The following is a 115,343-nucleotide window of genomic DNA, read 5'->3' on the forward strand; positions in this document are numbered from 1 at the left end:
GATCGTCATGAACAAAGGCATGACATTTCAACAAAAGGACCGCTTCTTCAATTCTCAATGAGCTTTCCCCATTTCTGTTTGCATGTTATACAGCCCGCCACTCTACCATCGTAAAGGCTGCTCTCCACGCCACACAACAAAACGCTCTACTTCACGAAGTGATCCCGTTCCAATACTATAGTCATCCATCTGCTCAGCATGCAGATCAAGAATATGCACCATGCCTCCAAACGTACCTACTGCTAGTCTGGATTGGTCAGGCGAAAGCGCCAGTGAATAGATGGTGCTGCCTACAAAATGCCTCCAAACTTCCTGACCCTTCTTATCTATACATTTGAGATAGCCATAAGCATCACCAAGAACCATGCCTTCAGGTATTTCTACCGAGGCATAGACACGAGCAATTTCATCCATTATCGGCCAATCTTCTCTGGATTCATTGCCTTCCACCTCACTCAATTCCACCTGCATTGTAACTCCATTATAAAAATGACATGCATTAAACCATACCTTCCGGCTATCTCCGGAAAATAACGCATGATGCGGATAGCTCGATTCCGGATAGAGCGAATACGAATGATGACGTTCACGATCCAGAAGCATATGGTCACTGACCTGACTGCCAAACGCAATCCATCGACCATCCAGTGATACCGCAGCGTGACCCATGGAAATTTGTGTATCCTCTAATTCATGCTCCTCCACCTCTGCAGGATCAGGATGAATTGGAGATACCTTGCCATGTTCCACCAGATAAATGCCGTAAGTGGACAAAATGATGAGTGCCTGACCTTCATTAAATGGAATAAGACCTTCAAGTGTACGCTCCGGGTATTCACAGTCTGCGAGAGATTCAATTCGAGGCAGCACCTGATGAATGGCCGATTGAATATCTTCCCAACGGAACGTTGCCACTTCTTTTCCTTCCAGATGACGATCCGGATGTGTTATCACCCGAATACCTTCACTACCTGCCAGAGCATACTGTGCAGCATCCGGGGACTGGCCCGCAAATTGATATTGCGGAAAAGAAAGTACTTGCTCGGAATTCGCAGTATACACACAGCCTTGATCCGTATGAAAACCACTATTGATTACAACGGTACTGTTGTTCAGATATCCGGCTATACGCACGGCCTGCATGGATGACTGGAAGGTTTCACTGAAGGGCCATGTCGCTGCAGGCAACTCCGTGCGCAGCCTTTGCAGATCGTTCTGCTCATTGGCCTTCTTCACCATGTCCCATACTTGCGCACTGATTTCGGCTCTTCCGTCGTCTGTCAGTTCGGATTCATCCGGCTCTTCTCCCGCCATACCTCTGCGCACAAAATCATTTACACTCTGGGCATAGCGTCTCCCTTCCTTCCTCCACCGCTCCGCGATCTGTTCGTTTAACCAACTCATCCATGATTCCTCCACTCCGTGTCAATTCATGATTGTACAGTGATGTGCGAGCAAAAATTGTTCGATGTCGTAATCCGTAGTACCTCGGTTCCCGTCCGTTTCCTCATAGAAAAGCGCAATTTCACTGCCGTATGCATAATTAAAACGCAGGTATCCACCGATGGAAGCCATAAACAGCTTACAGGTATATTCATTTTCTATTACAGCATCCCAATTGAACTGCAATTGGCATAACTTGGACAAATGGTGAAGGGAGACCCCTTCCACATTATCTAGCAAGTGGTAAAAGGTATGATTCCTCAGCTCATTCCACGGTTCATAATACCATAGTGTGATCGGGGCATTTTGACGGTAGTATCCACAATAGATCTTATCCAGCATATCTCCAAATTCCGATTCGGTATGTTCCCATAACATAATCTGTTCATCGTGGCGAGGGAGCCACAATAGCCCGTCAATGTCAGGATGAATGGCCAGAAAATCACCATCCACAGAACTCCCTATGCTAATGCACTCCTTCAATTGATCTAGACTGACAGGTGTATCCTCGGTATGCATCCAAAAATCATACTCTGCAAAAGGCTTCAATACCTCCTGATCTGGACGCTGAATATTCATCCACCCCGAATAAGTCCCCTCCCCATACTGTTCGAGCCACTCTCGATAGGATGCAGGCAATGATACGGAATACTGCTGCTCAAAATGTCCAAGCTCCTCCGCTGATACCGGTTTAAGCGTATGACTTACCACATACATGAACGACATCTCCTATCTTCAAACTCAAATCCCTGTCTTATAACCCATATGATGAATCAGGCAAGCTCCTCCTGAACAATTTCCGTTATTACGCCTTTACGATTCACGATACGAATCGAGAATGCATCATATCCATCCCGTTTAACCTGATCAAAATGCATAGTCTCGCCCGTAATCAACTCGTAGGTTCCGTCTTCATCCACATCTTCTCCGAATTCCTCATCCCAAGGAACGTTATAAAAGGCGGACAAGAGAACTTCAAACGTATCTTCTCCTTCTACGTCCAGATAAGGCCGCAGCGACCTTTTGTTCAGCTCTTCCTCCGGATATGTTTCACACAGCATCGCATCATAGCCATGTTTAGCTGCATCAATAAGCAGGTAACGCTCTCCGGTCAACGTGTGCTCGGCATATACGATTAACGGTGTCGAATCCTGCCAGGTTATCAGATCATCTTCCATCAAGTCACCATAATAAAAGATATGGAACTTGTTATGGCCATCACTCGTTTGCAGCTTGCCTTTCCACTCCACTTCCTGGTTCTCCCCATCCGTTACTTTCTTAACGATCCCTTCCAGATATGCAGGTCCATTATGTACGCCAAACAAATTCATGATCTCGCCTCCGCTTTATTCATTCGTATCCATACGATTTTCTGTTCTTCATCCACTGTCAGGTTGACATCCACATTCAGCTTATTATGAAATAGTGCCGTAATGTTCAGGTACGGGTCACGTGCCGGTTCACTTCCTCCGTTACGAGAGCGAGTCATCCCTTGGTGAATAATGGATTGTACCATATTCCCATCGCCTTTGCCCGTAGATTCATAGGTATAAATCTCCTGTCCTTCTTTATTGTAAAAATGAAGGAAGGTAGTGTTGTCCTTGGCATTGGAATATTCCATTTCCGATTTCACATACGTGGTTTCAAGGCTATGGAAGTCCACCTTCCCTGCCAAATAGGGATTCTCGTTGTCGGGTGAAATGTCATACTCCTGATAAGCCAATTGAAAAAGGTAGTTAATATCACTCATATCCACCCGGTAATACAGCTGGCGATGATCTCCGCGCTTATCCATGGCAGCGAAACTGTTGATCAGCGGCCATGCATCATAAGGTTTTCCATTTACATCGATCGCGAGCGCATAGTCTGATAAAACTTTTTCTTTTTGGAACACACCGAACATCTGTAAAATAAAAAAGGCCGGGATCATCAGGATCCCTAAAATAATAGCCAACGTAAGCAGCTTGCCGCGCAATTTCATTCCTTTCCTCCTTCAAACATGTACAGCATCAACCTTAGCCCGTCTTGTGCTGAAGCTTGGTGAGTGTACGCACCATTTGATCCCTGTTTTTTGCTTCTTTCATATATACAGGTAGATAGTGTGATGCTGTTTTTAACGGCACATTTCCACGTCGTACGCGCAGATCGGCGGAAACATACGAAATCAGATAATTTAAATGCGCCCGATTAACAGCCCATACCAATTTGCCTCGAACGTAGTCCAGGAAATACAACTCCATCCCAAAAACGGGGTCTCTCCCGTCACGGGTGTCCATAATATATCTTCTGCAAACCGGCTTGCTATGCAGCTCGGCTTGATTGTCTGCGCCGCAGTGTGGACAATGAATGTGCGTTGATTTATGTGATACTTTTTTCTCATCTGTCACTTCAACATTGAACCAGCGTTCACAGAGAGTACAACTGCCCTTGGCATGATATTGATATACTTGTTTCTCCACCCCATGTGCATAACATGCTGAGCACTTCCACGTGATTTCATCCTGACATTCTTCAATATACGCATGACCACCGCATGATTGACATGTGACATCCACACGCTCACCTCGGCGGAGTACCCAGTAAAAATTATATTTATAGGCCCCTTCGTCCTCAAATCGCTTCATTATTAAATCGACTCCTTTCTTGACTGAAATTAATTCGGCTTTCATCAGCATGGCAGTAAACATAAATTTCAACCATCAATATTTTCCATCCAAGGCTACCTAAAATTATAAGTAACTCCATCGCGTAGTACAAGAAACGTGTCTATGTCTGCGGAAATTTTGAATATCGAGCCTCTGGGGATTGTGTTTCACGTCACACCTGTCTCCACTGAACTGTCGTACACTAGACATGGCTGCAGCAAGCTATTGATTAGTTTGTGAATGATATCACTTAAATAAGGTTGTGTTCCCATGTTCTCCTGGATGAGTTTCATCAAATTGTCTTTCGCATTGGCATTAAGTACGGCCGTCCTCTCCCATTGCAATGCTGCAGAAATAGATAACCCGGATCATCACGACACTGCTCCTGTGGAGTCAATCCGTCATCAACCTGTTGACCCCATTATCCGTAGAGAAGGCACAAACGTATACATCGAGATGACAGCCCAAGTGACCGATATCGAGATCTCCGCAGGTGTTGTCTATAATGCCTGGACTTTTAACGGCACTGTACCTGGACCCGTTCTGCGCGTCATCGAAGGTAACACATTGATTTTCACTTTAAAAAATAAGGATTCTGCCTTGCCCCATTCCATGGATTTCCATGCCGTACACGCTTCACCAAGCAGCAAATTCGTTGACGTTATGCCAGGTGAGGAGGGTACATTCACTTATAGCACATCGTCGCCCGGAGTCTTCATGTATCATTGCGGAACCAGTCCGGTACTTGCCCATATTGCAAACGGTATGTATGGCATGATTATTGTTGAACCGAAGGCCGGCTACCCTTCTGACGGACAGATTGATCGTGAATATACACTCGTACAAAGTGAATGGTACAAAGAGCATAGCTACGATGCTTTTATGAATGATGAGCCGGATTATGTTGTCTTTAATGGCAACGACTATGGTCTGGTCAACTCCCCTTTGCTCGCTAAAACGGGTGATACGGTTCGAATATATGTCAGCAATGCAGGGCCGAACGAAGTTTCGTCCTTCCATGTGGTAGGGACTATTATGGACCGGGTTTACATGGATGGAAATCCTCGTAATATCCAATATGGATTACAGACCGTTATGCTTCCTGCGAGCGGAGGTGCAGTCGTTGAGTTTACCGTAACGGAAGAGGGCGATTATCCCATTGTAACCCATCAATTCAAACATGTTTCCAAGGGTGCTTCTGCAGTTTTGCGAGTTACCTCTGATGGCAAGGATCACGGTGGTAAAGCGATGCAGCATTAAGTCCGTCTCCGTGCTCAAGCAAATAAATAATTGAACCCTGCGAGGTGAATTTTGATCATGATATGCAGTTCTCAGGGCAAGACTCCCTGCCATGTCAAAGTCCCCCTTTTTCAGCACCTTGGACCTGAAGCATCTTCCCTGCTCGTTTCCCTGCTGCAATCGCAGGTCTTTCACAAAGGGGAAATGGTCGTGAAGGAAGGAGAAGGCTCAGCCAAGTTATACATGGTTCATCAGGGATGTGTGAAATTATCCAAATACACCGAGAACGGGAAGGAGCATATTGTCCGTTTCCTGTTTCCTGGTGATTTCTTCGGGCATGACGCACTGTTACACCAAAAACCGTATGGAGTTCATGCAGAAGTATTGGAAACATCCACTTTATGCACCCTTCATAGGCAGGATTTTGACCAATTGATAGAACATGACCCAAAGCTTGCTTATCATTTTCTTCTAGCTGTTTCCGATCTTCTTGAACAATCTGAAGAATGGAATACTGCCCTCAGTTCCATGAACCCTGAACAACGAATCGCTAAGCTATTATTGAATTTTCATGTGCGAAATATAGAGACAGACGGAATCAAGCTTCCTGTTTTTAAAAAGGATCTGGCATTACTGGTAGGCATTACGCCCGAAACCTTGAGCCGCAAACTGGCCATTATGCAGTCCGAAGGTCTGCTCCAGGTAGCTGGGAATGTCATTCACCTTCTTCAACTGGAAAAGCTTCAGCAACGAACCCAATAACTCGGCTTAGAGAATCCTGACAGGAACGTTACATCTTTCACACAATATGTGAGTATCGTCACAGTGCACCATGGAGATCAGGTATACAGTGATACGTAAGAGAAACCACTTTACAGGAGGTTAACAAGATGAATACAATTGTAAAAATGGACAAACAGGCGATCATGCTTAAAATGGAGGAGTTATGCTCCGTGTTATTACAGGATGAAGGTTACCGTGAGATGCGGGAGATGATTGATCAATTTGCCGCAGATGAGCAGGCTACAGCGCAATACGAGCAGTTTATGGAGAAGCATCAGGCTCTGGAGGAAAAAGAACGTCAGAATATTGAATTGCTGACATCCGAAATGCAGGTGTACGAACAAGAAGAACGCGCCCTCTATGATCACCCGCTTATTCGCAGATTCATGTATGCACAGCGTGAGTTTAGCCAGATGCATCAGCAGATCAGCCAGTATTTCACCAAGTCCGTTGAATTAAACCGACTACCCAAACCGGGCGAAGTATATAAGGAAGCATGTGGTTGTGGAGGGAACTGTTCAAGCAATCACTAGTCACTGGTCACTGGGGAACAATGTAGATGCATTGGTAAGCAAAAGAGTATCCGTACCTCAACATTTTGAGCGGATACTCTTTTGCTATGTTTCTTTTTTCGTGGAGATCTTACAGATCAAGCAGTAGGGATACAAGAAGCCCCATGGAAGCAATGAAGCCCACGACAGGACCACCTTCTTCAAAAGCTTCAGGCATCATGGTAGAACAGATCATGGCTATAATACCGCCGCCTGCAAATGCCCCAATGGCCGCAGCCATCTCATCCGGAAGCTGTTCGAGAAAAAGATATCCGCACAAGGCTGCAAGCGCAGATATCAACAGTACACCAAGCCACATCCATATGATTCTGGACTTGGTGTAATGATTGCCTTGCAAACCCACCGTGCTGGACAAGCCCTCCGGGATGTTGCTGACGAATATGGAAACGATGAGCACCACACTCACGCCTTTTCCGGCCAGCAAGCTAGCACCAAGCATGATGGATTCAGGAATGGCATCCATCACTGTCCCCGCAAAAATGCCGAGCCCGCTTTGGCTGCTGCCTCCGGGTTTCGGATGTGCTGAACGTTTACGTCCGGCACCACCCCTACTGGAAATAAGCAGGTCGAACAAGGTGTACACTACAGCACCCGCCGTAAACCCTATGGCTGTCGGGACAATCCCGCCATCATTCAAGGCATCTCCAATGAGCTCAAATGAAGCTGCCCCAATTAATGTCCCCGTACCGAAGGCCATAATCCAGCCAATCACTCGTTTCGGAATCTTGAGAAACAGTGCAGCAAGTGCACCAATAACTACCGCTGAAGCGGAGATGCCTCCCCACATGAATGCAGTCCACATTCGGGTCATCCCCTCTCATGTCTATATCATATCTATCCTTTCATTAACCTGGCTTGCTGCCGCAAAAACATCCGGTAGCACTGCTGCAAGATACAATCTATCTTGTCTGATCGTCAGTATTCCTCATCACATCCCATGTGATCTATGTCACTCATGCATTTCTAATATCGCGTTATGATAATATGATGCTGACTAAAAGAGAATAAACCAAATCAGGAATTGCACCGCTCCAGCAATCTCAATCATACCCACTTTCATCGGACGCAAAGTGCGACCAGCATATACAAATGCTCGAACAGCTGAGTAGATATATGCTAAGCTCATCCATGGATATCCGGCGATGACGGGAATGATGAGCAGGATAATATGCAGCAGACGGGTCATTGTTACCCAGCGTTTGTTGTTTCGCTCCCGGAAGACAGATTTCACAAAGAACGTACTTCCTGTAAAATGTAAAAAGGAAAACAACAGCACGATCACCATCCGGTAATCCCATACTCCCGATCCAATGAGATATGCTGCTGCACCTCCAAGCGAGAACATCAACATGGCGCATAGATCATTCGTGAGCGAACGCTCAGCCTTGTGTCTGACATGCCAGATATTAACGAGCAATAATAGGATCAGAACCGGGGCAAATGCCAGTATGGAAGGATGCCCGATTAACGGGGGGACCAGGCATACCACTGCACCCACGCCATATATCACTGCCCATGTGTACAAACGTCGAAGATCCGCTTTTCTTTTAAGAGATTGCAGCAAGGGGTAAGCCGCCAGGTATAGTCCAAGCCACGCCATGAAGAGTGGCAAATGCAGCCACTGTGGGCCGCTGGCCATTACGCCTGCCGCAAAAGGTACACTTACCATGGCCCAGCCGCCATGTTCATGAGGAATAACCATTTTATGTACTGTCACTTCACCAATGACCTCCTAATTGATATGGATATAGAAAGGAAGAATCATAATGCGCAGGGAAAACAAAGATACGGCAGCAGAGTTTCTTCAACAGTTCCCCATTTTTCAGGATCTAAGTGCTGAGGAATTGAAGCAGGTTGAGGATATCGCCATTTCCAGAAGCATTCATAAAAAAACGGTTATTTTTGCCGAAGGCAGCGAGAAGGAAGCTGTATTTTTTATCCGAACCGGCATTGTAAAAGCATACAAAACGGATGAGAACGGGCACGAGCAGATCGTTTCCTTCCTGAAAACAGGAGATATGTTCCCGCATACGGGGTTCTTCAATGCTCACCCTTATCCCGCTACAGCAGAAGCCATCACTCCAGCGGAACTGATTGCCATTCCGGTCAGACTGTTTGAACGTCTTATGCTTAATACGCCATCCATTGCAATCAAAATTATGCGCGTCCTGGGCGATAAAATCCGCGAACTGCAGGATAAACTGCAAGTGCTCTCCGGCCAGGATGTCCGGAACCGCGTGCTGTCCTTCCTGCTGATGTTGGCAGAGCAGCACGGTCAGCCTTCCGGTCACAAAATCATTATTAACCTGCCCATGACGCACCAGGAATTCGCCAATTCCATTGGTACGACCAGGGAAACCGCCAACCGTTTGTTGAATCAGCTCACCAAGGAAAATCTGCTCGAAGTCGATCGGAGACAGATTATCATCCATGATCTGCAGGCCTTGAAGCATCAACGTGACACTTGAGCAGATACCTAGACTCTACCTCTAATGCTGAAATTCTAATAAACATAGCAAGGCATACATCTCATTACGTATGAAAAGACCTTAACAAGAGTCGCGTGTTGTTAAGGCCTTTTGCTGTATTTATCCTGCATATGGCTACTATGCTGAAGGAAGATCCCTTTTTCCCATATCACTGAACATGCCCGCGTAGAACTTTACCTCCCCTGCTTCATTGCAGATCGCTGTAATACTCAGCCATTCCAGATATATCTCCCCGTTTTTCTTCCGGTTCCAGATCTCTCCCTGCCAATACCCTTGCTGCTTCAGATCAGCCCATAGCTGTTCGTAGAACGATTTATCCTGTTTACCTGATTTCAGCAAGCTCGGCTTCTGTCCCACCGCTTCATCGGACCGATAACCGGTGACTGCCGTAAATGCGGGATTCACGGAGCGTATAACGCTGTTTGTATCCGTAATCAGGATGGCCTCAATTGTATTTTCCAGTATGCTTGCGGACAGCTGAAGCTTCTCTTCGTAAAACATCCAGAAGACAAGTACCAAGCTTACCAGTGCAACCATGGAGAGTGCCATGAATCCAATCGCATAGTGACCTGTCATGCTATAGAGCAGCGTCAACATTAGTGGCGGGAAAAAGCCACCAAGTCCCCCCATTGCAGATATAATACCGTTAGCGACACCTGGTTGTTTAACGAAATACATTGGGACCAGTTTAAAAATAGTTCCGTTTCCTGTACCGGCGCATAAGGCTACGGTCAGGCAACCAACCGTGTACATGTAGATTGACGGCGCGAAGGATAATACGATCGCCGCTACCGTTAAACCACCGAATACAAACATCAGTATTTTAAAAGAATTAAAGCGGTCTCCAAGCCAGCCCCCGACCGGACGCATAATGGTAGCAACTAGGATAAATCCCGCTGTGCGTATCCCTGCATCCACTTTATCCATCTGAAAGTGACTGACCAGGAAATTGGGAAGGTACACGGTGAATGCTACGAAGGAACCAAAGGTCAGGAAGTAAAATAAACAGAGCAGCCATAATTTAGGGCTTCGCGATACCGCTTTTAATTGTTGAATTAGCGGCACGTTAACCCTTGTTTCCTGTTTGTCGCCCAATACAAAATTCAAAGCGGCCATTCCCAGCAGCAAAATGCTGTACAGAAGAACCGTTTTGGACCACCCTATATGATCCGCAATCAGCGGGGCACCAAAAGCAGACAATGCCGTTCCCAGATTACCGATACCATAGATCCCGTTAACAAACCCATGTTTCTCTTTTGGGTAATATTTGGGTAGTGAAGTTACGCCTACGGAAAATACCGCTCCGCCAATCCCGAGGAAAAAACCACCTATAATCAAATCCAGAAAAGAAGTGGATCGGCTGATCCACCATACGGGCTCGAGCAGCAGAACAAAACTGATCATAAAAATATTGCGTGCTCCATATCGGTTCGTCCAATAACCAATGGGGATACGGGCAACGGATCCAATGAGGACAGGGATGGCTGTAGACCAGGCTAGCTGCGAAGAGGTTAACGCAATATCCTCCTTAATAAATGGCATTAGGGAAGACAGTATAACCCACACCATGAAGCCCAGAACCAAACTGGCCGTCTGCAAGGGCAGTTGTACTTTGCCTTTGTTTTGCATCTACATCGCCCTTTCTTTGTTCGGATTTGATTTTGAATCCGGATAAACAGATCCGTCACGTCTACGGTACAATACGTAGCTTCGCTTGAGGTAGCCGAGCGGCATGCTCAGCATATGCACAAGACGCGTAAACGGAAAAACGCAGTACAAGACAAACGAAAGCAGGATGTGTACTTTAAAGTTCATAGGCACGGTCTGCATCAGCGTTGGATCAGGCTGAAATACCATCAAACCGCGCAGCCAAGGGTTAATTGTCGTACGGTAATCAAAACCAGTATGGTTCACTGCATTTGCAGATGTCGCCAATATGCCGGTTATGATGACAACAAGAAGCATGATGAGGGCCATCCAGTCTCCTGCACTGCTCGTCGCTCGTACTTTGGTGGCCACGTATCGACGCACCAGCAGTATGACTCCCCCGGCAAGTGCGATAATCCCCGCAGGCAACCCGCCTGCTATGGCAATCAGATGATAACCTTCGTCACTTAGCCCGATCCAGCGATAAAATTCTACCGGAACAATTAATCCGGCAATATGGCCGCAGATCACTGCGAATATGCCAATATGAAACAGCAAGCTTCCCCATTTCAGCATGCGTTTTTCTAACAACTCACTGGACTTGGATGTCCAGCTGAACGGATTCGTCACGTACCTCCATATGGTCGCAGTGATACAAAAAATGAGAACCATGTATGGGAGAGCCCCCCATAAGAACAACTCCGGTGTACTCATCGGCCTCCCCTCCCCATCCAGGTTGGCATGGTTTGTGCTGCTGCAGAATGGTCATGAACCTCTTCGTCAACATGAGCTGGCTTAGGCATAACCTTCAGAACTTGCTCTAACAATGGACCGTAGGGACTGTTCGCACCTAATACACTATCTGTGATCGTTACCAAAGATTTATAACAACTCGATATCACTCCATAAGCATCTTCAGAAGGAGCCTCCGCTATAAATTCAAGCACCATGGGTAAATAATCGGGCAGTTCATTCAATTCCATGTAGAATCCCGCAGCTTCGTATCTGCGCTTTAATTCAATTAATGCCGGTCCACGGTCTCTTTCGTCTCCATAGAGAGCATAAGTTAAGTACAGATTTGATTTTTTGTCAAAATCAAATGTCCGTACGTATTTGTCCTGCCAATACGTGGGATCCACTGATTCCGCTTCTCCCACAAAGGTCAGAAGAACTTTTTTCATTGTTTCATCCGTGAGGGATTGTACAGCAGTTCGGACACCCTGCAGTCCGTTCCTCCAGGCAGGATCCGGATATTGCAGCAGGTAGGAGGTCAGCTTACATGCTTTTCTGGCCTCATCCATTTCTTCATCCGATGCCTGTCTCCATTCCGTGTTCATATTGGTCGCCATCGTAGTCGTTGTCTCCTCTCCCATCAGAATACACCGCAGGAACCTGGGCCCCCTGCAAAATCAAGCCCGCAGTTTCCTTGTTCCTTGAAGAGATCCGCTACTTCTTCCCGATGAGCAGGCGGGATCACGAAGCGGTCATTATATTTGGCAATGGCGAGCAGTCGGTACATGTCTTCAACTTCCTGCGTGTCCATTCCCACAAGGTTAAGCAATTCAGGATCACTGGTTTTTCCGGTTTGCTGATTCCGCATGTGAATCCGCATTACCGCCATTTTGCGCAGTACATCACGAATGCGTTCCGTGTCTCCTGCAGTGAGCAGATTGGCCAGATATTCCACAGGTATGCGCATATTGTCAATGGCAGGGAAGATATCACTCGCATCCAGCGAACTCCCCTGTCCTTCAACCCGATTCGTGATTGGACTCAGCGGCGGAATATACCATACCATCGGCATGGTCCGGTATTCCGGGTGAAGCGGAAGCGCTATGCGCCAGTCCACAACCATTTTATAGATAGGCGACTGCTGAGCAGCGATGATCCAATCTTCCGGAATGCCGGCCTCCCTTGCTTCACGAATTACGTCAAGGTCATGCGGATCCAGAAAGATATCCATTTGCGATTCATACAAATCCTGTTCCTTCTCCGCTGAAGCCGCCGCTTCGATGCGATCTGCGTCGTACAACATCAGACCGATGTACCGGATACGACCGACACAGGTCTCCGAACAAATTGTTGGTAACCCGGCCTCAATCCGCGGAAAACACAGGGTACATTTCTCGGCTTTGTTGGTCTGCCAATTGAAATATACTTTTTTGTAAGGACAGCTGGACACACAGAATCTCCAGGCACGGCATGCGTTTTGGTCGACCAGTACGATGCCGTCCTCTTCCCGTTTGTACATCGCTCCTGAAGGGCAGGAAGACACACAAGAAGGATTGAGGCAGTGTTCACAAATTCGCGGAAGGTACATCATAAACACCTGTTCAAAATCCATTTTGATCGATTCCTCGACACCCTTCATGTTGGGATCTTCCAATCCCGTTACATGGGCACCTGCCAGATCATCCTCCCAGTTGGGTCCCCACTCCAGGTTCATGTATTCACCCGTAATTTGGGATTTGGGTCTTGCCACAGGCTGATGCTTTTTCTCCGGACTGCTCGTCAGTTTCTCATATTCATAAGTCCAGGGTTCGTAATAATCGTCGATGGTCGGCTGATCGGGATTGTGGAAAATGTTAAGCAATCGTCTGGCACGTGTGCCCGACTTTAACTCAAGCTTGCCATTTTTCATTTCCCAACCGCCACGATACCGCTCCTGATCCTCCCACTGTTTGGGATAACCTACACCTGGTTTGGTCTCCACGTTATTCCAGTACATGTATTCCGCGCCCGGCCGGTTCGTCCACGTGTTTTTGCACGTTACGCTGCACGTATGGCATCCGATACATTTATCCAAATTCATGACCATGCTGACTTGTGCTTTAATCTTCAAGCCAATCCACCTCCTGCAGTTTTCTTATGATGACATTCAGGTCACGCTGGTTGCCTGTTGGGCCGTAATAATTGAATCCATAGCTTAACTGGGCGTACCCGCCAATCATGTGGGTCGGCTTCACATGAATCCTCGTCGGACTGTTGTGCGTACCTCCACGGGTTTGCGATATTTTTGTTCCGGGAACGTTAATATGTCGATCCTGGGCGTGATACATGAACGCCATTCCACGAGGAATGCGGTGGGTGACGACTGCACGGGCAACGACTACACCGTTCCGGTTAAAACATTCGATCCAGTCATTATCGACGAGTCCTGCCTCTTCGGCATCCTCATGATTCATCCAGATCGTCGGGCCACCTCGGAACAGGGTCAGCATGGGCAGTGCATCATAGTACATGCTGTGAATTGACCATTTGTTGTGTGGAGTCAGATAGTTCAGGACAATTTCCTTGCCACCTTCGATTGGACGTTTGCTGCTTGGATGGAAAGGAGTATGTTTCAGTACAGGTTTGAAAGTGGCCAGTGTCTCTCCGAACTCGCGAAGCATCTCATGATCAATGTAGAATTGCTGTCTGCCTGTCAACGTGCGCCAGGGAATAAGCCGTTCCACATTGGTTGTAAATGGCGAGTAGCGTCGGCCTCCCTTCTCCGAGCCGCTGAATGCGGGTGACGTGATAACCGTTTTGGGTTTGGAAGTAATCTCATCAAAAGTAAAACATTCTTCCGATCGCTCTTCAGCCAAATCCTTCAGATGTAAGGCCGTTTTTTGCTCAAGCGACTCCCATGCACGTACCGCCATTTTGCCATTTGTTGTTGTGGAGAGCGTCAGAATGGCTTCCGCCACATTTCGGTCTGTACTCAGATCAGGACACCCTTGCCCCACTCCCGCTTGCCTGCGCGTACCCAAAATACCCTTGAGCTTCTCATATTCTTCGCTTGCTGACCAAGAGATCCCCTTGGTTCCAATGGGTTTATCCTTAACCACAGGACCAAGAGTGATCATCTTGTCATATACCGCCGCATAATCACGTTCCACAATCTGAATGTGAGGCATCGTTTTGCCCGGAACAGGTTCACATTCTCCTGCACTCCAGTCCCTGATCTCGCCATACGGTTGAGCCAGCTCATCAGGTGAATCATGCAGCAGCGGTGTCGCCACAATCTCATGCTGGGGTCCGTCGAATTGCTGTGCAGCCATTTCCGAGAAGACACGTGCAATCTCCTTGAATGTGTCCCAGTCCGAACGGGACTCCCACTGCGAGGCAACTGCCGGATTAAACGGATGTACAAATGGATGCATATCCGTGCTGCTCAGGTCACTTTTTTCGTACCAGGTTGCCGCTGGCAAAACAATATCGGAATACATCGCTGTTCCCGCCATGCGGAAATCCAGGTTAATCATCAGATCCAGCTTACCCTCGGGTGCTTCGTCCACCCACTCCACGTGTTCTGGCCGGAGTCCGTGATCATCATCGTTCAGCAAACCGTTCGTCGCACCAAGCAAATGCTTCAGGAAGTACTCATGGCCTTTCCCAGAGCTGGAGATTAGATTCGCTCTCCATACGAACAGCACTCGCGGGAAATTCGCAGGGTCATCCGGCTGCTCAATGGAGAACTTGAGTTTTTGACTTTTTAATTCGGATGCCACATATGCACCGATTTCGTCTTTCGTTACAGCTCCGGCATCTATAGCATCCTGATGCAGATCAATCGAACTCCGATTGAATTGTGGATAGGACGGAAGCCAGCCCATGCGAGCAGCCATGACGTTATAATCTGCAACGTGCTGGAATCGGGGTTCACCCTCCAGTGCCGAAGTCAGCTCGCCTACTTTCGTTTCTTCGTATCTCCATTGATCTGTTGCAAAATAGAAGAATGATGTACCGTTCTGAAGACGGGCTGGCCCTGTCCAGTCACGGGCAAAGGCAATTGTCTGCCACCCCTCCGCAGGACGAAGCTTCTCCTGTCCGACATAGTGAGCCCAGCCCCCGCCGTTCACGCCCTGACAACCAGTCATGAGAATCAGATTGATAATTGCACGGTAGATCACGTCCGAGTTGTACCAATGGTTGATTCCGGCTCCCATAATAATCATGGAACGCCCCTGGGTATCAATCGCATTCTGGGCAAATTCACGTGCAATCTGCACTACGGTTTCCTGCGGAACGCCTGTAATCTGTTCCTGCCATGCGGGGGTAAAAGGCTTCTCGTGCTCGTCATTCAGCTGACCATTCACTGCATCATACGCTGTAGTTCTTCGAGCACGCGGCATGTCAGAGATTGCGATTACTTCGGCAGAATCTGCGGAACGAGTCATTTCACGTTCTACTCCGTACTTGGCAAGAACCAGATCATACACCGCTGTAACCATAATCCAGCGATCCTCAAGCCAGATTTGACGAACAGGAATTTGACGTTCCATAACATGTCTTCCCTCGTCGTCAAAATAAGGCAGCTGAATCGTGACCAAGTCATGATGCACCCCTAGAAGAGATAACCGCGGATCAATGGGTTCGCCATTCTCGACCTGTTCCATTTTCAGATTCCAGGTCCCTTCCTCCCCCCAGCGGAACCCTAGGCTTCCTTTCGGCATTGCATATGTCCCGCTGTTTTCGTCATAGACAAGTGTTTTCCAGGCCATATTGTTGCCCGTAATGCCCAAGTCTTCTCCGACAAGAAATCTGCCCGCTGTGTGAACCCCGTTCTTCTCCTCAACGATCAGGAGATTAGGAAAATCCGTATATTGTTTGGCATACTGCATGAAGTATTCCGTGGGTTGTTCGATATAGAATTCTTTGAGAATCACATGTCCCATAGCCATGGCAAGAGCTCCGTCGGTCCCCTGTTTGACTGACATCCATGTATCCGCAAATTTGACATATTCGGCATAATCCGGACTGATGGATACAACCTTCGTACCCCGGTAGCGTGCTTCAGCCAAAAAGTGAGCATCAGGTGTACGAGTCATTGGCAGGTTGGAACCCCAGACGAGAATATACCCGGAATTGTACCAGTCGCTGCTCTCCGGCACATCGGTTTGATCACCCCAAATCTGCGGTGAGGCCGGAGGCAGATCGGCGTACCAGTCGTAGAAACTGAGCAGCGGCGATCCCATCAGGGATAGGAATCTTGAACCTGCAGCATAACTGACCATCGACATGGCAGGAATAGGCGAAAAGCCGATAATCCGATCAGGTCCGTACTGCTTGATCGTATGAATAAGGGAGGCCGAGATAATCTGCGTTACTTCACTCCATGACGCACGAATCAATCCGCCCTTGCCACGAACAGACTTGTATTTTTTGACTTTATCCGGATCATCCGCAATACTGGACCAAGCCTTGACGGGATCACCATGCAGCTGAAGTGCCTCACGCCACAGATCCAGCAATGCCCCCCGAACGTATGGATATTTGACACGCAGCGGACTGTAAAGGTACCAGGAAAAACTCGCTCCGCGCGGACACCCTCTTGGTTCAAATTCCGGCATATCCGGGCCCGTGGAAGGATAATCGGTAGCTTGTGTCTCCCAAGTGACAATCCCGTCTTTCACATAGATCTGCCAGCTGCAGGATCCGGTGCAATTCACGCCATGTGTCGAACGCACAACTTTGTCATGCTGCCAGCGTCGCCGATAGACGTCCTCCCAGTCCCGGTTTTCGGGTGACATCTCGCTCCAGCCTTCTGCATTCTTTTCACGTTTCGCAAAATATTTAAGTTTCCCCATCCACGGTGTGCTTTGCTTACTCATTGTTTTCCTCCTGCTAATATGACATGTAGTTTCAGATCGGAATAACATCCGTTGCCGACATTTATCACTTACATCCAGCTAACCTCCAATTTGGGACATATGCCGGAGAGACGGAATTCCTCGAATTTCTTCGCCTTTAAGAGCTTTGAGCATGTCATGCGTCTCGGGCTTAACCCCCAGCGCTCTAAGAAACATGGCTTGAACCGCACTGGCATTACCGACATGTGGACGTACGTTGAATTCATCCGACCAATAAAGGCAGGGCTTGATATTGCCGTCTGCCGTCAGTCTCAATCGGTTACATGTACCGCAAAAGTGACTGCTTACAGGATGAATCAGACCGAATGTGCCCGCCGCTCCTTCAATACGGTAACTATCTGCCGGACCATGGCTATAGACATCACAGCCTGTGTAATCCCAGCTGTTCTTGCATGTATCCAGTACATGCTGCAGTGACATAAAACCCGATTTCCAGGCTTCTCCGCTCTCCCCTATGGGCATGTATTCGATGAAGCGAACATGTATCTCTTCATCGAGAGTCAAGCGCAAAAAATCCTCAACCTCGTCATCATTCACGCCTTTCATAAGCACCACGTTCAGTTTGATTGGCTGCAGACCAGCTTTTTGACTGGCTCTTACACCATCCAGCACCCGTTTCAGCTTGCCTCCCCTGGTAATTCGGGCAAACCGTTCAGGTTGCAGGGAATCCAGACTGATATTTACTCTTGTCAACCCGGCTGATTTCAGACGATCCGCGCATGCGGCCAGATATATGCCATTGGTTGTCATAGCGATATCCTCAATGCCAGGAATTTCGGATAAACGGGCAATTAGCTCATCAAGACCTTTTCGAACAAGAGGTTCACCGCCGGTCAAACGCAATTTCCTGATCCCAAGCGGAGCAAGCGCCTGAACAACCGAGACAATTTCTTCATGTGTCATGATCTGATCCGGTGGTTCAAACTGCATCCCTTCCTCCGGCATGCAGTATACACAGCGCAGATTACAGCGGTCCGTAACCGAGATGCGCAGATAATCATGAACTCTTCCAAAAGGATCAACCAGTCCAGCTTGCATCTCAAACTCCCCCTTCCTCTGGGTGTAATCTCACTATGGCGGGATGGAGGGATTCATCTTTCCTCTCATCACTTGTCATCTTGTCGCTAAATATAAGGATGTCTTTGTAACGTAACTGTGCAAAATATCACAATGAGTGAAACATAATGCACATGACCTATTTCCAAAACTCCCGCAATCCGGGTTCCAAGCAGGAATCCGTAAAAAATGAGGCAAGATTATGACAAAACAAAATGTGTGAGCACGCTCACACAGGGGACCGTACATATTTTCTATACTCAGTTTGCAACACCACACTAAACCGATCCAGGAGGAACAACCTATGAACACATATGCAGCAACAATTAACGCAACCGAGTATCCACCGCATCTGAAACATAAAATCATCTTCGAGACGTTTGAACAATTGCCGCAAAATGAGGCCATGCTGCTTATCAATGACCATGATCCAGTACCTTTGCGATTTCAATTTCAGTCCACTCACCCAGACGGCTTCACCTGGGAATATATCGAACAGGGTCCGTCTGTCTTCCAGGTCAAAATCAGTAAATTGTAAAATGGGGACCAAACAGAGCACGAACTTACAGGAATGGATGTGAGCCATATGTCTTCAACGGATGACCGAATCATTGAACTCGATGTCCGGCCGCATTTAAGCAAAAAGCTTGAGCCGTTCCAACTCATCATGAACACCGTCAAGGGGCTGGACCCCATGGATGTTTTTGTGCTCCACGCGCCTTTCAAGCCGACACCCCTGCTCGGCATACTAAAAATGAGAGGTTATTCCCATTCAACGGAACGAGTCAATGCTGAGCACTGGCGTACCACGTTCGTACACCGGAAAAATAAAACGTGGTCCAAGGAAGGGACGTTTCATACTGCAAAAGACCTGAACCAGGAAGAAATTCCTACTGGCTGCATCGGAGAGCCTGACTCAACTGAATTTACTTACAGCTCTGATGAGGCGCCCCTGTCCCCAACCATTACACTGGATAACCGGGGATTGGAGCCGCCGCAGCCCATGATGAGAACCCTCGCCGCACTAAAGCGCTGTGAGCCTGGGCAGATGGTTCTCATTCATAATGACCGTGTTCCTGTGTTTTTGATGGAAGAACTGAATAATCTCGGATGCTCTTACACCGTAGAGGATCAGGCGGATGGTACAGCCAAGCTTAGAATCGTAAAAGGATAAGGGAGGGAAACGCCATGTCCAGGCTGCCATTTTGGTTTATCGTTACAGGCATCCTCGGATTTATCGCGTACCATGCGTTTTCCCTTCTGTCCCTGACAGGCTGGCTTGGTGATGAGTTACGAGGGCCGGAAGGATGGTTCCATGCCCATCTGTTTGTCTTGGGATGGGCTACCATGCTGGCCATGGGGGCTGTATATCAACTGATTCATGTGATTTTGCAATCGGATATTTACAGTACGAGGCTTGGTTACATCCATTACGTGATGTTTGGCATTGGCGTCACTGGTATGCTGTATGGATTCATTCAGGCAGATGTACGCTGGCTTGCAGGTTTTGCTACCTGTGCCCTGATTGGAATTCTGTTGTTCGGATGGAATATGGCGGTCACGTTATTTCGAGCATCGCAATGGAATCCGATTACGGTAAGTACGGCTTGTGCTTGTCTTTATTTGGTCCTTACCGGTCTGACGGGTATGTTAATGGGCTTGAATTTTGCATTCGGACAATGGAACGGACTGCATGAACGAATATTCGGGGCTCATATCTGGATGGGGACGATCGGCTGGTTCGGCATGTTAATTACAGGATTCAGCTATAAAATGCTGCCCATGTTCTATCTTTCACATCATTATCCGGTTCGGCTTCAAAAGATAGTCCTGTTGTTGTGGAATGCAGCTGTCATTACAGGCGTTGTGGCATTTCTAGCTGATATGAAACGAGGCTTGCTCTGGCTCGCACTCCTGCTGCTGACAGCAGGTATGCTCGTCTACGTCTACCATTTGGAACAAATACAGGAGAAACGTCACAAAAACAATCCCGGCCCAGGCATACGCTGGTCAGTCTATGTAAGCCGTGCACTGGCAGCTTTGATGGTCGCTCTGTTGATCTATGCAGCGCAAGGACCGGAACTGCTGCTTCATCCGCGGGTAGTCCTTCTGGCAGGCTGGGTCTATCTTGGTGGATGGGTCTCAATAACCATTCTGGGTTATGCTTCGAAGATCGTCCCCTTCTTATGGTGGACACACAAATATGGCAAGCAAGCCGGAAAACCAGGAACACCTCTTATGGCTGGTATGTTAAATCAGCGTTATGTGAGCTGGGGTTTGATTGCCATGGCTGCTTCCAGCCTTCTGCTTGTCAGTGGTGTATTGATCAATCTGGCAGAGGTGATGATGGTCGGTGGTACTCTTTTATCGATCTTCTCCATGGCTTATATCTTCATGATCGCAAGGGTGTTCCAACATTAAGAAACAGAAATGGAGCGTGGAACATATGGAACAGACGCAACAGATCAATCCACTGTTTGAGTATCTTAAGGAAGTATACGACCCGGAGCTAGGCGTTAACATTGTTGACCTTGGGCTCGTATATGAAATGCAGGAGGAGCCGGAAAGGGTCTCCGTCCGCATGACCTTGACCACACCAGGCTGCCCGCTGCATGATACGATTCTCGGTGCTGTGAAATGGGTACTGTTGTATGGGAACCTCAGTGGTCTCCCGATATGATGTCGAATGAAGCCAAGGAAATGCTCGGATATTTTTAAATGAGTAATCCAACTGGCTCCTGATGAACATATAGACACGATAAAAAACGTACTACAACTCTGCATTCAAGAGAGTGTAGTACGTTTTTTGCTTGGTATGCGTTTTGATAACTCTTATAGAAATCTACAGGCCCTGAGTGACTCCGAACCATTTTATATGTCACGGGCGTAAGATTCATCGGGCACCTTGTTTAATACAACAAACAACCGAGCTTCACGGTTTCCCGTGTTATGGTAAGCAAATGTGTCTTCTCCACTACAGCAGATTACATCTTCCTGTTGTACTTTCTGTTCGACTCCATCCAATATAATTGTTCCTTCTCCTTCAATAATAAGAACCAGCACATCCGATCCAGGATGTTTATGGACAGGCAGTTGTTGTCCGGGCAGAAAATGCAGCGCAAACGTGACCCCACCGTTATGATTAAACAGAATTCGTTTCGTAAATCGTTCGGTCTGAAACTCCTTAACGGCTTGCAAAGAAATCGTACTCATGATGATTCCTCCTTCTGTAATCTTGAGATGAATTCATCATAGAACACCATGGCGGGATTTTCCTTGATTGAGATCAAGAAAACCCGAAGTGGAAATAATTGATCAGACGACGAGACGTCCACGCTTTTCTGCAAGACCAATGGTGGCTTCCACTCCGGAATTGAATTCGAGAAAGTCCTGTTCCACCCCATCGCTAAATATGACCCCATCCTCGGGCATTTGCGATACGATCCGCAGGGGCTGTTTCGGATGAACCTGACCAAACACCAGGTTAACTGCTGTTGTCCGGCTCGGGAATGGTTCACGAACTGTAAAATACAAATAGGGTGCATCCCACCCAAAGTTCTCCATGTGATGTCCTCGGGTAACGGGGCTTTCCGCGTTAACATCAACACCATTGATGTGCATATGCTTCCATGCTTCGGACCCCACAATGCCGGCTGCTCCAGCCAGCACACTCTTGAACCAGCCTGTCGATCCGAGTCCTGTGGAAACAATAATACCGCTCGATGACTGCTGTTCTACCGAGGAACCCAAACGGACTTCATACCTGGCTGAGACATGGGTCTTCCGTCCGATGAACAAATCGTTAACCCCGTACAGAAATTGTCCGTCGTTAAGTTCCACTTTTGCCAAAGTTACTTCTTTCAAGGAACGCTGCTTGCGCATGACATCCGGGATAATCATCTTCAGGTCCTCCACCGTAAAAGGAAGAAGTACGCCATCCCATCGCATGGGATCGGGATTCACGCCGATGAGCGGCTGTTCCGTCACATATTTGAGCGTATTCGCCACCAGTCCATCCTGCCCTACAACCACAACGATGTCCTGTTCTCCGAATATAAAATTGGGGACATGTTCCCGGTCAATGGTCTGCACCCGGCCGAGTTGACCCAGCTGATGCTGGGCCTGCTGCACGGCATGTCGATAACGTCGATCCTCTTCAATATAATCACTGAAATCGGCACCAAGACGTTCAATGTAAAATTGAGCCTGCTGCACCGTGTTATAACGCACCACCAGTTCTTCCAATCTTGTTCTGCGTTTGACCAGAATCAGCTTGGCATCGCCAAGATAGTTTTGGTCAGCATGTGGTGTACGTGAAGACTTATTGGAGTTCCCCAGCCTCATCGTACATGGCCTCCCTTCTCTCTTCCAGGTGTCGACATTAATCCTTGCAGCAGATCAGGCGAAATGTTGAGCTGACCAATTTTCCCTGCATTCTCCGCCAACTCCTGAAATGCCAGCGCAATCAGTTTATCCGAATTCATTCCCATATTGGCCATTGCCTGAAGTACATTCGGTTCAACATCCTGCAAAGATCTCATAACGGCAGCAATTTCATAGGCTTTCGCATCCGCTTCAGCATTTTGGTTCGCAATGGTCAATTCAATAAGCTGCTGTTTCCGTTCCTCCATGGCCGTGTTGAACTGAAGCTGCTCCTGCGCCATTTCATTTTCCTTCTGCTTGACTGAGCGCTCCGCCTGTAATTGTGTCTCCCTGATCTGCTGCTTTTTCGTTTCCACGGCAATTTCCGTATTGAGCTCGTTCTCCTTCACTCGTCTCTCCTGCTCAATGGAGGCATTGCGGCGCACATATAATGCTTCATCCGCTTGACGTAAAATCTCTTCCCGTGCCTGTGCCTCCAGCGCCCGCATCGTTTCCTTATTCGGCAGAATGGCCAGGATGGATAGACTCATCAGCTCAACGCCCAGTTTCTCAAGTTCTTCACTTTGCACGACTTCACGTTTCATGCTGCTTGCAAGCCGTTCACTGGATTGAATGGCCTCTTTCAGTGGCATCCGCTCCAAATGCTTCTTGGTTAATACTTTGGCCGTCGTAATCACACGTTGATCAAGCTTGCCAGGATCGTCAGAGATATATTTGTTTTTGCGTAAGTTGTACGTGTAATTCAAACTTTGCGTTATTTTCAGGTAGTCCACGATGCGATAGCTCAATTGGCCCTGAACCGTCACCGTTTGATAGTCCGCCGTAATTTCTTCGAACATAAACGGAACATCGACGGATGATACGGGCAGGACAACAACCGACGTTGTAGGCTCATAATAATAAAAGGATAGTCCTACACCTTCGCGCTGTACCTTGCCATTTTTAATTTTCATTACATATTCACTGGGTTGAAACTTCACGAATCGGAATCCAAACATCGCTCATTCCCCATTTCTTAATATTGTCATTATGATATTATCGAAATGATAACAAACGAAATTGATAATGTCAATATGACATTAATGATTTCCAAAAAAATAGACCCGTCTCTAGGCCGCAGCCTTAAGACAGGTCTGTATTTCATTGTTTTACTATTTCAATATAGCAGTTCCATCATTCTGGCAACGACAACAGCTCCTTGTGCACGGTTAGCCGTCTGTTTCGGAGCGAAATTTCCATCGCCCAAGCCCTTCAATAATCCTAACCGCTGCATGGATGATACGGCTTGCTTCGCATAACCTGCGATATCTCCGTTATCCCTGAACTCTGTACCTGTGGATACATCCACACCGGACGTTTCATCCTGCTTCACAGCTTGCATGACACGTTCCAGTATAACCGCCATTTCTTCACGGGTAACCCGGTCATGCACTCCAAAAGATCCGTCAGGGCGCCCCTGAATAATGTTCATCTGCAAACCAAGACGAATCGAATCCGTATACCATTGTCCTTCGGATACATCACTTAGCAAATATCCGGTTTTGTTCGGAACATGAGACTCACCAAATCCCTGCACAACCATATGCAAGAACTGGGCTCTGGTCAGTTCACCCAACGGATCGAAACGGTCACCGGATATCCCTGAGACGATTCCTTTACCATGTAAGCTCTTGACTTCATTCACTGCCCAAGAATGTGCTTGTATATCCGTCAGAGTCACATTCACCTCTACTATAACGAATGAACCGGATTGAAGCGGCTTGAACGTCATTATTTGTGCAGACTCATCATATGCAGAATACAGGACTGTCTTCATCTGACCATCTGGCGATAAGGATTGAACAACGGGAACTGTATTCGCTGTCGCCGGTGTAGCTATACCCGAAAATGCGATCTCAATAGCTCGATCCGTCCAAGGCAGCACTTCGCCATCCACCAACAGTTTGACATCGATCATGGAATGTTTACCGATCGCTGCTTTTTGCTGCTCGGACAGATTCGCAGTGGACCCCTTCGATATCACCACATCCAGTGTTTTGGCGTTCGATGCATGGATCTCCTGAAGTGATTTCATCGGTATGCGTACCGAAGTCTGGCCCACGCTCAGCTCCAGTGACTGTAACGCCTGCGTCTTAACCCATGCTCCGAGTGAACTCACAGGCAATTGGAATGTGACAGGTTGGTATGGCTCAGCAATGTCTGCAACCAAACGCAGCTGTTGGTTACCTGCTTCCAGCCCTTTCACCAATTGAACGAGCTGCTGTTCATTCAGTGGAACAGAATACTGATCTTTCCCGGTCAAAACTCCTTTGATTAGGGTAGATCCCTTTTCGGTCTGCTGTTCCGTTTCAGGTGCAGGTACTGTAACCGCTGGATTTCCAGGTGAGGATGGCGGTGACGGTTGGACTGGTTGCGATGGTCCAGGGGTTGACTCCTGCCGGACCAACTGACCCATGGCTTCTTTTAATGCGTTGTCAGCTTCACTGATTTTCTGAACGGAAGCTTCGATATCGTCCATCCATTCCCTGGCTGCAGTCAGCGCCTCCACCAATCTGCTCCAGCTCGCAGCCGTGTATTGATTTTGCTGAAGCTTAGATGCTGAGTCCACGGTCATCCGAAGAGCAGTTTTGTCTGCAGGAAATGTTCCATATGCCTCAAAATCCATGAATCCTACCCATGTCGAACCGGCCGTGATAGTAACTCGAATGTAACGTGCCTGAGTGTTTTCCGGCAGTATGTGTCTTGGACTGGTGGATACAACGACATCACTTGTGGTATCCACCACCGTGACATAATTTTCATTGTCTTCAGAGACTTCGATTCTGTATTTGATGCCTCCGCTCCACATGGACATTTCTAACTTTCGGATATTGGCAACCGCACCGAGGTCCACTTGCCACCAGCTGCCTACACTTTGATCCGTTCCCCATGATGTATTCGGGTTGCTGTCAATTGCCCCGTCAGGTGAGTTGCTCTGTCCGCCGCCCGTTCCTGCACTGGTGGAGGCTGTTGCTGTCATCCCTGTTGTCAAGGCTTCGAGTTGAACAAGATCACGCCCGGCTTGCTGAAGCTGTTCCAGTGCTTGATTCACTTCAGACTGGATGGCATCAGGTTTGTCTCTTACCACAATGGCTGCCTGCAGCGCCGTCTGCAAAAGGCTCCAGCTTCGGTAAGTATACGATGATTCACTCTGCTGCTGAGTCTCTTCGATGAGCTGTATCAGCAGAGTTTTGTCTACATCGGACAAACCCTGAATGGCTTTCTCCAAATGAATCACTGCCTGATTCACTTCGGTCTGGGTCGCTCTGGGATCAGCAAGTACTAGTTTAGCCTTGGCGAGTGCTTTGCTAAAAACGGCCCATGTTGCCATTGACCAATCGGCTTCATGATATAATTCAGCTTCTGCAATTTTGCCTTCAAGTGTCTTACGATCAGCCGGGATAACTTCAAGCTGCTGCATAACGGCTTCGAGAGATGCTGCAGCCTCATCAGTCTCCTGTTGCGTCAGAACCTCTGAAGTATAGGCTTTGTGATATGTGTCCTTCGCCGTCTGAATGGCAGGTGCCAGGGTTATCCAGCTAGACGGGGTATAATCAGAAGCCACCATTTCACTCCCACGTTTAATGGCTGCCCATAATTGCTGGCGGTCTACAGGCAGGGTATCCATCCCTCGTTTGTACACATTCAGTGACTCCAAGGCACGACCTTCGAACGAGTACCCTCCATTGGCAGGATATTCATCATAGTCGAACATGGCATGGTTCTCCCACGCATCTCCCTCTGAAGCAATCCAACCCACATTGGCGGCAATCCATGCCGGCTCCCAGTAGAAAAAACCCGCTCCGCGGCCATCAGGAACTTCTGCAATCATATCCATAATGCCGGCAATGGCATCATGCTGACCTTGCACCGTAGCCGGGAACGTCGCACCTCCCACATGCAGCGCCTCTGGACTGCCAATGATGTTGCCGTGGGCATCTCCATTTTTGTAGGAAAACGGGTATGAGGTCTCGGCAATGATTACTTCTTTTTTATATTTGGCAGAGACTGTATTCATCGTCTGCCGTACGTCTGCGAAGGTTCCATGCCAGAACGGATAGTAGGATAGCCCAATGATGTCATACTCCAGTCCGCGCTTCTCCACTTCTCCAAAGTACCAATCAAACAGCTCCGGCTTGCCGCCTTCTGCCAGATGAATCATGATCTGAACCTGATCTCCACCATCGACAGCGCGCACACCATCTACACCACTCTGCAGCAAGGCAACATTTTCATCAAAATTGACATTGCTGTTCAGGCCGTTCAGAACACCGCTGTTAATTTCGTTCCCGATCTGAACCATGTCCGGCATGGCACCGGATGATTTCATCTCACCTACGACCTCAGAAGTATAATCGAATACCGCTTGTTTCAATTCTTCAAAGGGCAAGCCCTCCCATGCCTTTGGCCGAAGCTGCTGACCAGGGTGAGCCCACTCATCGGAATAATGGAAATCCAGCAGGATCTTCATTCCCTTTTCCTTAACACGTTTAGCTAGTCGAATTACATCAGCTTTATCATTATACCCACCTGACTTTTGTGGATCATTCCACAGTCGGAGACGAACATAATTGACGCCGCGGTCCTTAAGGATGTCGAGCAGATCCCTTTCCGTCCCATTACTGTCCAGATATTTACCGCCATTGTCTTCAATTGCCGTTAAGGTTGAGATGTCCACCCCACGTACAAAATCATTCCGGTATCCCCCAACCTGAATATCAGCTGCCGGTTGAGTAGGCGCTCCATACACATCCCCCGTAACGGTGAAGCTTCCAACGGAAGAATACTGAATCGGATCTATCGCGTTCCATGATACGGGAACATCTGTCGTTTTTCCATTTGAATAATGAGCCTGCACTTCAGCAGGCATTACGGGTGCGACCCCTTTTAAGGTGGAAATAGTCATTGGTGAATACGATGTAATGAGTTCTGGCGTAAGCCCCTCTTCTTGTCCCCAGACTTTCAATTCGGCAATGCCTGGCCACCAATCTGGTCCAGCATAATACGGAATCGTAACCTTCACATACCTTACGTCGTTAGCCTGAAAACTCACCTTCGCGATGTCTTCGGTTATTTCGTTCGTTCGATGATCCGCAGCCGTTGTCCATTCAGCGCCATCTGCTGACACTTCAACATGATACTTTACCACCTGGCCTTTATCTTTCCATGTCACTTCAGCTCCCGATATCTGGTACATTCCTCCCAGATCGACCATTAACCAATGAGGCTGCTCCGCTTCATTTCTGCTGTCTGCACTCCATTTGGTATCGGCGCTGCCGTCCACGGCATTTTCCTTGTTGCCATTGTATTGCAGATCCTCTGCACTCACGGTAACCTGTTTATTCAATGCAACGTTTACCCCAGCTGCCCCAGCCGGACGTACCCAGAAGCCGAGCTCACAGAACAGCATGAATAAGACCAGACAGCCGCTTATGTATTTCTTGTTCACTCTTGATCTCCCCCTTTTTTATTACACCTGAACTTCATTGAATCATTGATGAAATCTATATTATTGTAAGCGCTTCATATCGGAAGCGAACACGGCATTTTCCAAAGGAAACAGCAGTTATTCAAACAGTTTAATATCATTTGCTGCTAGCCGTACCCTTCGAAACCGTGAAGTCTCTCTGCTCCTCCTGTGTTAGAACAACGCCTTAACGCAAAAAAACCTGCCCCTTTGCCTACGGCATCTGGGACAGGTGTATTCATTGTATTATTCCTTCCGATGAGATCGGAGCAACAGTAATCCTATTTAGAATCAGGATCCGTGCCTCATTTTTTCACACACAAATCATTTATTTGTCAAGCTTCAGTTCCAGTTGGACCTGAATATCATTCTCTGTGGATAACACAACCGAGTGAGGATTCTCCATACCGAAGTCTTCGAAAGTAACTGTGGTCGTTGCAGACAGCAGTACCTGATCATTTTCATAGGCAGCCTTTGCATCAAAAGTAACCTCTTTTTCGACACCTTTAACCGTAAGGGTACCGTTCATTTTAAAATCCACGGTTTGTCCTGCAGTCCATTCCGCTGGAATTCCTTCAAAGGAAGTTGCCGTAAAAGTCGCTTGCGGATGTGTGCCAACATCGAAGAAATCAGCTTCTTTCACATGACCATCGCGCTGACCGTTACCCGAATCAATTCCGCTCATCTCAATCTGACCTTCCGCTTTCATCTGGGAAGCATCGTCCACATTAATCGCCCAGGTTCCACTTACCTGCTCGTCCACAAAATTGACAGTCTCCTGTGATGTCGTTACCGAGAAATACACCTTCGAGCCTTCGCTGATGGTCCAATCCCCGTTTAATTGCTCCGCGCTTGCTGCTTCATTTGCAACCGCCGTACCTGTGCCTGCATCCGTTGTGGATGCTGCGGTGCTTGCTGGTAGTACCTGCTCAATATCTACGTTATTCCCCATATAACTGTTAGCGACATAGTAACCTCCGCCCCCAAGAATTACGATTGCAGCAACGCCGGATATCACCCATGTTTTTGTCTTTTTATTCATCTTTATCTCCTCCAATTGGTCATTGTATATGTTGGTTGTTGCAAGAATCTTATCAACCCAATGTGTCAGGATGACGTCAAAAAGGATGAAAGCCTCATTTTTTTTCTGAAAATATTTGCCTAATTGGCTTTAGGGCCCTGCTCATGTAAAATCAGTACACAAGCTTATGTCGTGAAAGGAGACACCTTCTTGAAATCCATACTTATCGTTGAGGATGAGCAGGCAATTGCTCGTGTGCTGGCTGCTTATCTGAGAAAAGCGGGTTTTGATGTCCGTCATGCCTCAGATGGACCCACTGCTCTCACTTTATTTGATTCTGACGTACCCGCCCTGGTTCTGCTCGATGTCATGCTGCCAGGGATGGATGGTTGGGATCTGCTGCGGGTGATTCGTGAAAAAAGCCCTTGCCCTGTCATTATGCTAACGGCACTGGACGACATTCAGGACCGTCTCAATGGGCTGAATGCCGGTGCCGACGATTATATGAGCAAACCCTTCGTGCCGGAGGAAGTGGTTGCAAGAGTTAATGCCGTACTTCGCCGCAATCCACATTGGACAGCAGAAGGGGAAGGTAAACGTTATTTCGGCAATCTGGTCATTGATCTGGCAGCTAAACAGGTACTGCTGAATGGTGCAGAAGTGGCGTTAACGCCTCGCGACCTGTCGCTGCTGATGTTCCTATCTGAATATCCAAATCGAACGTTCACCCGGGAGCATCTCATTGAGCAGGTATGGGGCATGGACTATGACGGAAGCGACCGGGCTGTGGATCTTTCCATTAAACGGTTGCGTCAGGCCCTCTCCCACTGGCTGCCAGAAACAGGAGAAATCCGGACTTTAAGGGGAATGGGGTATCAATTTTGGATCGCAAACTGAGCCGTAAAACGCCAAAACGAAAAACTTCCATTCTCTCCTATTGGACACTTCAATATTTTCTGATCCTCTGTATCGGCTTCATCATAATTGTGGCAGGGGCACTCTACTGGATCAGGACCACTTCCCTGGAGAAAGGTCTCAAAACCGCTGAGCTTCTGGGTCTTGAAATTGCGGAGAAGGTATCAGGGACTGAAAACAAACTGCAGATTCCTCCTGATCTGGATCGATTGGTGGACAAGCGTACCAAGCTTTTTAATACCGATAATCATTTTTGCATCATGATTCTCGACAACAACAATCAATTGATCTATTCCAAACCGAAAATGACCCAGCAGGAAGTTTACACTAGACTGTCAGATGATCTGTCGGAGCCGCGAAACCACAAATTTGCGGGTGTAACCGTCAATGTAGTGGATGCCGACCAGACGCTGGGTAAAGTATGGGTGCTGCAGTCCAAAAAAGCCATAACTTACAGTCCCGACACTCTGCTGATTGTAGGTCTGCTGTTTGCTGCTCTCATTCTGTGTGGCTGGTTTACCATCTACCTTCTGTCCCGCAAGCTGTCCAAACCCATTCGCCAGGTTGCACATGCCGCAGAGCAGATTCGAACCGGCAATTATGATGTTAACCTGAATCTGGATACCAAGGAGCAGGAATTGAATGAACTTGTCCATTCTTTTCGTGAAATGTCCTTGCGATTACAGCAGCTGGAGGAATGGCGTAATCTCTCACTGGCAGGTGTTACCCATGAGCTGAAAACCCCGGTTACCTCCATCAAAGGACTGGTTATGGCTGTTCGAGATGATATTGTTAGCCCGCAGGAAGGCAAAGAGTTTCTCGATATCGCCTTAAAAGAATCCGAACGTATGGAACGCATGGTGGCTGATCTTCTGGACTATAATGCCATGAGTGCAGGCAGTGTTGCCGTACGCCATGAGCGCGTCGATCTGAGTCTGCTGGTTGGGGAGATTATTTACCAGTGGAAAATCGCTTACGAGGATCAATCACCGGAAGTTGCAATGCATGTACCTGCGGGGGCAGTGTATACAATCGGTGATGCATTGCGGATTCAGCAAATTATCGTCAATCTGCTGAATAATGGTTTGCAGGCCACTGCTTCGGGACAAACCACATTATTCGAGATTCGCCTGCGTGCTGAAGAAAACTATCTCTACGTAGACGTACTGGACAACGGAACAGGCATTGCCGAGGAAGATCAATTCAAAATATTTGAACGTTTCTACCGAGGCGAGCTCAAAAAGCGTCAGTCTCGGGGATTGGGACTTGGGCTCACCTACAGCCGCCTTCTTGCTCAAGCACAAGGTGGAGATCTGACCCTCACCTCAAGCAGCCCAAAAGGAAGTCAGTTTACGCTGAAACTGCCACGCTGGAAGACACCTGAAGCAACCACTCCCGAAAAAACGTACCGTTCACCAGCAAATGCTTAAAACATCTTAAACAGCAGAACAGCCCGGCCCGGGTTCCTGAATGGATCCCTGGCAGGGCTGTTTCATTATATTTTGTTTATCGGACAGTAATGTTCCGCTCAGCTTCTATGTAGATAATAATCGCGGCATATACTCATCATATGCATCAGTTATCAATTGTTCATGCAATGGGCTGTCCATAATAATCGCTTTCCGTTTGGCTTTGAGCACAATCTGCTCCACATCGGCGTAACTGCACCCTTTTAACTGCTTGCACATATAGGTTTTCAGGTCTGGCTGATGCTCAAATTGTCCAACCAGTTTGTTGATATATCGCTGCCTGCTCTCTTCATCCGGCATGGCATACGTTATTTTGGTATCAAATCGACGCCATACGGCATGATCCAGTTGGGTTTCCAAATTGGTGGCTGCCACCAGTACGCTATCGCCATCGAATTCATCCAGACACTGCAGCAAGGTATTAACTACCCTGGCCATCTCTTTCACTTCATCATTGCTCTCCCGGGTGCGGCCAATGGCATCGAACTCATCCAAAAACAACACACAGGGATTCAGACGTGCATACTCAAAAAGTTTACGTACATTCGTAGCCGTCTCTCCCAAATGGCTGTGAATGATTGCGTCCAGACGTACTAAAACCAGTGGGAGATTAAGCCGAGAGGCCAGGTAGGATGCCGTTAAAGTCTTCCCGGTGCCAGGAGGACCAAACATGACCAATTTGTTTGGCATGGAAACATCATGCTCCACAAAGCGTTCCTTCATACCGAGAATGGTCAGGAATTCCTCGATGATACGCTCGTTCTCCTGTGAGAAGACAATGTGCTTTACTTTGCGTGTACACTCTTTCGGTGAATAAAAAGCAGCCATATCCATTCCCTTGGCACGGGGAATACGGTTCATATGATTTGTTTTGCTCATGTTTTGTTAACTCTCCTTCGTCCATGCCAGGAGAGTAAACTTCGAATCTCCAAGCCTTAAGTAATTGATGTTTGAGAAACCGAATAAAGAGGTCACGATCAACTATGATTTATAAACATCACTTTAAACGACTTAATAATAGTTTTATGGGAATTTGTTGTGAGTTTATTATTGAACTTCCGATTAATCGTAATCATTACTATTTAATCATAACATACGACCGCCTTTTTGCAAAGTCAGTCTTCCTCGCTCGCGCAAAAAGCGTTGTATATGCATTGCACATGTTGCATGCGTTGCCCAAATTTGCTATTCTGAAAGTGCATCGTTGTGTATAACGCAAATAAGCCCTCTTTATTAAGAGGACAAAATGTTCCGAACTTCAAGCGGCAACTTGGTAAGTCGGAATTATCTTTATACCAACGAATGTAATCTAACTCAAAAGTGAGGTTATTAATCATGGCAAAAGACGTATTGTGTGAAGTAAATTCCTGTGTTCACTGGGCTGAAGAGAACAAATGTAATGCTGATTCGATTTATATCGTGAGCCACAGTTCACAAGAAGCAAGCAAGTCTGCTGAAACAGACTGCAAAACCTTTGAAGTAAAATAAAGACTTTACCATTGTTTTAAGTTAAAGGAGCCCTGGCCGGTTCCTTTTTCTTTTTGTATTGTAACAAGAATGATAATTATTATCAAGCCCTTTTTGCCAAGTTCGTTATTCCTCTGTCAGGATGCACATAAAGAAGGCTGCCTACGTAAACTACGAGAGCAGTCTATCTGCCCATGAACGATTAGATCCAAGAGGTGAATAACGATGCCTGTTAAAAGTGGCAAGCAGTACATTGAACGAATCAATTCCCAGAGTGTCCCCTGTTGGTATAAGGGAGAACTCGTTACGGGTAAAAGATCAGAACATCTTGCTTTCAAAGGCCTCATGGAGACACAAGCGCAACTCTACGACATGCAATCAGATCCGCTGCTTGCAGGTAAGATGACGTACGAATCCCCCGTAGACGGGAAACCGGTGGGACTGTCATTTCTGCCGCCCACCACAGTTGATGATCTGCGGAGACGGCGTGAAGCGATGAGTGTCTGGTCAAACGCTCATCACGGGTTTCTGGGTCGGTCACCCGATTATATGAACACGGCCATCATGTCATTCTACACTGCAGCGGAGCTCCTTAACGAGTTATCTCCGCAGTACGCTGAAAATCTGAGGAACTACTATGCCTTCTGTCGTGACAATGATATTACCCTCTCTCATGCCTTTATACAACCACACGCCAGCAAAATATCCGGGCAGATGGATGCTACCGAGGATGCAATCGCAGCCAAGGTGGTTGAACGTACTGAAGATGGTCTTATCATCACCGGGGCATTCATGATGGCTACACAGGGTGCTACATGTGATGAAATTTTTGTATACCCGTCACCCTCACCAGCCCCATTTGACGATGAAAATCCGTTTGCCTTCGCGTTTGCCGTGCCTAACGATCTTCCAGGCATCACCCTCGTATGTCGGGATACCTACGCATCTGAATCCCGCTTTAATTTCCCGCTCAGTTCCAGATACGAAGAGATGGATAACATCGTCATTTTTGATCATGTCTTAGTGCCCCATGATCGGATTTTCTTTGCTGGAAACGAAGAAATGTCCTCGCGTTTATTTAACGGAAGCAACTTCCACATACACGCAGGACATCAGGTTTTATCCCGATATATTGCCAAAACTGAATTCATCCTGGGAACACTTCAGCTGCTCACCGATACGCTTGACCTCGCCTCCGAAGCACACGTCGTTGAGAAAACGGCACGTGTATTAGCCGGACTCGAGTCTCTTAAGGCGTTAGCCATCGCTGCTGAAGCTGGCGCCGTGCCAGATGGTCGAGGTTTTATACTGCCTGCACCACAGCCATTGATGGCTGCCAATATTCTATATCCGAAGCTGTATCCCGAGATGATTGAAATCATCCAGCTAATGGCCTCAAGCGGGATGATTATGGTGCCTCAGGAGGAAGAATTCAAAACGGATGCAGCAACGCATTTGGACATCTACCTGAGAGGAACGGATATGACAGCACAGCAGCGCACTTCCCTTTTCCGTTTGATCTGGGAGCTCGGTGCAGGTTCATTCGGTGGCAGACAGACCCAATTCGAACGTTTTTTCTTCGGGAACAGTATTACCGTATCCAACCGCTTGTACTTGACCTATTCTGGCGTAGACACGTACCGCCAGCTAGTTAGCCGTTTTCTGGAAGACACGCATCGTTAATTTCTGTTCGCCTAAGAGGCAGCGTTTTAAACTAGATGGTCGTAGACTGTCATCAGTTCAGAGGCTGGTCTGCTAACATCCACATCTCTTAATGCAGGCTGGTCTCCGTAACCGATGTGAAAGACTCCTAATACCTGCTCTTCACTGGTTAAGCCCATCAGATTCATAAAAACGGGGTGCTGCTGATAATCATTCATTTTCCAAACGGCATGCAGTCCCTGTTCTGCTGCCAGCATGGAGAATCGCCTGCTCCAGGCTTTTGCAGGCAGTATATGATCCTCTTGAGTGTTGGTTGGTGCAACAACAATCAGATGCGCAGGGATGGCTTCTGTATATTGATATGCGGCCCAGTCACCATATCGGTCTGCCAAGTGAGGAGGATAGCTCTGTCTGACCGCTTCCAGATAGAGCTGGCGCCCTTCTCCAGCAAAAAGCATAAATCGCCAGGGTTTAGAACTCATCACGTACAAGGAAGGGTCTGCCTCATCCAGCAAACGTCCAATCACCGATTGTGGTACCGGAAGCGGGCTGAATTCGCAGCTTCCTGCACGCTTCTTGCCACTCCCCAACTGATTCACACCGGTTAACATTGTGTCGCTCCTCCTTTATCTTCACTTTCTGTCAGACACTCTTCATGCAGATCTACATGAGCCAGTTTTTCTTGGGCTCTACTTCACTTCTTTTTCGGTCCACTTCCTCATGTATCCGGGCTTTATCACGGGAGGTGAAATGTTCCGTTGCCGAATTTTCCGTTTGCGGGATACTGTCACGAACAAGCCTAATGTAATCCATTGAACGAATCAGGGATTGACGTCCCGGAATGAATCGAATTTTACGACCTTCGAGCAAACAGTAAATTTCAATCATGCCAGGCAGCTTCCCGAAGGCTTCCCAGCAAAACACACTGGCCATATGCTGAAAAGCTTCAACTACGTTTGGATCGTGGACCACCATGAATTTCTGAAGCAACAGAGAGTCCCACCCTTCCGGTTGCCAAGCTGTCTGGAAAATCATCGACAAGTGCATGGAAAGTGCAGGAATTTCGGTTTTCCACTGTTCAAACAGAATCATGGGATGCTTCAAGTCATCGTTCATGGCGATTGCCAATGATAGTTCATCAATGACTTTATTTTTCACATCCCAGTAATGAAGGATGGAGTCGAAACCTGCTGCCTTTTTCGGCCACCACTTTTCCAGCAGATATTGTACCGGAATCTCCTTGCGCACATCGGGGTCCATACTATAAAAGGCATTAACCGCATGACTGACCGCATACTGAACGCGGTGTCTCCATTGCAGAGGGGCACGCTCTGCAGCCTCCGATTCTGGGCGAATGAATCGATGCGGGCTGCGAAGCATCTCCTCCAATTTATAATCCTCAAGCAGTCTTTCCGAATGGTCCGTACCTCTCGGCTGAACGGCTGCCTGAACATTAGGTTTCAACATGGTTTCTAGGACACCTGTAATCCGGCTGCAGCGAAGCGTTTACCGAATTCACGGCATGTATCCTTCTCCTGCTCCATCGGACTGTACTCAATCTTCAGCATCTCTGGAGATACTTCCGCCCCGCGCTCCTGCAGCTTCGCAGCTGCAAGATCCACTGCACCGCAAAATTGTTCATAAGATGTGTCACCGCTGCCGAAGACAGCCGCTCGTTTGCCACTCAGGTCCAGTTCATCCAGTTCTTCGTAAAAATCAAGGAATTCATCTGGCAGTTCCCCGTCTCCCCATGTGTATACCCCTATCAGGAAACCATCATATTCAAGCACGTCCGCTGCATTGCAATCCATTACATCCTTGAGGACTGCCTCATGCCCTCCCTGTGTAATTCCTTCTACAATCAGCTCTGCAATTTCTTCTGTATTTCCAGTCATGCTTGCATAAGCCACCAACAATTTAGCCATCTATTTTTCCCTCACTTTAATTTAGTCATCTAGATCATGCAGTTCATAAGGATATCTGAATTATCAAAATCATATGTGATAATGATTATCATTGTCAAATTAAATTTTCATCTTTTCTTCATTTTCCGTATATGGCTACACAGCAAATTCAACACAACCAAAGTCCCTTCTGCCCACCCCAACTGGCGTACAGCCCCTTTTTTGTTGTACAATAGTATCCAAATGACTTTTGAAGGATGGATAAACGACTATGTACGTAGCATCGAACTGGAAGGACTATGAAGTAATCGATACAGGAGGCGGCGAGAAACTGGAGCGTTGGGGCGATGTCATCTTGCGCAGACCCGATCCACAGATTATTTGGCCTCTCGAAAAAGAAACCAATGAATGGCGCCAGGTGCATGGTCACTATCACCGCAGCTCTTCCGGCGGCGGCAGCTGGGATATGAAGAAGCCAATTCCGGAACGCTGGACCATCGGATACGAAAACCTTAAATTTCACATCAAACCGACCAGCTTCAAGCATACAGGCCTGTTCCCTGAACAAGCTGCCAACTGGAGCTGGATGATGGATAAAATCTCGAATGCAGGACGGCCCATCTCCGTACTTAACCTCTTTGCCTACACGGGCGGTGCGACGGTTGCTGCAGCTTATGCCGGCGCTTCGGTAGTTCACGTGGATGCAGCCAAAGGCATGGTGCAGTGGGCCAAGGAGAACGTTCAACTCTCCGGTCTTGCAGACCGCCCTGTTCGTTTTATTACAGATGATGTATTCAAATTCGTACAACGTGAACAGCGCCGTGGTAACCGTTACGATGCGATTATTATGGATCCTCCGTCCTACGGGCGGGGACCTAACGGAGAAACGTGGAAGCTGGAAGAGAACCTCTACCCCTTCTTGAAATCTTGCATGAGCATTTTGTCGGATAACCCACTATTCATGCTGGTTAATTCCTACACTACTGGCATCTCATCCACAGTTCTGCGCAACATGCTGACGATGACGATGTCAGCTCAATACGGAGGCAGCATTACTGCAGGTGAAATCGGTCTGCCGATTACACGCAGTGGTTTGGACCTGCCTTGCGGCATTCTGGGCCGCTGGGAGTCATGATGTCTGATCACGTACAGCCATCAGGTGATATTCCTGTACTATATGAGGATAATCACCTGTTAGGCATTACGAAACCTGTTAATGTCCCCACCCAGGAGGATGCGTCGGGAGACCCCGATCTGCTCACGCTCTTGAAGCAGGATTTGAAGGAACGGTACAATAAACCTGGTAATGTATATCTCGGTCTGGTTCACAGGCTGGATCGCCCCGTTGGAGGCGCAATGATTTTTGCCAAAACCTCCAAGGCGGCTTCCAGATTGTCTGAAACGGTCCGCGGACGACATTTCCGCAAAATATACGCTGCCGTCGTTCATGGTAAACTACCTGCGCAGAAGGGTACGTTGAGACATACGTTGCTGAAAGATGCGCGAACCAACACAGTAACAGCTGTACCAAAAGGTACCCCCGGCGGTAAAGAAGCTGTTCTGGATTACCAGGTTATCGGTCAAACGGATCAATACAGTCTGGTACACATCGAACTTCATACCGGAAGATCGCACCAGATTCGAGTTCAAATGAAAGAATCTGGCTGTCCCTTATTTGGAGATCAGAAGTACGGTGCTGGTGTGAACAAGCCCGGCCAGCAGATCGCTCTCTGGTCTGCCATCGCGGCTTTTCCGCACCCGGTAACCAAGGAAGAGATCACATTAAGATCGCTGCCTCCCCGCGAGTTCCCATGGGCGGAATGGCCATCTGGCGTGTATGAGGATGCGTTTAAAGAATAATGGACAAACCGTGTATCCGAATCTATATTCTGGGTACACGGTTTTTTTAACAATGTATCTTGATCGAAACGACAATGTATTACGACCATTCAAGATAAAACGCAGATCTATAGAGAAAAGAGCCATTACTCCTGAGATGGAGAAAGGAAGTTTGCATCCTAATGACACCGTTCACTAAACAAGTCGTGGCCATTATTGCATCTATACCGGAAGGCAAAGTCATGACCTATGGCCAGATAGCCGCTCTTGCGGGCAGCCCCCGTGCTGCAAGGCAGGTTGTGCGCATTCTTCACTCCATGAGCCGCAAGGAGCGACTTCCCTGGCATCGTGTTGTTAACGCCAAAGGAGAGATAGCCATTCCGGATGAACACTCTCGCTTGATGCAGGAGACCGAGCTCATCAGCGAAGGTGTTGAATTTCAGCTGAATGGAACCATTAACCTCCAGCAGTTTGGATATGATCCTGGGCCTGTATTTCTTGACGGTTTATCAGATAACCAGGAATAATTCATATTGACTCTCCAATACAAAAAGAGCCCCAGCAGTTCAAACTGCCGGGGCTCTCTCTCATTCAATCGCTTTGTATAAAGCGTAGATCGTATGAATATTAAACGATAATACCAATAATATTTTTAAGCTGTTGCATTCGCTTTTTGATGCTGTTCCACCGGTGTCGGTTCAATCGCCGGCTTCGTCTTACGGATAAAGAACGCCAGAAGCATTGCGGCAACGGTCATCCAGGTAGCTACCGTAAATGCGTAGTTTACCCCGTAGATGGTTGCATCTGCCGTAGCACCGAGCATAGCAGCTTGATCCTCAGGATTAATCTGTCCCAAAGCAAGCGCATCTGCCAGGTGGGATTTCAATTTACTGCTCATGATCGTAACCAGAATGGCTGTACCAATCGCACCAGCAACCGTACGAAGTGTGTTGGACATCGCTGTACCGTGTGCATTCAGACGCTGTGGAAGTTGGTTCAAGCCGGCAGTCTGAATCGGCATCATCAACATCGACATACCGAACATCCGTGCAGTATAGATAAACATCATGTAGCCATAAGTTGTATCAATCGACAGGCGGCTGAGTCCCCATGTCGTAATTGCAGTAATCGCAAGACCTGCAACGGACAGCCAGCGAGCACCAACTTTGTCAAAGATACGGCCTGTGATTGGAGACATAATCCCCATCAGAATCGCACCAGGCATCATGAGCAAACCTGATTCAATTGGTGAGAAGCCGCGAATATTTTGCAGGAAAATCGGAAGCAAAATCATGCCGGCAAACATCGCCATGGTCACAAGCATATTAATAATCGTAGTTAATGTGTACATGTTGTATTTGAAAATACGGAACTCCAGCAGTGGATGATCCGTTGTCAGTTGACGAATTACGAACAGGATCAGCGATATGGCACCTACGACCAGACAGCTGATAACAATTGCGCTTCCCCATCCATCTGTACCAGCATCACTGAAGCCGTACAACAAGCTACCAAATCCAAGTGTGGACAAAACAACGCCTGGATAATCGAGTTTCGGTTTGGATTGACGGGTTACATTTTTGACAAATGCAATACCGATTGCTGTTGCAATCACAGAGAATGGCAAGATGATGTAGAACAGCAGTCTCCAGGAATAATGTTCTACGACATAACCGGAAAGCGTTGGTCCAATGGCCGGAGCAAGGATCATGGCAATCCCCATTGTACCCATGGCCTGACCGCGTTTCTCGATCGGGAAAATGGTCAGGAAAACGACAGTCATCAGAGGCATCAGAATACCTGCGCCTGCCGCTTGAATCACACGACCAACCATCAGAATGGAGAAATTCGGACTAATTCCGCAGACGAGTGTTCCTAATGTAAATAACGTCATTGCCGTAATAAAGATCTGACGTGTTGAAAATCTGGCAATCAGATAAGCCGTAACCGGAATTAACACGCCATTGACAAGCATGTATCCCGTTGTCAGCCATTGGGCTGTATTCGCCCCGATACCGAGATCTTCCATGATTTTAGGAAGAGCCACGTTCATCAGGGTTTGGTTCAAGAAGGCTACAAATGCACCAATTAGCAGCGCGGCTACAATCGGTCCCTTCTTAATGTTGTCCATCGCAGAGGATGGAGCTGCAGCGGTAGTACTCATGGGTTGTTCATCTCTCTTCCTTCTAACTTTTCAATCATTTGAGTATGAATTCTTAGCAGATGCTCAAGATCTTCTTTTGGAATATCCAATATGGGAGATACTCTTTCCATCCACAACTGGTGTGTTTCCTGCTGTGCCTTATCTCCTTTTTCCGTAATTTGCAGCATGACGGATCGGCGATCAGAATGGGAACGTGTCCGGACTATGTATTCACCCTTGACCAGACGTTCAACCACAGCACTCATGGAACTGCTGCCCATATGGCAAAGCTCAGCCACCTCGTTGATGCCAATGGAAGGACGCTCCTTCAAAATGGATAACACCATAAATTGAATCGAAGTTAACTCAATCTGCTTGTTTTCATTCCAGAATGCCCGAAACAGCATTTGATTCACTTGCCGGAACGAATTGATAATGTAGAATACTTCATACGTATCAATCATTAATTCACCCTTTTTACTTTTGGAATATAATATTTCGCACACGAAATATCAGGGGAACAATTATTTATTATAACAAAAATAATGACATAGTCAACTCTTTACATATAAATTTTCTGAAATAATTCATTGCCCTATGAAACAGACAAATCAATTCACTCCAGCCAAAATAAAATACCATAGCACTCCAGCTTGTATCCGCAGGAGTGCTATGGTATAGCATTAATTTTAAATCATATCATCATGAATTAGCCCCTGTCCATCATTGTCATTAGGATGTGGAGGACAACGCATGCTCCTTTGTTTTGGGTGCTGTCATCTTACCCAGTAGATAGACAAGCAGCTGTTGGTTGTGCATTGAAATATTGCTAAGTACGGAATTCATGAAATCATTTCGAATGGCAACGCCACGTTCTGTCTCCATTCGTCCCTTGTCAGATAAGGATACCCACACAATTCTTCGATCGTTATCATCCCGATCTCTGCGGATCAAATTGTTTTTTTCCATACGGTCAAGCAGCATGGTTACGGCCGCAGGTGTTGTAGCCAAAAAAGGAATCAGATCGGATGGCTTCATTTTCTGATGATCCTCAAGAACCTCCAATACAGCCAGCTGTGCCTCTGTTAAAGAGGGGGCCAGTTCCTGATCCATATGCAGCTTATAGTCCTTGGTGAGCCTTGACCAGCACTTGGCAAAATCGGAATTATACATCTTGAATCGCTCCTCTCTGCAACCCGGTTTTTCACTTCACTAGCTTAACTTTTCGCTCTAAAAACCCGCATTCCTGCTGCATTTTTTCAATTTCCCAGCGATCGACCGTAATCGACGAAGGTTGTTAAACTTCGCATGGACAGCCTCTTTTAATCCGAGTTTGAACAACAAAAAAAGACTCTTTGCACGACAGAGTCAACTGCTGTGCAAAAAGTCTATTTACTCATTTTACGATGTTGATGCTGGCTGATTTTCATCGAAATTCATGAGAAGTTCCACGATTTCATCCTGTTTATCCACATGAACCAGCAGCTTGCCAATATGTTTGCGTTCCGTAATCGGTACACCTTCAGAAGAAATCGGATACGCCTGCCCTTCTTTGGTCATTACCGTTACGTTTCGTTGTTCCCTGCAATAGAAGGCCCCAGCTATGCGGCTTCCGTTCGGTTTCACACGCTTGCCTTCTTTGAATTCGAATGTGGCAATACCTTTGCCTCCGCGACTTTGCAATGCATAGTCCAGCAGCAGCGAACGTTTACCGTAGCCCAAGTCGGACAGCACGGCAATCTCGCCCTCATCTCCTTCTACCCATAAGGCAGAAACGACCTCATCCGTCTCTTTTAACTGAATACCACGAACCCCTCCGGATACCCGTCCCATTGGATTGACCTCATCTTCACGGAAACGGATCGCCATCGCTTCCTTGGTGATCAGCATAATGTCCTTGCCACCTGTGCTTAGATGTACCGACAATACCTCATCGTCCTTACCCACTTTGCAAGCAGCTACAGCTCCGGAACGTTTGGTGATGTACTCTTTCAGCTCAGTACGCTTCACCTGTCCCTTACGTGTAACGAAGACGAGACTGTGACCTTCTTCTTCGAAGGACTTGACTGCGAGCACACTCGCGATACGATCATCCTTCGCTAACGGGATGACATTGACAATGGCTGTTCCGGGATCTTTCCACTTGAATTCCGGCACCTGGTGAACAGGCAGCAAAAAGTACTGGCCTTTTTGCGTGAACACGAGCAGGTTTTCAAGCGTATTAACTTCAAGCACCTGTGAAATATAGTCGCCTTCCTTTACACCGCTTCCGTTGCGCTCGCCGCCTGAACGAGTAAAGGACTGCATGCCCGTACGTTTCACATAGCCCTCTTTGGATAATGTAACAAATACATCTTCCGCGTTGACGAGGACTTCCAGATTAACCTTAAGTTCTTCCACCTCACCCTGAATGGCCGAACGACGGTCGATCCCGTATTTCTCCCGGATCTCCATCAATTCTTTGCGGATGACACCAATTAGCTTGCGATCGCTATCCAGAATGGAGCGTAACTGGGCAATCTTTTTCATCAGATCGTCAAGCTCCTTCTGGAGGGATGTGATCTCCAGATTGGTCAAACGGTACAGCTGCAGCGTCAAGATTGAATCCGCCTGGCGCTCCGAGAATCCGAACATCCACATCAGATTATTTTGCGCGTCCTGGCGATTTTTGGATGCCTTGATTGCTGCGATAACTTCATCAAGAATGTTCAGCGCCTTGACCAGACCCTCCAGCACGTGTGCACGGTCTTCCGCTTTCTCAAGCTCATACTTGGTCCGGAATGTCACAACCTCACGCTGATGGGCAATATAGGCTTCCAGAATGGATTTCAACCCAAGCTGTTGAGGTGCCTTGTTCACGATGGCAACCATGTTAAAATTGTAGGTTACCTGAAGATCGGTTTTTTTCAGTAAATAAGCCAGAATACCTTGCGCATCCGCTTCTTTTTTCAATTCAACCACGATACGCAGACCGTCACGTCCACTCTCATCGCGAACTTCGGCAATACCTTCTACTTTTTTCTCAAGTCGAATATTCTCCATGGCTGTAACAAGTCTGGATTTTACCACCTGATATGGAATTTCGGTGATGACAATCTGCTGTTTGCCACCGCGCATATTCTCGATATCCGTTTTCGAGCGAATGTAAATTCTTCCTTTGCCTGTCCGATAAGCATCCAGAATACCTTCGCCACCCATGATTAAGCCGCCTGTAGGAAAATCCGGGCCTTTCATGAACATCATGATCTCGTCCAGCTCAATCGATGGTTTTTCCATCACTGCGATGCAGGCATCAATGACTTCACGCAGATTATGCGTTGGTATCTCGGTTGCAAAGCCGGAAGAAATCCCACTTACGCCATTAACCAGTAGGTTGGGATAACGAGATGGCAGCACAACCGGCTCTTTGGCTGTATTATCGAAATTGTCCTTAAACAGAACGGTCCGTTTCTCGATATCTCGCAGCATCTCCATGGCGATCGGCGACAATCGGGCCTCTGTATACCGCATCGCTGCAGCCGGGTCATCATCCTGTGATCCCCAGTTACCATGACCGTCTACGAGCACATGGCCCATTTTCCAAGGTTGTGCCATCCGCACCATACCATCATAGATGGATGAGTCACCATGGGGATGGTAGTTACCCATCACATCACCGACGGTTTTTGCAGATTTACGATAAGGCTTTTCAGGCGTATTACCGGAATCGTACATGGCGTATAGAATACGACGCTGCACGGGTTTTAACCCATCCCGAACATCGGGAATGGCCCGATCCTGAATAATATATTTGGAGTAGCGACCGAACCGGTCACCGACGACCTCTTCGAGAAAGGCCGGCAAAAATTGTTCTGATAGACTCATTCCAAGCACCTTCTATTCTTCGTACTCTGTAAAGTCGACGTTCTCTACAATCCAGCGTTTACGCGGATCGACCTTATCACCCATAAGTGTTGACACACGGCGCTCCGCTTTGGCAGCATCTACAATCTCCACCTTGAGCAGCGTCCGTGTCTCCGGATTCATCGTCGTTTCCCACAGCTGGTCTGGATTCATCTCACCCAGACCTTTATAACGTTGAAGTTCGACGTTGTTTCCAAACTCCTTCATGTAATTCGCCAGCTCATCATCCGTCCAAGCGTAGCGAACACTTGCCATTTTACCGGACTTGCGGGTGAGCTTATACAATGGCGGCTGTGCAATAAACACTTTACCTTGGTCAATCAGAGGTTTCATATAACGGTAAAAGAAAGTCAGCAGCAGCACCTGAATATGTGCCCCATCCGTGTCCGCATCGGTCATGATTATGATTTTGGAATAATTGCTGTCTTCAACGGCAAATTCAGTCCCAATCCCCGCTCCGATTGCAGCCGTTATCGCACGATATTCCTCGTTTTTGAGGATATCCGCCAGCTTTGCTTTTTCCGGATTGAGTGGTTTTCCTTTCAGAGGCAGTATGGCTTGAATCTTCGAATCGCGCCCCTGTTTGGCCGAGCCTCCCGCGGAATCACCTTCAACAATAAACAGCTCGTTTCGGGTAAAATCCTTGGATTGAGCCGGAGTCAGCTTGCCGTTCAGGTTGGAACTTTCACTGCGCTTTTTGCCTGTACGCATCTCGTCACGGGCCTTGCGTGCAGCTTCTCTTGCCTTCGAAGCCTGAACCGCTTTGCGAATCAACGTCTGAGCCACCTGCGGGTTTTCTTCCAAAAACCGCTGCATGTTCTCCGAAACGACCGAATCGACCGCACTTCGAGCGGAAGCGCTACCGAGTTGATCTTTCGTTTGTCCAACGAATTCAACTTCGGACATTTTTACGCTGATGACAGCCATCATGCCTTCTCGCAGATCATTACCCTCAAGATTTTTATCTTTTTCCTTAATCATGTTGGTACGTCTTGCATAGTCGTTCATCACACGGGTATACGCCGTCTTGAATCCGGTCTCATGTGTACCGCCGCCCCTGGTCGGGATCGAGTTAACAAACGAAGCCAGCGTTTCGGTATACCCTGCGTTATACTGGATTGCCACTTCCACCTCGATGTCGTCCTTCTCCGCATAGAAGTGAATGACATCATGCAGCACATCTTTATTTTCGTTCAAATACGCAACAAACTGGCTTGCTCCGCCTTCATACATATACTCATCCTGATTGCCTGACCGTTCGTCTTTCAGAACAATTTTCAGGCCCGAGTTCAGAAATGCAATTTCCTGAAGCCGTTCTGCCAGTGTATCATAGTTCAATTGAATGCCATTTTGGAAGACTCGTATATCGGGTTTAAACGTTACTTTGGTCCCTGTCCGATTAGTATTCCCGAGTACTTCGAGTCCCGTTACCGGCTCTCCAACATGTTCGACACCCTTTTTGTCCTGCCAATATTCAAAACGTTGACGATGAATCTTGCCATCACGGAAGATTTCGACTTCAAGCCACTCTGACAAAGCGTTCGTAACCGAAGCACCTACGCCGTGCAGTCCGCCTGATTTCTTATATCCTGATCCACCGAACTTTCCGCCTGCGTGCAAAATCGTAAACACGACCTGGGGAGTAGGAATCCCTGTTTTATGTATACCTGTCGGAATTCCCCTTCCGTTATCCTGAACCGTAATAGAACCGTCCTTATGCAGCGTGATATCGATTTTGGAGCAGAATTTGGCGAGATGCTCGTCGACAGCGTTGTCCACAATTTCCCATACCAAATGATGCAGACCTGAAGTACTGGTGCTGCCGATGTACATCCCGGGCCGTTTCCGAACCGCTACCAGTCCTTCAAGTACTTGAATGTCGTCCGCGTCGTAGCCTGAAGACCCTTGTCCTCCGCCTGTCGAACCTGCCGACATATCGATTTGCTCGACCATTCATGCTCCCCCTTCTTAACTTGCAACTGAAAAAATACCTAAAATGCAAACAGATGTTTTCTTATCCTTGTCCATTTTAATTCAAGATATCCCGTTTCGTAAAGACAAGGAATGACACAATGAGTGAGGCAATGCCCCAAACACTAAGCACAATAAGGGAAAAACCCAAATTCATTCCTTCAATCGGTGGCAATCCGCCGGACAAATAATCCGGAAGTTCCAGATTAACCATGAACAGGTATTTGGCTGACTGCCAAGAGGCAGCCATATTCGTGAGAATGGTTCCTGCGATAAGCGCGGCCATCATAATAACAATACTTGCAGCCGTGCTGCGAACCAGTACGGATACCATGAAAGCCAGAATGGCCACAATGACGCTCACAAACCATATCAATCCAGCCTGCATGAGAAGATACAGCCATTGATCCACGGCGTGTACGGCAGACAGATCCACATCGGTACCCACAACCTTGAATCCGGTAAAGATCGGCATGCCGAAACCTTTATATCCGAATACTGCACCTGATATAACGTAACAGATAATATACGCAGATACGACGATTATAGACACAAACATAATCAGGGTGACCAGTTTGCTGAGCAGTACCTTCCAGCGTTTGACCGGACGAGTCAGCAGCATCTTGATGGTACCTGTTGTGCGCTCACCCGACACCAGATCCGAGGCAATGGCCATAATAAGCAGTGGAATAAACAAGCCAACGGCATTATTCATGAATTCCCGGGTAAAGGTTACACCATTGGGCTCCTCTGGATTCACATCATTTTCCAGATAATATTGCATCTGCTGGATATAAACCGTGCGGTACTTTTTGTATTCCTCAGGCACCCGGTCGCTGCCCAGTGAATTTTGATTATCCGTGATTGCCTGCTGAAGTTCAAGTCTCCAGTCGCCACCAAACTTGTCGCGGTTATTTTCCGCAGATTTCATCTGGGCATACGTAAACATCGGAACCAGAACCGCAAGTACAATAAATATAATATAAAGACGTTTCTTCTTCACCATCTTAATCGTTTCATTTCGGATGAGCGGCATGATATTACTCAATGGATTCACCTTCTGTCATCTTTAAGAATAATTGTTCCAGTGTCGGCTGAACCCGCTGTACACCTTCAACCCGAATCCCTGACTGTACCATCTGATTCACTAGACCCGATATGCGATCCTCGTGCATTTCAGCAACAACCGCATTGGATCCGAGCCCTGCGATAATGGTATCATCCATCACCTCGGCAGGGCGATCCACTAACGCAATACCTGCGTCAAGCAGCATTTTTCTGCCCTCCTCCAGAGGTGAGAGATGCCAAATGGCGAATTTGGAGTGATCTTCAATTAATTCATCTACGCCTCCAACGGCAAGAACGCGGCCTGCACTTATAATCGCGACCCTGTCACACAGAAGCTGAATTTCACTCAACAGGTGACTGCTGACAAATACAGCCATCCCTTCGCTTGCAAGTTGTTTGATAAACACCCGAAGCTCCTTAATCCCTTTGGGATCAAGTCCGTTGGTAGGCTCATCCAGAATCAGCAGACGTGGGCGTCCAAGCAGGGCCTGGGCGATACCCAACCGTTGGCGCATGCCTAACGAATAGGTTCTCACTTTATCATGAATTCGTTGATCCAGACGGACAATATCCACCACTTCCTGAATACGTGCGTGATCAACACCAGGCTGCATCCGGGCAAAGTGCTCCAGATTCTCCCAACCTGTCAGGTATGTATACACCTCCGGGTTTTCCACGATGGAACCGACATATTGAAGAGCACGCTCAGGATCGCGATTCACATCGTAACCACAGACTTTAATATTGCCTTCTGTCGGTTTGATCAGATCAACGAGCATCCGGATGGTTGTTGTTTTCCCCGCTCCGTTCGGGCCGAGAAAACCAAAAATTTCTCCGGGCTTCACTTCAAAAGTGACATCTTTAATAATCCATTTGCGTCCTATTTTTTTCTTAAGATGCTGCACAGACAGTACATAATCGCTCTGCGGCTCTGCCATTAGTTCGTGCTCCCTTCTGCCGGTGTTTCAGCCTGATATTCCTGCGCGATCCGAACCGCAATCTCCTCGTATCCTGCACCATTCGGGTGAAAGTGATCGGATGAGAGATACTCGCCCAGATGATTTTCAAACAGATCAAAGGTGGGTACAAGCGTCATCTTATCCTCTTGGTTCAAGATTTGGAGCGCAGCATCATTCCATGCAGCTACAACCGCATTACCGGGAACCTCCAGCTCCTTCACATCACCAAACGGGTTGTATAAACCTATGTACGCAATCTGTGCTTCCGGATTGATCTCCTTAACTTTCTTCAAGATTTCCTGGAGACGCTTGGACGTTTCAGGCAATGCTGCAGCCAGCTTTTCGGCGGTCGGCGGATCCTCCCCCTGCAATACCTGTCCACCCTGAAAGAGATCATTAGCTCCGATGGACAATAAAATAAAGTTGGACTGCTGGAGTACATAGCGTACACCCTGTTCATCCAGTTTACTTAGTAATGCATCCGTTCTCAGGCCATTGACTCCCAGGTTGTTCAAAACCTGAACATCATGTCCCTGTTCCTTTAAAATATTCCCTGCACGCCTTACAAAGCCCAGTCCTTCATCATCCCCCGTGCCCCTAGCCAGAGAATCACCAATAACGGCCATTCGAATTTTACCATCATCAACTGGAGCTGCAGGTTTGCTGGCCTCATCAGCCGGTGTTTTAGTCGACTGCCCTGTCCCTAAAGCTGAATCCCCCTCAGGATAGATGACGTCTTTTATGGCATAACCAAAACCGAATAATAGCAGAAGCGTTGCCAAAATGGACACCGTACTGATTATTCTCCAGATCCATGGCGCTGAATCAAGGGTTTTTCTTTTCATGCATCACATCTCCGCTCATGTACACCTGGTTGGGTGCTTATAATTTAAAATGGTTTTACATTAAGATGACGCTTTTTCTAAATAACATAAATGTTCTGTCGTTAATTTGCAAATTTTGCCGCTCTATTCTTTTTTAATTTTATAAATGGAAAAAGGCTATGCCTCACACAGATTTCGCTGCGCGGACATAACCTTTTTCTTCGATTTAAATCTGAACGTTATTCATTCAAATGACTTATTTGCCGATAAATTCTTGAGCCCAGTAACCGTTGTAGTACCCAACACCGATTTGAGTAAAGTTTTTGCTCAGGATATTCGCACGGTGTCCTTCACTGTTCATCCATGCAGTAACTACTTCCTGAGGCGTTTTTTGACCTTTGGCGATGTTTTCACCAGCGTAGCTGTAAGTCACTCCAAATTGTTTCATCATATCAAAAGGAGAACCATACGTTGGTGATTGGTGATCAAAATAGTTGTTGTTGCTCATGTCTTTTGCTTTGGCAAGTGCGACTTTATCTAGAAGTGCATCGGATGCCAGTGCGCTCAGACCTGCTTTGGCACGCTCAGCGTTCACCAATTTTACAACCTGTGCTGCAAAATCGGATTGAGCCGACTCACTACCACTGTTGCTTGTGTTGTTACCTGTATTACCTGTATTACCTGTGTTGCCTGTGTTGCCTGTGCTTCCGCTGTTCTCAGGTTTTTCCGTTGGTGCAGGAGCCGGTTTCTCTTCTTGCGTTGGTTGAGACGGTTTTGTTGTTTCTGGTTTTGTTGTTTCTGGTTTTGTTGTTTCTGGTTTTGTTGTTTCTGGTTTTGTTGTCGGTTGTTTAACAACCTGACCATTCGATACCGTAATTCCGTTATCCTTCATCCACTTTTCAAGCAATGTTTTCAGGCTAGTTGCATCCGTAAGTTTAATTGTAGCTTTATATGTGGACACCTCTGCCGCAGAAGCAGAAGCAGGGAGCATAATTCCTACGGCCAGTACAGCTGTCAGACTTCCAGCGACGACGGTTTTCAACAAGTTCTTTTTCAAATTCATTCATCTCCTCGAAAATTAATTAGTTACAACTTTGTAATCAATACTCTAGCAGTATACCAATTCATACGAGTGATGTGAACCTATAAATTATGGAAAAGTTACTTTTTTGTAATCTTTAGCTTCGTTTCAAAAGCATCAAACTGGTTTAAATGTTTAAGTCACGCTTTAAGGACATGAACCTATTTACGTAGGTGCAGTTGGATTATCGTTTTGCTAGGTACCAAATACATGATAACCTCATTGCCTGTCCCAATTGTATAAGGCTTAACAGTTTTTTCATGCGAACAGCCTACTAAACTATCATATATGAAAACCATCCTTTAAGGGGCGTCCTTATTTAACCAAAAAAAAGACATCCGGAATAAATACATCTTGTCCGAATGTCTCGAGTTACCTGTACATCAACGACCTGGTTGAGGAGTAGGTACCTTGTTTTGAAGAATCTTTTCTATAGAAGGACTTTACTGAAACGATATCCTCTCTTTTGAAAGCCAATGTGCTCATAGAAAGAATACGTTGATGAAGCAACTTCACGATTCGCACCGGTGACAAACAATTGTTTCCCACCTTGCTGTCTGCCCCAGTCCTCAGCACGAGCCATCAGACGACGGCCAATTCCGCCTCCACGGTACTCTTGCCCTACAATCAAGGACGTAATTTGAGCGGCAGGTTCTGGATAGGCATGACTTTGCACACATTGCAAGCCGATCATACCAATAATTTGTTCATCCACTTCGGCAACAAGCATGCACGCGTTTGGATTACTCTCCAAACCTTCAATGCGCTCTTTCATAACATTGGCTGTTGTCGGATAGCTGACCTCTCGCATCAGTCCCGTTACCGCTTCAGCATCTCGCAGTTCACACTCTCGGATCGTCAGTACAGGGGCCTGGGCATTATTGGACATGATTTACCTCCACTTTCAGCATATTTGCGGCTTGAACCGCCGTTTTTCGAGCTTCTTCCACATCGTGACCAGCACTAAGTGCCACAGCCATCCGGCGTCCCACTTTGACCTCAGGTTTGCCAAATACACGAACCTGCGTACGTGGAAGAGCCAGTGCTTCTTCAATCCCGCCTATAGTAAAGTCGGATGTTTCATGATTGGCCTTCAGCGTAGCTGAGGCTCCAGGTGTAAGCAGATGTACATCTGTTACAGGGAAACCCAGAATTGCACGCACATGCAGCGCAAACTCGGAGCTATCTTGCGTTACCATGGTAACCATACCTGTATCATGCGGACGAGGTGATACCTCGCTGAACACAACACCGTCCGAAGTCAAGAATAGTTCGACACCGAACAGCCCATAACCACCTAACTCATCGGTTACAGACTTGGCAATATGACAAGCTTGCTCCCATTGCTGCGGAGTCATTGCATGCGGCTGCCAAGATTCGACATAATCTCCATCCTTCTGAATGTGACCAATCGGAGGACAAAATACAGTTCCTGATACAGATCTTACGGTGAGCAGCGTTATTTCACTGTCAAATTTCACAAAGCTCTCCACGATGACACGTACAGATTTGCCGCGAGCTCCAGAAAGAGCGATATTCCAGCAATTCTCCACGTCATCCGGCGTGCGGCATACACTCTGCCCTTTACCGGAAGAACTCATCAATGGTTTGATCACACAAGGTGTACCCAGTTCACGAACGGCTTCTTGAAGCTCTTCCAAGTTGTTCGCAAATAGATAGGCTGCTGTCGGAAGTTTCAATTGTTCTGCCGCCAAACGCCGGATGCCTTCGCGATCCATGGTTAAACGGGCAGCACGTGCCGTCGGCACAACACAAAATCCCTCTTCTTCAAGCTCCAACAAGGCTTCTGTCGCAATCGCTTCGATCTCCGGTACGATGTAATGAGGTTTTTCCTTACGGATCAATTGTTTCAAAGCTTCGGCATCTAACATGTCGATGCAGTAAGACCGGTGTGCTACCTGCATGGCAGGTGCATTGTCATAACGATCAACAGCGATCGTTTCAACTCCCAGTCGATGGGCCTCAATAACGACCTCTTTTCCCAATTCTCCGCTACCCAGCAGTAGCATTTTTTTGGCTTGAGCCGTAAAAGGAGCACCCCACATGTTCTTTCCAATCCTCCCAAAGAGAAATCTTCTATATCTGTCTCTCTATTTTCGGGGTTTTGGTTAAAGATTGCAAGGGTGCTCCCTATTTTTCTTGTGAATTTTACAAGATTTTTTGTGTTTTTTCGATCAATTTTTACAATTACCGTTCACAGATTCGATACTCTTTCCATTCCTCCCAAAATCAAGGATGTGATTGTAATATTGATCAGAGATCGTCAATGAACCTTATCTTGCCTTCTTCCCAAGAGTTCAGCAGCCTGTAATATGCCGATTTTTCTCTCGGAAGATGTCATTATGTGAAGAAACATAGGCCATCTTGGGCGCCTTCGGATTCAAGTACTGTTTCGCACTGTTTACTGCCACAATCGCATCATTAAAAGCACCGGCAATCAGTCGTACTTTACTCTCATGGGTTGCACAATCTCCTGCCGAAAAAATACCGGGTATGTTGGTCTCTGCAAGATGGCTCATTGCAATCATGCCTTCGCTCATCTCCAGACCGCAACGGGCAATGTCACTGACGTGGCTTGTGTACCCATGATTAACCACGACTTCATCCACTTCGAGCAAATCATTCTCCCCGGTGTCTACGTGAGTTATAACCACCTGATGTATGCGTTCCCCATTCCCCTGTAACCGTGTAATTTGATAAGGTGTACGCACATCTGCTATGTCTTTCATGTGTTTCACGTTTCGTTCCATGGCGCGAAATTCCGTTTGACGGTGAACAACCGTTACTGTTTGAGCTTGTTCCGCGAGTTCGATAGCCCAGTCAACAGCACTATTGCCTCCTCCCGAGATCAACACATGTTTACCCTTAAATCGTTCCGGATTTTGCACCGTATAATGGAGATTGCTCCGCTCATATTCACTGGCTTCTTCCATGTCGAGTCTTTGAACTTCAGCGATTCCTCGACCTATTGCGATAATAATGGATCTTGTATAATGCAACTCGCCATCGTCAGTTTGCATGGCGAATAGTCCGCTGTCCAGACGAGTGAATCTGTCTACACTACGCTTCAACACAACAGTCGGTTCAAAAGTGGTTGCCTGCTGGACGAGCCACTCAATCAATCGGGAGCATTTCATAGGTGGCACTCCGCCCACATCCCATATCGTTTTATCCGAATAGGTATGCAGAAACCCGCCAAGCCGATCTTTGCCTTCAATCAGTTTCACTTTCATTTCGCGCATACCCGCATAGAAGGCCGCATACATGCCTGCAGGGCCGCCGCCAATGATTGTCACATCATAAATGTCTTCTTCATGCATTTCGGACACATCCGTTCTGGTTTTATCAATCGAATGCAGCTCTGGCAATAATACCGTTAACCTTATTTGTTTTTCTCCTTAAAAGCAGCAACGATATCATCAATCACATAACTGTTGGCAAGCGGAGACATTCCCAGATTGAACCATTCCTTTCCACCGACCATATAGACATGATCATTCTTGACCGCCTTTAGATTCTTCCACAGTGAGGTGGTTAACATCTCGTCAAACCTGCTTTTTATTTCCTTGTTCGTCTCATCATCCAGTTGTACGATCAGATGATCTGCATCGTATTCGGGCAATACTTCCAAGGATACGGACATTGCATTTTCTGATTCAGGAAAGTTAGGGAGCGGTCTCAAACCCAACTGCTTATGGACAAATCTTCCCCGATCAATGCTCTCGCCGTGTAATATAATTTCCTTCTCCATCACTCTGATGTACAGCACAGTCTCGTCACCAATCAGGGTGTGCAGCGTTTCGGCGCCTTGTTTCTCATGCTGCTCCAAGGTTTGCATCACCTGTTCGGCCTGCTCCTCTTTCCCCAGAATCGCTGCTATCCCACGCAGTTCATCCCGCCAGTCATCTTGCTCTGGCAGCAGCACGGTGGGAGCAATCTGCGATAGCTGATCATAGTCCTTTTTCGACCACCAGACAGGAGCAATAATCAAGTCAGGGCCAGCATCAAGAATCGCTTCAAAGTCAGGTGTTCTTGCTATGCCCATCTTCAACGTATTGGAGAATGGCTCTTGCAGATATGCGGGAAACTCGGAATGATAGTTCTGCACAGCCACAGGTACGATACCGAGTGCATATAACAACTCCGGGTATACAACCGACAGAGCGATTACCCGTTGTGGTGATTCTGGTATAGTAATGTCGCCCATCTCAGTATGGACCACTTTAACCTTGTCAGCTCCTGCTGCTGATGGATGAGACGCTCCTGTTTCTTGTGCTTCACTTGAAGACACCTTCTGACTGTTCGGAATACAGGCGGAAATCATAAGTAAAATCAAAATTGCACACACCACTGTAAACCCTTTGAACTTCACTTCGTATGTACCCCCTATATGTCAATGAGATGTGATAATGATTGATTAATAATAATTATCATTATCATTTAGATATAGGAGTAGTATATTAAATTTCGTTCCTGCATGATATTGACGATTCGGACTTTTTGCTATGGACGATCTTGCCAGAGCTTTAATATCTCATCCAGCATCAGTTCATGAGTAAACGCAGTGTAATCCAGCAGAACGCTCGGCATGAGTATATCGATGCATCCATTTTGGACTGCTGTCGTATCATTCCATGCTTCAGAGTTTTGAAGAGCGCTCCACGTTTGTTTGGACTTTTCATCTTCTTCCACGATCAACAGCATTCTATCTATTGAGAGCTTCGACAGCTCAGTAACTTTCAGTGTTCCCAGCTCCCATAATGCCTCTATCCCTTCAGGACCGTTCATTTGCATGTCCACATAAAATACAGAAGCTATGCTCCTCGGCCCCAGCACCTGCAGCACTTCGCCATGGACTCTCAGTACAAGAAGCCGTTCTTCTCGAATGTTGCCTGCAAGCTGTGTTCTAACCATCGCTGACTTCTCATCATATCTTTGCAGCCACACCTCCGCAATATCCGATCTGTCCAAAAAACGCGCAACATATCTCAGGTGATCCCGCCAATCCCCCTTGTCCTGCGGAATGATGCATACTGGCGCAATGGAACGAAGCTGATGAGCCAAAGTGTCCGACATTTCTCCCTCAACGGTGATGATATAATCCGGATCAACCATGCGAAGCTGCTCCAGCCAGATGGCTTCCAACTCAGCCAGCGGTATGACTCTGTCCGTTTCATATTTGCGTCTGTAATAATCAGTCCATGGATGACTTGCCTTTGCGGCACAAGGAATAGTCTGCAAGGCAAGGAGAGTTCCTATGCTCAAGGAATGAACAGCTGCTATTTTTTGCTTGCTGGCCTGTATAAATGCTGCTGGTGGAATACCCGAGATTTGCTTGAATTTACGACGGAAGTACATTTCATCCGGATAGCCCACATATGACGCAACATCCTTGAGTCGATGATTGTGATCGTTTCTCATTAAAATCTGAGCTTGCTTGATTCGGAAAAAGGTCAAATAGTCCATCGCACTGCAACCATATCTTTTTTTGAATAGGCGCATGAAGTGACGAGAGCTCATTCGTGCAACGGTCGCCAGCTCCTGAATCGTTATTTTGTTCATATAATTTTGTTCGATGTAGTCCTTCACATGTTCTATGGGTGAAGCGGAAAAAAGCTCTTCTGCTCTTAACACATCGTTGAACATTGTGTGCAGTAATTCCTGAAAACGAATTTGACCATCATACCTTTGCAGACCATTCTTACTCAGCGCTTGCTTATAGATCGTCTGACAGAGCACACGAGCCGCAACCGTCGAAGCACACATGACCTCAACGTTAAACTGATCCCCCAGAAGCTGCTTCATAATATCGAGAACTGCGTAATCATTTTGTTCCTCCAAGTGCATCACTTCGAAGTTCATATGATACACCCCTCTCTCATCCAGTGAATGGACATTTGCCTCAACCAACTGCCCAGGCAGTCCGATGTACCACGCTCCTGCGCGCAATTCAATAAATTTGCCATCTACTGTTAACCAGCCCTGTCCACTAGCCATAAACAATAACATATATGTGTCCAGGAAGTGTTTTCTCAGACACCAATTTCTTGCATAATCGCTTGTGTCAGGTTGATCCACATGAATGAGCTTAAAGTGAAGATGATCCAGTTTGTCAAAACGTTTTAATTGGATTTCGCTATGTACTGCTTGCATCGTTCTCCCTCCAGCCGTCCCGATACGTTTTTTCGGTAATTCTTAGAATATAACACAGTTCCGTGAATGAACTAAGCGCCTGTAGGAGCAGCCATACACGTTCCCCTTCGCAAATGGCCCGCACAGCACCTTTTGAATAAAAAAAGACACTCCGGGCATTCCTATTTCCTGCCTTCAATGAAACCATTTGCTTATCTTGAAGGAAAACCAGGGTTATAGGGTGCTGGAGTGTCATGTGCATCAGTCACAAAAATCTAAAGCATACATAAGCCAGAATTCATTTTATAAAAATTTGTATTGCGCTTCGATGAGACCATTATAAACGCCTTGTTTCTGAATAAGTTGCTCATGGTTTCCTTCTTCCTTGATTTCACCGTGATCGAGCACAATAATGTTATCTGCATTCCGGATCGTCGAGAGTCGGTGAGCAACCATGAAAGAGGTTCTGCCTTTAAGCAGCACTTTCAGTGCTTCCTGAATTTTGAGCTCTGTCTCGGTATCAATGCTTGCTGTTGCTTCATCCAAAATAAGAATCCGTGGATCCGCGAGCAAGGCACGGGCGAAGGACAACAGCTGCCGTTGTCCCATGGACAGCACGTTTCCTCTTTCTTCAACCTCCGTATCATATCCACCAGGCAGCTTCATAATAAATTCGTGGGCATTGACCGCCTTCGCAGCCTCCTCCACTTCTTCATTTGTTGCATCCAGTCTACCAAATCGAATATTGTCTCGAATCGTTCCGGAAAAGATAAAGGTATCCTGCAAGACAATGCTTACCTGACTGCGCAGACTCTCAACCGTAATATCCTGTATATCATGGCCGTCAATCGTTAGTCTTCCTCCGGAAATATCATAGAAGCGGCTAATCAGGTTGATAATTGTACTTTTTCCTGAGCCGGTGTGACCAACCAGTGCAATGGACTCCCCTGCTGCAACCTTAAAGCTGATTCCCTTAAGCGCCTGCCTGCCTTTCTCGTATTCAAAAACGACATTGTCAAAAACGATATCGCCTTTAATAGAAGGAATCGGCTTCGCACCCGGTTTGTTCGCAATGCTTGGTTCCTCATCCATGAATTCGAAAATGCGTTCGGAGGAAGCCATGGCTACCAGCAATTGATTGTACATCTGACCCAGACGGTTAATCGGATCCCAGAAGTTACCGACATAGTTGGCGAAGGCTACAAGCAAACCTACAGTTAACTGACCATCTTGAATCAGGTAGGCACCAAACCAGAACAGGATCAATGTACCGAAACCGCCGGTAATTTCAATAAGCGGTCCAAAGCCCTGGTTCATGGCTGATGCTTTGTCCCATGATTTTTTGCTGGACATGTTCATGTTGTCAAAGTATTTCATGTTTTCTTTTTCCTGTGTATACGCCTGAGTCACGCGAATCCCCTGAATGGATTCATTCAAGTGGGAGTTGATGCGGGAGTTCTTCATGCGTACATCCTGCCAGGCACGACGGATCAATACGCGCAGCTTGGTGGAGATAATAAACATGATCGGTACCGTAATAATAACGGCAAGGCCGAGTTTCCAGTTGATGAGCATCAAGATGACGATAATTCCCAATAACTGCACGCAGTCGATCATGACGTTGACTGCACCATTGGTGAACAAATCCTGTAATGAGTTGATATCATTCGTGACACGAACGAGTACGGACCCCGCCGGTCTTTTGTCAAAAAAGTTAAAGGACAGTTTCTGAATATGTTTGAACAGATCCGATCGAAGGTCATAAATAACCCGCTGTCCTATAATATTGGTTAATTTGATCCGGTACGTATTGGCAGCCCATTGAATGAGATACAGCAGGAGTACCGAACCCCCAATAATATATAACAGGGTCATGCTTGGCAGTCCACTCTCCGGTGCTATGGCTCTGTCAATCGCCAGACTGATCAAGAAAGGAACCGATAATTTCGTGATCGTACCCAAAATCATCATCAATATGATCAGCGGCAGAAGCTGCCTTGCGTAAGGTTTCATATAGCCGAACAAACGTCCAAATTCTTTCCAGTTAAACGGTTTCTCAATGATCTCATCGTCCTGATAGACGAATCGTTCATTTATATTCTTTTCAGAGGTCCCTTTGACCTCGCGCCTGTCTGCTACCGTTTCGGCACTCATGAGTTCACCTGCTCCCCAGCCTCCCGCTTACCGCGGGCGATGTAGTCTGCGTATTGAATTTTGTAAACATCCTGATATGGTCCAGGTTCTTCAATAAGACGTTTGTGTGTACCGCGCTGAACGACACGCCCTTCATCCAGTACCAGGATCTCATCTGCATGTCGCAGTGATGATATCCGGTGTGCAATGATAAAGGTTGTTCTTCCTCGCATAACTTCCTGGAAACCGGACTGGATCTCATGCTCGGTCTCCATATCGACCGCACTGGTCGCATCGTCAAGTACCAGAATTTTCGGATTTATGAGCAAAGCTCTAGCGATCGCAATCCGCTGTTTCTGACCCCCGGACAGGCCCATGCCTCGTTCACCAACAACCGTGTCATATCCGTCCGGAAACTCCATAATGAAATCATGTGCTTTGGCCAGCTTCGCTGCCCGAATAATCTCATCCATGCTTACATTTTTGAGACCATACGAGATATTGTTGCGTATGCTGGAGGAGAACAGGAACGTTTCCTGAAAGACAGAAGCGATCTGGCTGCGCAAGCTGCGTATCCCCATGTCCTTAATATTTTTGCCATCCAGCTTGATGGTTCCCGAATTCACGTTATACGCACGCATCAAGAGCTGAATAATGGTGGACTTACCGGAACCTGTGCCTCCCAGGAAACCGATAACCGTACCCGGAGGTGCATCAAAATTGATATCGGTTACGGCCGCCATTTTATTGCCATACGCAAAGGTTACGGAATCAAACGTTACATGCCCCTTAACCTGATCAGCCTCGACAATGATTGGATCTTCTGTCTCCTGCACGTCCACCGGTGTATTCAACAGTTCCAGCACCCGTTCGCCAGAAGCTTTGGATTGTGTATAGTTATTGATATGGAATCCAAGGTTCCACATAGGTCCGATTATGTACCAGATCAAACTGAAAAAGGCAACGAGTTGACCAAGTGACAACGTTTGATTAATAACCATTCTTCCTCCGATGACCAGAAGGAGTACAACGCTTACAGAAGCAAGAATTTCCATAATGGGAAAATAGCGACTCCACAATGTTGCAGCATGGATCTGATTCGTTTTGTAACGCTCGTTGCGTGTGGAAAACTTCTCCACTTCGTAAGGCTCACGTGCAAAAGATTTTACGGTACGCACTCCAGTGATATTTTCCTGTACGGCTGTCGTCAATGAACTGAGCGCCAGTCGCATCTCCTGGAATGCAGGGTGGATCTGGGATTCAAATCGTAGCGCAACAAAGGCAAGCAGAGGAATACATATGAGTGTCAGCAAGGTAAGCTGCCAACTCATCGTCATCATCATAATTGCGCCGAATACGACCATCAAAACCATGTTGAGAATCTGTGCAAAGCCAAATCCGATAAAGTTGCGGATGGCTTCCAGGTCTCCCGTGAGGCGGGACATCAGATCACCCGTCTTGGCCGTATCATAATACCGGAAGGATAAAAACTGAAGCTTTTCGTAACATGCGTTACGCAGTCGGTACGCCAGGAAGTTACCAAGGCGTCCTCCATAGAATCCGTGTAAAAACTGCATTCCCGCTTTCAAAATCACAACACCTAACACGGTTAAAGCAAGTATGGGAACGTCTTCAAAATTGCGCGGTATAATTACATCATCAATCAGTACCCTGAGCAAATTCGGATACACCAGCCCGAGCGCAGTCGCTATGGCGAGGAACAAGATTGATACAAATAAATACGTGCGCTTTTCCCAAAAAAAGGTTTGCAGTTGCCTGAGAACATCCATGTTTCTCCTCCTCTTGTCTCGTTCAAAAACGGTATGAACATTTATGAAGTTTATCACCGTCCCCCATTCGCGGCAAAGCGAATAACTGACCATATTCAGGCTACTTTCTCCTTAATGCGTCATTAACAGGAATAAAAGACCACCTATCAATCAAATGTTTGAATATTCTCTTTGTTTCAGGTTGTTCGGACAAAAAAAGGCTCCCTGGTTGACCTGGTCGGTCAGGAGCCTTTTTGCAGATACATATGCATACACTCTACGTGTATACTTATTCGTGTACGAATTGCTGCATTTGTGCTGAAAGACTGTGCCATTCCTCTGCTGGAACGCCACTTGTCAGTGTCTCATTCAATGCGGCAACAGCTTCTTTCAGTCGATCTTCCAACTGGCTGGCTTGATGCTGCAATGACTGGTGCAGTTGGGCATCATAGAACTGGACCAGTTTTTCCTGTGCAGCAGGAAGAGCGTTAGCCACCATTTGTTTGATAACCGGATCGAGCGCTTCCTGGAGTCGTTGTCTCCCCTCACCTTCAAAGAATTGCTTCGGGTTGCGGAAGTAACTGAGATACGTTTTCCATCCTGAAGGTTCCTCCAGCCGGATTTCCTCGAGCACAGGTGTACTCCAGTTCTCAATAAAAGCAAGTGAAAGATCCATTCCGCCTGATCGCTCTTTAAGTTCCTGAACGCAATCATCGATCTGTCTCATTAACCAGCTCTTCCCTGCCTGTTCCAGTCGGAGTGTCGTCGCAAGCAATTCCTGTTCCAGCTCTACAGCGATCATACGCAGCAGTTCTCGTCCGCATGCTGCAAATGCACCTTTTAGATTACCACGGTCTTCCCGCAGAACGGAAGGATGGAACGCTTCTGCCATAAAGAGCCCCAGTCGATAACCCAGCCGCTGTCTGACATGAAAGAGCAATTCAGCCGTCTCCTGAGCAAGCTCTTCTCTCATGGAGCGCTCGGCAAGGGTTCGGATTCGCACGAGAGACTGATCCATGACAGCATCCAGTTCCTGCCTCCGCTGCTGCAGCACTTCTTCACCCTGAACTGCATCGTGGGCACGCTGATCTAACCGCTGGATAACCCTCGACAGCTCTTCGGCAGCACCACCAACCGCAAGGTCAGCAAGTTCTGTGCCAGCAAACCGATTGAACTCTTCCTCAAAACGAAGGAAACCCGATTGCTCAAGCATATCCGCATCTCCCGTGCTTTTGCCTTCCATGGCAAGCAGGCTGGAAACCGGAAACAATCGTGGGGCCCGAATCCCATTCGTTCGAAGCTGCGTACTGACATGCTCCAGTACCTGTTCAAGTTCATCTTCGGATGATGATAAGTCACTGGCATTCACCACGAAGAACATCTGGTCCATGGCCGAGCTGTCTTTCACCCGTCCCAGTTGGTTGAGAAACTGTCGATCTCCCTGAGAGAAAGCATGGTTGTAGTAGGTTACAAAGATAAGCGCATCCGCATTCTTCATATAATTGAATGTAACACCCGTATGACGGGCATTCACCGAATCGGCCCCAGGTGTATCGACCAGCACAATGCCTTGTTCGGTAACGTCACAGCTGTAGTACAGATCAATGCTGTCGACAAAGCAGGATTTCCGTTCATTGGCCACAAAATTTCGGTATCCGTTAAGGTCTACCTGAACATCTTGACCAAGCTGATCCATCGTATCATCCCAGCCTGCAGCTGCTGCCTGCAGGAAGCTGTAGTGCGGCCGTCCTGCGGGATGTACATCTTGTGGCGATAAGGACTGGACCCGTTTCTGCCAATCCGCTCCCGGTTCGCCCAATCCAAGCAAACGGAAGGAATAGGCCAGATCTTCCTGAAACGCGGCCAGGGTCTTCATGCGGACCCGGGCCGTTCCATGCTCCGCGCCTCCGGCCGGAGCCATGATCCGGTTAATCGCCGCTGTCGTTGGATGCGGCGATACAGGGAGTACAGCTTCGCCCAGCAGCGCGTTGGCGAAGGAGGATTTGCCTGCGCTGAAGGCTCCGAACAGCGCCAGGGTAAACGTGCCGCCCGCAAGCGAAGCCGCGCGTGCACGCAGATCCCGTACCGCCGACCCCATGGCGGGGTACGGCTCTACCAGCGCAGCTGCGGCTTCCAGCCGTGCCGCAGCTGCGTCCAGGCGCCGGCGGCGCTGTGCGCCAGCCGCCGGCTGCATGTGCGCCGCAGCTTTGCGCGGCGGCGCTTCTGTCTGTGGCTGCGCAGCCACAGACGCGGATATGCCCGGGTCAGAGCCGTGAGCTTCGCTCGGCTCTTGCGCGGGTACATGCGGGCCCTGCACCTCCGGCAACAGCCCGGATGGGAGAGGGCCCGCAGGAGGCAGCAGGCTGCGCAGCCCTGCTGCCTCAGCGGCGGCGGCGCGCTGCAGCGCCGTATAGCGCGCCGCCGCCGCGGATTGCGCCAGCACCGCTGCGCGGCTGGCGTCCAGCGCCTGAAGCGCGGCTTCGCCCTGCGCGCCCAGCGCCTCAAGCATCCGGTCGACCAGCATCATGGCCGACCTGCGGTAGCGGGCCTCAATCTCGCCCCGCACCTCCTTGCTGAATTGAAGCACATACTCGGGAGACACCTCTGCGCCAGCGCTTCGTTTCATCTCTAATAGTGCTTCATCCAGAACAGGCAGTTCAGTATTCAATGCCTGTTCCCAGTCCGGGTTCCACAGCTGATGGGCTTCTCCCAGCTTCCGAAGCATGGTGCGAATATGCACTTCCACTTGACCCGAAGTTTGATCCTGCAGCATTTTAACGAGCTCAGCTGCACGGCGCTGCTTTTCCTGTTCGGTCTTCCCACCTGAGAAAAGCAATCCTACCCGAAATCCAGGTTTCCGGCTCTCAAGATAGGCTGCGGCCGAAGTACGGATATCTGCAGGAGTGAGGTTGGCATTCGATAACAGGGACTCCAGCTCCCCCCGGAACTTCTCACGCTCCCGTGAGGGCTTAGCACGAAGCTCGTCTTCTTCAGCCTTTAACTTATCCAGCTCTCGTTCAAGTCGTTCAATGCCTTCCTGTCCTCCGATTTCGTCCAGCAGAGCTGCCTCTTCGTCCTCTCGCCGTTCAGCCTGTCTGATGATGTGCTGCTCGGTGATATGACTGGCCGAACTTGCAAGACTATGACGAATGAGTGCTTCCTTCTCGTTCAACATGTGTTGAATCAAATCAGGGAGCACATTCCATTGGTTATAACGATGATCCTTATCGCGAAGCGAAGTGAACAAGAGCCCATCATATCTGACTTCCCACGCGTCAAAAATCGCCTCTACACCTTTCACATACTCATCAAACGCTAGCTCACGTTCCCTATGCTTATCAATCTGATTCACGATGAGAAACAGCGGCTTCCCCCAATCCGATAGGCTTTTGGCGAAAGACAAATTGCTCTCAGACTGAACATGGTTATAATCCATCACATAAAAGACCACATCAGCAAGGTGAAGCGCCGAATGTGTTGCCAAGCCATGTCCCCGGTCAGTCGAGTCCACACCTGGTGTATCCAGCAGCACAGCATCATCTGCCAGCAAAGGGATGTCATCCCACACTTCAATGGAACGATATGCACCACCATTCTTGCAGTACTCTTCCAGTTGCTCAGGAGAGACTTCAAGCGGATCTGCGAGTACTTCCTGATTGTCAGCGCTTTCGTTAGCTGCCGTATAAATCAGCGCTCGCGGCGCGCCATTACGAATGGACACCACATTGGCACTTGTCGGCACAGGGCTTGATGGCAGCACCCGTTTCCCACATAAACTATTGATCAAACTTGATTTTCCTGCAGAAAAGTGTCCACAAAACGCGATTGTCAATTGCTTCATCTCTGCCTTGCTCATCAGATCTGTTAACGCATGTACAGCAGTATGGTCCTCTGTCTGCTCCATTGCCTTGCGCAGCGAAAGCAGTGGTTCAGCCAATTCTACTGGGTAATCTGTTCTGGTCATGTCTGGCCTTCCCCCTGGCTCCTCTTTATTGTACCTGTCATGTCTTTATCTCATAATAAATGTATTTTAACATTAGACAAACCGAATTTGAACGGTTTCGTTCATTTAAAGCTAAGCGTTACAGAAAGAAAACATCATTTTTACTTAAAAAAAATAAAACCGATCTGTCGGTTTTATCTGAATAATGGTTCTATTGATTACACAATGCTGTTCATTGTACGTAGCTATGTATGCTGCATTCAATGCCCGCATGAACTTATGTGATAAGCTCAACGCCAGCATTGATGCAACATGTCTTGCATTGACCAGGAGAATTAGCTAACAGCATTCTCCAGGGAAGGCAGCAAAATTTCAAATACTTGTCCATGCTGCAAAATCGTAATGTCTCTTCCTTTGTCTCTCATAACCACAACTTCCGGTTTGGTAGACATACGCTCCAAATAATGCTCAGGCACGTCGCCAGAGTGGCTTACTGTGATGCCTTCGACTTCTTTCTCTTCGTTCTCAGCCATTTCCTGTTCTACGATTTGCTCAAAAATATCGGAGAAGGCCTCAAAATTGTCAGTGTACACGGAAATGCATTTCATCATTACTCATCCTCTTCTGGTCATTAATTTATTTTTCGTTTTGGGCTTGTAGCACGTTCCTTATCTTTCCTGATTTGGGACGTTTTCATACGCTTTTTCCCTTCCCGGCATACGTCCAGCAATGGACAAATATGACACGCGGGATTTTGCGCCTTGCAATGGTAGCGTCCAAAGAAAATAATCCGGTGGTGAGTTAAAGTCCACTCATCCCGGGGTACGCGCTTCATCAGTTTTTTCTCGACTTCAAGTACGGAGTCGTCCCAGCCTGCCAGCCCGAGCCGTTTGGATACACGTTCAACATGCGTATCCACCGCAATGGCCGGTACACCAAATGCATTGGAAACAACCACATTCGCGGTCTTCCGCCCTACACCTGGCAGCGTCACAAGCTGATCATGTTCCTGCGGTACATCACCGCCATACTGCTCTATTAAAATACGGCACATGTTCTGAATATGCTTGGCCTTGTTCCGGTACAAGCCAATACGCCGGATGTCCTGTTCCAACTCTTCGAGGGGAACCGCCAGATAGTCGGCAGGACTGGTGTACTTTTGGAACAAGTCTGCAGTCACCTTGTTTACCGTTTCATCGGTACACTGAGCAGACAACAGGACAGCTACAGTCAATTCAAACGCATTGCTGTGATTTAATTCGCAATGTGCATCAGGGAACATCGCTTCCATCGTATCGAGTATGTGCCTAACCGTCGCTGCATTCATGAAGAGCTACCTCCCACAAAATCACCACACGGTGTGGAGACTTACTTTCCAAGCTTATTTCGAGTGCTCTGCGGGGACGCCAAAAAGCTTGCAAAAAAAACGTCCTGATGGGGGAAAGATCCCGCATCAAGACGGTCATTCTTTTGATCCTCGAAAAAAACGATTACTGTTTTTGGATCTCCATGACTACGTTATTCAGGAGATACAATACAATATTATCATTATCTTTGAGAGATTGCACGCTTAAAGTGTTGTCACCCTGGTGAACAAATACGCTTGTACCAAGTGCAAAACGGTAATTTGTATCTGAGGTGGACTCACGTTTAACCAGGATTTGGTTACCAACGCCATCATAAGACCAGAACTGCTTACTCATAATGGTCATCACTCTGAAACGAGTGGAATTATCCGTATCCTTGGTCATTTCAACACGGTCACCCACTGTAAGGCTGTTTAATGTGGTTAACGTAGAGCCAGACTTGATTACTTTTACAGCACCGCTAACAGGTACGGTTTCGCTCTGTCCATTAAACAACTTCAGCGTTACCGAAGTCGCATCAACAGACGTCACTTCTGCCAAAGTCCGTTTCACGACCTGAACCGCTTTAGGAGTCGTTCCTTCGAAAGTCACGTTAATCAGATTGCCGGCAGTCAGTTGAGAAGCTGTAATACTTTGTCCACCTTCACCTGTCAAAACAGCCTGATCCACGTAAAACTGACTTGTCAGGGAGTCCGATTTCACGCGAACACGACCATTAGTCTCTACAGATACGACTTCAAATTGTGCCACGGTGTTCAATGACACTTTTTGTACGTAATCCTGATTGGAACCAAGCGTAACGGTTACTTTATCACCAATCTTCAGGTCACTCAGACTTGCTCCAGACTTGTTGTAGATCTCTACTGCCGGAACGGTAGAATAAGGAACCGTGATGGTTTGATTACCAGACAATACGCTGATGGTTTTTTTATTTGTATCCATGCCGCTAAGCGTACCTTCGTATTTGTAAATGACTTTTACGGACAACGCTCTGGTTCCGACATACGTCAGATCGAGTTTGCGCCCTTCGTTCAATAGCGATTCCAATCCTGCAAGCGTAGGCTTGGTTGTATTGTAGTCCAGCTTCGTTTTGTCATCCAGCGTAAATACAAATGGTTTTTTGTTACTGTCCAGTACAGTCAACACTTTGGTTTTGCTGTTGTAAGAAACTACTGAAGCACCGTTCATCGGTTCCATCTGACGTCCAATAACCTGAATTCGAGTTACACGATCTTCACCATTTAGCGTCAGCTCAACCTGGTCACCATTCGTTGCATCTGTAATCAGATCTGACAATGATGCGTCCTGGATTCCGTTGATTACTACCTCCGGATTTTCCGCCAGCAGTTTTGCCTCAAGAGAGCCACCTTCACGTTTAAACGTCAATGTTGACTGATTGCCACCAATCTCCACCAAAGTACCACGTACAGACTGCTCTACACCCTGAGACAATTCGATGGTTTGCAGAACACTGTCCTTCACTGTGTATTTCACGGTACTGCCTGCTTTTAGCTCAGCCAAAGACAGAATTCGATCCTGATAACGAATAATCAGGTTATCACCATACGTAAACTGCTCTGTGGTTCCTGCTGCATTCGTGAACTTGATCGTTTTCCCGGTTGTGCTCACTTCCGTAATCACACCGCTGTCACTTTTGTTCACAATACCGGACTTCACGCGGATGGCCACCGTTTTTTTGTCAGCGGAGAAGGTCTCACGCTGTATTTCAATAATGCTGTCTGCTGTAATATCAGCAAGCTTGATCGCATTTCCGTTCTGGTCGATAAAAGCAGTTGCTTCATCATACCCGTAAGTTTCATAGTTTTCGCCAACAAAGATCCCAATTTTATTGCCCGACAACGAACGCGCAAATGTACCTTCGACGCTCTCCACCTGCGGCGTCGCATCGATAACTTCCACATAAGCTGCATTTCCAGCAGATCCAACTACCTGTACTTTGGTATAGAGCTGAACATTCGGTTCTGCCGCACGTGTCTCACTATCTTTTGTAAAATATGGAGTGCTGCTGTTCACCGTAAAGTTTGTTACTTTACCATTAACCAGCAGGCTGATCTGACCATCTTTTAATCCAGTTACATAACCCGTGTACGTGTTCGGGTAAGCTGTATCTGTTAACGCTTCTCCTCTGCTAAAGAAAGTCGCTAATTGGGCCCGGGTTACCGATCCGGTTGGATTAAATTTGTTGCCTTCCACACCTTTGGCAAGCTCCAGGCTCACTGCCAGATTGACGTAACCTTTGCCATCTGTGGAGATGCTTGCATCATCGGCGAAGCCAGTGGACTGACTGTTCTGAGCCTTCGCTTCAGCCTCTTTGTCCAATGAACGGATCAGCAGCTTGGTAATCCACTCACGCGATGCAGGCTTTTGTCCCCATGTTGTTTTAGATACGTCTGCTGTAGCTTCTTCCGTTTTATCAATCAGTCCCAGTTGAAGCGCCAAAGCCACATATGGCTTGAAATAATTCCCCACTTCCATATTTGTCGGTAATGCCGTAGCCGTGCTGTCGTTCAACTGGCCTTCCTGGTTCATAAAACGGATCGCCATGGTTACAGCTTCCTGTTGTGTTACCGCATCTCCAGGACGGAACAGACCATTGTTACCGAGAAGGATACCTTGGTTTGCCAGCTTATATACATGCTTCTCAGCCCAGTATCCAACCTTGATATCACTGAACAAACCTGCAGGTGCAGTCGTGTTGCTTACAGCCGCAGTCTGGCTCTGCTCCGCTTCTGTTGATTCCGCTGCCATGGCAGCTCCGCCAGCGCTAAGGGCCATCATGCCTGCAAGCACGGCTGATACTACTTTTTTAGAGTGTGATGGATTGTTATATTTAAAAGTCACCTATGATTTCCCCTCTCATGTAAAACGGTCGATATCCATTGGAAAACGGTAAAACAACATGCTGCAGCCAAACTATTCGGATCTTGTCATTGGATGCTCAAGATCGACATGGCCCATCAAGCTCTCGGATTGCTGCCCGTCCACCAGCAAATCAAGCGATTTAACTTCATCAAACTGGAAGAATGTTTTCTTCAAGGCATCAATTGCATAGGCTTCTCCACCTGCACCAAGACGTGCAGTATCAGGCATATGAATGTCCAATGTAAGTGCACCTGCATCAAATTTCACGGATTTCAATTCAATATCTTTGGCCCACAGTGGAACAAGTTTGTCATCAGACGTTTGTTGTAAAGCCGCAAATGCTTCCTTGTATTTATCATCATCTGCTGCGTAGGAGATACTCGCAGTGGCTTCATGCAGATCCAGCTCTTCCGGATCGGTATAAAACACCTTGATCGTTTTTTGCTCTGTACTCTGTGAAGTGCTGCTCGAATCCGTAGAAGCTCCTCCCGAAGAAGTTGTTCCTTCCGAACCTGAGCTGGAAGGTGTTGAATCCGGTGTAGATGTCGTACCTTCTGTTTCCACAGTTACAGGATCAGTAATTTCTGTATCATTTGTCTCATTCTCATTCGTTTGATCCTCAGGGACACTAACTTCCGTACCTGCCCCTTGAGTCTGACTTGGAGCAGGAGCTGCTGTTGGCTTGCTTCCGCATCCGGCAGCAACTGCCATAACCGTTACCAGCAGTGCTGCAATCCATATTTTTTTGTTCATTCTAACTCCGCCTCCTGATCATAAGGGAAACCCTTATTTAATTCCCAGATACTCCTTGATTCCTGCAACAATACCCTTGGCAACACTGTTTTGGAAACTTTCAGTGAACAGAGCTGCTTCATCACTCTTATTGCTCAGGAAACCGCCCTCCAGCAGAACAGCTGGCATTGTCGTTTCACGGGTAACATGGAGGCTTGCCGTTTTCACGCCACGATCCTTTAATCCCGAAGATTGCAGAAGATATTTGTGCATGATGGTAGCCAATTCCTTACTAGTGGATCGAGTATAGAAGGTTTCTACACCGTTCGCAGCAGCAGGTCCACTATTGGCATGAATGGAAATGAAAATATCCGCGTTTACCTTTTCGGCAATTTTCACACGTTCACTCAAAGCAAGAAAAGTATCATCGCTGCGGGTTAACACAACGTCAATTTTAGACTCTTTTTTCAGCAGTGCTTCCACTTTCAAAGCCATTGCCAAGTTAAAATCCTTTTCCCGTTTACCGGTAACACCAATTGCTCCAGGATCATGATCCCCGTGTCCTGCATCAATGACGACAACTTTCTTGCCATTATCTCCAACTGGAGGAGTAGGTGTCGAGCCTTGCTTGTTCAGATCAACCATAATCAAACCAGAATCGTTTTGAACGTCATAACCTTTGGCACTCGAAAGGTCAATGACAAAACGAACAGTAGAAGGGCTGTTGCTGTATAACGAATACCGAATCTTGGAAACATCGGGATAACCGCTGACTACAAGCTGTCCATTCTGGTTGCTGTCAAGAGCTTGTCCCTCACTGAAAGAATCAGCAAATGCTGTATTAGGTAAGTCGATAACAATCCGATCCGGTCCTGTCATCGTGAAGACGTTCGGCTTCGTTTCTCCGCTGGTTGCAATAAAGAAGCGGTTGTCACTGAAGCTGATGCCGTTCACCAGTACAAGACCTTCCTCATTTGTACTCCCGCCATTATTGCCGGAGTTTGGAGGAGTTGTAGTCCCGTTTCCGGAACCTGAATTCTGGGTAACTAATGTTACCGTCTTCGTAGTGTTGTTCCAACCCACCTTAAGACCCATTTGTTCACCGATAAATCGGAGTGGCACAAGAGTCGTACCATTTTTTACGAGTGGCGGGGCATCCAGGTTCACGTTACTGCCGTTCACCGTTGCCGTCTTCTGTCCTACAATCATCTGCATGGCAGTGTTGTCTTTGCTTATCGTCACGGTGCTTGTACTTTGCTTCCATTCCACACCGTACCCCAGACTCTCGGAAATAACCCGAATCGGCACCATCACTTTGCTATTGATGATTTCCGCTTTGGCATCCGATGGCTGCACAATTTCTTTCCCGTCTAGGATAATTTTCGTATCCACAGCTGCATGACTATAGCCCGGGAAAACGAGCCCAAAGACAAATAACAGTACCAAAAAACCGAACTTCTTCATCCTTCACCCCTACCATTCTCATATTTTTTCGCCGCATGTTGTGACTTACAGCTCCGACTGACCACGTGGGCATTACCAGACACCTATTAGACGCCCCGTACTCTCAAAAGTTGCGAATATATTCCAACATAACAGAAAAAAAACGTTGTCAAATCAAGCTTTTTCTACATTTTAATGTCTTTTTATTTCCTTTTTTATCAATTAAACATCTGAAAACAACGAGCTTTCCTAAACTGCGCATTTACGAATAATCGTACTTAAAGCCCTAAAGATTCTATAATTCCATCTACAATTGCTTCTGCACAACGGTTCTGATAATCTTCTGTGAGCATGAGTGCTTCATCTGTTGGATTACTCATAAAACCTAGCTCAAGCAGAACTGCTGGCATGGACGTCTCACGAGTTACATGCAGGCTGACCATTTTCACACCACGATCCTTGAGCCCTGCAACTGGCATGATATGTGTATGAAGCACATCGGCCAGCGTTTTGCTCTCCATCCGACTATAGAGCGTTTCTATTCCGTTCGGATCAGCAGTCGTAAATTTGTTCCCGTGAATGGATATGAATACGTCCGCCTGATTAAGTTCTGCCATCTCGACTCTCTGCTGCAAGGAAAGTTCAGTATCATCCTGACGCGTGATCACCGTTTGAATATCTTCATGCTTCTGCAGCAGTGCTTGTACTTTCAAACCCACTGCAAGATTAAAGTCCTTCTCATACTTTCCGGAAATACTTACTGCTCCCGACTGCCTCCCACCGTGCCCGGGATCAATAATCACTATTTTCTTGCCATCATCCGTTGGTAAGGCGGGTTGACTGGCAGACTCCCCATTACTTGCTGTCAGATCAACAAGCAGCACATGGTTATCTCCAAGCGACCATTTAGCCGTAGCAGATTGTTTCAAATCAAATACAACACGAACCGTGGATGGTGAATGGCTGAACATGGCGTATCGCACCATGGATACCACAGTGGAATCTGTAACTACAATGCTGCCGCTGCCATCCGAACTGAAATCCTGTCCTTGGATGAAAGACTCAGAGAACGTGGTTTCAGGCATATCCACAATAATTCGATCCGGTGCACCGAGAGTGGACATTTTCGGCTTGACTTCTCCACTTGTCGTTATCATCAATCGATTACTGCTGAAACTTATACTCTGAAGCTCAGCCTTCAAGCTGGGAGAAGGAGCTGTGGTAGCCTCATCCTCTTCCTCTTGTTCTGCCACTGGTGGAGCGGTGCGTAGGCTGACTGTCTTGGTTCCATTGTCCCATCCTACTTCAAGCCCCATGCCTTCTCCGACGAAACGCAAGGGGACCAGCGTCGTTCCTTGTTTGACCAAAGGTGGGGAATCCAGTTCTACAGGGCTTCCATTGACTGTTGCTGTATCTTTACCGGCCGTCATTGCTATACTGCGGCTTCCTTTTTGAACCAGAACAGACTTGGTTTCCTTTTCCCACCTCACCTGATAACCGAGGTTCTCTGAAACAATGCGGATTGGGACCATCACGGCATTTCCGACATTTTCTGTTGGTGCACCGGATCGCTGATCAAGGGTTACTCCATCAAGAACAATTGAGGGCACGACGCCTGCTTGGGCTGCGATAGGAAATAAACACATGAACAGAAAGATAACGACTGCAGCCGACCATTTCTTCATAGATCATCCACCATTCTGTTGTGTTCTGTACCTTCGTATTGTCCTCTATGTAACTTTCCATAATATACTAATCAGTTTATCAGATAATGGCTTTTCATCCGGTTACAACGTTGTCATATTTAGTCGGAACCAAGATGAAAAAAGAAATCAAATTGGAGAAATATCTTCTTTTTAGTCAACACGAATTGGATATCTTGTCAAAAATATCATCTATTGATGCTATTATATTTTATGTGGCACCATAAGAAGATCCTCATCCATAGCAAATTGTCCAATCTACTTTGTATCGTAAGGAAAGAATGAAAGTCATTTTATTCATAGGGGGGAAAACAGTGATCACTTTGTATAAACAGGCATCCAATGGCAAGCTGCTCTACGCAGAATACTGGATCGAAGAGGATCAGGTTGTGGAGCATATCGGCGAAGTCGGTACGGTTGGTACAACGACCAGAATGGATTTTCCAGCCTCGTTTAGCGATGAGGACGAATTCAAGGTTGATTTTCTTCATCGCTACTCAGACCAAGGTTACAAAAGAAGACGAGGGTTACATGCTGATTATTCAATATCCGATGAAGAGTCTTACAGGCAGCAAACGTGATCTATGGCTCAAGGATAAAGCCAGTGAGGCACTGACAAGTGAGCTAGGTTGGAAAGGGCTCGGCATTGTAGATGGACATGATATGGGCCAAACGTTAAATCCAGTTACGCAGTATGCTTTGAATATTTACTGCTTTGTAATGGATGAGACACTTGGAATTCAAGCAGTTAAGCGTGTGCTCCGAGAGACGCGACTGGACTATACCAAGATCAAAATCGCATCAAGAGATTTAAAAAATGACGGGGATTACATATTGAAGTATTCAGCAAAAAACAATCAGGAATTCTACGTATAGATCACTTGATTTAAATGTGTCATTCTAACAAGATAGCAAGATTAATCAGCACTGAATAATAGAAAAAGCTTCTGTCTCTCATCGGAACAACGTTCCTACGGAGAAGCAGAAGCATTTTTATTCGATATGTCAGATATTATCCAAACAGTTTTGCGGCATGACGCTGCTCATACGCTGTAATCTCATCATCATGTTGCAATGTCAGACCGATATCGTCCAGACCTTGCAGCAAGAATTGACGACGGTGCTCATCCAGATCAAAATCGATATGCAGTCCGTATGCATCGGTAATCGTTTTGTTTTCCAGATTGACGTTCAGTTCATAGCCTTCATGAGCAGCTGTACGCTGGAACAGATCTTCTACTTGCTCTTCAGACAATTTAATTGGCAGGATGCCGTTTTTGAAGCAGTTGTTATAGAAGATATCTGCAAAAGATGGTGCGATGACACAACGGAATCCATAGTCCATAATTGCCCAAGGTGCATGCTCACGGGATGAGCCGCAGCCGAAGTTTGCACGGGAAATCAGAATGGATGCTCCTTCATAACGGGATTTGTTCATTTCGAAGGAAGGATTGTTGTTCCCCTCTTCATCGAAACGCCATTCGTAGAACAAAAATTGTCCAAATCCGGTACGTTCAATCCGTTTCAAAAATTGTTTTGGAATGATCGCGTCAGTATCTACATTGACCCGGTCTACCGGTGCAACGATGCCTTGCAGTGTTTTAAATTCTTCCATGTGATCCGTTCTCCCTTCTGTCCGTTACCTGTTAGATAACTGCTTCCGTTTTAAAATTCCAGTCACGTACGTCAACGAAGTGACCTTTAACCGCTGCCGCTGCAGCCATTGCCGGAGATACCAGGTGGGTACGTCCTCCACGTCCTTGACGTCCTTCAAAGTTACGGTTGGATGTTGATGCACAGCGTTGTCCTGGTTTCAATACATCCGGGTTCATTGCAAGACACATGCTGCATCCTGCATCACGCCATTCAAATCCTGCCTCCGTGAAGATTTTATCCAAACCTTCTTTTTCGGCTTGAATTTTAACACGGCCTGAGCCAGGAACCACGATTGCCGTAACATTGCTGGACACGGTATGGCCTTTGGCAACCTTGGCTGCCGCACGCAGATCCTCAATCCGTCCATTCGTACAAGAACCGATAAATACATAGTCTACCTCAATTTCAGAAATCGGTGTTCCAGGTGTAAGACCCATATATTCAAGCGCCTTTTCAGCTGCTTTGCGTTCATTTTCAGTTGGCAGTTCTGCCGGAACAGGCACTTTGGATGAGATATCCGTTCCCATACCCGGGCTGGTACCCCAAGTTACTTGCGGAATCAGGGACTCCACATCGATCTCTACAACACGATCAAACTCGGCACCCTCGTCTGTAACAAGCTCTTTCCAAGCTGCAACAGCTTCATCAAACTTCGCACCAGCAGGAACATATTCACGTCCACGCAGATACTCAAATGTCGTTTCATCCGGAGCGATCATACCTGCTCTTGCTCCACCTTCGATAGACATGTTGCATACGGTCATACGCTCTTCCATGCTGAGTTCACGGATCGATTCGCCCGTATACTCAATAACATAACCTGTTGCAAAGTCTGTGCCATATTTGGCAATCACTGCGAGGATCATGTCTTTTGCTGTTACGCCCGGATTACGCTTCCCGACGAAGCGAACCTCCATGGTTTTTGCTTTTGCTTGCTGCAAACATTGAGTAGCCATGACATGCTCTACTTCACTTGTTCCAATTCCGAATGCCAGTGCACCAAATGCACCGTGTGTGGACGTATGGCTGTCACCGCAAACAATGGTTTTACCTGGGTGAGTCAGACCAAGTTCTGGTCCCATAACGTGTACAACACCTTGGTCAATCGTATCCAGATCATACAGTTTTACGCCAAAGTCGCGGCAGTTTTGAGAGAGTGTATCAATTTGTTGCTTGGAGATTGGATCGGTAATATTGTAACGATCCTTGGTAGGAACGTTGTGATCCATTGTCGCAAACGTTAATTCCGGGCGACGTACCTTGCGTCCAGACAAACGCAGGCCTTCAAATGCTTGTGGAGAAGTTACCTCGTGTACAAGGTGGAGATCGATATACAGAATGCTCGGTTTTCCTTCTTCCTGATGAATTACGTGATTTTCCCAAATTTTCTCAAACATCGTTTTTTTACTCATCATTTTCACCTCATCATAAGTTCGGTCCTTGGAAGAGCCTCTGTTTTTGTCTAAACGGTGAAGCTCTTGAATGACATAAATATATCACCCTGTCCTTCATTGTTCCAAGATATAATATCTATAGATGTAATAGGTTTGACCTATAATGAGTTGAAATACAATAAACCACTGTAACCACAGCGGCTCTTAATTGATAACAATTATCATTATCATACAATGCTTATACTACGTTGCTTCACCACGAGTGTCAATGCTTTTTATCTATATTCATGATAGAAAAATGATTTATTTATCCATGATGATATAATGGTGGCATAACGAAAGGAATGACAAGTGCTTATGGAATTCAGACAACTTCAATATACGCTGCAGATTGCTGCAGAACGGAATTTCTCCCGGGCGGCAGAGAAACTTCATATTGCTCAGCCTTCGCTCAGTCAGCAATTGTCTAAACTTGAGAAAGAGCTTGGCGTTCTGCTCTTTCAGCGTAATACCAGCACGGTGGAGTTGACCCATGCTGGGGTCACCTTTGTGGAGCAAGCCCAAAAAATTGTAGATGCTGTGGAATTACTCAGACAGGAAATGTCAGATATCTCCCAGCTGCGCAAAGGCAAAGTCGTTGTGGGCAGCATGCCGATCACCGGTTCCCACCTTCTGCCGCATGTACTCCCTGCTTACCAGCAAGCCTATCCGGATATCGAGGTTACATTGCTTGAAGACGCCGGTCTAACGCTGGAGAAGCTGACAGCCAGCGGCAAAGCTGATCTCAGCCTGCTCTCCTTGCCCTTGCAGGAACCAAGCCTGTCGTACGTTGCCATCGGCGAAGAGCGAATCGATCTGGCCGTACCTCCTCAACACCCCCTTGCCGTCAGAGGCAATCCGGATCATCCGATCCCTGTGCATATGGAGGAGCTTCGGGACGAGTCGTTTGTTGTATTGAAAAAAGGACAAGGCTTCCGCAAGCTGACCTTTGATCTGTGCCAGCAGGCAGGATTCGATCCGAGTGTCGTATTTGAGAGCAATAACATTGAAACCGTGCAATCCCTTGTAGCTACAGGCATGGGCATTACCCTCGTTCCACGCTTTATAGCCAGGGCACCACGCAGTGAGTTTGTGCCTGTCTATGTACCACTTGCTGAACCTGTCCCAAGTCGTACTCTAGTGGTCGCTTACCGTCAGGGACGTGTACTTTCCAAAGCGGCAGAAGCTTTTATTGAGACATTTAAACAGACGGTTGCCAAGCTTTCCGAAGGAGACTATGAGAATCCTGTCTCTGTAAATTAATCATTTCAAAGGTAACAAAATAAACAAAGGCTTGACCCATATGGGTCAAGCCTTTGTTCTATACTCTTCTCCCGCATAAGCAGGATCAAGTTCTTGCATGAAATCGCAGTACATCGTTACATCACAATGTTGCTGATATCATGATCTAAAGTTAACGTAGAAACGTACATAAGAGATATTCATGTCTTGTTGTTTATTTTCGCAAATTACGTTCACTCGTCAGCCTGTTCTGTTGATTGACCAGTCGGCCTTCGTCCTGAATGTTTTGTTCAGGCGGTGATAGCCCTCCTGCTCCATTCTCTAAGAATGGCCTCAAGTGATCTTCCCTAGTGTTTTCCTGTTCCAGTCTCCTGAGCGTATCTTTCACATGGTTGTCCATTGATTGATCATCCTCCTTGGTGACGGGATAGTTATCATTACCCGCCTCCTGGAAGGATAAACACTTTACTGGAATTATTTTTTTATTATTTTGCACCAAAATAAATACCAGGTCTGCGGTCTTCAAAAACAGGAATGCGTCCCCGCACTTCATCAACAAGGGAAGGGCGAATCAGCCCGGTCACAATCTCTTCCCCTTCTCCTCCCTCAGCCACAATTTCGCCCCAAGGATCAATAATGAGAGAATGCCCAAAAAATTCGGTGTCTCCCCCTTTACCGACCCGGTTGCACGCGATCACATACATCTGATTTTCAATCGCTCGTGCTGTCAGCAGTGTGCGCCAGTGGTGCAAACGTGGATTCGGCCATTCTGCTGGTACGATCAATGCTCTGGCCCCATTCAATGCAAGCGTACGGGCTAGTTCTGGAAATCGGATATCATAACAGATGGACGCCCCCGCTGTCAGACCGTTCTCCAGTTCGAAAATTTCAGGATCTGCTCCAGGCTGCAAATATTTCTCCTCATCCATCAGGCGGAATAGATGCAATTTATCATAACGTGTAACCTGCTTACCTTCACTGTTGTAGGCATACATAGTATTAAAAATTTGTCCATTTCGCTTCTCTGCTATGGATCCACCGACAATTGAAATCTGATGCTTCTCGGCAAATGCCGATAACCACTCCCGTGATTTTTGCCCTTCCGGGTCAGCGAGCTCATGGATTTGTTCCAAAGCGTAACCTGTATTCCACATTTCCGGCAGCACGGCCAGCCCCAGATCCGGATATTGTTCAACTGCTTGCTCAAGCAGATTCTGCATATGTTGATGATTGGCTTCAGGATTACCAAGCTGAATGTCACCCTGAATCAGGGCAACACGCATTTCCCCCAATGGTTGTTTTGTCATGACGTGCACTCCTCCGAACTGTAATACCTGTTATCATAGCTTGATCCGAGCGAAGCCTGCAACAAGGTTTTGATCAACCTTATTTATGACTTCAATCGCTGCTAGTTAACGATTATAGAGGATGGGTCAGTTCGTTTCAGCAATTCTGGGAACAGGCTCTGCAATCTGCTGTACGATAAGGCATCTCCCATATTCCACACCTGCTCATCCAACGTGTACACTTTTCCTTTTTTTACAGCGGGCAGTTCCTTCCACTCATCACTTTCAAACAGCTTCTCCGTTGCTGCCCTGGCCGCATCGCTCTCTGGCAGCATGACAAAAATATGGTCCCCCGCATACTGACTTATCGACTCTGTTGAAATCTCCTTGTAGGCCCTCCCGGCAGCCAGAGCTTCCTGCACTTTGCTTACAGGCACAAACCCCTGCGGGTGATACAGAAACGGAGCCAGTCCGATATTGCCCATGACAAACAAGCGGGCACCTCGGTGATGCACTAGCACCGAAGCCGTTTCGCCAAGCTGAATCCATGGTTTTATGCTGCTCCACATCTCCTCTGTTCTCCTATGATAAGATGCAATCCATGTCTCTGCATCCAGCTCCATGCCAAACCAGCTTCCCACTTTGCGGATGCGCTCTTCCAGGTTCGCATGAGAGTTGTATATCAAAGTAGGAGCAATGCGGGAAAGCCGCTGGTACAACTGTTCATTCGTGCTATCGAACAAAATCAGATCCGGCTGCTTCTGCACGGTCCATTCCAAATCAATGGAAGGTAAAACATCATACGCTTTGCCATCAAGCACGGGAAGCCCCAACGCAAGTAAGTCTCCTGCAGAATCTCCATAGAATAGAATCCGCCCAGGGTGTCCAGGAATGTTTACTTCATGTCCAGCCCAATCTTGAACAAGCGTATGTCGTTGAAGGGATCGATCATATTGCCGGGGAGCCAGTCCGGTGTGCTGCCTGAAGCGTCTGCTGAAATAGTACTCATCCCGGAAGCCTATACGACCCGCAATATCGCGCAGAGGTTCATCAGAAAGGGAGAGCCATTCCTTCGCCTGTTCAATGCGTACGTGGTTCAGGTATTCAAGAGGCTTACGGCCTGTAATTTGCCTAAACAAAGCTGTAAACTGAGCTGGTCGAAGATTTGCGAGCCGCGCTAATTTCTGTACAGTTATATCCTGAGCGTAATGCTCGTCCACGTATTGAATGGTGTTCTGTACCCTGACATCCGGGCTTTGTTCTGTTTTGGGCAGCGTATAGCGGGACACTACTAGTTCCATCAATTTTTGAAAATGTACATTTAACCGGCTATATTCCGCATCCGTTTGATAGAGGCTGGCCGATTCCAACAAATCCAGCATGCCGAATAACGCGCCGGGTGAAAAGTCGTTCATCTGGTCCCTTTCTTCAAATAAAGAACGTGTGTAAAGTTCCGGATCTCCTGTTACCATGTGCACGGCATCGTAATGAAGCACCGTATATCTCAGCTCACCAGAACGGTTATGCTCCAGCTGATAATTCTCTCCTGGTGCCATGGGGTATATCTTGCCAGAGATAAATGGGTGTAATTCAGATCCGATATATATGCGGCCTTCGCCCTGTTCACAGAACAGCAGCGTATGCCGTTGACCGCTGACTTCAAGCATAACTTGGTCAGAAGGATCAATATGACGCTTGATATGAACATAACGGAACAGGAATGCGGAGAAAAATAAGGGATTACCGTTTGCGATCATTTGCTGCACTTCCGTTTCACCTCATACCTACTGTAAATGAGAATGGTTATCATTAATCTATTCTGATTATAAGCCGCAAAGCCTCATTATTCCAGCATATATACAAAAGACACTGGTTCACGATTAGAAACATTAATAAGAGCCCTCAACGATACGCTGAAGGCCCTGTACAGGATATGAATGGTCTTTTATTGAATCATTTGTTTCGGCAATTCCTGCAGAAGCCACTCTCTTGATGTAGCATCGCTCGATGCTTTGACGATATCAAATCGATAAACCTTGCCTTCCTTGACTGCAGGCAGATTATTCCACACCACACTATTCATCAATTCCTCCGTTGATTGCTGTGCGCCTTGATCTACTGCATTTAAAATAAATATGCGGTCTCCAGCGAACTCTGCCATTTTTTCCTGTGATATCTCAACAAATCCTACTTCTTCATCCAGTACCTTTTGGATTTCAAGGGTTGGCTTCATACCACCAGGTCCGTACAACAGCTGGGGCAATCCTGCACCCGCCATCACGAACAATCGATTACCTGGATACATGGTAAATACCGATGCGGTTTCGTCTTCCTTCAGCCCATTTGCACGCAGCTGATCCCACATTTCCTCTGTTGCCTTGGCATGTGCAGCAAGCCAGTCTTCAGCCTCCTGTTTTTTGCCGAGCAAATCTCCCAAGAATCGCATCCGTTCTTCGAGTGGCCAGAAGGAGTTGAACGTCACCGTCGGAGCAACTTTTGAAATCTGCTCGTATTGCGTTTCATCATCATTCGAGAAAATAATCAGGTCAGGATTGAGTGATAGCGACTTTTCAACACTGATTGGAAAACCAACATCTTCTGCATCTTCCACCTGATCATCGAATACCGTACCTTCATTTTTAAGAATACCTACTGGAACTACCCCGAGAGCCAAAAGATCCCCAGTAACCTCGCCGTGGTATATGACACGCTGTGGATTAGTCGGAACTTCGACTTCGTGTCCAGTCCAGTCTTTAAATATTTTCGATTCACTCGTATTGTCTGCGCCTGCCACTTCTTCTTGCCCGGTGTTCTCTGCTGCTGCCTGCGAGTCATTGGATGTTGCCGCAGCAGTTGTCTCTCCGTCACCTGAACCGGTCGTGGATGAATTGCCGCAAGCAAGCAGCAGTACGGATAACGCTGCAATCATGAATGTCGTGCTCATCACACGAAAGCTGTTTTGTTTCATTTTTTTCTTTCCCCCTAGATAGTTAAGCGTTCTTTCAATGATATTGATTATCATTATCGTAAATGATCATAAGACAAAGGCTCTTCTTCGACAATGGACAAACACGAATCTGGCCAATTCGGTTTTGTACAAAAGCTATTTTCACGGTAGATAAAAAGTCTTCAATCTCTTATCCCCTCTATACAGCTCGGGATTAGCGTGATAAATTAATGAATACTATTCCCACTTTTATGAACCGGAGTGATGAAATTAATGAGTAATTTACAGCAAAATTCGGGTCGTTCCGCCTTTGATATACCTACCTCAGACGTTATGACACAGCTGCCAACGCAATTTTTTGCAACACTCGTGCAAAATGTTAACCGTGAAATCGCAAGTGGTCACGACGTAATTAATCTTGGTCAGGGGAACCCGGACACTCCTACACCACCGCATATCGTAAAAACATTGCAGGAGTCTGCCGAAAATCCGCTTTATCATAAATATTCACCCTTTAGTGGACATGCCTTCCTGAAGGAAGCCATCGCCAAACGTTATCAAGAAGATTACAACGTTGACCTTGATCCGGAGACTGAAGTTGCCATTTTGTTTGGTGGGAAAACGGGGCTTGTACAGCTGCCGCAAGTGCTGCTTAATCCCGGGGACGTATGTCTCGTTCCTGATCCGGGTTATCCGGATTACTGGTCCGGGGTGGCTCTTGCCAAAGCGCAAATGTCATTTATGCCTCTTTTGGAGTCGAATGCATTCCTTCCTGATTATGAGTCCATCTCGGATGAAGTTCGTGACAAGGCCAAGCTGATGTATTTAAACTATCCCAACAATCCAACATCCGCGACTGCCCCGCTGTCATTCTATGAAGATACCGTGGAATTCGCCATCCGGAACAAGATTGTCATTGCCAGTGACTTCGCATATGGTGCAATAGGGTTTGACGGACATCGTCCGGTCAGTTTCCTGCAGGCGCCTGGCGCCAAGGAAGTCGGTATTGAATTCTATACGTTATCCAAAACCTACAATATGGCAGGCTGGCGGGTAGGCTTCGCTCTGGGTAATGCGGAGATTATCTCCAAAATCAATCTGCTCCAGGATCACATTTATGTTAGCCTATTTGGCGGCATTCAGGCAGCGGCAGCTGCTGCCCTGACTTCCTCCCAACAATGTGTTACTGATCTGGTTGCGCGGTATGAATCCCGCCGTAATGCATTATATGAAGCACTTTCCTCCATCGGATGGCAGGCTTCGAAGCCCGGGGGTTCTTTCTTCAGCTGGCTGCCTGTTCCTTACGGGTTTACCTCAGCCGAATTTGCAGATTTGCTGCTTCGGGAAGCCAAAGTCGCTGTAGCACCGGGTATCGGGTTTGGCACACATGGGGAAGGTTACGTCCGCGCAGGTTTGCTGAGTGACGAGAAGCGATTGGAGGAAGCTGCCAGAAGGATTGGCAAGCTGAACTTGTTTAAGTAATTAAGGCCGCATACCCCTTTGCATCTGCCAAGTTTCCATGGTATGTTATTAACAAATATCGAACGAAACGTGATGACGGGACCAGTACGAGAGAACAAGCCGCGCCCAGAGAGTAAATTCCACCGGGCTGCAAGAATTTACCGCGGCTTCTCTCCGAAACCTACCCCTGAGCGGCCTGTTTATGCAGGACAGTGCCTTCTGTTACAGGGCGAGAGCCGGATGATGCAATCATCAATAAAGGTGGTACCGCGGAAGCAACAAACTTTCGTCCTTTTTACAACAAAGGACGGGAGTTTTTTTTGTACCTGGATAACGGCCCATTGGTATCTCATTCATTATGTTTAAGGAAGTGAAAGCATGTCTTCACGAATAGTAGTCAAGATTGGGAGCAGTTCGCTTACCACCGAGGAAGGCGGCCTTGACCGCAGTTCCATATCATTTTACGCCAGTGAGATCGCTTCGCTCTATGAACAGGGCCACGAAGTTCTCCTGGTCACTTCCGGAGCCGTTGCTGCCGGATTCCGTGAAATTGGTTACCCTCAGCGTCCCAAAATGCTGCATGAGAAGCAAGCGGCAGCCGCAGTAGGTCAGGCATTGTTGATGCAGGCATATCAACAGGCTTTTGCAGCGCACCGCGTTACTACAGCACAAATTTTGCTAACCAGAACCGATTTTCACAGTCGGAAACGGATGGGAAATGCAGGCATGACCGTGGAAGAGCTGCTCAGACAACGCGTCATTCCCATTTTCAACGAAAATGATACGGTATCAGTAGACGAGTTGAAATTCGGGGATAATGATCTGCTCTCTGCGCTCGTTGCCAATTTGGTGAAAGCCCAGCATCTTGTTATTCTCACGGATACCAACGGACTCTATACGGCAGATCCCCGGAAGGATCCGAGTGCTGTACGTTATGATCGAATTCCTGAAATTACAGAAGAAATCTATGCGTATGCCGGAGGTTCAGGTTCATCGGTCGGTACAGGTGGCATGCGGTCCAAGGTTGATGCAGCCAAAGTGGCAACACGAGGAGGCGTCCCTGTCTTTGTGGGCAGCGTCAAGGAACCCGGCGACTTGCAAAACGCGGTTGAGGGCTGCGGCAAGGGGACGTATTTCGAAACTCGTCTGGCCGCACTCTCCCGCAAGAAACAATGGTTAGGCTTCATGTCAACACCTCTCGGTACAGTTGTCGTGGATGCCGGTGCCGAAGATGCCCTCGTTCACGGCGGTCATAGTCTGCTGCCAGTAGGCGTCAAACGTGTGCTTGGCACATTCCACGCAGGTGACGTTGTCGAGGTCATGGGTATGGATGAAACACTACTTGGCCGAGGCATTGTCAATTATGATGATGATCAACTTCGCCTTATCGCAGGTTTGCCAAGTGGAGAAGTCATGAAGACCCTGAATGCCATCCACCGGCTTGAGGTCATCCATCGAGATGAATGGATTACGTTAAAATAACAAGTAATTGGTTGTATAGGTTAGAGACATGGACTTGCATAAATGAAGGAGGAATTTCAGATGAGTGAAGTAAGACAAAAAGCCAGCAAAGCTCAATCGTCTGTTCCACAGTTAAACCGTTTGAGTACGGACCAGAAAAATAAAGCCTTGCTTGCCATGGCGGATGCGCTTATTACGGAATCGGAATCCATTATTACGGCCAATGCGGAAGATCTCGAGCGTGGCAGAGAGCAAGGGACACCAGAATCCATGCTTGATCGTCTCGCTTTAAACAAAGAGCGTATCGCGGGAATTGCGGAGGGTTTGCGTCAGATTGTTGAACTCCCAGATCCAGTTGGTGAAGTACTGGAGTCATTTACGCGTCCAGATGGACTCCACATTGAAAAATTAAGGGTGCCGATTGGCCTGATTGGCATCATCTATGAGGCCCGTCCTAACGTTACGGTTGATGCAGCTGGGCTATGCCTCAAGACGGGCAATGCCGTTCTGCTGCGCGGGGGTTCTTCTGCCCTCTCTTCCAATCGTCGTATTGTAGAAGTACTCCATCAGGCACTAGCCAAAACAGACTTGCCGCCGGATGCGCTGCAGCTCGTGGAAGACGCTAACCGCTCTTCCGTCGATGAAATGCTCAAGCTGAATGGACTACTGGACGTCATTATTCCAAGAGGCGGTGCTTCACTGATTCGCAACGTGGTGACCAATGCAACGGTACCTGTCATCGAAACAGGCGCAGGCATCTGCCATACGTATGTGGATGAAACGGCGGATCCGGTCATGGCATCAGAAATTGCGATCAACGCAAAAGCACAGCGCCCATCCGTATGTAATTCCATGGAAACCCTGCTGATTCATGCTGCTTATGCAGAACAGCATTTGCCTGCCTTGGCCGAACAATTCCGTGAGGCGAATGTCGTATTGAAGGGTTGTGACACGACTCGTCGTCTGATCCCTACTGCCCTTCCCGTGACGGAAGAAGACTACGGTACAGAGTATAATGATTATATTTTGAATATACGAGTTGTGCAGGGTCTGGAAGAAGCCATGCAGCATATTGCCACGTATGGCACCAAACATTCCGAATGCATCGTCACCCGTGATACAGCTCATGCGGAACGCTTTTTGCATGACGTGGATGCTGCCGCCGTTTATCACAATGCTTCCACTCGCTTCACGGATGGATTCGAGTTCGGTTATGGAGCCGAAATTGGAATAAGCACACAGAAGCTGCATGCTCGTGGTCCAATGGGACTGCCTGCCCTTACTTCTACCAAATACCGCGTTACCGGCAATGGACAAATTCGGCAATAATATCGCAGCCACAGCCATATAGGAGGAACGATAACCATGAGTCAAGAACAACAGACGTTATTACAACAAAAGATTACTTTCCACGGAGCAGGTGCCATGGCAGAAGCCATTGTGCGCGGACTGATCTCCCGCCTCGTTGTACGCCCGCAGGATATTACGATGCTGAACCGGAGCAACCAGAAACGTCAGGAAGAGCTGAGTACTCGTTATGCCGTTCATACAGGAACAGCCTCCCAATCATCGGAAGTACTCTCCGCTTCTCCCGTTATTGTACTGGCCATGAAACCAAAAGACGCTGCGGCAGCTCTTCGTGAGCTTGGTCCCCTCCTGTCACCGGACCAGCTTATCGTCTCTGTCATCGCCGGATTATCCATCCGCACGATGCAGACACTGCTCGGCCGTAAACAACCGATCGCTCGATCCATGCCGAATACATCCAGTACGATTGGACTTGGTGCAACAGGACTTGCCTTCTCCGCTGAAATTACAGATGAGCAGCGCAGTACAGTCATGACGATGTTTGAAGCGGTAGGCATTGTCACCATTGTTCCGGAAGAGAAACTGGAAGTGCTCACGGGTATTTCCGGAAGCGGCCCAGCTTATGTATACTATTTGATGGAAGCCATGATTGCGGCGGGGATCCGCGGCGGACTGTCCAGCCAGCAATCCCGCGATCTGACTGTTCAAACTGTACTTGGTGCGGCGAGAATGGTTCAGCAAACGGGAGCGGAGCCCATGAAACTTCGCAGTGATGTTACCTCACCTGGAGGCGCTACACAGGCAGCACTCAAAACACTGGATGAGGGCGATTTCTTTGAAAACGTGATTGCAGCCGTCAACCGCTGCGCAGAGCGCTCACGGGAGATGGGAGCTGCTTTGGAAGGAGATTTACGATGAACAACATGTGTACTGCCACATATCGTCTGTATGATGATCGTGCAGATTTCCGCAAAAAGGCTGAATCCATTGCAGTCGGTATGACTGTCGGCAGTTGGACTGAATTGCCGCAAGCCAAGCGCGAAGCCATGCAGAAACATCTTGGCGAAGTGATTAGCGTAGAAGTTCATGAACATGAGGGCATGGCTCCAGGAGAACGATATGCAGATATTACGATCGGATATCCTGATGTGAACTTCAGCCGCGATATTCCGGCTCTGCTCGTTACCGTCTTCGGTAAAATTTCGATGGATGGTCGGATCAAGCTGACAAGACTGGGCTTCTCGGACGGATTCCTGGGTGCATTCCCTGGTCCCAAATTCGGACTGAATGGGGTTCGTGATCTGCTTGGTGTTCATGATCGTCCACTGTTAATGAGCATCTTCAAATCAGTCATTGGTCTGGATGCAGATGAGCTGCGCGAACAGTTTATCCGTCAGGCTCTGGGCGGAGTTGATCTGATCAAGGATGACGAAATTCTGTTTGAAAACAAGCTGACACCTATCGAGAAAAGAGTCGAGGTTTGCATGAAGGCTGCTGAGCAGGCCCGCCAGGAGACTGGCAAGAAATTGCTCTATGCCGCCAACCTGACTGGCCCAACTTCGCGCTTGAAGAAGCAGGCTGAACGAGCGATTGATGCGGGTGCCAATGCCCTGTTGTTTAACGTTTTGTCGTACGGATATGACGTTCTGCAGGAGCTTACAAGCGATCCGGACATTAACGTGCCAATCATGGCGCATCCTGCACTTGCTGGCGCACTGTACCCTTCACCGCATTACGGGATATCCGCTTCGGTGCTGCTGGGTCAACTAATGCGTCTTGCCGGAGCGGATCTCGTTCTCTTCCCTTCGCCTTACGGATCGGTGACCATGCCAAAAGAAGAAAATATGGCCATTACGGAGCAGCTGCTCTCCAAAGAGCTCCCGGTCAGAAGCAGTATGCCGGTTCCATCCGCTGGGATTCACCCAGGACTTGTGCCATTAATTCTCCGTGATTTTGGCACGGATGTTATCGTGAACGCCGGTGGAGGTATCCACGGACATCCAATGGGTACTGAGGCAGGTGGGCGTGCATTCTTGCAAGCCATTGAGGCGGCACAGCGTGGAATTCCGCTTGCAGAGTATGCATCTGAGCACCCCGAGTTGAAAAGTGCACTGGACCTGTGGGGTGGAGAACGATGAGAAGTGACAAGAAAACGGTCATTTTCTGTGATTTTGATGGCACGATTACCCTTTCGGACAATATTGTGGCGATCATGAAGCACTTTAAGCCTGAAGGATTTGAGGCAATCATGAAAGATACGGTGGATCAAAGCATTACCCTGCGTGAAGGGGTCGGAGCCATGTTTGCTCTGCTGCCTGCATCACAAAAGGATGAAATTGTTGAATTTGTGCTTGGACAAGCAGGCATCCGCGAGGGATTTGGCGAGTTTCTGGAATATGTTCGGAACGAAGGCATTGAATTTAATGTGACCAGTGGCGGTATGGACTTTTTTATCGAACCACTGCTTGCACCTTTTAACATTCCACATGATCACGTCTATTGTAACGGTGCAGACTTTACAGGTGATTTTATCCGAATTGAATGGCCTAATCCATGTCAGCCCCCTTGTGAGAACGGCTGTGGTATGTGCAAAACGACGGTCATCCGCACATTCCCGGAAGAACAATATAATCGGATTCTGATCGGAGACAGTCTAACCGATTTTGAAGGTGCCAAAATTGCCGATCTGGTGTACTCCCGTTCCATCCTGACAGACAAGTGCATCGAACTTGGTGTAGACCATGTCCCATTTGCTACCTTTTACGATATTATGGAAGACATGAAACAGAAGCAAACACAAGGAGTGCTGTAAAAATGGGTTTTGAGAAGATTACATTGGAACACAAACGTCAGGTGCTGGAGGAACTTGCTGAGATTAAAGCCCTCTTTGCCAGCCGCAACTGGTTCCCTGGAACAAGCGGTAACCTGTCGATGCGTGTGGGAGAGTTTGATCCCGAGCAATTTTATTTTGCCGTTACGGCTTCAGGCAAAGACAAATCTCTTCGCACGCCGGAAGATTTCCTTTTTGTCGACAAGCATGGTAAAGCGATCGAAACAACAACCCTGAAGCCAAGTGCAGAAACACTGATTCATTGTGAAATCTATCGGTTGACTGGCTGCGGGGCTGTATTCCATGTACACACTGTATTTAACAACCTGATCAGCGAGTTCTTTGGCGGAGAAGGTCATGTGCCGATCCAAGGCATTGAACTGATCAAGGCTTTTAACATTTGGGAAGAAAATGCCGAGATTCGGGTGCCGGTACTGCCTAACTTTGCTGATATTCCATCCATTGCCGAACTGGTTCCAGGTGTACTTGACCCCAAAGTGCCGGGAATTTTACTGCGCAATCACGGCATTTATGCCTGGGGCAAAGATGCATTTGAAGCCAAAAGGCATCTGGAAGCATTTGAGTTTCTGTTCGAAGTGATGTATCGTCAGCTGCTGCTGAAAGGTATTTCGAAATAGCTATCATTCCCTCATTGTTATTCAAGACCAAATCAAAAACACGCTATGACTGATTGTTCAGCTCATAGCGTGTTTTTTGGTTTGGGGCTCCGACAAGCCCGAAATTCACCTTAATTTACAATCAATTATCCCGATCCTTGAACAGGAACAGATTAGCCGAATCGTCTTCTTTCCCGTTTAGTCCGCTATGCTGCGCAATCGGACGCTGCTTACCAAAGAGCAGCTTCAATCCACCAAAAATAAGCAATAGCGAAACAATAATCGTGTTCACATAGGAACGGATTTCATATGTCATAAACAGATTAGGGAACATTTCGTTCAGTTGTGGAATGACAAGCCGGATTGCCAGATAATACACGCCAAGTGCTGCAATACCGAATCCAATCAGACGCTGATGTCTAGCCCAATCCTTAAATATCGGTTGATCCGTAAGCGGTTCGCGGCCATAACGGCTTGAACACTGTAGCCCATCAAAGAAGCTGTAGAACCAAACGAGCGGAATCATGAACAGGAAAACGGACAAATGCAGCAGGTCCAGAATATAAATGCTGCCGAGGAACAGGAACATTAATTGCATTCCTCGCTTCTGAAGACCCAGATACAGATGACCTGCCCCTGGAAAAGCTGACAAGAGGGTAGCTAACACCTTGCTGCGTCGTCCAGATGCTCTGCCCATTTCCAACTCTTCGAACAACGTACGGTCCTGCAATACTTCTCCTGCCTGCTTTCGATGTGCATGCTGTACAGCGTCAAACATGCAGTAAACCCAAATGACTGGCAGAATAAGCAGAAACATCAGAAAGGTCTCTTCATTGGTAATGGAAGCAACAAAGACCATCATCGCGAAAGAGCCAAAGAATGCGATCAAAAAGGATAGTCCCCGATGCAGCAGCCCCAGATGAAGATGTCCCAGACCTGGGATGAATGACAGTAAAATGGTAAAGAATCGTTCACCTTCACTGCCTTTGCGATACACAGGTTGGCCGTATGTACCCTCAGGAATACCATAGCCACCTGCAGAATGCTGACGCATCTCTTCCCCATTCATTGGCTCCATAACGCCATTTGGATCCGGATAGCCCTGTTCATATGGACCTCCTGGATATGGACCATATTGAGCCTCGTAGCCCCTGTAATGAGCATTACGTACAGAAGGGGTACGCAGCAGAACAATGATGATGTCCAGCATGTTGATGCACCAGAAGAAAAAGGCAGCGAGTGCTCCGAATATCATCAGGTCACGTTCATCTCCAATTACTGCCAACATGAAGGCACCTATCAAAGAGCCAAAAACGAGTAATGGGTAAATCATCGCCTTAGCGGTTCGACCCCAATAGAGAAAACCAAGACCCGGGATCACATTTAATAAAAATGCAAATATTTTGTTGCGATCTGATTGCACAGTCGTCATCCTTTCTTTTCAGGCAATGCGTATGATTTATGGTTTAGGCTTGAAGTTATCCAGCCAATTGGTGGCGGCTTCCGTCCATTTCTGTGTAAAAGATCCCCGCTGCTCGCCGTCATGGAACTTGTGATAGGGCGCTACCTTATCAAACACTCCGGAGGAGAGAAAGATTAGCGTCAGGCAAGCCGCTACAGCATAATGAAACACCTTGTGCTCCAGCCAGCGTCTGCTTCGGCCTGAACGTGATTTGCGCTTGCTTCCTGACTGGTTCAGATCCGTAATACGCTCCATGATGGAATCAGCAAAGTGGGCCGGGTTCTCCAGTTGTGGCCATGTTTGGTGAATCCCCATCGCTTCCAGATAGTTATCCATGGCTTCCGGATCTTCAATGATAGCCTTTTCCATGTTAACAGCTTGGTCACCGGTAACTCGTCCTTCAATATAATCCGTCCAGTCCTGCACACGGTACATCTCGTTTTTACTCACGCCACTCATCCTCCTTCCAATGACTTCTGATCCACTGCCGGGCACGGTACAAACGGGATTCCACGGTTTTGACAGCCACCTGGGCATCATGTGCGATCTGCTCATAATTTTTTTCGCTTAAATAATACGCTGTAATAATGTCCCTATGCTGGGCAGGCAGTTGATTAATTCGTTCACGCAGGGTTTCCTTGCGTTCTTCCCGCACGAGCCGGGCCAAAATATCTTCCTCGCTTCCAGGCAGGTTGATTATTCGTTCTTCTCCACCCAGATCTTCACTGCTTCGCCGGCCTAACTTGCGTTTTGCATCAATGGCTTTGTGAAAGGCAATTCGGGTAAGCCACGTTTTGAAGCCTTCGGAACGGTACTCGGGGAGAGATTTATACATCTGAATGAACGCCTCCTGAGCTGCATCCTGCGCCTCCTGATCGTTCCTGAGTACGGAATATGCCACATGATAAACATGCTGGCTGTACTTATCGATCAACAAGCGAAACTTGGATGCATCTCCTTGACGGATTTGTTCGATTAAGCGCGCTTCATCAATGACTCTCCCCTCCTCTCCACTACAATAGACGACAACGTTCTGGGCTGCCCCTGCGTATTTATTTAAATTTTTTTAAAATTCTTATCATAACAGTGCCTGAATAGATGATGAGTTCATCAATCACTTCATTGTAGAGATCTTCATTTCCTTCCGGAATCAAAAAACAGGCTCAGAATGTTTCTGGCCTGTTCCTTGATTTTCCTTTGCACTCAGACTAGCGTCCACCGCTGCGAAAACGCTGCGTGTATGCCTTCGCGTCCTGAACATTCTTCACCCGGTTGCGGCTCCACTCCAGCAAGATGCGGTCAATATAGCGGAAATGTACTTTACCGGCAAATACGGCTTCCTTCAGGGCCATCAGTATCAGTTCTTCCTGATAACGGTCCTGATCCAGCCAGCTGGAGATCGTTTCGCATTCCATGGGTGAAAGCGGGCGACCAAATTCTTTCTCAAAGATGGAAAACATATTACGTTCTCCCTCTTCTATTTGAACACTGTTCGAATTAGGACGTGCTGTCATGCTCATTTGCTGTTGCCTTGCGGCTGCTGCATCTTCAGCAACACATGTTGCGAGTTTGGCATACAATCCATGCAGATCGTAACGCTCATACTGAATATCCCGCTCTTCGTCCCGATGCTCATCAATGGATATATACCCATCCCTCATCAACCGTTGGAGCATTCGGGCAATACCTTCGGGGGCAAGTCCCATTCGTCCCGCCAGCTCTTCCAGGGTAGGAAACTCATTGAATTCTGCCTGACGGTAGCCGAGCAATTGAATCAGCAGAAGCACTTCGGCATCTGATAATCCGAGTTGGTGATAAAAACGCAACAAAGCATACGGGAGCTGTGCTGTCCCAGACGTTAACCCGTAAGCTACGCCACTGAGCCACGCTTTGGATCCGGTTTCTTCCATAGATTCGTGATTAATCATTAAGGGTACAGACGGTAGAGCATACGCGGGAATGCAATTGTCTCACGTACATGATCCAACCCGCAGATCCATGCTACTGTCCGCTCCAATCCCAGACCAAATCCGGAGTGAGGTACCGATCCGTATTTACGCAGATCCAGGTACCATTGATACGCCTCGTCAGACAACTTGTGCTCTTCAAAGCGCTGCTGCATCAACTCGGGATCATCGATACGTTGGGATCCGCCAATGATTTCGCCGTAACCCTCTGGTGCGATCATGTCAGCGCAGAGAACCACTTCCGGGCGATTCGGGTCCGGTTTCATGTAAAATGCCTTGATGCCAGCTGGGTAATGCGTAATAAATACAGGAGTATTATACTTCTCCGCAATCGCTGTCTCGTGTGGAGCACCGAAATCTTCTCCCCAAGGAATATCGAAGCCTTGTCCATTCAAGAACTCAATCGCTTCATCATACGTAATACGAGGGAATGGAGCTGTGATCCCTTCCAGTTTGGATACGTCACGCCCGATGGATTCCAGTTCGGCACGGCAGTTTTTCACGACAGACTGAACGACGTGTGCAATGAACTTCTCTTGTACTCGCAAACTTTCTTCGTGATCCACAAATGCCATTTCCGGCTCAATCATCCAGAACTCGATCAGATGGCGGCGAGTTTTGGATTTCTCGGCACGGAACGTTGGTCCGAAGGAATATACTTTACCCAGCGCCATTGCTGCAGCTTCCATGTACAATTGGCCACTTTGTGTAAGATAAGCATCCTCATCAAAATATTTGATGTGGAACAGGTTGGTTGTTCCCTCAGCGGACGAAGGAGTCAGAATCGGAGGATCAACCTGAGTGAATCCGTTACCATCAAAAAACTGCTGAACTGCACGGATAATCTCTGCACGAATCACCATAACAGCACGTTGCTTCGTAGAACGCAGCCATAGATGACGATGATCCATCAAGAAGTCCACACCATGCTCTTTCGGTGTAATCGGATAGTTTTCAGTCAAATGAATGATCTCGACGCCCGTAACCGTCATTTCATATCCGGATGCGCTGCGCGGTTCTTCACGAATAATTCCTGTTACATACAAGGAACTTTCTTGCGTGAGGCTTTTGGCATCATTCCATACCTCTTCGCTAACTTCACTTTTTACGACAACACCTTGAATATATCCGGTTCCATCGCGCAGCTGCAAAAATTGAATTTTGCCGCTGGAACGTTTGTTATTAATCCAGGCACCGATCTTCACGGTTTCGCCCACATGCTCATTCACATTACGAATTACACAATCCGTACTCATGCCCATATCTCCCCTTGGTTCCTAAATTTGAAAATGCAGCGGGCAGGCCTCAGCCTGTCCCCTGCACTTCCTTGACATGCTATATTCACTTTACAATTAGATTACTTAGAATTCAATACGATTCGGTGTGTATCACGTGCAATCACCAATTCTTCATTGGTAGGTACAACGAGAACCTCAACCTTGGAGTTTGCTGTTGTGATTCGGCGCGGTTCGCCGGAACGGATGGCATTGAGAGCTTCATCCACTTCCACACCCAGGTAAGTAAGCTGCTCGCATACTTTTTGGCGAAGAACGACGGAGTTCTCGCCCACACCTGCTGTAAATACAATCACGTCCACACCGTTCATTGCTGCTGCATATGAACCGATGTATTTACGCAAACGATATTCGTACATTTCGAATGCAAGGGTGGAGTTCGCATCACCGTTCTCCATTCCTTCCGTAATCTCACGCATGTCACTGCTGATGCCCGAGATGGCAAGCAGTCCGCTATGTTTGTTCAACATGGAGTTCACTTCGCTCACGCTCAGTTCTTCCTTGTTCATTACGTAAGGCACGATGGCCGGGTCAAGGTCACCACTGCGCGTTCCCATCATCAGACCTTCAAGCGGAGTCATACCCATGGATGTATCTACGGATACGCCACCTTTTACTGCCGTTACGCTGCCGCCGTTACCGACGTGGCAAGTGATGATTTTGAGATCTTCTACTGGACGGCCTACATACTCAGCTGCCGTCTTGCTTACGTAGTCATGGGAAGTACCGTGGGCACCGTAACGACGCACTTTATATTTTTTGTACAGTACACGCGGAATCGCGTAGAGATATGCTTTCTCAGGCATCGTCTGATGGAATGCTGTATCAAATACCATGACCTGAGGTACACCTGGCATATTAAGTTCAGCCGCACGAATACCCATCATTGCTGCTGGGTTGTGAAGTGGTGCCAAATCGAACAAGCGGCGAATTTCAGCCTTCGCTGCATCGTCAACGAGTGCGGATTCCTTGAAGGCTTCCCCGCCGTGAACGACACGGTGTCCAACAGCCTGAATCTCATCGACTGAACCGAGCACGCCGTTTTCTTTATCTGTCAAAATATCGATAACTTTACGAATTGCCGTAGTATGCTCCAGAATTTCACTGACTTCAGTAACATCCTCACGGCCCGTCGGTTTGTGCGTAAGAATGGAGGAATCCATCCCGATCCGTTCAACCAGTCCTTTAGCGAGTACGGACTCATCTGTCATGTCATACAATTGATATTTAAGCGAGGAGCTCCCCGCGTTGATTACGAGAATTTTCACAGCCGGTCACCATCCTTGTCGTACTTGAAGAATCCTTCGCCCGTCTTAACACCGAGATGTCCTGCACGTACCATTTTCTTCAATACGGTAGAAGGACGATATTTGAGCTCTCCGAACTCACGGAACATTCTTTCCAGCGCAGCTTCAACGGAGTCCAATCCGAAACGGTCAGCCATTTCAAGCGGGCCATGCTGGAAGTTGTATCCGATACGCATTGCATCATCAATATCTTCAGCAGAAGCAACGCCTTCTTGAAGGACATGAAGAGCTTCATTGATCAGCAAGCAAATCAGTCTGGACGTAACGAATCCAGGGGATTCATAGATCATTACACCTTTTTTGTCTACAACCTCTTCCACAAATCTTCTTGTTTCATCGAAAGTGGAATCCGATGTTTTCAAACCACGAATAATTTCTACAAGGTCAACCCGGGAAACCGGGTGAATAAAGTGCATACCAATAACACGCTCTGGGTACTTGGTCGAGCTTGCAAGCTCGGTCAAACTCAGCGTGGATGTATTACTTGCAAGAATAACATTGCTTGGGCAAACCTGATCCAATTGGCTGAATACCGCCTTTTTGGCTTCCAGATCTTCAGAAATCGTTTCGATAACCATATCGCATGATCCCAGTTCTGCCAGATGAGCAACTTTGGTAATACGGGATAAAATCAATTTTTTCTCGGCTTTGGTAATAGCCCATTTCTCTAATTGCTTATCGAGGTTTGTTTCAATCATGTCATATGCATGGTTAAGCTTCTCCGCTGTGTGCTCCACCAGAAGCACATCAAGTCCTTTGGCTGCAAGCATTTGGGAAATGCCTTGTCCCATGGTGCCGCCGCCGACAACTCCTATTTTTTTAAAAAACATGGTTCTGCTCCATCCTTTCGGTTCTCTATTTCTCTATTGTACCCTGTTCGCCGAAAATTACAAATTTCGACCCAACATATAATAATATCTTAGCACGAGTGAAAAGTAAAAAAAAATAACCGGCATAAATAAATTATGCCGGTAAAAGGGCGCTGTCACGAAATTGACAACGAAATTGCTCCCCAGACAAAACTTCTTCTCTCATCAGCGTATCCAATGAATTGTCGAAAATTGTCCGTTGTTCTTCGAGCAGACGTTTGGTCTGATCCATCAGATCCTGCAGAATCATTTTATTTTCGCGCATGAGCTCTTCTGTTGTAACCATATCCATGTTTACAATACCAAGCGAGGTCAGACCCGAAGCCATCATCGTCTGTACAACATTGGTCGCCTGTTCAAAGTCATTGCGTGAACCGGTACTGCGACCACCGTAGTACATTTCTTCTGCTGCTGCACCGCCAAGTGCAATCATGATCTGTTCTTCCAGAAAACGCTTGGTGTATAGGAATTGCTCCTGCTGCGGATTGTGACGTACATAACCGAGTGCCTGTCCACGCGGGCTGAGAGCAACCTGGCTTACGCTGCCAGGACGTACGAGCTCTGCCATGATGGCATGTCCCAATTCGTGAATGGCTACCCGTTTTTTCTCTTCAACACTGGATTCACGATCTGTCTTCTCACCCATCATGACTTTATCAATCGCCAGAGACAAGTGGCGCTGTTCAATGTTGAGCAGTCCATCTCTCATGGCGTAGATTGCTGCTTCATTCATGACACTTTCAAGCTGTGCACCTGAAAAGCCGTAGGATTCCTCTGCTGTTTTCTCCAGGTTTACACCTTCCATAAGAGGTTTATTCACCGCATGGAGCTCTAAAATATGTTTTCTGCCTTTCTTATCAGGCAGGTCCACCTGGATATGACGGTCAAAACGTCCCGGACGAGTTAAGGCGCTGTCCAGCATTTCCTTACGGTTTGTTGCTGCAATAACGAGAATACGCGGTGTATCAGATGTATAAATTCCGTCCATTTCCGTTAACAGCTGATTGAGCGTCTGGTCATACTCACGCTGCTGACCGCCTTCACGTTTACCACCAATAACATCAATCTCATCGATAAAGATAATGGCGTTCTCTTTGTTTTCTTTCGCGGCACGTGTTCTGGCATCACGAAACAAATCACGAATTCTTCCAGCACCTACGCCGACGTACATTTCTACGAACTCACTGCCTGAAGCGGCAACGAATACGGAATCAGTATAATGTGCAGCCGCTTTGGCCATCAGGGTTTTCCCTGTTCCTGGAGGGCCTGTAAGCAGGATCCCCTTCAATGGGCGAATCCCGAACTTCTGAATTTCTTCATGTTTGATGAGAAAATCAAGAGCTTCCCGCAGCTCCTGCTTGGCACTATCCTGGCCGCCAATTTCTTCAAACGTCAGCTTGGTGGGTCCTTTTTTCTTGCGCTTACGTTCCTGACCCGCTCCAACGGTAATGCCACCCCGCATCTGCATCATAAGCAGCAATCCGCCCACAACCGCTGCTGCGATCAGAATCGGAAAGATATTCACACCAATAAAAGCGAGAAAGATAATCAACACGGGGACAAAACCAATGGCAACTTCCTTCGTCCATTTAGGCATTAGGCCACACTCCTATCTGGCCGGGTACACGCGGCAGAATAATAAACTTGCTGGCATCTCCGTCTCTAAGACTTACATATACGTTATTGTCATCCATGGCTGTATTCACTTGAATACCATTGGTCGCCATCTTGGATAATGTTGGTGTAATTTCGGTGTACTGCTTGTTCTCCATCGCCTGAGCGACGGTAAACATTGCATCGCCCCACCAGTTCTCCAGGGCTTCATTCGAATGATCAACGACATCAAGTTTCAATGAGCGCGAGCCGATCAGGGTCTGTCCTTCTTTCTGAATATATTGAACCAATCTGCCCAAATCTACATTTGGTTGCAAATCAAGTTTCAATTGTACATCATTGCGGTTAATAGTTAACTGAACATCATTAACCCCTTCATACTGGGTTACCATTTTTTCAATCGGATTCTGCATGGCCACCTGACGATACACAAACCAACCTCCAAACAACACAACGGCTGAAATGACGGCAGTTAAAGCAATAGGCAATACTTTTAGCTTCAAGTGAGTTTCCCCTCCCAAATTTTTGGCCCATCCCTATAGCTTATAGGCATAATATGAATTGTGTACGAATGACCTGTGATGTGCCCAACAGGTTTTATTTCCTGTTTGATGTAACCTTGAATACATATTTGAGTATATCACATCGTATATACAATTTCGAAGGCGAAAATATGAATAAATTATTAATTTTAACTATTCAAATCCAGAATAATTTTCGAGATACGCCAAAAAACCGGATCAGGCGGGGTTCCGTCTGCCGGTTCTTTGAAGATTTTACCTGAAAAATCTCTGAATATCTGTTTAACTGTTTGGAATCGTATAGACCAAATCAACCTGTTCTCCATTGCTGAAGCGATAGAATCGATAATAGTTGTGCGTATCATCTTTGTAATAAACTTGCCATACATAGACGCCATTGACGACTCCAGGCATAATTCGTTTGATCTCTCCGCCCGGTACTTCAGAGCTGAATCGATTGCGAACTTGTGCTTCCGATAACCCGTTCTGCAGCAATTCACTGTGCACAGCGTTGCTTCCTGTGACCGGTTTATTGGTTGCATCAAACTTAACCCAGACGGCGATGTCCTGATTATTTTTATTTTTGGCCATCATCGTCCAGTAAATGTTATCTTCGCCTTCTTTTTGACCCCAGACGTATTTTCGGAGATCCTCATAAGAAGTTATCCCGAGCTGCTCCTGCGCCGCTTGAATAGCTAGCGCTTCTTCGTTGCGCTGGTCCTGGGTAATATAGACATAGAAGCGCTGTAATCCAAACAGAATCAAAACCAGGATGAGCAGCGAGATCCAGATCCATTTCTTTTTTCTTTTCAAAAGCCGAACTTCCTTTCCCCTATGACGCTGCTGCTATTCTGAAATTAACGGGCGAGCAGTCCGTCAAATGCAAGTTGAGACTCGCGCAGAATGCGCTCTTCATCCATAGTAAGACATTCACCATGTTTCACCAGCTGTTTGCCGTCAACCCATACATGCTCCACATCCTTGGCTGAAGCGGAGTAAATGGTATGAGAGATTAGATCCGTGTGCGGATAGAAGTGTGCTTGTTCAATATTTAGCGCAATGAAATCAGCCTTCATGCCGACTTGAAGTGCTCCCGTATTGTTCAGGAAGATGGACTTGGCACCATACCCCGTTCCAAGTAGCAGCGCTTCTCCCGCTGGAACCGCTGTTGGGTCACCGGATACTCCCTTATGAATCAAAGCAGCCAGTCTCATCTCTTCAAACATATCCAGGTTGTTGTTGCTTGCTGGTCCGTCTGTTCCGAGAGATACGGTTACTCCAGCTTTCAGCAGATCCGGAACACGCGCAACACCCGAAGCAAGCTTCAGGTTGCTTCCCGGATTGTGAGAGACCGCTACATCATGGCGTGCCAGAATTTCAATCTCCTCATCATTCAAATGTACGGCGTGAGCTACAAGAGAAGGTCGAGAGAAGAAACCGAGCTTTTCCAGATGTGCCACTGGACGCAGTCCATAATCCGTTACATTCTGTTCGACTTCGCGAAGGGTTTCCGACATATGGGTGTGCAGCGGCAGATCCAGATCATGTGCAACCTGTACCAGCTTCTCTATGTAATCCGGAGGGCAAGTATACGGCGCATGCGGTGAGATGATCGTCGTAATTCGACCACCAGCCTGTCCGTTCCACTCGCGTGCAAACGCAGCCGATTCTTGCAGTTTGCGCATTTGCTCTTCTTCGGAACAGAGACCAATGACACCACGTGCCAATGCGGCACGAATCCCGGATTGTTCAACCACTTTTGCCACCTGGTCCATATGATCATACATATCCAGGAATGCCGTTGTTCCGCCTTTCAGCATTTCTAATACAGAAAGCGAGGTGCCCCAATACACGTCCTCAGACGTCATTTTCGCCTCCATAGGCCACATTTTCTCCTGAAGCCATACTTGCAGGGCCAGATCGTCCCCGTGACCTCTCAGAAGGGACATGGCTGCGTGACCATGCGTATTGATCAGACCCGGCAAAAAGACCAGTCCTTTGCCATCAACCTTCGGCAGGCTCTCATCTCCATCCGGCAGTGTCTCACCAATATGCACAATCTTGTCATCTTCAACGACCATATATCCTTGAACCACGGTCCATTCCGTACCACTATTTACAGCAAATTTGCCGTTATGAATTACCCATCTATTTGTCGTCATCTTCCTCGTCGTCCTTTCCGTTCTCCAGATAATAAGCAAGGCTAAGCAGATCCGTTGTAAAATCAGCATGATGAATACGGACGTGCGGTGGTGTTTTCAAGATGGTTGGTGCAAAGTTCAGAATCGCTTCAATGCCGGATTCCACGAGCTGATCGGCTACGTTCTGAGCTTCGGTATCCGGAACGGTAATGATACCAATACGAATATTATCTTTTTTGACCGAGTCCGTTAGTTCATTCATGGGCTGTACTTTCAGGCTGTTAATCTGACTGCCGATCTTAGGACCGTATGCATCGAAAACAGCAACAATTTTCATGTTGTCTTTCAGATAGGCGTTGTAATTGGACAATGCATGTCCCAAGTTACCAGCTCCGACCAGAGCAACATTGATTTGCTGATCAATTTTCAATATATGACGGATTTTCTCGATTAGATACGATACGTCATATCCAATGCCTTTGCGACCGAAGTCCCCAAAGTATGCAAGGTCTTTGCGAATCTGGGCAGGATTAAGATCCAGGCGTAGTCCCAGTTCCTGTGATGACACCGTGCCCACCTCACGTTGATGCAGTTCATTCAAATAGCGCAAGTAAACAGGCAATCTGCGTACCACAGCTTCCGAAATTTTATCTGATTTCATTACATTACTCCCCCTTACCAAGGCCACAATAGATAAATAAAAATGTAGCATCCCGCATAACCTTTTTCGTTTCCGAATGAAATCATGCAAGATGCCTTATAAGATATCAAGTTAAAAGTGCTTCAAAAATAATTCACACTTTAATAAAGTTTACAGCGAGAAGCCCTTATTGCGCAACGATGTCACTCCTGATTCGAAGCAGACGCGTCCTGAGCCGGCGTTTCCAGCCACTCGCTAATCCGTGGAACCATCTGTTCAGTCAGCATATGTTCCATTTTGGGACCAGGTAATGAATATAGGAAATACTTTCCGTAATAAGACTCAATGACCCGTGTATCGTAAACGATGACTATACCCCGATCCTTAGCCGTACGAACAAGCCTGCCGAATCCCTGCTTGAAACGAATGACGGCCTGTGGAACAGACAGCTTCATAAACGGATTCTTTTTCTGTTCCTGCAGCAGTTCACTCTTCGCCTCGACGAGTGGATGGTTCGGTGGCTGGAAAGGCAATCTGACAATGGCCAGACATGTTAAAGCCTCTCCAGGGATATCTACTCCTTCCCAGAAACTGCTGGTGCCCAGCAGAACGGTTGCTTTCGCATCCTGGAACCTGCGGGTTAACTTGGAACGACTACCACTATCAACGCCTTGACCGAGCAGCGAAATATCGTTACCCGACAGCGCTTCTTTTAATGGGTCATACACCTGGCGCAGCATTCGGTATGAAGTAAAGAGCACCATCATACGGCCCCTTGTCGCAATAGCCGTTTCGGCCAGAGATCGTACAAGCATGTCGACAAAGTGAGCATCCCCCACACTGCCTTTTACGCTTGGGAAATCACGAGGGATGACCAGCAAAGCCTGGTCCCTATACCGGAATGGCGATGGCAGCATGGACGTCAGCAAACGGTTATTATCGGCTGCTTCCTGCAAGCCAAGCTGTTCAATCATGAACTGAAATGACTTATCGACCGATAGCGTAGCCGAAGTAAGGACAACGCTTTTCTTTTTATCGAAGAACATGTCCTTCAACTGTGCACTAACATCGACAGGAACGGCATACAGCTGCAGTGATTTGCTGCGGAACTGGCCGCTTGCCTCCATCCAGTATACCGTTTTGGCATCATCCATTCGCATGAAGAAACGTAGGTTTTCTTTGAGCGTTGCCAAATCCTTAAGCAGACCTGTAATGTCCGTGATCAAGCTATCCGATTGATAATCGTCCTGGTCTTCTTTGACTTCAAGAAGCAGCTTGTCTCCCTTGCGGATCAAGTCCCCCAGTGTGACATAAATCTGGTTCTCGTAATCCTGCAGCTCCTGCCACTTTGCCGGTTTCATTGAAGGCTTCAGTCTAAGGGAAAATTGCCCTGTTTCTCCGGGAGAAGCATCACTCCGCTCAGGCAGCAGGTTAAACAAGGCATCGCTCAAACGATCCCACATCTCTTTGACTTCAACAGCAAGCGGGAACATCTGGTCAATGACTGAGCCCCACTGCACCGAATTTTCATGCCCCGCAAGTTGTGTTCGCAGCATGGGAAGCTGACCGTTCCGACTATCCTTAAACAATCGGGTCAGGGTATGAACCAACGTGAAATATTTCATGTGAAGACCCAGGTGCTTACCCGCCACATCCTCGAGATGATGAGCCTCGTCGATTACGAGACTATCGTAAGCAGGAAGAAGCTGATGAGCTGCTTTTACATCCGTAAACAATTTGGAATGATTCGTAATGACGATATCAGACAATCCTGCTTCATGCTTCGCCCGATGGTAGAAGCACTTCCTGAACCAAGGACAAGAACGTCCCAGGCAGGATTCCGATTCGCTCTGTACCGTTTCCCAGAAGTCCCCACCGCGCGCACTGAGGTTCAGCTCCTCGTCATCTCCAGTCTCTGTCTGGGTGAGCCACACAATCATCTGAGCCGCTGTAAAGTAATCTTCTTTCGGTGTAGCAAACTCACGTTTGTTAATCTTGTGCTCAAACTTTCGCAGACACAGGTAGTGCCCCCGACCTTTAAACACGGCAGCCTTAAACGGAAAAGGCACCACTTTGGTCAGCAGCGGGATATCACGCTCCCGAAGCTGTTCCTGCAGGTTGATGGTATGCGTGCTAACCATTACTTTTCGTTCCTGCTTCACACTTTCATATATGGCCGGCAGCAAGTACCCCAGGGATTTCCCCGTACCCGTACCTGCTTCAATTAACAAATGCTTTTCTTCGTCCAGCGCTTGCCTTACACTGCTGAACATCTGTGTCTGTGCCTCGCGTTCTTCATAGTGATCCAGGGTATCCTGCAGATTGGCCCGGACCTGATCCATATACTGCTCAAAACTTACACCTTCGAGCGGATTACCTTCGCGTTCATCGCGTGGAGCACCGATCTCAGTCCAATCACTCACATTCAAGGCCAATTGGCGGTAATACGTATGTCCATCCAGATCCTGTATGGGCTCTGCTTCCTTCTCACTGCGCATGCCGTCGAAGAACCAGCCCAGATCGCTGTCCTCAGGTGCAAACAGGTCGCTGAGACGCTGTATCGTAATCAATGGCAGTTGACGCAGTTCATCCAAACACTTCAGGAGCACATAGGCCGTTGCCAAAGCATCACTGTCTGCCTGATGAGGACGGTCGTGCTGGAATCCGAATTCTGAAGATACATACCCCAGTTGATAAGAACCAAGTGAAGGAAATGAAATTTTGAGAAAATCAATGGTATCCAGAATACGTCCGGTGAACGGCAAGTAGCCGCATCGGTCAAGCGCATTCTGAAGGAAATGAAAATCAAAAGCCACGTTGTGTCCCACAAGGACAACATCGTCAAGCAGCGGAACCATCTCCATCATCATCTCTTCGAGTGAGGGAGCGTCCGCCACATCTTCGTCAGTAATCCCGGTTAATCCCGTAATAAATGGAGGAATAGGCACACCAGGTTTTACATAAGAACTATATATTTGAGTTATGCTGTAGTCATGATCTATGATGGCAAGTCCGGCTTGGATAATCTCACCGTCGGACTGCGTGCCGGTTGTTTCGAAATCCAATACGGCAAATTTCATTGCAATGTACAAGTCCCTTCCATTCCAGTCTATGTTACAGCATAGCAAAAAAACGGGCATTTGAAAATTAACTGACAAAAAAGGCGGTGTTCCCTCCATGATCTTAAAGGAGAAAACACCGTCTTGATGCCGCTGCACTGCACTTGAATTTCAAGTACGGTCAGCTTATTCCATATTGCAGTTGTCCGCTGTTCAGCCTGCAGGCTTCCATATTATACAACGGTTCGGTCAACGTCGGGTCATGCTGGAGTGCCTGTGCAAACAAGGAACATGCTCCTTTGGGATTCGCCATCTTGGCTTCGAGGCAGCCCAGTGCATTACAGGCTAACCCCTTCAGCCTCGGAGAACCATTCAGGTGCACGATGAGCCGCAGGTGACTTCCCGCTTCCGCGGTTTGATTGAGGTTCATATGCGCAAGTCCCAGATAGTACCGAGTCAGTGCACTATCCGGATATTCGGCAATAATTTGTGAGAACTGCACAATCGCCTGTGGATACATCTGTAACTTGAAGTATCCCTGACCGCGACTAAAGGATTCCAAATGGATTTCAGGCAGAGCCGTGACGGCTTCCTGTTCCGGTTGGAGTGCCACCGGCTGTTCTAAATCCCTGACCTGACTCATCTTCTCCTCAAACATCAGCCACTCATCAATCATCCCGTCACTCATCCGCTTCAGCAAGTTCCACTTTTGCAGCAGTTCCTGTTTGTTCAGACCTTCAGCGGAAGGGTAGCGCTTGATAATTTCATCTAACATGTCGTTCATTTCGGCGAAAACATGCTGGAACATCGATGCATCCCCACCCTTGAAAAAATGGATTAGTGCGTGACCTGTACTCATTTTTTGCAAGGTGGACCGATTTCATTCCCCTTACCAGTGGATTACATAATTGTCGCGTGAACTTCCTGCTTCATGGTTTGCACAGGTTTGTTTTGACCGTCCACAAAAACCACAGTAGGTTTGTGCGTATTCGCTTCTTCCTGAGACATCATTGCATATGAAATGATAATAACCGTGTCTCCTGGCTGCACAAGCCGTGCAGCTGCACCATTCAGACAGATTACTCCGCTGCCGCGTGGTCCGGGAATTACATAGGTCTCGAGCCGTGCACCATTGTTGTTGTTTACAATTTGTACTTTTTCATTTTCCATCAGATCAGACGTTTCCATCAGATCTTCATCAATGGTAATGCTCCCCACATAATTCAGGTTGGCTTCAGTAACGGTGGCACGGTGAATTTTGGACTTCATCAATGTTCTAAACATGGGACAGTACCTCCGCTCTTTGCAATCTTGTATTATCAATCAGTCTCGTTTTGCCAAATTTCACAGCCAGCGCAATCAGGATATCATCTCGTCCATGCACTTTTTCATCATCAGCAAGCGGCTCCAGACTCGGAAAAGCCTGAATCTCGGCATAATCAATAACAGCACGGGAGGAACGCCCGATGTTCTCACGCAGAATACGCCGTATATCCGCAGCAGTCGTATCAGCACTTGTATCCACTGCTTCTTGAGCCGCACGCAGCGCCTTGGACAGGACCAAAGCTTCCTGACGATCTTCAGCACTCAAATAGACATTACGCGAACTAAGTGCCAAGCCATCCTGCTCCCGTACAATCGGACATGGAACAATCTCAACAGGCATATTCAGATCATTAACCATTTGCTGGATGACTGCTACCTGCTGTGCGTCTTTCATTCCGAAAAATGCGCGCTGTGGCTGGACAATGTTAAACAGCTTCGACACCACTGTTGTCACTCCGTCAAAGTGTCCTGGACGGGAAGCACCGCACAGCCGGTCAGTCAAACTTGACACCGATACTGTTGTTTGTGTCTGCTGTGGATACATCTCTTCAACGGAGGGAATAAATACGATATCCACTCCCTGCGCACGCGCCGTCTCCACATCTCTGGCTTCATCCCGAGGGTAGCTGTCAAAGTCTTCATTTGGCCCAAACTGAATCGGATTTACAAAAATACTTAATACGACAATATCACTTTGCTGTTTGGCAGCATGCATCAGGCTTGCATGACCTTCATGAAGATATCCCATCGTAGGCACCAAGCCTACAATAGACTCTCTGGATTGTGTAGCTTGACGCTTCAAACCAATTTCCTGTCTAAGTTCTGTGATGGTCCGAATCACTTTCATGAGTTGCTCTCCACCTTTTCTTTGCGATGTCCATACAGCTGCTCCACAACGCCGTCTGCGGCAGTAAATACATGTTCCTCCGCAGGGAAGGAACGGTCTTTGACTTCCTTGACATAAGCTCCAATGCTGTTACGAATCAGCGTACCTACATCGCCGTATGTTTTAACAAAGCGTTTCGGCATGTATGGAGAGGCATACTGAACCACATCATGGAATACCAAAACCTGACCGTCACATCCACGTCCTGCTCCGATACCAATAGTGGGAATGGACAGTTCCTCCGAAATAGCTCTTGCCACTTCTTCGGTAACGAGTTCAAGCACAATGCCGAAGGCTCCCGCGGCTTCGAGTGCCTTGGCTTCATCCATTAATCTTCTGGCATCTGCTGCATCCTTACCCTGGATCCGATATCCCCCGATCTGATTCACCGATTGCGGTGTCAGTCCAATGTGTCCCAGAACCGGTACGCCGGCTTGCACTACAGCCTTAACGGTATCCGCGATCTCCACGCCGCCTTCCATTTTGACTGCATGCGCATGACCTTCCTGCATCAAACGACGAACACCCTTCAGCGTTTCATCCACACTGCCGTGATAGGTCATGAACGGCATATCCGCTACGATGAATGTGTTTCCTGCACCCCTTACAACAGAGCGGGTATGATATACCATATCGTCTATCGTCACAGGCAGGGTGGAATCATAACCCAGCACTACATTGCCGAGCGAATCCCCGACCAAAATCATGTCAATGCCTGCTTCTTCCGCAAGCAGGGCCGTTGGATAATCGTAAGCCGTAATCATGCTGAGGGGCACGCCATCCTGCTTGTATTTTTTCATTTTCACAATATTCAACGCTTGTTTGTTAGCCATTTTCTTCATGGCTCCTTTCTCCTTTTCAATTCAGAACGCAACAAAAAAACCTTTTAGTTTTCCACTAAAAAGTCCCGAAAAGTCAAAAAAGAGTCACTTGCGATCGTCCCTTCTGTCTCGGTCCTCTTCGGCTCAGAGCAGAATCCAACAACTCACTTAACACATTTTCCATTTTGCTATGCATCTGTTCATGATCAAGCCAATCAGGCATACTGTTGCTGGAGTGCAATTCGGTCTGCAATAGCCGATATCGCCTCACGAACACAGTATACCAAAGATCAGCCCAAACTTCACGTGTTATGTTCATTATTTTAGTGGAAATTCGACAATTTCCTTAATCGATCAATGATATTTCTCCCGATACTACAGTTATCCTTTCGCCACTTCTCTTCTCTACAATCAAAGCCCCCGAAGGATCTAGCCCAATGGCTGTTCCCTCAATATCTCCCTGCGGGTTCGAAACCTTCACTTCCCGATGAATCGTAACGGAGAGAGCTTCCCACAATGACGCGATTACACCGAAACCTTCCCTTTGATACAAAAGGTAAAGATGTTCCATTTCATTCAAAATGGCAGCAGTTAATTTCGTTCGATCCACCTGCTGTCCGGTCTCGACTTTGATTGAAGTCGCAATGGACGTCAGATCCTCCGGGTAGTCCGTAAGTTCAAAATTCACATCTACCCCAATACCTGCAATGCAGTAACGCAGTTCATGATCTTCTACCGCTGACTCCAGCAGGATGCCACACATTTTGCGACCGTTAATCAGGAGATCGTTCGGCCATTTGATGCCTGCATCGGCCCCCGTATGGGCCCGAACAGCCCGGCAAACGGCTACACCTGTCAGTAATGTCAGCTGTGGCGTATTCCGAAGCGGCTGCTCCGGACGCAGCAATATGCTCATCCAGATCCCTTTGCCAGGAGGTGAGAACCATTTACGCCCGAATCTTCCCCGTCCACCTGTTTGTTCCTCGGCAAGAACTATCGCACCTTCTGCCTGACCCTGTTCGGCCATTTGCTGAACATCGCCTTGCGTAGACAAGGTTGAATCTAGGATGAGTGCTTTACGGCCAAAGACAGACGTTTGCAGAGCCAGTTGAAGGCCCGCTGCATCAATGCTGTCTGGTCTCGTGAGTAGGCGGTATCCTTTGCGGGAGACAGCCTCGAATTCGTATCCGAGATCGCGCAGCTTGTTCACATGTTTCCAGACTGCTGTTCTGCTAATGGACAGGTTCCGGCTGATCTCTTCCCCTGATACAAATCGTCCATCCGCATTCATGAGCATATGTAACAGTTCTTCATGCTTGGTCATCTGCAGCCACCCGTTTCACTTCGGCGGTCAGCGCTTCATGCTGATTCGCTATATTTCCAATCGCTGTTTCACGTAACAAATGCTTCATCAACTGGCCAAGCCAAGGTCCACCTTTGCGCTCGAGTAGCCCAAGAACATTCTCTCCGGTAATATGAAGATCCTTCAGCTCATGCACCGGCATGGATCGACTCCAATCCGCTGCGTTAGCAAGAATCGCTTGGTATGATGCCTCTGCTGAAGCGGAAAGGAGATGGCCAGCAGGGAGAATAAGTTGAATCTTGAGCCAATCCGCAGCGGCTTGACGTCCGCACGTCAGTTCAGCACTAATCCACTCAGACCGTAACGACACTTGATCCTTATGGTTTTGCACAACCGTCTTCAGTAACTCATCAAACTGTAAAACCCCGGTAATGCGCAAACGATCATCGTTGGAAAACGTCCACTTGCGCAGTAAAGCATCGGCTTCATCCTTCTTATATTGACCTGCGATCAGCAAGAGCGACCAGCGCAGTAAGGAATCATTATCTTTCAGTTCCCCGATTCGAAGTAGTAGATTCCTATTGAATCGGCTGCCATGCACCGGAGCCTTGATATATTCCAGTATTTTACTGTGCAGCAGCAAGTCCAAACCTCGCAGCGGATGAGGACCAGCCATCATCTTAACCATCTCGGTACGAACTCGCTCCATGGCAATATGTTGCAGCAAGTCTCTCTGCCTCATGAGACCTTTCCATGTGTTATAGGCAATGCTGAAGTCAAAAACCGAAGCAAACCGGACACACCGAAGCATGCGAAGCGCATCCTCACCGAACCGCTCACTCGCTGCGCCCACACATCTGACTCGTTCTTCACGAATATCCACTTGTCCACCAAAAGGATCCACGATTGTACCCCTTCTATCCATGGCCAGGGCATTCATCGTAAAATCACGACGCTGAAGGTCTTCTTTGATATCCTTGACAAACTGGACTTCAGACGGTCTTCGATTGTCTTTGTATTCCGATTCCGTACGGAATGTTGTGACCTCGAAGTAGTACCCCCCTGAACGTACAGTAACCGTTCCATGCTGGAGTCCTGTCGGAATACAGTCTGCAAACAGTTCCATCACTTGTTCAGGGGATGCCGAGGTTGTAATATCCATATCATCTACATTGCGACCCAGCAGCTCGTCCCGAACACAGCCACCAACCCAAAACGCATCATAGCCCTCTTCATTCAACTTAAGCAGCACCTGTTCACTCTGCTCAGCCATCTCGAGATCAACCCTTGTCCATTGCACCAAACCAATCACCTCATTACTTGCCTGTTGCTTGATCATTCTGTATCGCTGCTTCTATTGAATAAATAGAAGTTCAACCGCAAACGGGTTTTAGATTGGGAGCTTCTCTTCCCAGTACCCGATAGTATATTTGTTCATATTCATGACGGATGGCATCATTGCAAAAATCATGATGTGCCCTATGAAGACAAGCTTCTCTGAAATCTGCTGCCAGTCGATCGTCGGTCAACAAGCGAATGGCATTCTCAGCCATGGACTGTGTATCGCCGATGGGTGATAAATATCCGGTTTTCCCGTGTAATACGAGTTCAGGAATGCCTCCTGCCTGTGATCCAACGGTCGGCACACCGCAGGCCATCGCTTCCAGGGCCACAAGTCCGAAGCTCTCTTTCTCCGAAGGAAGCATTAGGATGTCTGCCATGGATATGACTTGTGCAATGTCATCCTGTTTACCCAAGAAATGAACTTTGTCATTCAAACCCAATTCATTAATTTTCCATTGGATTTTAGGCAAATCCGGCCCCTCTCCAACAAACAGCAATTTGGCTGGAACCTGCTCCTGAACCTGACGAAATACTTCAACAACGTCCTGTGTCCGCTTTACCGGGCGGAAGTTGGAGATATGCATCAATATTTTCTCATTTGGAGCCGCAAAATCCCTGCGCAGACTGACCGCATCCCGAGGATAATAAATTCGTTTATCAATAAAATTATATGTCAGATCAATTGGACGTTGAATGTCCAGAAGTTCAACCGTCTCCCGAATCAAATCCTGTGAAACCGCGGTTACAGCATCACTTTCGTTGATCGCAAGCCGAATGAGATCTTTCAGGGATTCATCCTGTGCCAGTACGGTAATGTCTGTACCATGCAGAGTTGTAACAACCTTCAGATCGTCGCCCACCATCTGTTTGGCCAGGAAAGCACATACTGCGTGCGGAACTGCATAATGCACATGCAGCAAATCAAGCTGCTGAGCTTTGGCCACTTGAGCCATCTTGGTTGCCAATGACAGGTCGTATGGCGGATAGCGAAATACATAATAATCATTCACTTCAACTTCATGGTAAAAAATATTTTTCTGAAAAGTTCCTAGTCGGAACGGAATACTATTCGCAATAAAATGAACCTGGTGACCCTGTTCGGCAAGCAATTTGCCGAGCTCCGTTGCGACAACGCCAGACCCTCCGAGGGACGGATAACAGGTGATACCAATCTTTAGCTTTTGATCCATCCGGTGGACGCTCCTTTCATCTCCCGCGTGCGCGAGTTGATGTAATGCTGGCGGAATTTATATTCATATTAGGGTAAGAGCTTGCACAGCAACGTATTATCTAGCTGCTGCGCCAAACTGCCCAACGACATAAGGGGTAATACTCGCAAATCCTTCTGCGAAAGAAATCAAACTCCGCTGACCCAGCAAGGAGTCCCGAGCTCTTACGCGTTCGATATACCCCTGATTCAACGGAGTAGACACCGTTCCTGCCCCTATTTCAAATTGGGAACGATAACTGAGCAGCGATTTTTCCTTTTGCTCATAGTGTTCCGTAATATCGACAATCAAATCCACCGGTCCCATATCGTTAATGAAGTAAAAATACAGCTCCTTCACTTGGGTGGCAGGCATGTCCGGCATATAATTGCGCAGCTTGGCATTGAATACCGCTTCCTGCACAAGCTTGCTGCACATGACATGATCCGGATGACGATCTTCCCAATAGGGTGCAAATACAATTTTCGGGGCATGCCTGCGAATCTCGGCCGTCACTGCCTGTATGTGCTCAGGGGTTATGTATAAACCACGATCTGGCAAGCCCAAATTGGTTCGACACGAAAGACCGAGGACGCGGGAGGCTTCCTCCGCTTCCTCGGCTCTGCGCTCTACAGTCCCGTTGGACGACATTTCTGCTTTTGTCAGATCACACACGCCCACTTTCATTCCAGCTGCAGTATGTTTGGCGATTGTTCCTGCCATTCCAATCTCTGCATCGTCTGCGTGTGCTCCGAAAATCAGAATATCAAGACTCATTCGGAATCACCTGTTGTGACTCCAGCTTCCGGTTTGTATTTATGCACGAGCTCTCTCCATGCAAAATCGCCGCGATCCAATGCCTTAACCAGAATTTCAGCCGTTGCAATGTTGGTTGCGAGCGGAATACCCTGTACATCACACAAACGAAGCAGGGCATTAATATCCGGTTCGTGTGGCTGAGCCATCAGCGGATCACGCAGGAAAATAATTAGATCCATCTCATTCTGAGCTACTAAAGCACCAATCTGCTGGTCTCCTCCAAGAGGACCTGATTCAAACCGGTGAATCTTCAAGGAAGTTCCTTCCATAATGCGAAGTCCGGTAGTGCCTGTCGAATACAATTGGTGATCTGTGAACACTGGTTCATAAGCTGTTACAAAGTTTACCATCTCTTCTTTTTTGCGATCATGGGCAATAAATGCAATTTTCAACATGACAATCTCCTTTAGTCGATAAAGTGATCAAATCCATAGATGAGTCCTGTATATTCCATAACCTTCTGTACACCGATTTTTACACCGGGCATGTAACCTGCACGTTCGTATGAATCATGACGAATTTTGAGCGTTTGGCCAAAATCGCCAAATACCACTTCCTGCTGCGCAAATACGCCTGGTAAACGAACACTGTGAATCCGGAATCCGTTATAATAGCCTCCGCGGGAGCCTTCAATGGTTTCCTCTTCATTAGGGTTGCCCTGACGGATTTCCTCACGATTGGCTGCAATCAGCTCAGCCGTTTTAATTGCTGTTCCTGAAGGCGCATCCAGTTTTTGATCCCCGTGGTACTCAATGATTTCAACGTTAGGCATATGTTTGGCCGCTTGTGCCGCGAATCTCATCATCAAAATGGCACCAATGGAGAAGTTCGGGGCAATCAGACCTCCGATCCCTTTGTCCTGACACTGCTTGTCCAGTTGTTCGATCTGCTCCGTCGTGAAGCCGGTAACTCCCATGACGGGTCTGACTCCATAACGGATCGCAAGTTCTGTATGAGCGAAAGCATATTGAGGTATTGTAAAATCAACCATGACCTGCGGTTTCGTCTCTGCAAAAGCCATTTCGATATCGTCGGTTACAAGCACTCCGCATTCCGGAAGACCGACCAGGGTTCCGGCATCAATACCCGCGCCGGAGCGGTTAACCGCGGCAGCAAGCTCCAGTTCTGGGTCTTGAAGAACCAGCTTCACCACTTCCCGGCCCATTCGGCCAGCCGCTCCGATTACGGCAACTCTTATTACTTCACTCATCTTGGCTGCATCTCCTCACTGTATGTTGGTTCAGTCACTAGAAAATTCATTTCGTCAGCTTTCGCTTCAGATGAAATGAATTTCTTATTGAATAGAATTCTTACGCTGCTTAATTTGTTGGTACATTTGATGCAATTGTGCGTTCTGCGGATCCAGCGATATCGCATCACGAACAGCCTTGATTGCACGATCAAATTCATTCAAATCGCTATAGGCCAGCGCAAGCATCACATGCGCTTCGACAGACAGCGGATCAAGCTTAACCGCTTCTTTCAGCAGAGCAGCAGCCGTAACATAACGTTCGTGTGTTCCGCTGCCAGCCTGTTCCAGCAAAACCTTCGCCTGTGTACTTAGCTGTTTGGCTTCCAGTGTCTGCAGATGCAGAACATATTCTTCTGTGCCATTAGACAGCTCAGCTGCCTTACGGGCATGTTCCAGTGCCGGACCAAGGTGCAAGCTGCGGGCATGTGTAATGGAACAACGGTAGTGAAGCTCCGCATGTTCCGGGTAAGCAAGAATAGCCGATTCAAACCAACGGATCGCTTGCTCAAAATCATTTTGCAAAATACAGCGGTAAGCCTGCTGCATATACTCTTCCGGCTTCATCATCCAAGCTGTCCCTCCCCAATCGGGTGATGGTACAGCATATGTAATCTACGCCTAATCGGTGTTTTTTGGAGTCCACCGATTTGCATCGCGTGTATTAAATTTATGCATGACTTTGTCGTGTGCCTGTGCCAGGTCAATCCCGAGCGAGTTGGCAAAACAAATCGTGATAAACAAAATATCCCCGAGCTCCAGCTCAATGGAATTGTCTGCCTCAGAAGCCTTCTTCGGCTTTTCACCGAACTCGTGATTGACTTCCCGAGCTAGCTCTCCCACCTCTTCCGACATACGCGCCAGCATGGCCAGCGGACTGAAGTAGCCTTCTTTGAACTGGGAAATGTAGAGGTCAACCTCGCGCTGCATTTCTGCGATGCTTTTCTCCATGAGAACGGATTCTCCTTTTGAAATTGTGTCGTATTTGTTCCTAATATATCAGTTATTTAGTTTGACTTCCACCATCCTGACGCACAAAACATTTTTAAAGAATCAATAAATAGGTATACTAAGATGGCAAGTATTGCTTCATCATTAATTTACATATGGAGAGGGATCTAATGAGCACTGCCAAAACTTGGATTCAAATCAAACTGATTCTCCCTATTTTGCTAGGTACTGCTTTGTATGCTTTTGGACTGCTGTACTTCATTATCCCTAATCAACTAATGGAGGGCGGTGTCACCGGGGTTACCGTACTGCTCAATTATGCGTTTGGCCTCTCTCCGTCTCTGACGACCCTTGTTATCAATGTCCCGCTATTTCTGATCGGGCTCAAGATATTGGGCGGCAGACAGATGGTCTATACTGGGGTGGGCATTGGTGCCCTTACGGTGTTTCTGTGGTTGTTTGAGAAAATGATTCACTCGGGATGGATTGAGCCTCTGCACACGGAGAATGATCTCCTGCTGGCAGCCCTTTATGCAGGTGTCACTCTCGGGGCTGGTTTGGGTATCGTATTTCGCTCAGGCGGTACGACAGGTGGTTCAGACATCATTGCACGGATTCTCAATCGAAAATATGGTTGGAGCATGGGCCGAATTTTGCTCGGTATCGATTTTATTATTATCGGCATTTCACTAATCTACATTCCAAAAGAAAAAATACTCTATACGCTGGTTGCCGTCTTTATCGCCTCCAAGGTCATTGACTTCATTCAGGAAGGGGCTTATTCCGCTCGGGCATTCATGATCATTAGTGACCACGCCCCTGAAATTGCCGATCTGATTACCCGGGAAATGGACCGCGGTGTAACTCTGATTCCAGCCATTGGCGCCTACTCCAAGCAAGCCAAACATGTTGCTTACTGCGTTATTTCACGTCAGGAGTTCAGGCGACTGCAAACTATTGTCAGATCTGTTGATCCCCGAGCCTTTGTTATCATCAGCGATGTTCATGACGTCCATGGAGAAGGCTTCAAGGAATCCTAAAAACCAACTGAAATATATACAAAAAAACCTCTAATCCAAGGACAAGCCAGTTCGCTTCCTTGCGGTATAGAGGTTCTTTGGTTTGGATGGTTTGAAGTTGATGATCAGCGCCGGAATGGAAAGATGCCTTGCTGTTGTGCACGATATTTACGATATCCTGCATAAGTTAGTGCGGCCACAATCACGGAAGTAATGAATAATCCTGCAGCTCTCCGGTTCGGTCCCTGAACAAATGGAACAAAGGCACTCTCATCCTTCTCGCGACCAAACAATTGATTAACCAGTTCTTCGCCTTGGGATATCATGCTTTGCAGCTGAGTGATATCTGGCTGTTTGGCTCCAGTCAGCCCTTTGGTATGGGATAACCAGGCATCCAGCTGAGCGATCTCGTAGGGTTCACGGCGAATCATCGCTGCCGGTCGAATGGTTTCATAGTGTTCTTCAAGCAAAGCATATCGGCTCGTGAGTGCTGCTGCTTTCTCATGCTGACTCACAGCAGTGGATATGGCCTGAAGGTCATCTTGTACAAT

General features: G+C 47.4%; 103 protein-coding genes and 1 pseudogene (2 of these 104 running past the window's edge). 26 read left to right on the forward strand and 78 right to left on the reverse strand.

Annotated elements, in window-relative coordinates; genetic code table 11:
- The 6 genes in view from AC3RCI_RS18350 to AC3RCI_RS18375 are tightly spaced (at most 56 nt apart) and all read right to left on the reverse strand, a layout consistent with a single transcriptional unit that may run on beyond the window.
- Positions 1–58, reverse strand: the 5' end (the start) of a protein-coding gene (locus AC3RCI_RS18350; protein WP_492525900.1) for a hypothetical protein. It extends 389 nt beyond the left edge of the window; only the first 58 of its 447 coding nucleotides appear in the window; its start codon is at positions 56–58; its stop codon lies beyond the left edge, outside the window.
- 44 nt (positions 59–102) lie between these two features.
- On the reverse strand, positions 103–1,404 hold the full coding sequence (locus AC3RCI_RS18355; RefSeq protein ID WP_492525902.1) for a hypothetical protein: 1,302 nt from the start codon (positions 1,402–1,404) through the stop codon (positions 103–105).
- 21 nt (positions 1,405–1,425) lie between these two features.
- Entirely contained in the window at positions 1,426–2,160 is a 735-nt protein-coding gene (locus AC3RCI_RS18360; protein WP_492525904.1) for an SMI1/KNR4 family protein, read from the reverse strand.
- A 56-nt stretch (positions 2,161–2,216) separates the two neighbouring features.
- Positions 2,217–2,774 carry a hypothetical protein gene (locus AC3RCI_RS18365; protein WP_492525906.1) on the reverse strand — a complete coding sequence of 186 codons (558 nt, stop codon included), beginning with the start codon at positions 2,772–2,774 and terminating at the stop codon, positions 2,217–2,219.
- Positions 2,771–3,424, reverse strand: a complete 654-nt coding sequence (locus AC3RCI_RS18370; RefSeq protein WP_492525907.1) for a hypothetical protein — start codon at positions 3,422–3,424, stop codon at positions 2,771–2,773. The genes AC3RCI_RS18365 and AC3RCI_RS18370 overlap by 4 nt, the downstream gene beginning before the upstream one ends.
- 34 nt (positions 3,425–3,458) lie before the next feature.
- Complete coding sequence (locus AC3RCI_RS18375) at positions 3,459–4,130, reverse strand: hypothetical protein (protein WP_261780038.1); 672 nt, start codon at positions 4,128–4,130, stop codon at positions 3,459–3,461.
- A 255-nt stretch (positions 4,131–4,385) separates the two neighbouring features.
- On the opposite strand from AC3RCI_RS18375, the gene AC3RCI_RS18380 reads away from it, so the two are divergent.
- From AC3RCI_RS18380 to AC3RCI_RS18390, 3 genes are all read left to right on the forward strand, one after another.
- Positions 4,386–5,348, forward strand: a complete 963-nt coding sequence (locus AC3RCI_RS18380; protein WP_492525909.1) for a multicopper oxidase domain-containing protein — start codon at positions 4,386–4,388, stop codon at positions 5,346–5,348.
- 57 nt (positions 5,349–5,405) lie between these two features.
- Positions 5,406–6,089 (forward strand): Crp/Fnr family transcriptional regulator, encoded by a 684-nt coding sequence (locus AC3RCI_RS18385; protein WP_492525911.1) that lies wholly within the window; start codon positions 5,406–5,408, stop codon positions 6,087–6,089.
- A gap of 128 nt (positions 6,090–6,217) precedes the next feature.
- Positions 6,218–6,643 carry a YlbF family regulator gene (locus tag AC3RCI_RS18390; protein ID WP_154895738.1) on the forward strand — a complete coding sequence of 142 codons (426 nt, stop codon included), beginning with the start codon at positions 6,218–6,220 and terminating at the stop codon, positions 6,641–6,643.
- A 109-nt stretch (positions 6,644–6,752) separates the two neighbouring features.
- Here the strand turns inward: AC3RCI_RS18390 and AC3RCI_RS18395 are convergent, their stop codons facing one another.
- Positions 6,753–7,484: a ZIP family metal transporter gene (locus AC3RCI_RS18395; RefSeq protein ID WP_154895736.1), complete on the reverse strand. Its 732-nt coding sequence runs from the start codon at positions 7,482–7,484 to the stop codon at positions 6,753–6,755.
- Between the two features lie 192 nt (positions 7,485–7,676).
- A complete protein-coding gene (locus AC3RCI_RS18400; RefSeq protein ID WP_336780806.1) occupies positions 7,677–8,399 on the reverse strand; it encodes a YwiC-like family protein in 723 nt (240 codons plus the stop codon).
- A 49-nt stretch (positions 8,400–8,448) separates the two neighbouring features.
- Between AC3RCI_RS18400 and AC3RCI_RS18405 the strand changes: the two genes are divergently transcribed.
- A complete protein-coding gene (locus AC3RCI_RS18405) occupies positions 8,449–9,150 on the forward strand; it encodes a Crp/Fnr family transcriptional regulator (RefSeq protein WP_492525913.1) in 702 nt (233 codons plus the stop codon).
- Between the two features lie 138 nt (positions 9,151–9,288).
- On the opposite strand, the gene AC3RCI_RS18410 is transcribed toward AC3RCI_RS18405, so the two are convergent.
- From AC3RCI_RS18410 to moaA, 6 genes are all read right to left on the reverse strand, one after another.
- Positions 9,289–10,800 (reverse strand): nitrate/nitrite transporter, encoded by a 1,512-nt coding sequence (locus AC3RCI_RS18410; protein ID WP_492525915.1) that lies wholly within the window; start codon positions 10,798–10,800, stop codon positions 9,289–9,291.
- A complete protein-coding gene (narI, locus tag AC3RCI_RS18415) occupies positions 10,801–11,532 on the reverse strand; it encodes a respiratory nitrate reductase subunit gamma (protein ID WP_336780803.1) in 732 nt (243 codons plus the stop codon).
- On the reverse strand, positions 11,529–12,167 hold the full coding sequence (narJ, locus tag AC3RCI_RS18420) for a nitrate reductase molybdenum cofactor assembly chaperone (RefSeq protein ID WP_492525917.1): 639 nt from the start codon (positions 12,165–12,167) through the stop codon (positions 11,529–11,531). The genes narI and narJ overlap by 4 nt, the downstream gene beginning before the upstream one ends.
- A 23-nt stretch (positions 12,168–12,190) precedes the next feature.
- Entirely contained in the window at positions 12,191–13,660 is a 1,470-nt protein-coding gene (narH, locus tag AC3RCI_RS18425) for a nitrate reductase subunit beta (RefSeq protein WP_492525919.1), read from the reverse strand.
- Positions 13,650–17,414 carry a nitrate reductase subunit alpha gene (locus AC3RCI_RS18430; protein ID WP_492525921.1) on the reverse strand — a complete coding sequence of 1,255 codons (3,765 nt, stop codon included), beginning with the start codon at positions 17,412–17,414 and terminating at the stop codon, positions 13,650–13,652. The genes narH and AC3RCI_RS18430 overlap by 11 nt, the downstream gene beginning before the upstream one ends.
- 78 nt (positions 17,415–17,492) lie before the next feature.
- Positions 17,493–18,491, reverse strand: a complete 999-nt coding sequence (gene moaA / locus AC3RCI_RS18435) for a GTP 3',8-cyclase MoaA (RefSeq protein ID WP_492472651.1) — start codon at positions 18,489–18,491, stop codon at positions 17,493–17,495.
- A 322-nt stretch (positions 18,492–18,813) separates the two neighbouring features.
- On the opposite strand from moaA, the gene AC3RCI_RS18440 reads away from it, so the two are divergent.
- The 4 genes and pseudogenes from AC3RCI_RS18440 (at position 18,814) to AC3RCI_RS18455 (ending at position 21,227) form a co-directional block, all read left to right on the forward strand.
- On the forward strand, positions 18,814–19,047 hold the full coding sequence (locus AC3RCI_RS18440; protein ID WP_095292626.1) for a DUF2249 domain-containing protein: 234 nt from the start codon (positions 18,814–18,816) through the stop codon (positions 19,045–19,047).
- Between the two features lie 48 nt (positions 19,048–19,095).
- Positions 19,096–19,683: a DUF2249 domain-containing protein gene (locus AC3RCI_RS18445; protein WP_336780798.1), complete on the forward strand. Its 588-nt coding sequence runs from the start codon at positions 19,096–19,098 to the stop codon at positions 19,681–19,683.
- 14 nt (positions 19,684–19,697) lie between these two features.
- Positions 19,698–20,930: a hypothetical protein gene (locus tag AC3RCI_RS18450; RefSeq protein ID WP_492525923.1), complete on the forward strand. Its 1,233-nt coding sequence runs from the start codon at positions 19,698–19,700 to the stop codon at positions 20,928–20,930.
- Between the two features lie 25 nt (positions 20,931–20,955).
- A pseudogene (locus AC3RCI_RS18455) lies at positions 20,956–21,227 on the forward strand (metal-sulfur cluster assembly factor).
- Between the two features lie 153 nt (positions 21,228–21,380).
- On the opposite strand, the gene AC3RCI_RS18460 reads toward AC3RCI_RS18455, so the two are convergent.
- From AC3RCI_RS18460 to AC3RCI_RS18480, 5 genes are all read right to left on the reverse strand, one after another.
- Positions 21,381–21,722: a cupin domain-containing protein gene (locus AC3RCI_RS18460; RefSeq protein ID WP_492525925.1), complete on the reverse strand. Its 342-nt coding sequence runs from the start codon at positions 21,720–21,722 to the stop codon at positions 21,381–21,383.
- Positions 21,723–21,824: 102 nt separating this feature from the next.
- Positions 21,825–22,853, reverse strand: a complete 1,029-nt coding sequence (locus tag AC3RCI_RS18465; protein WP_492525926.1) for a diacylglycerol kinase catalytic domain-containing protein — start codon at positions 22,851–22,853, stop codon at positions 21,825–21,827.
- The gene (locus tag AC3RCI_RS18470) at positions 22,850–23,890 is read right to left on the reverse strand and encodes an SPFH domain-containing protein (RefSeq protein WP_492525928.1); all 1,041 of its coding nucleotides are present in this window, start codon (positions 23,888–23,890) and stop codon (positions 22,850–22,852) included. Before AC3RCI_RS18470 ends, AC3RCI_RS18465 begins: the two co-directional genes overlap by 4 nt.
- 158 nt (positions 23,891–24,048) lie before the next feature.
- The gene (locus AC3RCI_RS18475; protein ID WP_492525930.1) at positions 24,049–28,380 is read right to left on the reverse strand and encodes a glycosyl hydrolase 53 family protein; all 4,332 of its coding nucleotides are present in this window, start codon (positions 28,378–28,380) and stop codon (positions 24,049–24,051) included.
- Positions 28,381–28,726: 346 nt separating this feature from the next.
- Positions 28,727–29,440, reverse strand: a complete 714-nt coding sequence (locus tag AC3RCI_RS18480; RefSeq protein ID WP_336780792.1) for a YceI family protein — start codon at positions 29,438–29,440, stop codon at positions 28,727–28,729.
- A 189-nt stretch (positions 29,441–29,629) separates the two neighbouring features.
- Between AC3RCI_RS18480 and AC3RCI_RS18485 the strand changes: the two genes are divergently transcribed.
- Together AC3RCI_RS18485 and AC3RCI_RS18490 are read left to right on the forward strand one after the other, a co-directional pair.
- A complete protein-coding gene (locus AC3RCI_RS18485) occupies positions 29,630–30,316 on the forward strand; it encodes a response regulator transcription factor (protein ID WP_492525932.1) in 687 nt (228 codons plus the stop codon).
- Entirely contained in the window at positions 30,301–31,764 is a 1,464-nt protein-coding gene (locus tag AC3RCI_RS18490; protein ID WP_492525934.1) for a HAMP domain-containing sensor histidine kinase, read from the forward strand. Before AC3RCI_RS18485 ends, AC3RCI_RS18490 begins: the two co-directional genes overlap by 16 nt.
- A 105-nt stretch (positions 31,765–31,869) precedes the next feature.
- Here AC3RCI_RS18490 and AC3RCI_RS18495 read toward each other — a convergent pair whose 3' ends face one another.
- Positions 31,870–32,682: an AAA family ATPase gene (locus tag AC3RCI_RS18495; RefSeq protein WP_492472644.1), complete on the reverse strand. Its 813-nt coding sequence runs from the start codon at positions 32,680–32,682 to the stop codon at positions 31,870–31,872.
- Between the two features lie 456 nt (positions 32,683–33,138).
- Between AC3RCI_RS18495 and AC3RCI_RS18500 the strand changes: the two genes are divergently transcribed.
- Positions 33,139–33,291 (forward strand): DUF1540 domain-containing protein, encoded by a 153-nt coding sequence (locus tag AC3RCI_RS18500; protein WP_095292667.1) that lies wholly within the window; start codon positions 33,139–33,141, stop codon positions 33,289–33,291.
- A gap of 204 nt (positions 33,292–33,495) precedes the next feature.
- A complete protein-coding gene (locus AC3RCI_RS18505; RefSeq protein ID WP_492525936.1) occupies positions 33,496–34,953 on the forward strand; it encodes a 4-hydroxyphenylacetate 3-hydroxylase family protein in 1,458 nt (485 codons plus the stop codon).
- 26 nt (positions 34,954–34,979) lie between these two features.
- Here the strand turns inward: AC3RCI_RS18505 and AC3RCI_RS18510 are convergent, their stop codons facing one another.
- Genes AC3RCI_RS18510 through AC3RCI_RS18520 form a run of 3 tightly spaced genes read right to left on the reverse strand, consistent with a single transcriptional unit; the run spans position 34,980 to position 36,857 of the window.
- Complete coding sequence (locus AC3RCI_RS18510; RefSeq protein ID WP_492525938.1) at positions 34,980–35,543, reverse strand: nitroreductase family protein; 564 nt, start codon at positions 35,541–35,543, stop codon at positions 34,980–34,982.
- Positions 35,544–35,595: 52 nt separating this feature from the next.
- The gene (locus AC3RCI_RS18515; RefSeq protein ID WP_492525940.1) at positions 35,596–36,399 is read right to left on the reverse strand and encodes a hypothetical protein; all 804 of its coding nucleotides are present in this window, start codon (positions 36,397–36,399) and stop codon (positions 35,596–35,598) included.
- A 5-nt stretch (positions 36,400–36,404) separates the two neighbouring features.
- Positions 36,405–36,857 (reverse strand): flavodoxin, encoded by a 453-nt coding sequence (locus AC3RCI_RS18520; protein ID WP_095292679.1) that lies wholly within the window; start codon positions 36,855–36,857, stop codon positions 36,405–36,407.
- 250 nt (positions 36,858–37,107) lie between these two features.
- On the opposite strand from AC3RCI_RS18520, the gene AC3RCI_RS18525 reads away from it, so the two are divergent.
- The 3 genes from AC3RCI_RS18525 (at position 37,108) to AC3RCI_RS18535 (ending at position 39,202) form a co-directional block, all read left to right on the forward strand.
- On the forward strand, positions 37,108–37,971 hold the full coding sequence (locus AC3RCI_RS18525) for a class I SAM-dependent methyltransferase (protein WP_095292682.1): 864 nt from the start codon (positions 37,108–37,110) through the stop codon (positions 37,969–37,971).
- Positions 37,968–38,696, forward strand: a complete 729-nt coding sequence (locus tag AC3RCI_RS18530; protein ID WP_492525942.1) for an RluA family pseudouridine synthase — start codon at positions 37,968–37,970, stop codon at positions 38,694–38,696. Before AC3RCI_RS18525 ends, AC3RCI_RS18530 begins: the two co-directional genes overlap by 4 nt.
- Before the next feature lie 161 nt (positions 38,697–38,857).
- Positions 38,858–39,202: an MGMT family protein gene (locus tag AC3RCI_RS18535; protein ID WP_154895702.1), complete on the forward strand. Its 345-nt coding sequence runs from the start codon at positions 38,858–38,860 to the stop codon at positions 39,200–39,202.
- Positions 39,203–39,327: 125 nt separating this feature from the next.
- Here the strand turns inward: AC3RCI_RS18535 and AC3RCI_RS18540 are convergent, their stop codons facing one another.
- From AC3RCI_RS18540 to AC3RCI_RS18650, 23 genes are all read right to left on the reverse strand, one after another.
- Positions 39,328–40,839 (reverse strand): DHA2 family efflux MFS transporter permease subunit, encoded by a 1,512-nt coding sequence (locus AC3RCI_RS18540; RefSeq protein WP_492525944.1) that lies wholly within the window; start codon positions 40,837–40,839, stop codon positions 39,328–39,330.
- Entirely contained in the window at positions 40,836–41,282 is a 447-nt protein-coding gene (locus AC3RCI_RS18545) for a MarR family winged helix-turn-helix transcriptional regulator (RefSeq protein ID WP_492525946.1), read from the reverse strand. Before AC3RCI_RS18545 ends, AC3RCI_RS18540 begins: the two co-directional genes overlap by 4 nt.
- A 268-nt stretch (positions 41,283–41,550) precedes the next feature.
- Positions 41,551–41,991: a MarR family winged helix-turn-helix transcriptional regulator gene (locus tag AC3RCI_RS18550; RefSeq protein ID WP_095361860.1), complete on the reverse strand. Its 441-nt coding sequence runs from the start codon at positions 41,989–41,991 to the stop codon at positions 41,551–41,553.
- A 228-nt stretch (positions 41,992–42,219) separates the two neighbouring features.
- On the reverse strand, positions 42,220–44,682 hold the full coding sequence (gene gyrA / locus AC3RCI_RS18555) for a DNA gyrase subunit A (RefSeq protein ID WP_336780784.1): 2,463 nt from the start codon (positions 44,680–44,682) through the stop codon (positions 42,220–42,222).
- 12 nt (positions 44,683–44,694) lie between these two features.
- A complete protein-coding gene (parE, locus tag AC3RCI_RS18560; RefSeq protein WP_127540398.1) occupies positions 44,695–46,674 on the reverse strand; it encodes a DNA topoisomerase IV subunit B in 1,980 nt (659 codons plus the stop codon).
- A gap of 76 nt (positions 46,675–46,750) precedes the next feature.
- Positions 46,751–47,740 (reverse strand): ABC transporter permease, encoded by a 990-nt coding sequence (locus tag AC3RCI_RS18565; RefSeq protein ID WP_095292704.1) that lies wholly within the window; start codon positions 47,738–47,740, stop codon positions 46,751–46,753.
- Positions 47,733–48,698 (reverse strand): ABC transporter ATP-binding protein, encoded by a 966-nt coding sequence (locus AC3RCI_RS18570; protein ID WP_336780783.1) that lies wholly within the window; start codon positions 48,696–48,698, stop codon positions 47,733–47,735. Before AC3RCI_RS18570 ends, AC3RCI_RS18565 begins: the two co-directional genes overlap by 8 nt.
- On the reverse strand, positions 48,698–49,564 hold the full coding sequence (locus tag AC3RCI_RS18575; protein WP_492525948.1) for a GDSL-type esterase/lipase family protein: 867 nt from the start codon (positions 49,562–49,564) through the stop codon (positions 48,698–48,700). Before AC3RCI_RS18575 ends, AC3RCI_RS18570 begins: the two co-directional genes overlap by 1 nt.
- Positions 49,565–49,799: 235 nt before the next feature.
- Positions 49,800–50,600, reverse strand: a complete 801-nt coding sequence (locus tag AC3RCI_RS18580) for a CAP domain-containing protein (protein WP_492525950.1) — start codon at positions 50,598–50,600, stop codon at positions 49,800–49,802.
- Between the two features lie 454 nt (positions 50,601–51,054).
- A complete protein-coding gene (locus tag AC3RCI_RS18585; protein ID WP_095292715.1) occupies positions 51,055–51,513 on the reverse strand; it encodes a GNAT family N-acetyltransferase in 459 nt (152 codons plus the stop codon).
- Complete coding sequence (purT, locus tag AC3RCI_RS18590; protein ID WP_154895694.1) at positions 51,503–52,690, reverse strand: formate-dependent phosphoribosylglycinamide formyltransferase; 1,188 nt, start codon at positions 52,688–52,690, stop codon at positions 51,503–51,505. The genes AC3RCI_RS18585 and purT overlap by 11 nt, the downstream gene beginning before the upstream one ends.
- A 252-nt stretch (positions 52,691–52,942) precedes the next feature.
- Complete coding sequence (locus AC3RCI_RS18595) at positions 52,943–53,965, reverse strand: NAD(P)/FAD-dependent oxidoreductase (protein ID WP_492525952.1); 1,023 nt, start codon at positions 53,963–53,965, stop codon at positions 52,943–52,945.
- 62 nt (positions 53,966–54,027) lie between these two features.
- Complete coding sequence (locus tag AC3RCI_RS18600; protein ID WP_492525954.1) at positions 54,028–55,017, reverse strand: ABC transporter substrate-binding protein; 990 nt, start codon at positions 55,015–55,017, stop codon at positions 54,028–54,030.
- Positions 55,018–55,148: 131 nt separating this feature from the next.
- Positions 55,149–56,798, reverse strand: coding sequence for an AraC family transcriptional regulator (locus AC3RCI_RS18605; RefSeq protein WP_492525956.1), 1,650 nt, complete (start codon positions 56,796–56,798; stop codon positions 55,149–55,151).
- 282 nt (positions 56,799–57,080) lie between these two features.
- A complete protein-coding gene (locus tag AC3RCI_RS18610) occupies positions 57,081–58,931 on the reverse strand; it encodes an ABC transporter ATP-binding protein (protein WP_492525958.1) in 1,851 nt (616 codons plus the stop codon).
- Positions 58,928–60,700 carry an ABC transporter ATP-binding protein gene (locus AC3RCI_RS18615; protein ID WP_492525960.1) on the reverse strand — a complete coding sequence of 591 codons (1,773 nt, stop codon included), beginning with the start codon at positions 60,698–60,700 and terminating at the stop codon, positions 58,928–58,930. Before AC3RCI_RS18615 ends, AC3RCI_RS18610 begins: the two co-directional genes overlap by 4 nt.
- A 268-nt stretch (positions 60,701–60,968) precedes the next feature.
- A complete protein-coding gene (locus AC3RCI_RS18620; protein WP_492525962.1) occupies positions 60,969–64,643 on the reverse strand; it encodes a dynamin family protein in 3,675 nt (1,224 codons plus the stop codon).
- 314 nt (positions 64,644–64,957) lie between these two features.
- A complete protein-coding gene (locus AC3RCI_RS18625; RefSeq protein ID WP_095292936.1) occupies positions 64,958–65,230 on the reverse strand; it encodes an NAD/NADP transhydrogenase alpha subunit in 273 nt (90 codons plus the stop codon).
- A 23-nt stretch (positions 65,231–65,253) separates the two neighbouring features.
- The gene (gene nth / locus AC3RCI_RS18630) at positions 65,254–65,949 is read right to left on the reverse strand and encodes an endonuclease III (RefSeq protein WP_127540382.1); all 696 of its coding nucleotides are present in this window, start codon (positions 65,947–65,949) and stop codon (positions 65,254–65,256) included.
- 163 nt (positions 65,950–66,112) lie between these two features.
- Positions 66,113–68,851, reverse strand: a complete 2,739-nt coding sequence (locus AC3RCI_RS18635) for an S-layer homology domain-containing protein (RefSeq protein ID WP_336780775.1) — start codon at positions 68,849–68,851, stop codon at positions 66,113–66,115.
- A 72-nt stretch (positions 68,852–68,923) separates the two neighbouring features.
- Complete coding sequence (locus tag AC3RCI_RS18640; RefSeq protein ID WP_154895682.1) at positions 68,924–69,625, reverse strand: GerMN domain-containing protein; 702 nt, start codon at positions 69,623–69,625, stop codon at positions 68,924–68,926.
- Between the two features lie 33 nt (positions 69,626–69,658).
- Positions 69,659–71,068 (reverse strand): N-acetylmuramoyl-L-alanine amidase family protein, encoded by a 1,410-nt coding sequence (locus tag AC3RCI_RS18645; protein ID WP_095292738.1) that lies wholly within the window; start codon positions 71,066–71,068, stop codon positions 69,659–69,661.
- 257 nt (positions 71,069–71,325) lie between these two features.
- Positions 71,326–72,732 (reverse strand): N-acetylmuramoyl-L-alanine amidase family protein, encoded by a 1,407-nt coding sequence (locus AC3RCI_RS18650; RefSeq protein ID WP_492525964.1) that lies wholly within the window; start codon positions 72,730–72,732, stop codon positions 71,326–71,328.
- 332 nt (positions 72,733–73,064) lie between these two features.
- On the opposite strand from AC3RCI_RS18650, the gene AC3RCI_RS18655 reads away from it, so the two are divergent.
- Positions 73,065–73,331: a hypothetical protein gene (locus AC3RCI_RS18655; protein ID WP_492525966.1), complete on the forward strand. Its 267-nt coding sequence runs from the start codon at positions 73,065–73,067 to the stop codon at positions 73,329–73,331.
- Positions 73,282–73,626: a hypothetical protein gene (locus tag AC3RCI_RS18660; protein ID WP_492525968.1), complete on the forward strand. Its 345-nt coding sequence runs from the start codon at positions 73,282–73,284 to the stop codon at positions 73,624–73,626. The genes AC3RCI_RS18655 and AC3RCI_RS18660 overlap by 50 nt, the downstream gene beginning before the upstream one ends.
- Positions 73,627–73,762: 136 nt before the next feature.
- Here the strand turns inward: AC3RCI_RS18660 and leuD are convergent, their stop codons facing one another.
- Positions 73,763–74,365, reverse strand: a complete 603-nt coding sequence (gene leuD, locus AC3RCI_RS18665) for a 3-isopropylmalate dehydratase small subunit (protein WP_336780770.1) — start codon at positions 74,363–74,365, stop codon at positions 73,763–73,765.
- 31 nt (positions 74,366–74,396) lie between these two features.
- Positions 74,397–75,818 carry a 3-isopropylmalate dehydratase large subunit gene (gene leuC / locus AC3RCI_RS18670; protein ID WP_336780845.1) on the reverse strand — a complete coding sequence of 474 codons (1,422 nt, stop codon included), beginning with the start codon at positions 75,816–75,818 and terminating at the stop codon, positions 74,397–74,399.
- 339 nt (positions 75,819–76,157) lie between these two features.
- On the opposite strand from leuC, the gene AC3RCI_RS18675 reads away from it, so the two are divergent.
- Complete coding sequence (locus AC3RCI_RS18675) at positions 76,158–77,102, forward strand: LysR family transcriptional regulator (protein WP_336780769.1); 945 nt, start codon at positions 76,158–76,160, stop codon at positions 77,100–77,102.
- Positions 77,103–77,295: 193 nt separating this feature from the next.
- Here AC3RCI_RS18675 and AC3RCI_RS18680 read toward each other — a convergent pair whose 3' ends face one another.
- The 4 genes from AC3RCI_RS18680 to AC3RCI_RS18695 all read right to left on the reverse strand — a co-directional run bounded on the left by AC3RCI_RS18680 (position 77,296) and on the right by AC3RCI_RS18695 (position 81,335).
- Positions 77,296–77,481: a hypothetical protein gene (locus AC3RCI_RS18680; protein ID WP_154895677.1), complete on the reverse strand. Its 186-nt coding sequence runs from the start codon at positions 77,479–77,481 to the stop codon at positions 77,296–77,298.
- Between the two features lie 85 nt (positions 77,482–77,566).
- Positions 77,567–78,388 (reverse strand): carbon-nitrogen family hydrolase, encoded by an 822-nt coding sequence (locus AC3RCI_RS18685; protein ID WP_154895676.1) that lies wholly within the window; start codon positions 78,386–78,388, stop codon positions 77,567–77,569.
- A 101-nt stretch (positions 78,389–78,489) separates the two neighbouring features.
- Positions 78,490–80,124: an ABC transporter substrate-binding protein gene (locus tag AC3RCI_RS18690; RefSeq protein WP_492529945.1), complete on the reverse strand. Its 1,635-nt coding sequence runs from the start codon at positions 80,122–80,124 to the stop codon at positions 78,490–78,492.
- 188 nt (positions 80,125–80,312) lie between these two features.
- Positions 80,313–81,335 carry an ABC transporter substrate-binding protein gene (locus tag AC3RCI_RS18695; RefSeq protein ID WP_492525970.1) on the reverse strand — a complete coding sequence of 341 codons (1,023 nt, stop codon included), beginning with the start codon at positions 81,333–81,335 and terminating at the stop codon, positions 80,313–80,315.
- 252 nt (positions 81,336–81,587) lie between these two features.
- Between AC3RCI_RS18695 and AC3RCI_RS18700 the strand changes: the two genes are divergently transcribed.
- The 7 genes from AC3RCI_RS18700 (at position 81,588) to AC3RCI_RS18730 (ending at position 89,012) form a co-directional block, all read left to right on the forward strand.
- Complete coding sequence (locus AC3RCI_RS18700; RefSeq protein ID WP_154895671.1) at positions 81,588–82,796, forward strand: aminotransferase class I/II-fold pyridoxal phosphate-dependent enzyme; 1,209 nt, start codon at positions 81,588–81,590, stop codon at positions 82,794–82,796.
- Positions 82,797–83,153: 357 nt separating this feature from the next.
- On the forward strand, positions 83,154–84,257 hold the full coding sequence (gene proB, locus AC3RCI_RS18705) for a glutamate 5-kinase (RefSeq protein WP_127540360.1): 1,104 nt from the start codon (positions 83,154–83,156) through the stop codon (positions 84,255–84,257).
- 60 nt (positions 84,258–84,317) lie between these two features.
- A complete protein-coding gene (locus AC3RCI_RS18710; protein ID WP_492525971.1) occupies positions 84,318–85,565 on the forward strand; it encodes a glutamate-5-semialdehyde dehydrogenase in 1,248 nt (415 codons plus the stop codon).
- Positions 85,566–85,601: 36 nt separating this feature from the next.
- Positions 85,602–86,462 (forward strand): pyrroline-5-carboxylate reductase, encoded by an 861-nt coding sequence (proC, locus tag AC3RCI_RS18715; RefSeq protein WP_170948280.1) that lies wholly within the window; start codon positions 85,602–85,604, stop codon positions 86,460–86,462.
- Positions 86,459–87,682, forward strand: a complete 1,224-nt coding sequence (locus AC3RCI_RS18720; protein ID WP_492525973.1) for a 2,3-diketo-5-methylthiopentyl-1-phosphate enolase — start codon at positions 86,459–86,461, stop codon at positions 87,680–87,682. Before proC ends, AC3RCI_RS18720 begins: the two co-directional genes overlap by 4 nt.
- Positions 87,679–88,356: a 2-hydroxy-3-keto-5-methylthiopentenyl-1-phosphate phosphatase gene (locus AC3RCI_RS18725; RefSeq protein WP_154895668.1), complete on the forward strand. Its 678-nt coding sequence runs from the start codon at positions 87,679–87,681 to the stop codon at positions 88,354–88,356. Before AC3RCI_RS18720 ends, AC3RCI_RS18725 begins: the two co-directional genes overlap by 4 nt.
- 2 nt (positions 88,357–88,358) lie before the next feature.
- Positions 88,359–89,012: a methylthioribulose 1-phosphate dehydratase gene (locus tag AC3RCI_RS18730; protein ID WP_492525975.1), complete on the forward strand. Its 654-nt coding sequence runs from the start codon at positions 88,359–88,361 to the stop codon at positions 89,010–89,012.
- 121 nt (positions 89,013–89,133) lie between these two features.
- Here the strand turns inward: AC3RCI_RS18730 and AC3RCI_RS18735 are convergent, their stop codons facing one another.
- The 25 genes from AC3RCI_RS18735 to AC3RCI_RS18855 form a co-directional block, all read right to left on the reverse strand.
- A complete protein-coding gene (locus AC3RCI_RS18735; protein WP_492525977.1) occupies positions 89,134–90,423 on the reverse strand; it encodes a multi-tm2 domain protein in 1,290 nt (429 codons plus the stop codon).
- A 27-nt stretch (positions 90,424–90,450) separates the two neighbouring features.
- Complete coding sequence (locus tag AC3RCI_RS18740; RefSeq protein WP_492525978.1) at positions 90,451–90,903, reverse strand: hypothetical protein; 453 nt, start codon at positions 90,901–90,903, stop codon at positions 90,451–90,453.
- Positions 90,896–91,390, reverse strand: coding sequence for an RNA polymerase sigma factor (locus tag AC3RCI_RS18745; protein ID WP_227779808.1), 495 nt, complete (start codon positions 91,388–91,390; stop codon positions 90,896–90,898). Before AC3RCI_RS18745 ends, AC3RCI_RS18740 begins: the two co-directional genes overlap by 8 nt.
- A gap of 271 nt (positions 91,391–91,661) precedes the next feature.
- Entirely contained in the window at positions 91,662–92,363 is a 702-nt protein-coding gene (locus AC3RCI_RS18750; RefSeq protein ID WP_492525980.1) for a DnaD domain protein, read from the reverse strand.
- A 17-nt stretch (positions 92,364–92,380) separates the two neighbouring features.
- A complete protein-coding gene (gene asnS / locus AC3RCI_RS18755) occupies positions 92,381–93,676 on the reverse strand; it encodes an asparagine--tRNA ligase (protein WP_127540342.1) in 1,296 nt (431 codons plus the stop codon).
- A gap of 101 nt (positions 93,677–93,777) precedes the next feature.
- The gene (locus tag AC3RCI_RS18760) at positions 93,778–94,983 is read right to left on the reverse strand and encodes an acetate/propionate family kinase (RefSeq protein WP_095292787.1); all 1,206 of its coding nucleotides are present in this window, start codon (positions 94,981–94,983) and stop codon (positions 93,778–93,780) included.
- On the reverse strand, positions 94,980–95,852 hold the full coding sequence (locus AC3RCI_RS18765; RefSeq protein WP_095292788.1) for a 3-hydroxyacyl-CoA dehydrogenase family protein: 873 nt from the start codon (positions 95,850–95,852) through the stop codon (positions 94,980–94,982). Before AC3RCI_RS18765 ends, AC3RCI_RS18760 begins: the two co-directional genes overlap by 4 nt.
- A 133-nt stretch (positions 95,853–95,985) precedes the next feature.
- A complete protein-coding gene (locus tag AC3RCI_RS18770; protein WP_154895657.1) occupies positions 95,986–97,488 on the reverse strand; it encodes an AAA family ATPase in 1,503 nt (500 codons plus the stop codon).
- Positions 97,481–98,008 (reverse strand): hypothetical protein, encoded by a 528-nt coding sequence (locus AC3RCI_RS18775; RefSeq protein WP_095292793.1) that lies wholly within the window; start codon positions 98,006–98,008, stop codon positions 97,481–97,483. Before AC3RCI_RS18775 ends, AC3RCI_RS18770 begins: the two co-directional genes overlap by 8 nt.
- A gap of 300 nt (positions 98,009–98,308) precedes the next feature.
- Positions 98,309–98,839 (reverse strand): hypothetical protein, encoded by a 531-nt coding sequence (locus tag AC3RCI_RS18780; RefSeq protein WP_154895653.1) that lies wholly within the window; start codon positions 98,837–98,839, stop codon positions 98,309–98,311.
- Positions 98,840–98,883: 44 nt separating this feature from the next.
- Entirely contained in the window at positions 98,884–100,188 is a 1,305-nt protein-coding gene (locus tag AC3RCI_RS18785; protein WP_251643650.1) for an amidohydrolase, read from the reverse strand.
- Positions 100,175–100,828 (reverse strand): redox-sensing transcriptional repressor Rex, encoded by a 654-nt coding sequence (locus tag AC3RCI_RS18790; RefSeq protein ID WP_127540332.1) that lies wholly within the window; start codon positions 100,826–100,828, stop codon positions 100,175–100,177. The genes AC3RCI_RS18785 and AC3RCI_RS18790 overlap by 14 nt, the downstream gene beginning before the upstream one ends.
- 182 nt (positions 100,829–101,010) lie before the next feature.
- The gene (gene dinG / locus AC3RCI_RS18795) at positions 101,011–103,887 is read right to left on the reverse strand and encodes an ATP-dependent DNA helicase DinG (protein WP_492525982.1); all 2,877 of its coding nucleotides are present in this window, start codon (positions 103,885–103,887) and stop codon (positions 101,011–101,013) included.
- Positions 103,888–104,047: 160 nt separating this feature from the next.
- Positions 104,048–104,674 (reverse strand): tetratricopeptide repeat protein, encoded by a 627-nt coding sequence (locus AC3RCI_RS18800; RefSeq protein WP_095292805.1) that lies wholly within the window; start codon positions 104,672–104,674, stop codon positions 104,048–104,050.
- A gap of 92 nt (positions 104,675–104,766) precedes the next feature.
- Positions 104,767–105,150 carry an aspartate 1-decarboxylase gene (gene panD / locus AC3RCI_RS18805; protein WP_095292807.1) on the reverse strand — a complete coding sequence of 128 codons (384 nt, stop codon included), beginning with the start codon at positions 105,148–105,150 and terminating at the stop codon, positions 104,767–104,769.
- Positions 105,143–106,039, reverse strand: a complete 897-nt coding sequence (gene panC, locus AC3RCI_RS18810; RefSeq protein WP_492525984.1) for a pantoate--beta-alanine ligase — start codon at positions 106,037–106,039, stop codon at positions 105,143–105,145. The genes panD and panC overlap by 8 nt, the downstream gene beginning before the upstream one ends.
- The gene (gene panB, locus AC3RCI_RS18815; RefSeq protein WP_336780843.1) at positions 106,036–106,911 is read right to left on the reverse strand and encodes a 3-methyl-2-oxobutanoate hydroxymethyltransferase; all 876 of its coding nucleotides are present in this window, start codon (positions 106,909–106,911) and stop codon (positions 106,036–106,038) included. The genes panC and panB overlap by 4 nt, the downstream gene beginning before the upstream one ends.
- A gap of 334 nt (positions 106,912–107,245) precedes the next feature.
- Entirely contained in the window at positions 107,246–108,223 is a 978-nt protein-coding gene (locus AC3RCI_RS18820; protein ID WP_492525986.1) for a biotin--[acetyl-CoA-carboxylase] ligase, read from the reverse strand.
- Positions 108,210–109,541: a CCA tRNA nucleotidyltransferase gene (locus AC3RCI_RS18825; protein ID WP_492525988.1), complete on the reverse strand. Its 1,332-nt coding sequence runs from the start codon at positions 109,539–109,541 to the stop codon at positions 108,210–108,212. The genes AC3RCI_RS18820 and AC3RCI_RS18825 overlap by 14 nt, the downstream gene beginning before the upstream one ends.
- A gap of 34 nt (positions 109,542–109,575) precedes the next feature.
- The gene (gene bshA, locus AC3RCI_RS18830) at positions 109,576–110,736 is read right to left on the reverse strand and encodes an N-acetyl-alpha-D-glucosaminyl L-malate synthase BshA (protein ID WP_336780754.1); all 1,161 of its coding nucleotides are present in this window, start codon (positions 110,734–110,736) and stop codon (positions 109,576–109,578) included.
- A gap of 96 nt (positions 110,737–110,832) precedes the next feature.
- Positions 110,833–111,531 (reverse strand): bacillithiol biosynthesis deacetylase BshB1, encoded by a 699-nt coding sequence (gene bshB1, locus AC3RCI_RS18835; RefSeq protein WP_336780753.1) that lies wholly within the window; start codon positions 111,529–111,531, stop codon positions 110,833–110,835.
- Positions 111,528–111,968 carry a methylglyoxal synthase gene (mgsA, locus tag AC3RCI_RS18840; RefSeq protein ID WP_095292821.1) on the reverse strand — a complete coding sequence of 147 codons (441 nt, stop codon included), beginning with the start codon at positions 111,966–111,968 and terminating at the stop codon, positions 111,528–111,530. The genes bshB1 and mgsA overlap by 4 nt, the downstream gene beginning before the upstream one ends.
- A gap of 11 nt (positions 111,969–111,979) precedes the next feature.
- Positions 111,980–112,783: a 4-hydroxy-tetrahydrodipicolinate reductase gene (gene dapB / locus AC3RCI_RS18845; RefSeq protein WP_095292823.1), complete on the reverse strand. Its 804-nt coding sequence runs from the start codon at positions 112,781–112,783 to the stop codon at positions 111,980–111,982.
- 84 nt (positions 112,784–112,867) lie between these two features.
- A complete protein-coding gene (locus tag AC3RCI_RS18850) occupies positions 112,868–113,392 on the reverse strand; it encodes a tetratricopeptide repeat protein (protein ID WP_336780751.1) in 525 nt (174 codons plus the stop codon).
- A 51-nt stretch (positions 113,393–113,443) separates the two neighbouring features.
- Positions 113,444–113,773: a nucleotide pyrophosphohydrolase gene (locus tag AC3RCI_RS18855; protein ID WP_056696770.1), complete on the reverse strand. Its 330-nt coding sequence runs from the start codon at positions 113,771–113,773 to the stop codon at positions 113,444–113,446.
- Between the two features lie 170 nt (positions 113,774–113,943).
- Here AC3RCI_RS18855 and AC3RCI_RS18860 point away from each other — a divergent pair, with 170 nt between their 5' ends.
- The gene (locus AC3RCI_RS18860; RefSeq protein WP_154895635.1) at positions 113,944–114,813 is read left to right on the forward strand and encodes a YitT family protein; all 870 of its coding nucleotides are present in this window, start codon (positions 113,944–113,946) and stop codon (positions 114,811–114,813) included.
- A 104-nt stretch (positions 114,814–114,917) separates the two neighbouring features.
- On the opposite strand, the gene AC3RCI_RS18865 is transcribed toward AC3RCI_RS18860, so the two are convergent.
- A protein-coding gene (locus AC3RCI_RS18865; protein ID WP_492525990.1) for a sporulation protein YpjB crosses the window boundary here: on the reverse strand, positions 114,918–115,343 show its end. Its footprint extends 444 nt past the window's final position; 426 of the gene's 870 nt are visible here — the last part of the coding sequence; the start codon falls outside the window, past its right edge; the stop codon is at positions 114,918–114,920.

It is taken from the genome of Paenibacillus sp. MT124 (genome assembly GCF_058792755.1).

What these genes read in the sequence shown, in the direction of transcription:
- AC3RCI_RS18355 (WP_492525902.1), bottom strand. Translation starts at nt 1,404, where the DNA reads ATGAGTTGGTTAAACGAACAGATCGCGGAGCGGTGGAGGAAGGAAGGG.
- AC3RCI_RS18360 (WP_492525904.1), bottom strand. Translation starts at nt 2,160, where the DNA reads ATGTATGTGGTAAGTCATACGCTTAAACCGGTATCAGCGGAGGAGCTT.
- AC3RCI_RS18365 (WP_492525906.1), bottom strand. Translation starts at nt 2,774, where the DNA reads ATGAATTTGTTTGGCGTACATAATGGACCTGCATATCTGGAAGGGATC.
- AC3RCI_RS18370 (WP_492525907.1), bottom strand. Translation starts at nt 3,424, where the DNA reads ATGAAATTGCGCGGCAAGCTGCTTACGTTGGCTATTATTTTAGGGATC.
- AC3RCI_RS18375 (WP_261780038.1), bottom strand. Translation starts at nt 4,130, where the DNA reads ATGTTTACTGCCATGCTGATGAAAGCCGAATTAATTTCAGTCAAGAAA.
- AC3RCI_RS18385 (WP_492525911.1), top strand. Translation starts at nt 5,406, where the DNA reads ATGATATGCAGTTCTCAGGGCAAGACTCCCTGCCATGTCAAAGTCCCC.
- AC3RCI_RS18390 (WP_154895738.1), top strand. Translation starts at nt 6,218, where the DNA reads ATGAATACAATTGTAAAAATGGACAAACAGGCGATCATGCTTAAAATG.
- AC3RCI_RS18395 (WP_154895736.1), bottom strand. Translation starts at nt 7,484, where the DNA reads ATGTGGACTGCATTCATGTGGGGAGGCATCTCCGCTTCAGCGGTAGTT.
- AC3RCI_RS18405 (WP_492525913.1), top strand. Translation starts at nt 8,449, where the DNA reads ATGCGCAGGGAAAACAAAGATACGGCAGCAGAGTTTCTTCAACAGTTC.
- AC3RCI_RS18410 (WP_492525915.1), bottom strand. Translation starts at nt 10,800, where the DNA reads ATGCAAAACAAAGGCAAAGTACAACTGCCCTTGCAGACGGCCAGTTTG.
- narI (WP_336780803.1), bottom strand. Translation starts at nt 11,532, where the DNA reads ATGAGTACACCGGAGTTGTTCTTATGGGGGGCTCTCCCATACATGGTT.
- narJ (WP_492525917.1), bottom strand. Translation starts at nt 12,167, where the DNA reads ATGGCGACCAATATGAACACGGAATGGAGACAGGCATCGGATGAAGAA.
- AC3RCI_RS18430 (WP_492525921.1), bottom strand. Translation starts at nt 17,414, where the DNA reads ATGAGTAAGCAAAGCACACCGTGGATGGGGAAACTTAAATATTTTGCG.
- moaA (WP_492472651.1), bottom strand. Translation starts at nt 18,491, where the DNA reads ATGCAAGCTGGACTGGTTGATCCTTTTGGAAGAGTTCATGATTATCTG.
- AC3RCI_RS18440 (WP_095292626.1), top strand. Translation starts at nt 18,814, where the DNA reads ATGAACACATATGCAGCAACAATTAACGCAACCGAGTATCCACCGCAT.
- AC3RCI_RS18445 (WP_336780798.1), top strand. Translation starts at nt 19,096, where the DNA reads ATGTCTTCAACGGATGACCGAATCATTGAACTCGATGTCCGGCCGCAT.
- AC3RCI_RS18450 (WP_492525923.1), top strand. Translation starts at nt 19,698, where the DNA reads ATGTCCAGGCTGCCATTTTGGTTTATCGTTACAGGCATCCTCGGATTT.
- AC3RCI_RS18460 (WP_492525925.1), bottom strand. Translation starts at nt 21,722, where the DNA reads ATGAGTACGATTTCTTTGCAAGCCGTTAAGGAGTTTCAGACCGAACGA.
- AC3RCI_RS18465 (WP_492525926.1), bottom strand. Translation starts at nt 22,853, where the DNA reads ATGAGGCTGGGGAACTCCAATAAGTCTTCACGTACACCACATGCTGAC.
- AC3RCI_RS18470 (WP_492525928.1), bottom strand. Translation starts at nt 23,890, where the DNA reads ATGTTTGGATTCCGATTCGTGAAGTTTCAACCCAGTGAATATGTAATG.
- AC3RCI_RS18480 (WP_336780792.1), bottom strand. Translation starts at nt 29,440, where the DNA reads ATGAATAAAAAGACAAAAACATGGGTGATATCCGGCGTTGCTGCAATC.
- AC3RCI_RS18495 (WP_492472644.1), bottom strand. Translation starts at nt 32,682, where the DNA reads ATGAGCAAAACAAATCATATGAACCGTATTCCCCGTGCCAAGGGAATG.
- AC3RCI_RS18500 (WP_095292667.1), top strand. Translation starts at nt 33,139, where the DNA reads ATGGCAAAAGACGTATTGTGTGAAGTAAATTCCTGTGTTCACTGGGCT.
- AC3RCI_RS18505 (WP_492525936.1), top strand. Translation starts at nt 33,496, where the DNA reads ATGCCTGTTAAAAGTGGCAAGCAGTACATTGAACGAATCAATTCCCAG.
- AC3RCI_RS18510 (WP_492525938.1), bottom strand. Translation starts at nt 35,543, where the DNA reads ATGTTAACCGGTGTGAATCAGTTGGGGAGTGGCAAGAAGCGTGCAGGA.
- AC3RCI_RS18515 (WP_492525940.1), bottom strand. Translation starts at nt 36,399, where the DNA reads ATGTTGAAACCTAATGTTCAGGCAGCCGTTCAGCCGAGAGGTACGGAC.
- AC3RCI_RS18520 (WP_095292679.1), bottom strand. Translation starts at nt 36,857, where the DNA reads ATGGCTAAATTGTTGGTGGCTTATGCAAGCATGACTGGAAATACAGAA.
- AC3RCI_RS18525 (WP_095292682.1), top strand. Translation starts at nt 37,108, where the DNA reads ATGTACGTAGCATCGAACTGGAAGGACTATGAAGTAATCGATACAGGA.
- AC3RCI_RS18530 (WP_492525942.1), top strand. Translation starts at nt 37,968, where the DNA reads ATGATGTCTGATCACGTACAGCCATCAGGTGATATTCCTGTACTATAT.
- AC3RCI_RS18535 (WP_154895702.1), top strand. Translation starts at nt 38,858, where the DNA reads ATGACACCGTTCACTAAACAAGTCGTGGCCATTATTGCATCTATACCG.
- AC3RCI_RS18540 (WP_492525944.1), bottom strand. Translation starts at nt 40,839, where the DNA reads ATGAGTACTACCGCTGCAGCTCCATCCTCTGCGATGGACAACATTAAG.
- AC3RCI_RS18545 (WP_492525946.1), bottom strand. Translation starts at nt 41,282, where the DNA reads ATGATTGATACGTATGAAGTATTCTACATTATCAATTCGTTCCGGCAA.
- AC3RCI_RS18550 (WP_095361860.1), bottom strand. Translation starts at nt 41,991, where the DNA reads ATGTATAATTCCGATTTTGCCAAGTGCTGGTCAAGGCTCACCAAGGAC.
- gyrA (WP_336780784.1), bottom strand. Translation starts at nt 44,682, where the DNA reads ATGAGTCTATCAGAACAATTTTTGCCGGCCTTTCTCGAAGAGGTCGTC.
- parE (WP_127540398.1), bottom strand. Translation starts at nt 46,674, where the DNA reads ATGGTCGAGCAAATCGATATGTCGGCAGGTTCGACAGGCGGAGGACAA.
- AC3RCI_RS18570 (WP_336780783.1), bottom strand. Translation starts at nt 48,698, where the DNA reads ATGGCAGAGCCGCAGAGCGATTATGTACTGTCTGTGCAGCATCTTAAG.
- AC3RCI_RS18575 (WP_492525948.1), bottom strand. Translation starts at nt 49,564, where the DNA reads ATGAAAAGAAAAACCCTTGATTCAGCGCCATGGATCTGGAGAATAATC.
- AC3RCI_RS18585 (WP_095292715.1), bottom strand. Translation starts at nt 51,513, where the DNA reads ATGTCCAATAATGCCCAGGCCCCTGTACTGACGATCCGAGAGTGTGAA.
- purT (WP_154895694.1), bottom strand. Translation starts at nt 52,690, where the DNA reads ATGTGGGGTGCTCCTTTTACGGCTCAAGCCAAAAAAATGCTACTGCTG.
- AC3RCI_RS18595 (WP_492525952.1), bottom strand. Translation starts at nt 53,965, where the DNA reads ATGCATGAAGAAGACATTTATGATGTGACAATCATTGGCGGCGGCCCT.
- AC3RCI_RS18605 (WP_492525956.1), bottom strand. Translation starts at nt 56,798, where the DNA reads ATGCAAGCAGTACATAGCGAAATCCAATTAAAACGTTTTGACAAACTG.
- AC3RCI_RS18610 (WP_492525958.1), bottom strand. Translation starts at nt 58,931, where the DNA reads ATGAGTGCCGAAACGGTAGCAGACAGGCGCGAGGTCAAAGGGACCTCT.
- AC3RCI_RS18615 (WP_492525960.1), bottom strand. Translation starts at nt 60,700, where the DNA reads ATGGATGTTCTCAGGCAACTGCAAACCTTTTTTTGGGAAAAGCGCACG.
- AC3RCI_RS18620 (WP_492525962.1), bottom strand. Translation starts at nt 64,643, where the DNA reads ATGACCAGAACAGATTACCCAGTAGAATTGGCTGAACCACTGCTTTCG.
- AC3RCI_RS18625 (WP_095292936.1), bottom strand. Translation starts at nt 65,230, where the DNA reads ATGAAATGCATTTCCGTGTACACTGACAATTTTGAGGCCTTCTCCGAT.
- nth (WP_127540382.1), bottom strand. Translation starts at nt 65,949, where the DNA reads ATGAATGCAGCGACGGTTAGGCACATACTCGATACGATGGAAGCGATG.
- AC3RCI_RS18640 (WP_154895682.1), bottom strand. Translation starts at nt 69,625, where the DNA reads ATGAACAAAAAAATATGGATTGCAGCACTGCTGGTAACGGTTATGGCA.
- AC3RCI_RS18645 (WP_095292738.1), bottom strand. Translation starts at nt 71,068, where the DNA reads ATGAAGAAGTTCGGTTTTTTGGTACTGTTATTTGTCTTTGGGCTCGTT.
- AC3RCI_RS18650 (WP_492525964.1), bottom strand. Translation starts at nt 72,732, where the DNA reads ATGAAGAAATGGTCGGCTGCAGTCGTTATCTTTCTGTTCATGTGTTTA.
- AC3RCI_RS18660 (WP_492525968.1), top strand. Translation starts at nt 73,282, where the DNA reads ATGCTGATTATTCAATATCCGATGAAGAGTCTTACAGGCAGCAAACGT.
- leuD (WP_336780770.1), bottom strand. Translation starts at nt 74,365, where the DNA reads ATGGAAGAATTTAAAACACTGCAAGGCATCGTTGCACCGGTAGACCGG.
- leuC (WP_336780845.1), bottom strand. Translation starts at nt 75,818, where the DNA reads ATGAGTAAAAAAACGATGTTTGAGAAAATTTGGGAAAATCACGTAATT.
- AC3RCI_RS18675 (WP_336780769.1), top strand. Translation starts at nt 76,158, where the DNA reads ATGGAATTCAGACAACTTCAATATACGCTGCAGATTGCTGCAGAACGG.
- AC3RCI_RS18680 (WP_154895677.1), bottom strand. Translation starts at nt 77,481, where the DNA reads ATGGACAACCATGTGAAAGATACGCTCAGGAGACTGGAACAGGAAAAC.
- AC3RCI_RS18685 (WP_154895676.1), bottom strand. Translation starts at nt 78,388, where the DNA reads ATGACAAAACAACCATTGGGGGAAATGCGTGTTGCCCTGATTCAGGGT.
- AC3RCI_RS18690 (WP_492529945.1), bottom strand. Translation starts at nt 80,124, where the DNA reads ATGATCGCAAACGGTAATCCCTTATTTTTCTCCGCATTCCTGTTCCGT.
- AC3RCI_RS18695 (WP_492525970.1), bottom strand. Translation starts at nt 81,335, where the DNA reads ATGAAACAAAACAGCTTTCGTGTGATGAGCACGACATTCATGATTGCA.
- AC3RCI_RS18700 (WP_154895671.1), top strand. Translation starts at nt 81,588, where the DNA reads ATGAGTAATTTACAGCAAAATTCGGGTCGTTCCGCCTTTGATATACCT.
- proB (WP_127540360.1), top strand. Translation starts at nt 83,154, where the DNA reads ATGTCTTCACGAATAGTAGTCAAGATTGGGAGCAGTTCGCTTACCACC.
- AC3RCI_RS18710 (WP_492525971.1), top strand. Translation starts at nt 84,318, where the DNA reads ATGAGTGAAGTAAGACAAAAAGCCAGCAAAGCTCAATCGTCTGTTCCA.
- proC (WP_170948280.1), top strand. Translation starts at nt 85,602, where the DNA reads ATGAGTCAAGAACAACAGACGTTATTACAACAAAAGATTACTTTCCAC.
- AC3RCI_RS18720 (WP_492525973.1), top strand. Translation starts at nt 86,459, where the DNA reads ATGAACAACATGTGTACTGCCACATATCGTCTGTATGATGATCGTGCA.
- AC3RCI_RS18725 (WP_154895668.1), top strand. Translation starts at nt 87,679, where the DNA reads ATGAGAAGTGACAAGAAAACGGTCATTTTCTGTGATTTTGATGGCACG.
- AC3RCI_RS18730 (WP_492525975.1), top strand. Translation starts at nt 88,359, where the DNA reads ATGGGTTTTGAGAAGATTACATTGGAACACAAACGTCAGGTGCTGGAG.
- AC3RCI_RS18735 (WP_492525977.1), bottom strand. Translation starts at nt 90,423, where the DNA reads ATGACGACTGTGCAATCAGATCGCAACAAAATATTTGCATTTTTATTA.
- AC3RCI_RS18750 (WP_492525980.1), bottom strand. Translation starts at nt 92,363, where the DNA reads ATGGAAGAAACCGGATCCAAAGCGTGGCTCAGTGGCGTAGCTTACGGG.
- asnS (WP_127540342.1), bottom strand. Translation starts at nt 93,676, where the DNA reads ATGAGTACGGATTGTGTAATTCGTAATGTGAATGAGCATGTGGGCGAA.
- AC3RCI_RS18765 (WP_095292788.1), bottom strand. Translation starts at nt 95,852, where the DNA reads ATGTTTTTTAAAAAAATAGGAGTTGTCGGCGGCGGCACCATGGGACAA.
- AC3RCI_RS18770 (WP_154895657.1), bottom strand. Translation starts at nt 97,488, where the DNA reads ATGCCTAAATGGACGAAGGAAGTTGCCATTGGTTTTGTCCCCGTGTTG.
- AC3RCI_RS18785 (WP_251643650.1), bottom strand. Translation starts at nt 100,188, where the DNA reads ATGACGACAAATAGATGGGTAATTCATAACGGCAAATTTGCTGTAAAT.
- AC3RCI_RS18790 (WP_127540332.1), bottom strand. Translation starts at nt 100,828, where the DNA reads ATGAAATCAGATAAAATTTCGGAAGCTGTGGTACGCAGATTGCCTGTT.
- dinG (WP_492525982.1), bottom strand. Translation starts at nt 103,887, where the DNA reads ATGAAATTTGCCGTATTGGATTTCGAAACAACCGGCACGCAGTCCGAC.
- AC3RCI_RS18800 (WP_095292805.1), bottom strand. Translation starts at nt 104,674, where the DNA reads ATGTTCCAGCATGTTTTCGCCGAAATGAACGACATGTTAGATGAAATT.
- panD (WP_095292807.1), bottom strand. Translation starts at nt 105,150, where the DNA reads ATGTTTAGAACATTGATGAAGTCCAAAATTCACCGTGCCACCGTTACT.
- panC (WP_492525984.1), bottom strand. Translation starts at nt 106,039, where the DNA reads ATGAAAGTGATTCGGACCATCACAGAACTTAGACAGGAAATTGGTTTG.
- panB (WP_336780843.1), bottom strand. Translation starts at nt 106,911, where the DNA reads ATGGCTAACAAACAAGCGTTGAATATTGTGAAAATGAAAAAATACAAG.
- AC3RCI_RS18820 (WP_492525986.1), bottom strand. Translation starts at nt 108,223, where the DNA reads ATGACCAAGCATGAAGAACTGTTACATATGCTCATGAATGCGGATGGA.
- AC3RCI_RS18825 (WP_492525988.1), bottom strand. Translation starts at nt 109,541, where the DNA reads ATGATCAAGCAACAGGCAAGTAATGAGGTGATTGGTTTGGTGCAATGG.
- bshA (WP_336780754.1), bottom strand. Translation starts at nt 110,736, where the DNA reads ATGGATCAAAAGCTAAAGATTGGTATCACCTGTTATCCGTCCCTCGGA.
- bshB1 (WP_336780753.1), bottom strand. Translation starts at nt 111,531, where the DNA reads ATGAGTCTTGATATTCTGATTTTCGGAGCACACGCAGACGATGCAGAG.
- mgsA (WP_095292821.1), bottom strand. Translation starts at nt 111,968, where the DNA reads ATGTTGAAAATTGCATTTATTGCCCATGATCGCAAAAAAGAAGAGATG.
- dapB (WP_095292823.1), bottom strand. Translation starts at nt 112,783, where the DNA reads ATGAGTGAAGTAATAAGAGTTGCCGTAATCGGAGCGGCTGGCCGAATG.
- AC3RCI_RS18850 (WP_336780751.1), bottom strand. Translation starts at nt 113,392, where the DNA reads ATGATGAAGCCGGAAGAGTATATGCAGCAGGCTTACCGCTGTATTTTG.
- AC3RCI_RS18855 (WP_056696770.1), bottom strand. Translation starts at nt 113,773, where the DNA reads ATGGAGAAAAGCATCGCAGAAATGCAGCGCGAGGTTGACCTCTACATT.
- AC3RCI_RS18860 (WP_154895635.1), top strand. Translation starts at nt 113,944, where the DNA reads ATGAGCACTGCCAAAACTTGGATTCAAATCAAACTGATTCTCCCTATT.